We start from the raw sequence: 114288 nt of genomic DNA on the forward strand, positions 1-114288 counted from the left end.
TTCCCTTTCCGGCGGTTCCGACTCTATCAGATCCTTTCGGGCCCTGATTCCCCGTCAGAGGGGGTTGTCTTCCCGGCTGTTGGGCCGTTCCGACGTCTCAAACCTTAGCGGACTCGCTCCTCGACTCTCAAATCGAGGCCGGGAATTGAATTCCGGGCATGCCGAAATTGTTCCCGGGGGAAGGTCGCGCTGGTGGTGTGAGGTGCCGCTGCTGCGGCAAAAGTGCTGTCGCAGAACCGTTACGGCGCTGCGGCAACCCGAAGAACTCTACGGATCAGGGAGATGACTGTCAAGCACCCCCTGTCAAGATCTTTTCAATCCAGGTCGCTGAGCCGGCCGCCGGCGTCCGGCTGGGCGTGCTCCACCCTGCGCAGCAGGCGGGTGAGGACCTCGCCGAGGGTGGTGCGCTCGTCCGGGGAGAGGTCCTGGAGGAGGTCCTCCTCGAAGACGGAGGCGAGCCGCATGGCCGCCAGCCACTTCTCCCGGCCCTCGCCGGTCAGCTCGACGATGACGCGGACCCGGTTGTTCTCGTCGCGCTCCCGGGTGACGAGCCCTTCGGTGACCATGCGGTCGATGCGGTGGGTCATCGCGGCCGGGGTGAGGCCGAGGCGCTTGGCCAGCTCGCCGGGGCCCATCCGGTAGGGGGCGCCGGACAGCACGAGGGCCTTGAGGACCTCCCAGTCGGCGTTGCTGATGCCGAGGTCGGCGGTCTGGCGGCCGTACGCCACGTTCATGCGGCGGTTCAGGCGGGAGAGGGCCGACACGATCTTCTCGACCTGGGGGTCGAGGTCCTGGAACTCGCGCTGGTAGGCGGCGATCTGCTCTTCGAGTGAGGGCTCGCCGGCTTCGGAGGTGTCGGCCATGTGGCGAGTATGGCACGGCGTCGCTTTGCCTTGAAGTCCTTCGGAATATAATCTTTAGCTTCGAAGTTTAGCTTCTAAGTCTTCATGTCTAACTGATGAGAGAGGTGAACGTGACCAGGGCGAGGGGCGCCGCGATGCGCCGGATTCACGTGGGCAACGCACTCAGCGCGTTCGGGCTCGGCTTCACCGTCCCCTACCTGTACGTCTATGTGGCGCAGGTGCGGGGACTGGGTTCCGTGACGGCGGGTCTCGTGCTCGCCGTCTTCGCCGTGGCCGCGCTGGTGGTGCTGCCGTTCGCCGGACGGGCCATCGTCCGGCGCGGCCCGCTGCCGGTGCTGCTCGCCGCCCTGGTCATGGCCGCAGTCGGGGCGCTGAGCCTGGGGCTGTCGGGGCAGGCGGCCACCGTGCTGCTGTCCGCCGCGCTGCTCGGGGCCGGACAGGCCGTGATGCAGCCTGCGCTGGCGACGATGATCGTGGACTGCTCGGACACCGAGAACCGGTCGCGGGCGTTCGCCACGCAGTTCTTCCTGCAGAACCTCGGACTCGGGGTCGGCGGGCTCATCGGCGGTCATCTCGTCGACACCTCCAGCGCCGCCTCGTTCACCCTGCTGTTCGCGATCGAGGCGGCGATGTTCCTGGCGCTGGTCGCCGTGCTGGCGACGGTGCGGATGCCGCGGACGCCGCGGATGGCGGACGCGCCCGGCGGGTCGTCGGGCCGGGGAAGCTGGCGGGAGCTGCTCGGGAACCGGGCGATGGTGCAGTTGTGCGTCCTGGGCTTCGTGCTGTTCTTCGCCTGCTACGGGCAGTTCGAGTCGGGGCTGAGCGCGTACGGCGTCGAGGCCGCCGGGATCTCGACCTCCACCCTGGGGACCGCGCTGGCGGCGAACACGCTGGTGATCGTGGTCGCGCAGTTCGCGGTGCTGAAGTTCGTCGAGCGGCGCAAGCGGTCGCGCGTGATCGCCTCGGTGGGGCTGATCTGGGCCGTCGCGTGGGCCGTGGCGGGGTACGCCGGGCTCGGGCACGGCAGCCAGGCGATGGCCACGGCCGCGTTCGTCTCGACGTACGCGCTGTTCGGACTGGGTGAGGCGATGCTGTCGCCGACGCTGGCGCCGCTGGTGGCGGACCTGGCGCCGGACGGCATGGCGGGGCAGTACAACTCCGCCTTCGCGCTGGTGAAGCAGCTCGCGCTGGCGATCGGGCCGGCCGTCGGCGGGCCGCTGGCTGCCTCGCTGCACGGGCCGTACATCGTGACCTTCCTGCTGTTCTCGCTGGGGATCACGGTGCTGGCGGTGCGACTGGGGCGGCGGCTCACCGAGGTGCAGGACCGGCCGTGGGCCGGGAAGAGCCGGGTGGTCCGGCAGGGCGGTGCGCCGGCCGAGGCCGTGGCAGGCGCCGACGCCTGACGGGCCGGGTGCCGGTCAGGGTCTGGGGAGCGCGAACTCGCACCAGACCGCCTTGCCGCCGCCCGGGGTGCGCCGGCTCCCCCAGTTCGAGGCGATGGTGGCGACGATCGCGATGCCCCGGCCGGACTCGTCCGCCGGTTCCGCCCGGCGGCGTCTGGGCAGGTGGTCGTCGCCGTCCGTGACCTCGATGATCAGACGGCGGTCGGTACGGCGCAGGCGCAGCCGCATAGGAGGCGTGCCGTGCTGGAGGGAGTTGGCGACCAGCTCGCTGGCGGCGAGGACGCCCAGGTCGTGCAGGTCGGCGGGGAAGCGCCAGCTCGTCAGGACGCCGGAGGCGAAGGCACGCGCACGTGGGGCCGCCTCCACTCCGCCGATCAGGTCCAGCGCGGCGTTGCGGAACAGCTCCCGCTCGGGGCCGGTGCGGGCGGGGTGCTGGAGGACCAGGACGGCCACGTCGTCGTCGTGGTCGGCGGTGACGCCCGCCGAGCGGACCAGGCGGTCGCAGATCACCTGGGGAGTGCCGCGGGCGCCGGCCAGCGCGCGCTCCAGGGCGGCGATGCCCTCGTCGAGGTCCTCGTTGCGGCGTTCGACCAGGCCGTCGGTGTAGAGGACGGCGGTGGAGCCGGGGGTGAGGGGGACGGTGCCGGAGGCGTGCACCCAGTTGCCGGTGCCGAGCGGGGGGCCGGTGGGCTCGTCGGCGCGCTGGACGGTGCCCAGCTCGTCACGGACCAGGATCGGCAGGTGGCCGGCGGAGGCGTACACCAGCTTGCCCTCGTTGGGGTCGTGGATGGCGTACACGCAGGTGGCGATCTGGTTGGCGTCGATCTCCATGGCGAGGCCGTCCAGGAGCTGGAGGACCTCGTGCGGCGGGAGGTCGAGACGGGCGTACGCCCGGACCGCCGTACGGAGCTGGCCCATCACGGCGGCGGCGCGGACGCCGCGGCCCATGACGTCGCCGATGACCAGCGCGGTGCGTCCCCCGCCGAGGGTGATCACGTCGTACCAGTCGCCGCCGACGGCGGCCTCGGTACCGCCGGGGTGGTAGGTGGCGGCCACCCGGAGGTCGTCGGGTTCCTCCAGTTCCTGCGGGAGGAGGGAGCGCTGGAGGGTGACGGCGGTCTCGCGCTGGCGGCGCTCGCTGGCGCGCAGGCGCTCGGCGGCCTCGGCGTGGTCGGTGACGTCGGTGGCGAAGACGAGGACCCCGCGGTCGCCGTCCTCGGTGACCGGGGTGCAGGTGAAGGTGTAGGAGCGGCCGTCGGGGGCCTTGCGGGACTTCAGGGTGCGGGAGCGGGCGCTGCGCTGGACCTGGTCCAGGAGCGGGAAGAGGCCCAGTTCGGCCAGCTCGGGCAGGGCCTCGCGCGCCCGTTCGCCCAGGGGGCGGACGCCGAAGGCCGCCGTATAGGCGTCGTTGACGTAGGCGATGCGGTGGTCGGGGCCGTGCACGAGGGCGACCAGGGCGGGGACACGGTCCAGGACGTCGCGGACCGGGAGGTCGTCGACGGCCGGCACGGGCGGGGCGTCGTCGGTGAGCTGCTCGGCGCGGGCGGTGGGCACGGAGGTGTCGCCCCGGCTCTCGCCCCGCCGGTCCGGGGAGACCGTGGTGGCGGTCCGCGCCGCGGCGCGGCGCTGTGTTCCGGGGAGTCGGGCGCTCCAGCGCGTGAAGTTCACGAATCCTTGCCTCGTGTTAGTCGTCGGCGGCCGGGCCGGGACCGGCCGGGGCCCCGGAGGGCCGCGCGGAGCGAGCGGCGGCCCGCCCGCGGTGGTGGACCAGTCTGGCAGGGTGCCCGACCGGGCCGACATCCGTCAGACGCCGGGCCGGGCGGTTGAGTTCCTGAGTCCGGTCAGGACGACCCCTTCGGGTTGTGCGGGGGCTCGGGAGAAGGCTTTCCACCGGCAGCGAGTTCGAACTCCGCTCGCGGGTGTTCGAGTGAACCCAGGGAGACGATCTCGCGTTTGAACAGCCCCGACAGGGTCCATTCGGCCAGGACGCGCGCCTTGCGGTTGACCGTGGGGACCCGGCTGAGGTGGTAGGCGCGGTGCATGAACCACGCGGGGTAGCCCTTGAGCCGGCGGCCGTAGACCTGGGCGACGCCCTGGTGGAAGCCGAGGGAGGCGACCGAACCGGCGTACCGGTGCGCGTACGTCTCCAGGGGCTCGCCGCGCAGGGTGTGCGCGATGTTGTCGCCGAGGACGCGGGCCTGGCGCAGGGCGTGCTGGGCGTTGGGGGCGCACGCGCGGCCGGGTTCGTCGGCGGTGACGTCGGGGACCTCGGCGGCGTCCCCGGCCGCCCACGCGTGCGTGGTGCCCTCGATCGACAACCGGGCGGTGCATCGGAGCCGGCCGCGGTCGGTGCGGGGCAGGTCGGTGGCGTCGAGGAGGGGGTGCGGGCGGACGCCGGCCGTCCAGACGACCGTACGCGTGGGGAAGCGGGAGCCGTCGCTGAGCACGGCGACGCGGTCGGCGCAGGACTCCAGGCGGGTGCCCAGGCGTACGTCGATGTTGCGGCGGCGCAGTTCGGAGACGGTGTAGCGGCCCAGTTCCTCGCCGACCCCGGGCAGCACGCGGTCGGTGGCCTCGACGAGGACCCATTTCATGTCCTCGGGGGTGACGTTGTGGTAGTACCGCGTGGCGTAGCGGGCCATGTCCTCCAGTTCGCCGAGGGCCTCCACGCCCGCGTAGCCGCCGCCGACGAAGACGAAGGTGAGGGCGGCGTCGCGGAGCGCGGGGTCGCGGGTGGAGGAGGCGATGTCCATCTGCTCGATGACGTGGTTGCGCAGGCCGATGGCCTCCTCGACGGTCTTGAAGCCGATGCCGTGGTCGGCGAGTCCGGGGACGGGGAGGGCGCGGGAGACGGAGCCGGGGGCGAGGACCAGTTCGTCGTAGCGGAAGGGGCGGGCGCCGCGGCCCTCCTCCCCGGTGGCGAGGGTGGTGACGGCGACGGTGCGGCGGGCGTGGTCGACGGACTCGGCCTCGCCGACGACGACCTGGCAGCGGTCCAGGACGCGGCGCAGGGGGACGACGACGTGCCGCGGGGAGATCGAGCCGGCCGCCGCCTCGGGGAGGAACGGCTGGTACGTCATGTACGGGTCGGGCGTCACCACCGTGATCTCGGCCTCGCCACGGCGCAGTTCGGCCTTCAGCTTCCGCTGGAGGCGCAGGGCCGTGTACATCCCGACGTAGCCGCCACCGACAACGAGAATGCGCGCACGTTCCTTCACCATCCCATGACGCACCCGTCGCTTGTGTTTGTCCACAGGCCCGACAATTTGTATGACCGGGAGCCGGGGCCGGGCCGGGTCGGTCGCGCGGGCGGGGAACAGGGAAGGTCCGCAGGTCAGTGGGGGCGGCGCGGAGTGTACCCGGGGCGGGACGCGGGGCGTGGATGATCCGTACTCCGATCGGGGCGGGGACCATGCGGAGCCTGCCCCTTCTGAATTGACCCCCACTCAACTATGTTCGTGTCGACGGGGTGTAGGGGGATGCGCTCCCGGGTTCGCGACGGGCGGACCGGGAATCGGGCCCGTTCCGCACACGCTCCGGCTTTCGATGGCGGGGAGAGTCTCCGGGGGGAGACGTCATTACCGGGGGATTGTCTATGCATGTTCAGGACTCTCATTGGTCGTCCGCGTCCGCAGTCGCCACCGGCGGCACGATGAACGCGACGACGGGCGGCTCACGCGGTGACGGCGCGCGGACGACGCCGCTGCGGGTGGACGCCCAGCGCAATCTGGAGCACGTGCTGCGCGCGGCGCGCGAAGTGTTCGGCGAACTCGGGTACGGGGCGCCGATGGAAGACGTGGCGCGGCGCGCCCGGGTCGGGGTCGGCACGGTGTACCGCCGCTTCCCGAGCAAGGACGTGCTGGTGCGCCGGATAGCCGAGGAGGAGACGGCCCGGCTGACCGATCAGGCGCGGGCGGCGCTCGGGCAGGAGGACGAGCCGTGGTCGGCGCTGTCCCGGTTCCTGCGCACCTCGGTCGCGTCCGGTGCCGGGCGGCTGCTGCCGCCGCAGGTGCTGCGGGTCGGGGTGGCGGAGGAGCACGAGGAGACCGGCGGGGCCGGCTCGGGCAGCCCGGTCGGCTCCGGCGGTTCGGCCGGCTCCGGCGGTTCGGTCGGGGAGCCGCGGGTGCCGCAGCAGCGGACGCAGCACGGCTCCGGCGAGCTGCGGCTGGTGCCTGAGCAGCCGGTGCCGGCGTCGGTTCCGGTCGGTCCCGAAGACACCGGCGCCACGGCGCTGCTGGAGGTCGTGGGCCGGCTCGTGGACCGGGCGCGCGAGGCGGGCGAACTGCGGGCGGACGTGTCGGTCTCGGACGTCCTGCTGGTGATAGCCACGGCGGCGCCCTCGCTGCCGGACGCGGCCCAGCAGGCGGCGGCCTCGGCGCGACTGCTCGACATCCTGCTGGAGGGGCTGCGGTCCCGGCCGTCCTGAGGACGGCGGCCGGGGTGGCGGGACATCCGGGAGGGGATGCATTCCTTCCCCGGACGGGCGGCCTTCAGTACCGCGTGCCGGGTGAACCCCCCGGACGAGTGATGGTCGTACCGGAGGTGTCCCCGCCAAAAGGCGCTGTGACACGCTGACCCGGTGTTCGGGAGTGGTCGGCAGGCGGCGGGGGCATTCCGCGATGGATCTTGACGGGCGGAACGATTCGGTCGGTGACGATGGCTCGGCAACCGGTGGTCCGTCACGGGTTCCGCCCCAGGACGGGCCGGTGAGGGGTGCGCGGGGCGTCGGGAGTCCGGTCGGGGGCGCCGGTGACGGTGGCTTTCCGGGCGACGGCAGCGCCGGGGTTCCGGCGCAGTGGCGGCGGCGTGCGGGGGACGCCGAGCCGCCCGGCCCCGGGCGCCGGTCCGACGCGGACGGTGCGCTGCCGCGCCCGGGGCGCGAGTCCGACGCGGACGGTGCGCTGCCGCGCCCGGGGCGCGAGTCCGACGCGGACGGTGCGCTGCCGCGCCCGGGGCGCGAGTCCGATGAGGACGGTGTGCTGCTGCCGCCGGGTGAGGTGCCGCCGGCCGACGTCGAGCTGATCGGGTGGATGCGCTCGGGGGACGACAGCGCGTACGAGGAGCTGTACCGGCGCCATGCCGGCGCCGTGCGCCGGTACGCCCGTACCTGCTGCCGGGACGCGCACACCGCGGACGACCTGACCGCCGAGGTGTTCGCCCGGATGCTCCAGGCGGTGCGCGGCGGCTCCGGACCCGAGTACGCCGTCCGCGCCTACCTGCTCACCAGCGTCCGGCGGGTCGCCGCGTCCTGGACGCAGTCGGCGCGGCGCGAGCAGTTGGTCGACGACTTCGCGGTGTTCGCCGCGCAGTCCGCGCGGGCCGCGTCGGTCGCGGACGACGACGGCCCGGAGTTGGGCGCCGACGTCCGGGCCATGCGGGAGGCCGAGCGGTCCATGGCCGTGCGGGCCTTCCGGTCGCTGCCGGAGCGCTGGCAGGCCGTGCTGTGGCACACCGAGGTCGAGGAGGAGTCGCCGAGCCAGGTGGCCACGCTGTTCGGCCTGGACGCCAACGGCACGCGGGTGCTGGCCAGCCGGGCCCGCGAGGGGCTGAAGCAGGCGTACCTCCAGGCGCACGTCAGCGCCGCGCTCGCCGACGACGAGGAGTGCGCCCGCTACGCCGACCGGCTCGGCACGTACGCCCGGGGCAGGCTGCGCACCCGGGCCGAGCGCGGGCTGCGCAGGCATCTGGAGGAGTGCGCCAAGTGCCGGCTGGCCGTCAGCCAGATCGAGGAGGTCGCCGGCGGCATCCCCGGCGTCGTGCCGGTCGCCGTCATCGGCTGGTTCGGCGCGGCCGGGTACGCCAAGGCGGCCGCGCTCATCGCCGGCGGGACGGGTGCGGGGGCGGCCGGTGCCGCCGGGGCCGCCGCGTCGGGCGGGTCGTCCGGGTCCGCGGGCGCCGGGGGCGGTGCGGCGGCCTCGGAGGGGCTGGGCGCGCCGGTGAAGGCGGGGATCGCGGCCGGGGTGATCGCGGCCGGTCTCGCGGCGGTGGTCTTAGCGCTGACCGGCCAGGACGCCGCCGACGGGCCGAAGCCGCAGGCGGCGCCGTCCCTCTCGGCGTCGGCGGGCCAGCCCGCGCAGGAGACGCCCGCGGCTCCGGGGCCGGACCCGAAACCGGACCCGTCCCGTCCCGACTCGCCGGCGACCGCGCGGGCACCGGCGACCGCGCGGGCACCGGCGCCGGACGCCACCGCTTCGCCAGCGCCCACGTCCAGGCGGACACCGACGCCGACACCGACGCCGACGCCGTCGTCCAGCCCGACTCCCGCGCCGAAGCCCACCCCGACGCCGGAACCGACCCGTACCCCGACCTCCACGCCCCGGCCGACCCCGAGCCCGACCCCGCCGCCCGCGCCGGTCGTCTACCGGTGGAGCGGGCTGTCGTACGACGTCGGCGGGGACGGCACCGAGCCCGAGATGCGGCTCGGCGAGAGCAGTTGGGCGTGGCAGCGCTCGGGACTGGCGATCGCCGGCCGGCGGTACGCGCACGGCGTCACCGTGCATGGCCGGTCCTCCGTCACCATCGACCTCAACCGCTCCTGCACCTCCTACGACGCCCTGATCGGCGTGGACGACCTGAACATGAAGCTCGGCAAGGTCCGCTTCTCCGTGCTGGCCGACGGCGTCCGGCTGTGGCGGTCCGGCACGGTGAAGGGCGGGGACCCGGCGGTGCCCGTCCATGTCGACATCTCGGGGCGCAGGACCGTACGGCTGGTGGTCGAACCGCACAACCACCTCGACGCCCTGGCGCTCGCCGACTGGGCGGAGTCCACGTTCACCTGCACCTGAGGCGGTCCGCGCCGCTCACCGGGCGCGGGCGTCGAGGTCGCGCAGGACCTCGCCCGGGGTGAGGTCCGCGCCCCGGGCGTGCTCGGCGGCGAAACCGGCGGCGCCGAGCACGGCACGGGCCACCGCCTCGGACCGCTCGGCCCGCGCCCGCTCCGGCATGGGGCGCGGATGACGGCCCCGCCAGCGGTCGCCGGCGCCGAGCAGCCGTGCCGTGCGCCGGGCGTCGCCGAGGTCGGACAGCAGGCCCGCCGCCGCGTCCGCCAGCGTCGCCATGACCGTCTCGGCGCAGTGCTTCTCCACGGCCAGGCGGAAGGCGTCGGCCAGTCTCGCCAGCGCGGGTTCCGCACCCGACTCGCCCTCGGTCACCAGGGCGTCGACCAGATGCGCCAGCACCAGGAACTGCGGTGGCGGCGTGCCCCGCACGGCCAGCCCCCCGGCCTCCGCCCACAGCTCGCGGGCCCGGACGAGGTCCTTCTCGTCGAGGGCGAGCTGGGCCCGCAGCAGTGAGACCAGCGCCCGTGCGTCCGTCACGCCGTACCGGTCGGCGGCGTCCCCCGCCTCGTCCAGGGCGGCCAGCGCGCCGGAACGGTCCCCCGCGCGGTAGGCGATCTCGGCGAGCCGGGAGAGCTGGAACGGTGACTCGGCGTGCGCGCCCACCTCGCGGGCCAGCCGCAGCGCCTCCTCGTACTCGGCCCGCGCCTCGTCCAGGCGGACCCGGGCGAGGGCGGCCTCGCCGGCCGCGCCGCACACCTGGGCGCGCACCCAGCGGTCGCCGACGCGGCGGCTGAGCGACCGCAGCTCCGCGAGGTCGCCGTCGACGTCCGCCATCCCGCCCGGGGAGTCGACCGCCTGGTGCGTACGGAACATCAGGGCGACGGCGACCTCCCAGTCCCCGCCGTACCGGCGGCAGATGTCGACGGCCCGGTCCAGCGCGGCCCGGATGCCGGCCGCGTCGCCGAGGAAGTAGGCGGTGGTCAGCCAGAGGATGCCGGGCATCCGGGCCGCCCGCCGGGGATCGCGCTCGTAGAAGGAGCGGATCAGGTCGGCGTACCGGCGCATCCGCTCGTTGCCGGGGCCGTCGGGCGGCAGTTCGGTCTCCAGGGTGAGGAAGAGGTGCAGCATCCTCAGGTCCATCCGCAGCGGGTGACTCGCTCCGGTCCCGGTGTCGCGCCCGGGGTCGGCGAGGAAGGCGTCGACCGGGTCGGCGGCGGTGCTCAGGCGCAGGACGCGGTCGATCCAGTCGATGCCCTCGTGCCGGTAGTTGCGCAGCCACCAGAACCAGCCCATGGCCACGGCGACGGAGGCGGCGTCCTCCTCGTCACGGGCGGCCAGGGCGCGGTGCAGGGCCGCCCGGATGTTGTCCAGCTCGGTCTCCAGGCGGGTGATCCAGGGCAGTTGGCCGGCGGAGCGGAGCCGGGGCTCGGCCCGCTCGACGAGGGCGCGCACCCACCCGCGGTGGCGCCGCTCGGCCGTGGCGCGCAGCCCGGGGGTCTCGGCGGCGCGCTCGGTGGCGTACTCGTGGATGGTCTCCAGCATGCGGTAGCGCATGGCGGGGACGCCCTGCCGCTCGTCGGGGGCGGCGACGACGAGGGACTTGTCGACCAGCGCGCCGACGAGATCGGCGACCGGGCCGCCGCAGACGGATTCCGCGGCGGTCAGGTCCCAGCCGCCCGCGAAGACGGAGACCTGGCGCAGCACCGTGCGCTCCGGCTCGGTCAGCAGGTCCCAGGACCAGTCGACGACCGCGCGGAGGGTCTGCTGGCGGGGCAGGACCGTGCGGCTGCCCGCGGTGAGCAGCCGGAACCGGTCGTCGAGCCGGCCGGCGATCTGGCGGGGCGTCAGCATCCGCAGCCGGGCCGCCGCCAGCTCGATGGCGAGCGGCAGACCGTCCAGGCGGCGGCAGATCTCGGTGACCGCCCGCTCGTCGCGCAGCACGGCGTCCGCGTCGGGGCGGACGGCTCGGGCGCGCTCCGCGAAGAGGCGGCGGGCCTGGTCGGGGCGGAGCGGCTCGACGGGGTGGACCGTCTCGCCGGGGACGCCCAGGGGTTCGCGGCTGGTGGCGAGGACCGTGAGCCCCGGGCAGCGGGTCAGCAGGGTCTCGGCGAGGCGGGCCGCGGCCTCGATGACATGTTCGCAGTTGTCAAGGATCAGGAGCGGGCTGCGGCGGGCGCAGTGCTCGACGAGCAGGGCGACGGGATCGTCCTGCACCGCCGGGCGGTCGGCGCCGGACAGGACGGTCTCGCGCAGCCCGAGCGCGTTGACCACCGCGTCGGGCACCGCCTCCGGGTGGTCGAGCGGGGCCAGCTCGACCAGCCATGCCTGCGGAAGCCCGGCGGCGGCCTCCTCGGCGAGACGGGTCTTGCCGGAGCCGCCCGGTCCGGTGAGCGTGACCAGTCTGGCCCTGTGCAATGTGGAACGGATCGCGTCGAGTTCGAGTTCCCGGCCCACGAACGAGGTGAGCCGGGGACGCAGGTTGCCGGTCCGCTCGGGGGCGGGGGCCGGTGGCCGCGTACCGCCGAGCAGGTCGGCGTGCAGGGCGCGCAGGCGTGGCCCGGGATCGGTGCCGAGGCCCTCGGCGAGGGCGCGGCGGGCGGTGTCGTAGGCGGCGAGGGCGTCGGCGTCCCGGCCGGTGGCGCGCAGGGCGCTCATCAGCAGGGCGTACGAGGGCTCGTCGTACGGGTGGGCGGCGGTGAGTTCCCGCAGGCGGGGTACGGCGTCGTCGGCGCGGCCCAGTGCCAGGTCGGCCTCGGCGCGGGCGCGGGTCGCCTCCAGGCGCAGGGCGTCCGGGCGGGCGGCGCGGGTGTCGCGGCCGGGGAGGTCGGTCAAGGCCGGGCCGCGCCACAGGGCGAGGGCGCGGTCGAGGTGGTGGGCGGCGGTCGCGGGGTCCCGGGGGATGGCGGCGGTGCCCCGGCGTACCAGGTCCTCGAAGACGTACAGGTCCACGTCGTCGGCCGTCGCCGTCAGGCGGTAGCCGCCGGTGTCGTGGGTGACCGCGTCCCTGCCGAGGGTGCGGCGGAGGCGGGCGATCAGGGCCTGGAGGGCGGCGGGGGCGTCCTCGGGCGGGTCGCCGGCCCAGACCTCGTCGACGAGGACGGCGGGGCTGACGGGGCGGCCGGGGTGGAGCGCGAGGGCGGTGAGGAGGGCGCGGAGGCGGGGGCCGCCCAGGGGGACGGGGGCGCCGTGGATGTCCTCGGCCTGGGTGACGCCCAGGATTCTGTACCGCACGGGGTCATTGTCGCCGGGACGGACGAACGGGCACGCCCGCACGCGTGCGCGGACGCGGCCCTCGACGCCGGTCTCCGCCGCACCGCACCCCCGCGCGGACGCGGCCCCCGACACCGATCCCGCGACTCATCCCCGCGCGGACGCGGCCCCCGACACCCACCCCACACCCCACCCCCGCACGGACGCAGCCCCCGACACCCACCCCGCACCCCACCCCCGCGCGGACGCAGCCCCCGGCACCGATCCCGCGACTCATCCCCGCACGGACGCGGCCCTCGGAACCCACCCCACCCCTCACCCCCCGGAAGCCGCCGCCCCCAACGCCCCCCGTCGCGGGGCGATGCCCCCGGGGACCGCGCGGGCGCGGGCCGGGGTGCCTGTCCAGCAGGTGCCCCGGCGGGCCAGGAGGCGGGTCAGCCAGAGTTCGAGGGAGACGAGGTCGGCGAGGCCGGCCAGGGGGAGGGGTTCGCCCGCGGCGGCGGCGCGTACCGCCTTGCGCACGACGCGCGCCTCGACCAGTCCCGCCTGGGCGAGCAGCGGCCGGTCGAAGAGGGCCAGCAGGGTGTCCGCCGCGACCCGCAGTCCCGCGCGTGCGGTCGCGGGGGCGAGGGCCTGGGTGGGGGCGCCCCAGCCGGTGGGGAGGTCGCTGACGCCGGCGCCCTCCAGGACGGTGCGCAGGATCGCGGCCCGCGAGCCGGGCTGGACGCGCAGCGCCTCGGGCAGGGCCTGGCAGGCGCGGACGACCTGGTTGTCGAGGAACGGGGCGTGCAGCCGCTGGGAGCGGATCTCGGCGACCTGCTCCAGCACCCGGACGTCGGCCGCCCGCCGGGTGAGCGCGGCACGTGCGCGGAAGTCGCCCGGCCGTCCGGGCCCGACCCCCGACCGCTGCGCCGACGCCTGGAGCCGGACCGATACCTCGGCGAGCGCCTCCCCGGTCAGCCAGCGCGCCGCGGGTCCGGGTCCGCCCCAGGTCAGCGCGGCGAGCGAGGCGCCCACCGCGCCGTCGGCGGCCTCCTCGAAGCGCCGGCCGCGCAACTGGTCGGCGAGCCCGTCGAGGCCGGCCCGGTACGGCCTGCGCGACAGCCGCCGGGCCGCCGCGTACACGCGTGCGGGGACCAGCACCGAACCGTCCGCCTTGGCGAGCGCGGCGACGGGCCGGACGAGATGGCGGCGCTTGCGGTCCATCAGGAGGTCGGCGAGGCGGGCCGGGTGGGCGTCGAGGACCTCCCGGGCCCCGTAGCCGGTGAAGTGGTCCGCGCTGCCGGCGGCCAGCCGGGTCCGGTGCCGGGCGGCGGACACCAGGCAGGCCGCCGGTTCGTCGGTGAGGGGCCCGTCGAGGTCGGCGTAGGGCAGGACCTCCTCGCCGCCGGCGACCACCACGTGGTGCAGCCGGGGGTTGGCGGCCAGCGCGCCCGCCCGCTGGAGTTCGGCCTCGCGACCGCCCACGGCGAGGTCGTTGAAGGTGACGGCCAGCAGCCGCTCCCCCGCGCCGGTGCCGTGTCCGAGCACGGTGCCCGGCATCCCGGGCAGCCCGGCGGCGAGCAGCGCCAGGGTCGCCGAGGCCGGGCCGCCGGACAGGTCGGCGCCGATGCCGGGCACCGGCATCCCGCGGGCGGCACGCCGTTCCGCCGGGCCCATGCCGGGGACGGGGCCGGGGTCTATGCCGTCGCCGGGGACGTGCCGGGGGGCGGCGAGCCGGGTGCGTACCGCTTCGATCAGGGCGTCCCGTACGCCGTCCACGGCGCGGTCGGGGTCGGCCGTGGGCGCCGCCACGGCGAGGGAGGCCACCGGCTCGTACCCGGCGATCTCGCGCGCCCCGGCGCGCAGGATGAGTGCGTGCCCCGGCGGAACGCGCTTCACGCCGTCGTACGGGGTGGCGTCGTCCAGCGCGGCCGGTACGTCGGGGGCGGCGAGCAGCGCGGCGAGGTAGGGGAAGTCGAGGTTGGCCTCGACGAGGTCGGCGAGCGGCAGCGCGGCCGTGGCGTAGGCGGTCCCGCCGGCCCAGGGGGTGTGGAAGACGGGACGGGCGCCCGCGAGGTCGCCGCAGACGGTGATCCGGCGTCCGACCTGGACGACGGCCGTGTAGCTGCCCGGCCAGGCGGTGAGGTGCCGCAGGGCGCCGCCGCGAGCGGCGAACAGGGCGACGCGGAGCTGTTCGTCGCTGGCCCCGCAGATGCCGAGGACGGCGATCCGGGTCTGCGGGTCGGCGCTCACCACGCGGACCTCGTCGGGGCGCCAGTCGCCGACCGCCCACAGGGGGTCGGGGTCGCCCCACAGCAACTGGGAGCCCACCGGGTGCACGGTCTCGCCGTCGTAGCCGGTGGCCCCCGCGGTGGCGCCGGGTCCGGCGTATCCCGCAGTTGCCGCGGCGGCGCTGCTCCATCCCACCAACCACCGCATCGACGCCTCCACAGCCTGTGGACAACCAGTGCACCGCACGAACTGGTTCCCCATGCTGCCATGAAGGGCCCCCGGCGGCGGGCCGGCGGAGCCGCTCGTGCCGCCGGGCCCGAGCCCTCGTCAGAACGCCGGCGCGGAGCCCACCGCCCTTCCCCGGGCGGCGACTTCGACGCGAATGCGCCCCCTTCGCGCGCCCCCTGGACGCCCAACGCGCCCTCAACTGCCATGGTAGGAGGGATGGTGGGGAAAAATAGGCAGGAGAGATTTTCAGCCAAATCGTGATCGTGGAGCGGAGTTCGAACACGCTCCGTACAGGCCGGCGGGCGACCGGACCGCGTACGGTCCGGGAGACGGGACTCGCCTCCCGGACCGGTCCGCCGCCCGCGGGGATGAAGGCGACGGTGTCCCCCAGCCCACTGGATTCAGTACAGCGGGCCGACCCACGCACGGCCATGGAACCGCTCCCGGGGTGGCCTGACCAGAGCGCACGGACAGGCGCACGGCCACACATCGGGAGCACACGGCAACGGTGCGTACTGACCCCGTACCTCAGTACGGACCACAATCCCGCCATCCGGAAGAATGCCCCTTAACGCTTGGGATGCGGCGAACTACGCTGGGTTTACGAATGCCGCGTGGTTATGCCAGCGCGGCAGCCGTCTGTGTCGAGGGGTGGCGCATGTCCAGGGAGCAACGCGGGCCGAACGAGAAACTCGGCGCCGTTCTCGCCCTCGCGGGAATCTCCAACGCGGGCCTCGCGCGACGCGTCAACGATCTTGGCGCCCAGCGCGGGCTGACGCTTCGCTACGACAAGACATCGGTGGCGCGCTGGGTGTCGAAGGGCATGGTGCCGCAAGGCGCGGCCCCGCACCTGATCGCCGCCGCCATCGGCCAGAAGCTCGGCCGCCCGGTGCCGCTCCACGAGATCGGCCTGGCGGACGCGGACCCCGCCCCCGAAGTGGGCCTCGCCTTCCCCCGGGACGTCGGCCAGGCGGTGCGCACGGCGACGGAGCTGTACCGGCTCGACCTGGCCGGCCGCCGCGCGGGCTCCGGCGGCATCTGGCAGTCGCTCGCGGGGTCCTTCGCGGTGAGCGCCTACGCGACGCCCGCCTCCCGGTGGCTGATAACCCCGGCCGACAGCTCGGTGGCGCGCGACACGAGCCCCGTCGAGGGCTCCGGCACACCGCTCAAAGTCGGCCACAGTGACGTGCAGAAGCTGCGGGAGGCCGCCGAGGACGCGCGGCGCTGGGACTCCAAGTACGGCGGCGGCGACTGGCGTTCCTCCATGGTCCCCGAGTGCTTACGGGTGGAGGCGGCGCCCCTGCTGCTCGGCGCCTACTCCGACGAGGTCGGCCGCGCCCTGTTCGGCGCGGCGGCCGAGCTGACCCGGCTGGCGGGCTGGATGGCCTTCGACACCGGCCAGCAGGAGGCCGCCCAGCGCTACTACATCCAGGCGCTGCGCCTGGCCCGCGCGGCGGCCGACGTCCCCCTCGGCGGGTACGTCCTGGCATCGATGTCGCTCCAGGCGACCTACCGCGGCTTCGGTGACGAGGGCGTCGACCTCGCGCAGGCCGCCGTGGAGCGCAACCGTGGCCTGGCCACCGCCCGCACCATGAGCTTCTACCGCCTGGTGGAGGCACGGGCGCACGCACGCGCGGGCGACGCCCAGGCGGCCGGCGCCGCGCTGAAGGCGGCCGAGAGCTGGCTGGAGCGGGCCCGCCCCGGCGACAGCGACCCGAGCTGGCTCGGCTTCTACGGCTACGACCGCTTCGCCGCCGACGCCGCCGAGTGCTACCGCGATCTGAAGGCCCCCCGCCAGGTCCGCCGCTTCACCGAGCAGGCGCTGTCCCAGCCCACCGAGGAGTTCGTCCGCTCGCACGGCCTGCGCCTGGTGGTGTCGGCCGTCGCCGAGCTGGAGTCGGGCAACCTGGACGCCGCCTGCGAGCAGGGCGTACGCGCGGTGGAGGTGGCCGGGCGGATCTCCTCCGCGCGCACCACCGAGTACGTCAAGGACCTCCTGCACCGCCTGGAGCCGTACGGCGACGAGCCCCGCGTGGTGGAGCTGCGCGAGCGGGCCCGCCCGCTGCTGGTCGCACCCGCCTGACCCGGCCGGGCGCTCTTCGGGTTTGCGGGCGTTGTCAGTGGCGCAGTGCACTATCGGACCCGGGAGGTGGAGCAGGTGCGGCCGACAAGCGGATACGACTGCGACGTGCTGGTGATCGGCGGCGGGATCGTCGGCCTGTCGACGGCGTACGCGATCACCCGTGCCGCGCCCGGCACCCGGGTCACGGTGCTGGAGAAGGAGCCGGGCCCGGCCCGCCACCAGACCGGGCGCAACAGCGGTGTGATCCACAGCGGCATCTACTACCGTCCGGGCTCCCTCAAGGCCCGCTTCGCGGTGCGGGGCGCCGCCGAGATGGTCAAGTTCTGCGCGGAGTACGGCATCCCGCACGCCGTCACCGGCAAGCTGATCGTCGCCACCGAGCGCGCCGAGCTGCCCCGCCTGCACGCCCTGGTGCAGCGCGGCAGGGAGAACGGCATCCCGGTGCGCGAGCTGGGCACCGCCCAGATCGCGGAGTACGAGCCGGCGGTGCGGGGCCTGGCCGCGATACACGTCGCGACCACCGGCACCTGCGACTACGTGGCGGTCGCCCGGCAGTTGGCCGACGCCTCGGGCGCGGAGATCCGCTACGGCAGCCAGGTCCTGCGCGTCGACCGCCGGCCCGGCCTCGGCGTCGCCGTCCGCACCCGGTCCGCGGAGGTGATCCGCGGCCGGGTCATGGTCAACTGCGCGGGGCTGCACTGCGACGAGATCGCCCGCGCCACCGGCGACGACCCGGGGATGCGGATCGTCCCGTTCCGCGGCGAGTACTACGAGCTGGCCCGCCCCGAGCTGGTGCGGGGACTGGTGTATCCGGTGCCGGACCCGGCGTTCCCGTTCCTCGGCGTGCACCTCACCCGCGGCATCGACGGCAGCGTCCACCTCGGGCCCAACGCGGTCCCGGCCCTGGCCCGCGAGGGATACGGCTGGGGCGTGATCAGACCCCGCGAGCTGGGCGCCACGCTGGCCTGGCCGGGTTCCTGGCACATCGCCCGCCGGCACTGGCGGTACGGCGGCGGGGAGCTGCGCCGCTCGCTGTCCAAGGCGGCGTTCACGGCGGCGGTGCGCAGGATGCTGCCCGAGGTGACGGAGGACGACCTGGTGCCGGCGCCCGCTGGGGTGCGCGCCCAGGCGGTGCTGCCCGACGGCACCCTGGTCGACGACTTCCTGATCCGGGAGACCCCCCGCGCGGTGCACGTGCTCAACGCCCCGTCGCCGGCGGCCACCGCCGCGCTGCCCATCGGCCGGGAGGTGGCCCGCCGGGCACTGACCGCGCTCGCCGACGACCGCGTGCCGTCCGGCGCCCCCTCCGGCGGCCCGCCCCGCGTCCCGTCGCACGGCCCCGCCGCCCCGCCCCACGGCCCCACCGGCGGGCCGTCCGGCGGCCCGCCGGACGGCCCGTAAAATCGGACGCATCGTGTCTGAGCACCCGCACCCCACTCCCCAGTCCGCCGCGTCCGCCGCGTCCGCCGGGTCCCCCGGGCCCGCCCGGTCCCCCCGTCCCAAGGGCGAGCCGCGCTTCCCCGACGGGCCCGCGCCCGATCCCGCCGGTTCCCACTTCGAGCGGCGCATCCGCAGCTTCCAGCCCCGGCGCAGCCGGGTGACCGCCGGCCAGGCGGACGCCCTGCGCAGGCTGTGGCCGGCCTGGGGACTGGACATCGACGGACAGCGGGTCCTGGACCTCGCCGAGCTGTTCGGCAACGACCGCCCGGTGGTGCTGGAGATCGGCTTCGGCATGGGCGAGGCCACCGCCGAGATGGCCGCCGCCGACCCCGGCACCAACATCCTCGCCGTGGACGTGCACACCCCCGGCCAGGGCAATCTGCTGGCGCTCGCCGACCGCGCGGGCCTGGACAACGTCCGGGTGGGCAACGGCGACGCGATCATCCTGCTGCGCGAGATGCTCGCCCCCGACTCCCTGGCCGGGCTGCGGGTCTACTTCCCCGACCCCTGGCCGAAGAAGCGGCACCACAAGCGCCGCCTGATCCAGCCCGAGTTCCTGACACTGGCCGCCACCCGGCTCGCGCCGGGCGCGCTGGTGCACTGCGCGACCGACTGGGAGCCGTACGCCGAGCAGATGCTGGACGTCCTCACCGCGCACCCCGCGTTCGAGAACACCCGGCCGGAAGGAGGTTTCGCACCGCGTCCCGCGTACCGTCCGCGGACCCGTTTCGAGGGCCAGGGACTGGAGAAGGGACATGTGGTGAACGACCTGCTCTTCCGCCGCGTACCCCACCCGGTGGATCATCGACACCAGGACCAGCCCCCCACCGGCGCCTGAAGCCCCGGGCGGCGCCCCCGTCTCGTCAGGATCGATGCCGTGGTCACTCCCCCCTGTCCCGCACCCCCCGGCGGACCCCCCGGCGACCCGCCCCGCGGCGCGCGTCCGCACTGGTGGCAGCGCCCCTGGGTGCGGTACGGCGCCCTGACCACCCTGCTCGCCCTGTCCGGGCTGGTGATCCTCGCCCTGGTGCGCGAGCAGACCGGCACCCAGGGCTTCCTGGTCGGCCTGGGGCTGGCCGTGCTGCCGGTGCCGCTGCTGCTGGCCGCCTTCCGCTGGCTGGACCGGGTGGCGCCCGGCCCCTGGCGGAACCTGGTGTTCTCCTTCGCCTGGGGCGCCTGCGCGGCGGCCCTGATAGCGATCGTCGCCAACAGCTTCGCCACCCGCTGGATCGCCACGGCCACCGCCGACCCGGCCTCCGCCGACACCCTGGGCGCCACCGTGATAGCGCCGGTCGTGGAGGAGTCCGCCAAGGCCGCGGCCGTGCTGCTGGTCTTCCTCTTCCGGGGACGGGACTTCACGGGAATCCTCGACGGAGTGGTGATAGCGGGCGTGACCGCGACCGGCTTCGCGTTCACCGAGAACATCCTCTACCTGGGCAACGCCTTCGGCACCGACCAGCTCACCGGCGACACCGGCATCGCCTCCGTCACCGCGGCGACCTTCTTCGTCCGCGTCGTCATGTCGCCGTTCGCGCACCCGCTGTTCACGGTGCTCACCGGCATCGGCTTCGGCCTCGTGGCGCTGCGCCCCGGCGGCCGGGGGCCGCTGCGGGTGCTGCTGCCGCTCACCGGCCTGCTGCTCGCGATGGGCACGCACGCCCTGTGGAACAGCTCCTCGTCCCTCGGCCAGTACGGCTTCCTCGCGGTGTACGCGACGTTCATGGTGCCCGCGTTCGCGCTGCTGACCTGGCTCGCCGTCTGGACCCGGCAGCGCGAGCTGGTCACCGTGCGCGAGGAGTTGCCCGTCTACGCGGCGGCCGACTGGCTGGGCCCCACCGAGCCGTACGCGCTGGGGTCGATGCGGGCGCGGCGCATCGCCCGCGGGTACGCCCGCCGGTACGCCGGGCGGGCGGCGGCGCGGACGGTCGCCCAGTACGAGGCGTACGCGACCTCGCTGGCGTTCCTGCGGCACCGGGCCCGGCGCGGCCGGGCGGGCGCCGACTTCGCCGTACGGGAGCGGGAGCTGCTGCTGGAGCTGTGGCACCGGCGCGGGATCGCCCGTCCGGCGCTGGACCACGCGGCCCGCGCCACGGCCCCGCCGGTGCCGGTGACCGCGCCGCCCTGGCCGGTGCACGGGGCCTACGGGCAGCCGGTGCGGTACCACCCGTACCAGCCGTACGCCCCGTACCAGCCGTACGCCTCGTACCGTCCGTGACCTCGGGTCAGGGGGTGAGGCCCTTGCTCCGGAACCAGGCCATCGGGTCGATGCCGGAGTCGGCACCGCCGGGGTGGACCTCCATGTGGAGGTGGGCGCCGGTGACGTTGCCGGTGGCGCCGACGCGGCCGATGACGTCGCCGGTGCTGACCTTCTGGCCGACGCCGACGCTGATCGAGGACTGGTGGCAGAACCAGATCTCGGTGCCGTCGTCGAGGGTGAGGATCGTGCGGTAGCCGTAGGACCCGGCCCAGCCGGCCTCGGTGATGGTCCCGGTGTGCACGGCCTTGATCAGCGTGCCGGTGGGCGCGGCGAAGTCGAGGCCGGTGTGGTGGCCGGAGGACCAGTAGGGGCCGGCCTGCCCGAAGGTGGAGGTGATGGTGTACGAGGAGGTCGGCAGCGCGTACTGCTCGGCCAGCGCGGCGAGCCGTTCGGCCTCGGCCTTCTTCGCGGCCTCTTCCGCCGCCTTCTTCTTGGCGGCGGCGGCCTCGGCCGCGGCCTTCTTCTCCGCCTCGGCGACCGCTGCCGCGGCCTTCTTCTCGGCTTCGGCGGCGGCTTCGGCGGCGGCCTTGCTCTCGACCTGGTCCTGCTGCTGCTCGGCCTGGGCCATGATCCGGGCGCGCAGCGCCTCGCCGGCGGTGGTGCCCTGCCCGTTGTCGGCGGTGGCGACGCCGACGCTGCTGAGCGGCGCGGCCGTCGCCGCGGCGGCCTGCTTCCCCTCGTCGTCGGAGATGAGGGAGGCGACGTTCGGCAGGTCCGGCATGGAGATCGACACCGGCGCCTTGCCGGTCTGCGCGCTGGCCATGCCGCCGGCGCCGACGGCGGCTATGACACCGACGCCGAGGACGGTGGAGCTGCGGGCGAGCCCGCCGCGCTGCTTGGCGACGCGGTGCCGGCCGCGCACGGGGCGCAGGGAGTCCGCGGTGGGGTTCCACTCCTCGGCCGAGCGGAGAGGACCGTCGAGGGGGCCGTCGAACGGACCGTCGAACGGGCCGTCATCGGTGCGGAAGTCGCCGTAGCCGAAGGTCTCGGTACTCCGCTGGGTCGGCACGAACGGGGCCTCGGGGGCAGGCCGGTTGGACGCCACGTGGGCGTGCTCCTTTCCTTCCGTCTCCGCCTACCGGGTTAGCTGACGGGTTCGGAGCGGGAAGGTCTCCTACGCGCGTATACGTGCCGTGTGGGCCACAGCCGTATACGCCCGATTCACCCCAAGGTGGTGGTTCCCCGGTTCCCTCGCGGGATTCGGCGCGTGCGCGCGGAGCCGCCTTCTGTGACGGCTGGGACGACCGCGCTGCGTTATCGAACGTTAATAGACCCGGGGCTCGTATTCCAAGCTGTTCCTCTTGATCATTAACGATTCCGACACGGACCAAGGCCGTACCGACGGCGAAACCAGGGCGACCTGACCCCCGATCACCACTCCCGCCCGGCCTGACGGTTCATCAGTTGTTATGCGGACGGCGGTCGCGCCGTCACCGACCGTGACCGGGGTCACGGCCGTCGCACGGCGAGCAGCGCCATGTCGTCGGCCATGCCGCCCCCGGAGTGCCGCCGTACGTCCTCGGCGAGCGCGTCGAGGAGGTCGGCGGGGTGCCGGAAGGCGCGGCCGGCCAGCCGTGCCTCGGGGTCGTAGAACACGCCCCGCGCGTCCCGGGCCTCGGTCACGCCGTCGGTGTAGAGCAGCAGCGTGGCCCCGCCGGGGAACGCGGCCTCCTCGGCCCGGTCGGGCCAGACGCCGAGTTCACCCATGCCGAGCGGCAGCGCGGCCTCCCGGGCGGCCAGCGCGTCCAGGGTGCCGTCGGCGTACAGCAGCAGGGGCGGCGGGTGGCCTCGGTTGACGATCCGGACGGTGCCGTCGCCGTGCGGGAGTTCGGCGAGGACGGCGGTGGTGAAGCCCTCGAAGGCGTCCAGCCCCTCGCGCCGGGTGCCCTCGCGGGCCAGCGCCCGTTCCAGCTTCTGGGCGACCGCCTCCAGCGTCGACTCCTGCTCGGCGGCCTCCCGGAACGCCCCGATCACCACGGCGACGGCGGCGACCGCGCCCATGCCCTTGCCGCGCACGTCGCCGACGACGAGCCGGATGCCGTACGGGCTGTCCTGCACGGCGTACAGGTCGCCGCCGATGAAGGCGTCGGCCTGCGCCGCCTCGTAGCAGGCGGCGATCTCGAAGCCGCCGATCCGTTCGGCGGGCTCGGGCAGCACCGCGCGCTGGGCGGCCTCGGCGATCTCGCGGGCGGAGGCGAGCCGTTCGCCGGTGCGGCGGACGAAGGAGTTGACGAAGACGGCGAGCCCGGCGACCGTCGCGATGGTCACCAGCTCGGTGATGGAGTCGGCGTAGTGGGCGACGCCGTAGCTGAACTGGAGCGCGAGCACGGCGACGACGACGGCGATCCCGGTGAGCAGGGTGCCGCGCCGGGAGTACAGCGGCGCGGCGACCAGGGGCGCGGCGGTGTAGAGGGGGCCCGCGGTGAAGTAGCGCGGGGTGAGGCAGTCGTACACGACGGCGACGGCGATCAGCAGCACGGGCAGCAGGCGTACGAGGACGCGGCCGCAGGAGGACCGCCGGCTCCTGGACGGCAGGGCCATGGAGTCGCCGAGCCCCGGGTCGGGCACCGGGTCGCCGGGCAGCCGGCCGCCGGCCCGCGCGTACGGCCCCTCGTCCACGTCACCAGGCCGCACCACTCGTCTCCCGCCACCCATGCCGTCGCGCCGCTTCCCGTCCCGTCCGTCCAGGGTTTCCGCAGCGGGGGCGGAGGGCGAGCGGTGCGGGGCCGGACGGGTGACGGGCGCGGGCACGGTGCCGGGACGCACCGAAGGCCGGGACCCTTTCGGGTCCCGGCCTTCGGTCTTCAGTAGCGGGGACAGGATTTGAACCTGCGACCTCTGGGTTATGAGCCCAGCGAGCTACCGAGCTGCTCCACCCCGCGTCGTTGTGTCACCAGTGTACGTCATGTCCGGGGTGGTCGGCACATCGGTTCTCAGTGGCCCGGGTTCTCGGCGTGGGTCAGGGTCTCCCAGGACACGAACAGGTCGTCGGTGCCGGCCGGGCGGGTGGCGGCGGCGAGCCGGTGCGCGGCGGGGACGGACACCCCGCGCCGGTTCTCCAGATGGTTGAGGGCGACCTCCAGATCGGGCCCCAGGTTCCGCTCGACCTTCCCGCCGCACAGCCACGCGGGCGCGGCCTTCGCGGACGCCTGCTGGGCGGCGTGCAGCTCCAGCGCGGCCCGCAGCCGCTCCTGGACCCCGCCGCCGTACAGGTCGACGCCCTGGTGCCAGGCGGTCTCGGCGATGTGCGCGGTGGCGGCGATCGAGTAGCCGACGTGCGCGAAGTTCCGGCAGGTCTCCTGGGTGACGCCGTCCTTGTAGGTGGCCTGCTTGAACCAGTACGCGGTGAGCCGCTTCGGCGTGTCGATGCTGCTGCCGGCCGGGGTGAGCGGCAGCTTGCCGTCCTTCTCCAGGTAGAAGTAGGCGGGCACCCGCTCCCGGAACCGCTTCAGGGCGAGGTTGAACGTCTTGTGGTCGTCGAGGAACACGGCGGCGGAGATCGCCCCGTCGGCGGTGATCAGGTCCCAGTTCCCGTTGAAGTCGGGGGCCTTCCTGGTCACCCTCGGCAGATGGGCGGTGCGCAGCATCTTCTCGAACCGCCGCACCCGCTCCTTCGGCCATCCCCCGCCCGGCGTGTGCCGGATCAGCTCCGCGGCCCGCGCCCAGGAGGAGGCCGTCCACCCGGCCTGGAGCCCGGCGTTCTCCCCGGTGTGCCCGGTGAGCCGCGCCGACCAGGCGTCCATGATCTCCCGGGCCTTCTCGGCATGATGCCGCTTGCCGGTGACCCCGAACAGCAGCGCCTGCGTATAGGCGGCGATGGCGTCCGCCCGCTCCTGCGCGCACCCCCGCCCGGCCGCGTCCCCCGCGGGACAGAAGACGGTCCGGAAGGGCCGGGCGCGGTACCGGTACGACCCGTACGCGCTGTCCCGCATGGCCAGGTACGCCGAGAGCCAGGGCTGGCGCCCGGCGGTGGTGTTCTTCCGCACGGTGTCCAGTTGGGCCGCGCTGACGAGCACGCCGGGGTGGGTGAACTCGGCGTCGTCGGGCAGCGCCCGTACCGAGGCCCGGTCCCCCGCCTCCTGCCCGCACGAGGCGACCGTCCCCGCCACCAGGGCCGCCGCCACCAGCGCCGCCACCCGTCCGCCCACTGCCCTCATGGCCACCTCCGCGTGTCCTCCGGCCGGCTCACTGGCAGCGTGACCCGGCCGGGGCCGCCGCGCAGGCGGGGTTGGGCCGATCGGCCCCGTCAGCCGAGCAGGTGGCGGTTGGGCGCCTTGGCCCGCTCCTCGTACCCGGGCAGGACGAGGACCTCGGCACCGGCGGCGCGCAGCAGCCCGCTGCCGTCGGCGCCGGCCACGAAGGTGTCCGGCTCCCGCCACGCCGTGACGACCCTGCGGACCCCCGCGTCGAGGACGAGCCGGGCGCAGGGCGCGGGCCGGGAGGCGCGGCGGGCACAGGGTTCGAGGCTGGAGTACACGGTCGCGGCCGCGAGCCGGGGGTCGGCCGGGTCGACCTTGGCGAGGGCGGCCTCCTCGGCGTGCACGACCGCGTCCCCGCCCTCCCGGGAGTGCCCGCGCGCCAGCTCGCTCCCGTCGGCGGCGACCACGACCGCCCCGACGCTGAACGCGGTCCCGGACGGCGGGCACAGTTGCGCCAGCTCGCAGGCGAGGGCGAGCCAGTGCCGGTCGGCGGCGGACACGTCCGCGCCGGTGCCGGGCGCGGTGGGCAGGTACCGCGTCAGCACCACGTCCTCGATCCGCCGCGCCTCCACCAGCCGCAGCCGCCCCCGCTGATACGTCCCCGGCCCGAACAGCCGGGGCGCCTCCGGCCGGCCGACCAGCAGCGGCGCGAGCACGAGCTGAAGCTCATCGGCGAGCCCTTCCCGCAGCAGTTGCGTATGCACGCTCCCGCCCCCCTCCACCATCAGCCGCCGCACACCCCACCGGCCGTGCAGATGCTCCAGCGCCGCCCGCCACTCGACCGTGTCCCCGAGCGCCACGACCTCGGCGCCGACCCCGAGCGCACGGGCCCGCGCGGCGCCCGCGTGGGTGGTGAGCAGCACCTTCTCGCCCCCGGTGTGCCAGAAGGCGGCCCCCGGGTCCAGCTCCCCCGACCCGCTGACGGCCACCTTCAGCGGATACTCCGACCGCCCCCGGGCCACCCGCGCGGCCCGCCGCCCGGCCGACTTCACCAGCAGCCGCGGATCGTCGGCCCGGATCGTCCCCGCCCCCACGAGAATCGCGTCCGCCCCCGCCCGCACCTCGTCGACCCGCTCGAAGTCGGCCGGGCTGGACAGCAGCAGCCGCTCGGGGCCGGTGTCGTCCAGATACCCGTCGAGGGACACGGCGGCGGACAGCAGGACGTACGGCAGGGGCATCGAAGTCTCCGGTCGCTCGAACGGACGGGCAGACCCACGCTACGAGACCGACGGCACGCCACCTCAGGACGGCAGCAACGGCACGACGACCCGTTTCAGCTCCGCCTCCCCGACCGCCCCGATCCGCGCCGCCGCGATCCGCCCCCGCGGGTCGACCACGATCGTGAACGGGTACGCGGCGAGATTGACCAGGCCCTTCGGCAGCTTGAGAAGCTGCCGGCCCCGCGGGTCGTGCAGGCTCGGGTACGCCAGTTGCGTTTCCTTTTCGAAGGCGCGCGCCGCGCCGACGGAGGTGTCCGCGTTCACCCCCATCACCCGCAGGCCCTTGTCGTACAGCTCCTCGTGCACCCGCGACAGCCCCGGCGCCTCGGCGCGGCACGGACCGCACCAGGACGCCCACGCGTTGACCACCACGACCTTCCCCCGCAGCCCCCGCAGACTGACCCGCTCCCCGTCCACGCTCTCCCCGGCCAGCTCCGGCATCGCGACCCGCTCGTCCGGCGCGTACGACTTCAGCGGCACGGCCGCACGGCCCTCGCCCCCGCCCTCGTCCTCGTCCTCGGGCAGCGGTGCCGCCGAGCAGCCCACCAGCACAGCGAGCAGAAGGACGGCGGCACTTGAGACCCGTAACGTCTTCATGACCGGTGAGCATGTCACCCGCACACCCCGGTCCCCCACGCGGGGAGGGCCACACCGGTTCGAGTGCGCCCCTTCGCTTCGACGCGGGAGACCTGGGAGGTCAGGACAGGCCCCACTCCTGACGGACGCGCGCCTTGTCCGAGCTGCCGCTCTTCTCCAGGTACGGGTGCGAACCCGCCTTCGTCGAATTCGAGGCGACGGCCTTGCCCTTCGCCCGGCTGTGGATCTTCGATCCGCCCAGCCCCCACTGGTGACTCTTCGACTTGGTGTTGCAGGTCTGCTGCACCAGTCGGTTTTTGGCACCCACAGCCAGGCACTTACCCGACTTGTCGTTCTTGATGGCGAACCAGGATTTGTCGCTGAAGAGCCGCTTCAGCGTCCAGCGCTGCGTCTTGTCGCTCTTGGCGCACTTCGCCAGGACAAGGCGCGCGTTGTTCTTCTTGCTGCCGCCCATCGACAGGCACCGCCCCGGCGCCCATACCCGCTCGAGCCGGGTGTGGGCGTACGGGTCCTTCGCCTGGGGCGCCGCCTGGGCCGGCGCGGAGAAAGCGGTCATCGACGCCGTGGCGACCGCGGCCACCACGAGCGAGCCGGCTGCATTGCGCATCGGGTTCCCCCTCCATGACAGATCGAAGAGATCGGGCGGCCCCGAACCTAGTCAGGAAACCCCGTGTCCATCAGGTCTGTTGGGGAGGTGACCAAAGGGGCATTGCCTCAAAGGACACCGCACAGTCCCCTCGCATGACCCGCCTCACTCCATGCCATAACGTGTCGGTCGGTCCCCATTGCCGTACCGCCGGGAAGACGAACCGTTGAACCTGCCGAGCAAGCGCGTCTCCCTTTCCCTCGTAGCCATTGCCCTCGTCGCCGCCGCGACGGTCGCCTTCTTCGTCACCAAGGGCCCCGGGTACGAGATCCGGCCCGGTGCCGAGGCCGGCGATGCCCAGTGCCGTCGCATCACCGGGAGCGCCCCCGGCGAACTGGCGGGACAGCCCCGTCACAGCACCGGCTCGCCCGGTGTCGTCGTCTGGGGAGACCGCGACATCGTCCTGCGCTGCGGCATACCCGGACTCGGGCCCACCACCGACCCGTGCTTCGCCGTGGACGGCATCGACTGGGTCATCGACAGCGCTCGGTCCGACCGGACCAAAAAGGTGATCATCAGCTACGGTCGCGCGCCGGCCACGGAAGTCACCTTCGCCCGCCCCATGGACACGCTCGACGCCGCCCTCATCGACCTGTCGGCCCTCATCGCCCCCATCCAGCAGACGGAGCGGTGCGTCGAATCCAACTGATCCGGCCGGGCCTGCACCCGAACCTGGTGCGGCACGGGTGCAGGACACCGCGTTGCTATGCGGCGGAGGGCTGATGCCGGTCGAGCATCGTCACCGGGTGCCGGATACAGGACGGACCCCTGGGGGTTGGCCTTCCCGGCCGCAGCCACCGTGGCCTTGGCCCTCGCCCGCCGCTTCCTCCAGCCGCTTCCGCGCTGGCGCGTGATCGTGACCGACGGTGTCCTCTACACCGTCGTGCTGCTGGTGTGCGCGGCCCTCGCCGCGTGGGCGGCAGGAGACGAGGCGCCGATCGACAGCGCGTTCGTGACAGGCATCTTCGCCCTGTTCAGCCTCCAGCTTCCCGCCGGGTGGGGGCTGTGCGCCTGGCGCTCGGGACACTTGGAGGTCGTCCTCACATCCTCGCCCGCGACCGAGCACGCCTGACGGCCCGGCTGAGCGGGACCCGATCACCTCCGCCGAGACACGAGGAGACAGGCACCGGTACGGACGAGAGCGACACCGACGTCGGCGCCGCTGACACGTCGGGCACCGGAACACTGCCCGACCTCGTCGGCCAGGACCCTGCAAGCTGCAAAACCCGTTTCAGGCCCTTCGGCAGCCGGAGAAGCCAGGCGTCATGGTGCTACCGAGAGTGACACTCCGAATGGTGGCTCCCGGGCCGGTGGGCGATCCTGCTCGCAGGAGCGGGGCGGACCACCAGCGAAAGGTTGATCATGCCTGTCTGCACGACCCGTGACGGCGTCGACATCTTCTACAAGGACTGGGGCGAGGGCCGCCCGGTGGTGTTCATCCACGGCTGGCCGCTCAACGGCGACGCCTGGCAGGACCAGCTCAAGGCCGTGGCCGACGCGGGTTTCCGCGGCATCGCCCACGACCGCCGGGGACACGGCCGCTCCACGCCCGTCTGGGACGGCTACGACTTCGACACCTTCGCCGACGACCTGAACGACCTGCTCGCCTACCTCGACCTGCGGGACGTCACCCTGGTCGCGCACTCCATGGGCGGCGGCGAGCTGGCCCGCTACATCGGCCGGCACGGCACCGTGCGGCTGCGCTCGGCGGTACTGCTGTCCGCCATCCCACCAGTGATGATCAAGTCGGACAGCAACCCCGAGGGCGTCCCGGACGAGGTCTTCGACTCGATCAAGGCCGGCATCGTCCACGAGCGCTCGCAGTTCTGGAAGGACACGGCGGTGGGGTTCTTCTCCGCCGACCGGGCGGGCGACAAGGTCACGCAGGGCAACAAGGACGCCTTCTGGTACATGGCGATGGCACAGACCATCGAGGGCGGCGTGCGCTGTGTGGACGCGTTCGGCTACACGGACTTCACGGACGACCTGCGCAAGTTCGACATCCCCACCCTCGTCGTGCACGGCGACGACGACCAGGTGGTCCCGATCGACGCCACGGGCCGCAAGTCCGCGGAGATCATCCGCGACGCCGAACTGAAGGTGTACGAGGGCGGCTCCCACGGCATCGCGATGGTGCCGGGCGACAAGGAGCGGTTCAACGCGGACCTGTTGGAGTTCCTCCGCCGGTGACCACCCCACCCGGCCGGCGAACGGCAGAGCGCCCCGCCCGGACGGAACCGGCCGGGGCGCCCGCGTACCGTTGACGGGCCGGCTCCCCCACCGCTTCGGCGGCGTACCGTGACAGCGTGGCAAAAGACGACCTCGGGCGCACTCTGCGACGCCTGCGCCGGCTGGCCTGCCTGACCCAGGAAGAACTGGCCGCCCGTTCCGGCGTATCCGTCGACGTGATCCGCCAGCTTGAGCAACGCCGCAAGCATTCAGCGCGGCTTCCTACGCTGCACGCCCTGGCCAACGGACTGGGCGTGGAGCTGACCACGCTCCTGGGTGACCCGCCGGCGGTCTCCTCGACCGGCGAGAACGACGGGCCACGCTTCGTGGCCGTGCGCCGGGCCATCATGCCCGTGCTCTGGGAGGCGGCCCCGGAGCCGCCTGGGCCGGACTTCACCCTGCACAAGCTTCGCGAGCAGATCGCCGACGGCTGGACGCAGTACCACGCCGCCGAGTTCGACGCCGTGATGAAGGCTCTGCCCGACTTGATCTCCGACGCGCGCACTGCCACAGCATGGGGTGCGGAGCCCGATCGTCGTGCCGGTTTCGGGGCCCTGGGCAAAGCCCTCCAACTGGCCGGGCACGTCGCGGTACGGATGGGCAAGACGGACCTCGCGCTGACGAGCCTGGAGCGGGCGATAGACGCCGCGAAGCAGTCCTCTGACCCCCTGCTGCTACCGATGATCGTCAACTCCATGGCATGGACCTACCAGCGGCAGGGACGTCTGGCGGACGCCTTGCACGTCGCTCTCCGTGCCGCCGCCGACATGGTCACAGCGGGCCACGTCGGCACGGCCGACGGGCTGAAGGTCTGGGGTGCCCTCACCATGAGTGCTGCCACGTCGGCCGCACGCAGCGGCGACTACGACCGGGCGGCGGCGATGATGGAAACCGCGGAGAAGGAGGCCGCGTGCGTCTCGACGCTTCCGGACGGGGGCGACAACCGCATGGTGAGCGTGTTCAGTCCTTCGTCGGTCCGTATCGAGCGCGTTCGGCTCGCTGTCCAGTACGGCCACCCGCACGCCGCCTTGGCGCTCGCCAAGGGTATGCGGCTCAGCAAGGACACCCCTCCGTCCTGGCGGACGTGGCTGCTGCTCGACGTCGCCCGTGCTCATACGGACATCGGGGACGCGGCCGGGGCGGTCAAGACCCTGGAATCCCTGCGCCGTGTGGCGCCGACCTGGATGCGGCACCACACCTTGGCCGTAGCGATCGTGCGTGACCTGTGGGCACTCCCCCATCACCCGCCCGGCCTCGGACCGTTGGCGCAGTTCCTGGGAGTCAGCGAATAGCGTCGTAAAACTGGGACGCCTCATCCCTGTCACTCTGTGTAGCACGGCGATTCCATAACCGGACAGCGTCCCGGACGACCGCGTGAACGGCCCCGGGGCATGGCCGACTGAATGGATTCGACGTGCGCGAGCCTAAAACACCCGCACCCACCCCGGCAGCCCCCCAATGCGCCACCTGCGCGCGCCACGAAGCGTCCGCCGCGCAGGCCGTGAGAGAGCGCGACCACTCCCGCGCGACCGACGAACGCGTTCTCCTCGCCCGGCACCGGCGCAGCGCCCACGGGGACGGCCGGTGACCGCGGAGCCGGTGCGGCTGATGACGATGCGCGTCACCCGCATCCGCGACGGCCGCGTGATCGAGCAGCGACCCGAGGTGCGCGTCACCGCGCAAACGCCTCTCGACCCGTTCCATTTCGCGTCGGCGTGGCCGCCGTGCCAGTGCCCACGCCACCGGGAGAACGCCCACTAGCCCCCGCAGGCGCGGCACGCCGATGACGTCTCCAGAGCGACGGCTCAGAAGCTCTCCCCATTACCTGATCACCTGCGTCCCGTCTGGGCAATGACCGAGCCGCCGGCCATGGGGGGTCGAGAACGAGCACGCCCCCAGCTCGAAGTACCTCTGAGCTGGGGGCGCTTCCGTAGGCCCTGTGGGACTCGAACCCACAACCAATGGATTAAAAGTCCACTGCTCTGCCAATTGAGCTAAGGGCCCAGGCGATGTTGCCAACCCGAGCATAGCCCCACGTGGCCGCATCTCCGATCGGGTATCCGGGGGCACGGCCATGTCGAGGGTACGAGGTGTCAGGGGTCGACCGGCTCGGGGGCGTTCGCGTGGGCCGCCGTGCGGGCGCGGGTGCGTTCGTGGTCGGGGTTGAGGAACCAGTGGCGGGCCGAGGCCAGCCACCAGGTCGCCGCGAAGCCGAGAACGACCAGGACGGCGACCGGGGCGTAGTTGAAGGTTTCCCAGGTCACCGGGGAGACCTGGGGCAGCATGAAGAGGACGGTGATCACCAGGACCCAGGCGACCGCCAGGACGCCGATCGGCTGGGACCAGCGGCCCAGGTGCCACGGGCCGCGTTCGAAGGCGGCGCCCTTGCGGACCCGCAGCAGGGTCGGGACGACGTACGCGATGTAGAGGCCGATGACGGCGATCGAGGTCACCGCGGCGTACGCCGTGACGTTGATGAGGTACGGCAGGCCGAGGGCGAGGGCGGCGAGTGCGGCCAGCCAGACCGCGGCGACCGGGGTGCGGGTGCGCGGGTCGACCGTGTGCCACACGTGGGAGAAGGGCAGCGCGCCGTCGCGGGAGAAGGCGTAGATCATGCGGCTGTTGGCGGTGACGGAGGCCAGGCCGCAGAAGAGCTGCGCTCCGATGATCACCAAGAGGAGCAGTTTGCCCGCCGTCGCTCCCAGGGCGTCCAGGAGGATCTGCGCGGGCGGGGCGCCGGTCGGGGAGTCCAGGGCGCCCCGGTAGGACTGGATGGCGAAGGTGAAGCCCAGCAGGAGGACGAAGCCGGCGATCCAGGAGGTCCAGATGGAGCGGACGATGCCCTTCGGACCGGCCGTCGCGGCGTCCCGGGTCTCCTCCGTCATATGGGCGGAGGCGTCGTAGCCGGTGAAGGTGTACTGGGCCATGAGCAGGCCGAGCAGGACGACGTACGGGCCGCTGGACCAGCCCGTGTTGTTGACGAACTCGCCGAAGACGAACGACGCCGGCCGGTGGCGGTCGGGCGCGAAGGTCAGCGCGCCGACGATGACCAGGACGCCGGCCACGTGCCACCACACGCTGACGCTGTTCAGCAGGCCCACGATGCGCACGCCGAAGGTGTTGAGCAGACCGTGCAGCAGCAGGATGGCGGCGAAGAGCAGGATCGTGCGGCCGGGCGTGATCCCGAAGCCGAACTGGAGGTTCAGGTAGGCGCCGAGGAAGGACGCCGCGCCGAAGTCGATGCCGGCGGTCACGGCGACCTGCCCGAGCACGTTGAACCACCCCGTGAACCACGCCCAGGCCGCCGCCGTACGCGGGGGCGCGAGGCGGTGGGCCCAGAAGTACAGGCCCGCCGAGGTCGGGTACGCCGAGCAGATCTCAGCCATCGCGAGGCCGACGACCAGCGTCATCAGGCCGACGGCGACCCAGCCCCAGGTGATCACGGCGGGGCCGCCGGTGTTCATCCCGAACAGATAGAGGGTCATGCAGCCGGACAGGACCGAGATGATCGTGAAGGAGACCGCGTAGTTGGAGAACGCCGACATACGGCGGGCCAGGACCTGGGTGTAGCCGAGCTGGGCCAGGCGTTCCTCGTCCGTCGTCGGCGCGCTCGCTCGGGCGTCTTCTGTCATGTCCCCAGCGATGCCCACCACTGGGACATGACACACGTCACACGGAAACGCCGTGGCCCCCACCCGGTTCGGTGGGGGCCACGGCGCTCGCTACTGGCTGCCGGCTAGAGGTCAGCCGTTGCGCTTCCAGCGCGGCTTGTCCTCGCGGCGGCCGAAGGACGACGTACCGCGGTGGTCGTCACGGCGGCCGTACGGACGGTCGCCGCCGCCCGAGCGGAAGCCGGGACGGTCGCCCTGGCGGTCGCGGTTGAACGGACGGTCGCTGCCCCGGTGACCGGTGCGGTCGTCGCGGCGGAAGCCACCGCGGTCGTCCCGGCGCTCGAACGGACGGCCACCGCGGTCGCCGCCGCGCTCACCGCCACGGTCGGTGCGGTCGGTCCGGTCGTCGCGGCGGAAGCCGCCCCGGTCGTCCCGGCGCTCGAACGGACGGCCGCCACGGTCACCGCGGTCACCCCGGTCGTCGCGGCGGAAACCACCGCGGTCGTCACGGTCGTTGCGGCGGAAGCCGCCCCGGTCGTCGCGCCGCTGCTCGGGGCGCCCGCCCCGGTCGTCACGGTCGTTGCGGCGGAAGCCGCCCCGGTCGCCGCCACGGTCGTCCCGGCGCTCGAAGCCACGGTCCCGGTCGCGGTTGAAGCCGCCCCGGTCGTCCCGGCGCTCGAACGAACGCCCGCCACGGTCACCCCGGTCACCCCGGTCGTCGCGGCGGAAGCCGCCCCGGTCGTCCCGGCGCTCACGCCGCTCGTACGGCGCGGAGCCACCCTCCGGACGCTCGGTCCGCTCGGGGCGCTCGGGGCGCTCCACCCGCTCGACGTCCCGCGCCACCGGCTGCTCCGGCACCGACACCTCGACGGCCTCGGACGCGGCGACGGTGGCCTCGGCGAGCGCCACGATCGGGTCCTCGCCCCGCTCGCGGGCGGCCCTGGCGACCAGCCGGTCCGCCTCTTCGCGCAGCTCGCCCGCACGCCGCTGGGCGCGCTCCAGCTCCTTGGTGAGCTGGGCGACCTCGCGCTCGGCCTGCTGGGCGGCGTTGCCCGCCGACTCGGCCTGCACCTCGGTCATGGACCGGGCGCCGGTGATCTCGGCGACCTCCGGGTCGAAGGCCGCGCCGCCCTGGATGATGTGCCGGCCGGCGTCGACGCCCGCGTCCTCCATCAGCCGGAAGATCTGGCGCCGCTGGTGCGGCAGGGAGAGGGAGACGACGGTGCCGGTGCGGCCCGCGCGGGCGGTACGGCCGGCCCGGTGCAGGTAGTCCTTGTGGTCGCCGGCCGGGTCCACGTTGAGGACCAGGTCGATGCCGTCGACGTGGATGCCGCGGGCGGCGACGTCGGTGGCGACCAGGCAGTTGACGTAGCCGTCCTTGAAGTCGGCCAGCGTCCGGGTGCGGGCGCCCTGGGTCATGCCGCCGTGCAGCGCCTCGGCCTTGACCCCGGCCTCGCGGAGCTGGTCGGCGACGCGGTCGGCGCCGAGCTGGGTGCGGACGAAGATGATGGTGCGGCCCTTGCGGGAGGCGATGGCCGCGGTGACCGGCGCCTTGTCCTTGGGCTTCACGATCAGGATGTGGTGCGACATGGTCGTCACCGCGCCCTGCGCCGCGTCGACCTCGTGGGTGGCCGGGTTCTTCAGGTACCGGTCGACGAGGGTCTTGATCTCGTTCTCCATGGTGGCGGAGAAGAGCATCCGCTGACCGCCCGCCGGGACCTGGTCGAGCAGCTCGGTGACCTCGGGCAGGAAGCCCAGGTCGGACATCTGGTCGGCCTCGTCGAGGACGGTGATCTCGACGTTCTCCAGGGAGCAGGCGCCGCGGTTGATGATGTCGCGCAGCCGGCCCGGGGTGGCGACCAGCACGTCGACGCCCTTCTCCAGGGCGTAGATCTGGTTGCCCATGGAGGTGCCGCCGCAGACGACCTTCATCTTCAGGCCGAGGACGTCGCCGTACGGCTGGAGCGCGTCGGCGACCTGCATGGCCAGCTCACGGGTGGGGGTCAGGATGACGGCCCGCGGCTTGTGCTTCTCGGTGCGGCCGCCGGCCAGCGTGGCCAGGGTCGGCAGACCGAAGGAGAGGGTCTTGCCGGAGCCGGTGCGGCCGCGGCCGAGGATGTCCTTGCCGGCCAGGGCGTCCGGGATGGTCGCGGCCTGGATCGGGAAGGGGCTGGTCACGCCGTTCTGCGCGAGCTTGCGCACGACGCCCTCGGGCAGACCGAGGTCCGTGAAGGACGTCTCGGGGGCCTCGGGAGCCTCGACGGCGTCAGCGGTGCCCTCGGCGTTCTCGGGCACGACGACGTGATCAGTACTGATGATGGACATACGAATGCGAAACCTTCCGGAGTCTCTCGTCGGCACGCGCCCGTCAACTCCGTGATTCGCGATTCGCAATACGACCGCCTCTATGCGGTCCACCACGGCAAGGGAGAGAGTACGCGCCACACGGCGCGCTCTGCGTTGGCGCCGGGCAAATGGGGTCAAACGATCTGCCAGCATACGCACCTCTGCCCCCGGAACGCAAACCGGGTCCCGGAGACCGCCGGAACACGGTCCCGGAGACCGCCGGATCAGGCCCCCGGGAGGCCGCCGGACCAACGCCCCGAAGACCCCCGGACCAGGCACCCGGAACACCGCCGGACCAACGCCACGGAGACCCCCGGACCTAGCCCGGGAGACCCCCGGACCAGGCCCGGGAGGCCCCCGGACGCCCCCGACTCACCGGATCACCGGACCGACTCACCGGATCACCGGATCAGACCGGTGCGCCCGCCCTCGGCGCCGGTTCCCGCTGCTCCAGTTGCGGCCCCGGCGGCTCGTGCGCCGAGGAGGACGGCTCGGCCACGGTCGGTTCCGGCGTCGGCGAGGGGGGCGGCTCCCTGGTCGGCGTCGGCTCGGGCACGACCGTACGGCTCGGCTCGGGGGCGGCGGTCCGCGGCGGCGTCGGCCCGGCCGGGTCCCCGCCCTTGCCGCTGGTCGCCTGCCCGGTCCTGGACGGGGAGTCCGAGGGGCCCGTGCCGTCCCCGTCCGCCTTCTCGCGCCGCTCGTCCCGGCCCTTGCCGCCGCCCTTCTTCCCCTTGCCACGACCGGGCCGGCCGTCGGAGGCCGCCGCCCCGACCCCGGTGCCGCCGCCCACCGTCGCCGTGCCGCCGTCGGGTGCCCCGGCGCCGGACTCCGCCGCGGAGTGCGAGGGTCGTCCGCCCCCGCCCGGACCGTCGTCGCCGACGCTCATGCAACCGGAGGCGGCGGCCACCGCCATGGCCGCGGCGGCCAGACGGACGGGTACGTACAAGGGGCGCACGGGCAGCCACCTCCGGGGCGTCAGGGAGTCGTCGTACCCAACTCCCGCCGCCGCCGGGAGGACACGCGCCCGGTCATCCGTACCCGAGGGCGTGCAGCCGCGCGTCGTCGATGCCGAAGTGGTGGGCGATCTCGTGGACCACGGTCACCTCGGTCTCCGCGACGGCGTCCTCGCGCGTGGCGCACATGCGCAGGGTCGGCCCCCGGTAGACGGTGATCCGGTCCGGCAGCACCCCCGCGTACCACTCCCCGCGCTCGGTCAGCGGCGTCCCCTCGTAGAGCCCGAGCAGCTCGGGATCGTCGGCCGGCGGCTCGTCCTCCACGAACACCGCGACGTTGTCCATCAGCCGCGTCAGCTCCGGCGGGATGCGGTCCAGCGCCTCGGCGACCAGTTCCTCGAACTCCTCGCGCGTCATCTCCAGCACAGGCCCATTGTCGGGTACGGCACACCCCCGCGAGAGCCGTGGGACCCCCGCATATCCACCGGCGGGCTTGGGCATACGGGCCCAATGGCCCGCGTCACCACCGCTGTCCTGCACGTCCTCGACCGCACCCGGAAGACCACGCACTGCCTCGTCCGGCGCCGCCGGGCCCGCCGGACCGCCGCGGCGGTCGAACCGGCCGCCCGGCCGAGCCCCTGGGCCCGCGCCCTGGGTCTGACCGCCGTCGTGCTGTCCGGGGCCTGGCTGGGCCTGCTGGTGGTGGGCGACGTCCGGGTGCCGGTCGGCCCGATGGACACCACGATGACCCTGCGGCCCTCCGTCACCGGCGGCACGAAGATCAACATCTCGCCGCTGGGCGCCCTGCGCCTCGACAGCCATGTCGCGCCGGTCCGGCTGGACGTCAACGTCGACCAGCTCGACCCCGAGCGCGCCCAGGCCCTGGTCGACCACCCCGAGCGCCTCTCCGGCCTCCAGGACGAGGTGGCCGGCGACGTCGCCCGCGGCGCCCTGGACCTGGCGGTGCGCTCCGGCGTCGCCGTCGTCGTCGGCGCCACCGCGCTCGGCCTCGCGGTCTACCGCCGGCCGCGCCGCGCCCTCGGCGCCGGCGGCCTCGCCCTGGCCCTGCTGCTCGCCTCGGGCGGCACCGCGTACGCGACCTGGAAGCCCGACTCCGTGCTGGAGCCCAAGTTCTCCGGGCTGCTCTCCTCCGCGCCCTCCCTGGTCGGCGACGCCCGCAGCATCGTCACCGAGTTCGACGTCTACCAGAAGGAACTTGCCCGCCTGGTGACGAACGTGACCAAGCTGTACGACGTCACCTCCACGCTCCCCGCCTACCGGCCGGACCCGTCCACGATCCGGGTGCTGCACGTGTCGGACATCCACCTCAACCCGGCGAGCTGGAAGATCATCGCCTCGCTGGTGGAGCAGTACGAGGTGAGCGTGATCGTCGACTCCGGCGACACGATGGACCACGGCTCGGCCGCCGAGAACGCCTTCCTGGACCCGATCGAGGACCTCGGCGCCCCGTACGTCTGGGTCCGCGGCAACCACGACTCGATGGAGACCCAGCGCTATCTGAAGCGCCTGAAGAACGTGCACGTCCTCGACGACGGCGCCGCCCGGACGGTGGCCGGCCTGCGCTTCGCGGGCATCGGCGACCCCCAGTTCACCCCCGACCGCGATCAGCGGCCCGGAGCCGAGGCGTCCCAGGAACTGGCCGGCGCCCGGCTGGCCTCCGCCCTGAGCGACCAGCGCGCGGCCGGCACCCCGGTGGACGTCGCCGTCGCCCATGAGCCCTCGGCCGCCCGGGAGGTGGACGGCGAGGTGCCGCTGGTGCTGGCCGGCCATGTCCACCACGAGGACACGGAGGTCATGAAGTACGGCACCCGGCTGCGCGTCGAGGGCTCCACCGGCGGCAGCGGGCTGCGCGCGGTCGAGGGCGAGTACCCCGACCCGATCCAGGCGTCGATCCTCTACTTCGACCGCGGCACCCGGCACCTCCAGGCCTGGGACGAGATCGAGCTGGGCGGGCTCGGCCTGACGACGGCGGAGGTCAGCCGGCATCTGCCGGAGGAGAACCAGCCCGGCGCCGATCCGTCCCCGGGCGGCACCTCGCCGAGCCCCTCCACCCGGCCCGCGACAAGGACTCCGTAAACCGTTTTGGCGATCCCTCCCGCCATCCCATATGCTTCTCACGTCCCCGACGCGCTGAGAAGCGCCCAGGCGGGCCGATAGCCCTCATCGTCTAGCGGCCTAGGACGCCGCCCTTTCAAGGCGGTAGCACGGGTTCGAATCCCGTTGGGGGCACGCAGTACGGTGTGCGACACTGTCGTACACACGCTTGGTCCTGTGGAGCAGTTTGGAGTGCTCGCCACCCTGTCAAGGTGGAGGCCGCGGGTTCAAATCCCGTCAGGACCGCTGAGGTTTCACGTGAAACCTCGCGGCTGGGTAGCTCAGTTGGTACGAGCGTTCGACTGAAAATCGAAAGGTCGCCGGTTCGACCCCGGCCCCAGCCACAACAACCCCCGTCGAGGATCTCGGCGGGGGTTCTTGCATGTCAGGGCGTACGCCGGCGGGTGTGAGCAAAAGCGTTAGCCACGTTTTTCACCGGGATGAGATCCTGGAACCCGTATGTCTACGCATCCCGCCCCCACCCTCGGCGCCCTCGCCCCCCGTCTGACCGAGTTGTCGCTGCGTGACGCGCACCGGCTCGGGCGCAGGCTGGAGGGCGCCCGGAAGATCCGCAAGCCGGAGGCCCGCGCCGCCGTCCTCGCCGAGATCGAGGCGGAGGTCGACCGGGCCGCCCAGCGCACCGCCGAACGCCGCGCCCGGGTCCCCGCCGTCACCTACCCCGAGCAACTCCCCGTCAGCCAGAAGCGGGACGAGATCGCGGACGCCATCCGCGACCACCAGGTCGTCATCGTGGCCGGCGAGACCGGGTCCGGGAAGACCACGCAGATCCCCAAGATCTGCCTCGACCTGGGCCGCGGGGTCCGGGGCATGATCGGGCACACCCAGCCCCGGCGGATCGCCGCCCGCACCGTCGCCGAGCGGGTCGCGGACGAGTTGGACAGCCCGCTCGGCGAGGCCGTCGGCTGGAAGGTGCGGTTCACCGACCAGGTGAACCCGGACGCCACCTTCGTGAAGCTGATGACGGACGGCATTCTGCTCGCCGAGATCCAGACCGACCGCGAGCTGCGCGCCTACGACACGATCATCATCGACGAGGCCCACGAGCGGTCCCTCAACATCGACTTCCTGCTGGGCTACCTCGCCCAGTTGCTGCCCAAGCGGCCCGACCTCAAGGTCGTCATCACCTCGGCGACCATCGACCCCGAGCGCTTCTCCCGGCACTTCGGCGACGCCCCGATCGTCGAGGTCAGCGGCCGGACGTACCCCGTCGAGGTGCGCTACCGGCCACTCCTGGAGGAGGACGGCGAGGACGCCGACCGGGACCAGATCACGGCGATCACCGACGCCGTCGAGGAGCTGATGGCCGAGGGCAAGGGCGACATCCTCGTCTTCCTCTCCGGGGAACGCGAGATCCGGGACACCGCCGACGCGCTGGAGAAGAAGAGGTACCCCCGCGCCGGAGGCGCTGACTGGCACAGCACGGAGGTACTGCCGCTGTACGCGCGGCTCTCGCACGCCGAGCAGCACCGCGTCTTCCAGCCGCACACCGGCCGCAGGATCGTTCTGGCGACCAACGTGGCCGAGACCTCGCTGACCGTCCCCGGCATCAAGTACGTCATCGACCCCGGCTTCGCCCGGATCTCCCGCTACAGCCACCGCACCAAGGTCCAGCGGCTGCCCATCGAGCCGATCTCGCAGGCCAGCGCCAACCAGCGCAAGGGCCGCTGCGGCCGTACCTCCGACGGCATCTGCATCCGGCTGTACTCCGAGGACGACTTCGCGTCCCGCCCGGAGTTCACCGACGCCGAGATCCTGCGGACCAACCTGGCCTCCGTCATCCTGCAGATGACCGCGGCCGGCCTCGGCGACATCGAGAAGTTCCCCTTCATCGACCCGCCGGACCACCGCAACATCCGCGACGGCGTGCAGCTCCTCCAGGAACTGGGCGCGCTCGACCCGGCCCAGAAGGACCCCCGCAAGCGGCTGACCGAGACCGGGCGCAAGCTCGCCCAGTTGCCCGTCGACCCGCGGCTGGCCCGCATGGTGCTGGAGGCCGCCAAGAACGGCTGCGCCCGCGAGGTCATGGTCATAGCCGCCGCCCTGTCCATCCAGGACCCGCGCGAACGCCCGGCCGACAAGCAGACCCAGGCCGACCAGCAGCACGCCCGTTTCAGGGACGAGACCAGCGACTTCCTGGCCTTCCTCAACCTCTGGCGCTATCTGCGCGAGCAGCAGAAGGAGCGCGGCTCGTCCGCCTTCCGCCGGATGTGCAAGCAGGAGTACCTCAACTTCCTGCGCATCCGCGAATGGCAGGACATCTACACGCAGTTGCGCACGGTCGCCAAGCAGATGGGCATCCACCTCAACGAGGACGACGCCCCCGGCGACCGGGTCCACCAGTCGCTGCTGGCCGGACTGCTGTCCCACGTCGGCATGAAGGACGTCAAGGACGGCGCGAAGAACGAGTACCTGGGCGCCCGCAACGCCAAGTTCGCGATCTTCCCCGGCTCGGCCCTGTTCAAGAAGCCGCCGCGGTTCGTGATGTCCGCCGAGCTGGTGGAGACCTCGCGGCTGTGGGCCCGGGTCAACGCCAGGATCGAACCGGAGTGGGTCGAGCCGCTCGCCGGCCACCTCCTCAAGCGCACCTACAGCGAACCGCACTGGGAGAAGGACCAGGCGGCCGTGATGGCGTACGAGAAGGTCACGCTGTACGGCGTGCCGATCGTCGCCCAGCGCAAGGTGAACTACGGCCGGATCGACCCCGAGGTCAGCCGCGAGCTGTTCATCCGCAACGCGCTGGTGGAGGGCGACTGGCGCACCCACCACAAGTTCTTCGCCGACAACCGCAGGCTGCTCACCGAGGTCGAGGAGCTGGAGCACCGCGCCCGGCGCCGGGACATCCTCGTCGACGACGAGACCCTCTTCGACTTCTACGACCAGCGGCTCCCCGAACACGTCGTCTCCGGCGCGCACTTCGACTCCTGGTGGAAGCACAAGCGCCACGAGCAGCCCGACTTCCTCGACTTCGAGCGCGAGATGCTCATCAACGAGAAGGCGGGCGCGGTCACCAAGGACGACTACCCGGACTCCTGGCGGCAGGGACCGCTCAAGTTCCGGGTCACCTACCAGTTCGAACCGGGCGCGGACGCGGACGGCGTCACCGTGCACATCCCGCTCCAGGTCCTCAACCAGGTCACCGACGAGGGCTTCGACTGGCAGATCCCGGGCCTGCGCGAGGAGGTCGTCACCGAGCTGATCCGGTCCCTGCCCAAGCCGATCCGCCGCCACTACGTGCCGGCGCCGAACTACGCCAAGGCGTTCCTGGAGCGGGCCGTGCCCCTCCAGGAGCCGCTGACGGTGACGATGGCGCGCGAGCTGAAGCGGATGGTCGGCGTGCCGTTCGAGGCGGAGGACTTCGACTGGTCGAAGGTCCCCGACCACCTCAAGATCACCTTCCGGATCACCGACGAGCGGCGCCGCAAGCTGGCCGAGGACAAGGACCTGGAGGCGCTGAAGCTCCGGCTCAAGCCCAAGGCCCGCAAGGCGCTGTCGCAGGCCGCCGCGGCCACGGCGGAGCGGCAGGGCGGGGAGTCCCTGGAGCGCTCCGGGCTCACCGACTGGACGATCGGCGCCCTCACCCGCGTCTTCGAGACCCGCCGGGCCGGCCAGCCGGTCAAGGCGTACCCGGCGCTGGTGGACGACGGCGACACCGTCTCGGTACGCCTCTTCGACACCGAGGCCGAGCAGGCGCAGGCGATGTGGACGGGCACCCGGCGGCTGATCCTGCGCAACATCCCGGTCGGTCCGGCGAAGTTCGCGTCCGAGAAGCTGACCAACCAGCAGAAGCTCGCCCTGTCCGCGAATCCGCACGGCTCCATCCAGGCGCTGTTCGACGACTGCGCCACGGCCGCCGCCGACCGGCTGATCGCCGACTTCGGCGGGCCGGCCTGGGACGAGGAGTCCTACCGCAAGCTGTACGACAAGGTCCGCGCGGAGATCGTCGACACGACGGTCCGCACGGTGGGCCAGGTGCAGCAGGTGCTGGCCGCCTGGCAGGCCGCCGAACGCCGCCTGAAGGCCGTGCGCAGCCCGGCGCTGCTGCCCAACCTCCAGGACGTACGCCAGCAGCTCGACGGCCTCGTGAGGCCCGGCTTCGTGACCGAGGCGGGACTGAAGCGGCTGCCGGACCTGATGCGGTATCTGATCGCGGTCGACCGGCGGCTCCAGCAGATGCCGGCCAACGTCCAGCGGGACAGCACGCGGATGGAGAAGGTCCACGAGATGCGGGACGAGTACGCGTGGCTGCTGGAGCAGATGCCGCGCGGGCGGCCGGTGCCCCGGGCGGTCCTGGACATCCGGTGGATGATCGAGGAGCTGCGGGTCAGCTACTTCGCGCACGCGCTGGGCACGGCGTACCCCGTCTCCGACAAGCGGATCGTGAAGGCCATCGACGCGCTGGCGCCGTGAGGAGCCGCGCACGGAGGGTGAGTTCGACCAGTGGCTCACCCTCCTGTAGAGTCCTTCTCGCAGCGCAACGCAGTACGGAAGCGCCGCAGCACCTGGTCCTGTGGAGCAGTTTGGAGTGCTCGCCACCCTGTCAAGGTGGAGGCCGCGGGTTCAAATCCCGTCAGGACCGCAGAACGAGAAGGCCCGAGTCATTCGACTCGGGCCTTCTCGCGTGCCCCTCCGTGCGCCCCCTGGCGCCCTTGACGCCGTCACACCCGCTGGGTACTCCGGAGGGGAGGGCCCGTATCCCCGTGTGGCTCCCCGGAGGTGGCGTATGGCGGCATCGGAGCGGCACGAGACGCGGGCGCCGCTCCGCGCCCACCCGACAACCGCCCCGCCCTGCCGCCGTGGCACGCGCCACCGTCCCGTCTGCCACCGTCCGGCGCGGCCGGCGAGGGATTCCGCCCCGCGGCCCCCGGAAGGCCGCCAGGCGGCCGTGCGCGGCGAGAGCCCGGTCGGCGCGTGACGACCCGCGCCGGCTCAACACCCCTGCGGCCATGGGCCGATGGAAACGAATGCCCCAATAGCGCACCGAGGCCGGAACCAACAACCCATACGGTATGTGACGGGTGTCACCGCACGAGTTTTTGAAAGAGGGGCACTTACGCCCCACATACAACTGGTCAATTTAATATGTGCAATTGTACTGTCGGCAGAGGTCCCCCACAGCGGTTCCGACAGCGGCCCCCAGACTCCGACAAGGCCGCGCACAGAGCACCGCGCAGGCCCCGTCACCAGGCACAAAAAAGATCGCGCCGGACCCGGCGGAGTCCAGCGCGATCGACGACGCACCCTGTCAACTGCCTATGAAGTTCTGATACGGCGTGGGCGTGGGGCCTGTTGGGGCAGATCCCCGCGTCGCTTGGAGCTGTGGTGCGGGACGTCCCGGCGGGTTGGGGGCCAGCCGATCTGTCCGTTATGCGGTTGTTCAGGCCTCGCTGCGCTGCTGCGGGATGCCCGCGAGCAGAGCGCGGACCTCGGCTTCGCGGTAGCGGCGGTGCCCGCCGAGCGTGCGGATCGACGTGAGCTTGCCGGCCTTCGCCCAGCGCGTGACCGTCTTCGGGTCGACGCGGAACATGGTGGCGACCTCAGCCGGGGTCAGCAGCGGCTCGGCATCAGGGGTGCGAGCGGTCATGAGCGGCCTCCTCGGGAGAACCGAACCTTCTCGGTTCTTTCCTCTAAATTCTGCACCTTGACCCGCGTTGCCCGAAATGGTGGACGCGGGTCGAGTCGGTTATAGGACGAACGGCTTGTCCTCGGCACTACAACTACACCATCTGTCCAGCCGCGTCGGCCAAACCGATGGAATTGCCCTCCCAGGTGTTCATCACCGACGGAAGCCGATGGACCATGCCATAGCGGACAGTCACGCCACTGTGACGATCAGTCACAGTGGCGTTCAGGAGTTACCAGACCCCCCAAAGCAGGACGGATGGAGTACTCCCCGGACTCCTTGTCCTATTTTGGCATGAGGAGGGGCAAGGGACGCAAGAGTGGGGTACGTGCGGTCCATCACGCTTGAGTCATACGCCCGGATCGGGACCTACGTCCCGCCGGTCCGCCGTGACGGGCCGTCAGGTGTCCCGAGGTTCTCCCGGAGCGAGTGACGAAACCCCAAAACGGGCGTCACGTCAAACGTCAGTTCGCCGACCGCCGGTCCCGGACCGACCGCCACCGCTCCACGAGCCGCCCGTACGCCGCCCCGGCCGCCACCCCGTCGCCGTGCCGCAGCGCCTCGATCCCCTCCGCCACGTCCGCCGCGGAGTGGTCGTCCTCCAGCGCCCCGGCCGGCAGGGCGTGCACCAGCCCGCCGTAGTCCAGCTCCACCACGGAACGGGGATGGAACTCCTCCAGCCAGCGCCCCACGTCCACCAGGCCGTCGATCAGCGGCCCTTCGTCCATCGCCTCGCGCAGGGCCCGCAGCCCCCGGGCCACCCGCCGCCGGGCCTGCACCATCGGGGTGCGGTAGCGCAGCACCGGCGCCGGCGCCCCCGGATCGCCGCCGCCCTTGTCGTACTCGCGCTCCTCGTCGGAGACGAGCACGAACCAGTTGATCGGCACCTGCCAGGTGGCGGTGCGAATCCACGGGCGGGCGTCCGGGTTGCGCTCCACCCAGCGCTCGTAGTCCTGGGCCGCCTGCCGGCGCACCACCGGGGGCAGCAGGGCGTCGAGGACCGGCTCGGCGAAGTCGCCGGCCAGTTCCTCCAGCGCCTGCCAGCTCCGCAGCCTGGTCCGCCACGGGCAGACGCAGACCACGCCGCCGGTCTCCAGCACGAAGGCGTCGGCGCTCTCGTGCACCGGCACCGGGACCGGCGGGGTGGGCAGCAGATCGGCCAGCGAGCGGCGCAGCTCGTCCTGGCAGGAGGGCAGATCGGTGCGGCGCGCGTACCGCGCCCAGTGATCGCGCTCGGGCTGCGGGAAGGCGGCCAGCGGCTCGTACACACGCAAGTACGCCGCGTACGGGACCACCACCGAGGACACCTTGGGCACGCCTGCTCCCTCCCCCGCGGACCGCGGTGAAAACCTGCCGCACCCGGTCACGAACGTGCGGGAACCTCAGCAAATCGTCGCACGGCCCTACTCCGTGGGGAGGTGATCCTGAGCACTGTGCGGCGGGCGGACGGCACCAGGCTCTAATCTCGTGCCACAGCCCCCGCCACCCGCACGGGGACCAGTCTCCGACCGCCGCAACTTACTCAGGAGTCACCACCGTGACCGACGTAACCGGCGCACCTGCTGATGTACTGCACACCCTGTTCCACTCGGACCAGGGCGGTCATGAGCAAGTCGTGCTCTGCCAGGACCGGGCCAGCGGCCTGAAGGCCGTCATCGCCGTCCACTCCACCGCCCTGGGCCCCGCCCTCGGCGGCACGCGGTTCTACCCCTACGCGACCGAGGCGGACGCCGTCGCCGACGCGCTGAACCTCGCCCGCGGGATGTCGTACAAGAACGCCATGGCCGGGCTCGACCACGGCGGCGGCAAGGCCGTGATCATCGGCGACCCCGAGCGGGACAAGACCGAGGACCTGCTGCTCGCCTACGGCCGGTGCGTGGCCTCGCTCGGCGGCCGGTACGTCACCGCCTGCGACGTCGGTACGTACGTCGCCGACATGGACGTCGTGGCCCGCGAGTGCCGCTGGACGACCGGACGCTCCCCCGAGCACGGCGGCGCCGGCGACTCCTCCGTCCTCACCGCCTTCGGCGTCTACCAGGGGATGCGCGCCAGCGCCCAGCACCTGTGGGGCGACCCCTCACTGCGCGACCGCACCGTCGGCATCGCGGGCGTCGGCAAGGTCGGCCGGCACCTGGTGGAGCACCTCCTCGCGGAGGGCGCCCGGGTCGTCGTCACCGACGTGCGCCCGGACGCGGTGCGCGCGGTGACCGAGCGCCACCCGTCGGTCCTGGCGGTCGCGGACACCGACGCGCTGGTGCGCACCGAGGGGCTGGACATCTACGCGCCGTGCGCGCTGGGCGGGGCGCTGAACGACCTGTCCGTGCCGGTGCTGACCGCCAAGGTGGTGTGCGGCGCGGCCAACAACCAGCTCGCCCACCCCGGCGTGGAGAAGGACCTCGCCGACCGCGGCATCCTCTACGCGCCGGACTACGTGGTGAACGCGGGCGGCGTGATCCAGGTCGCCGACGAGCTGCGCGGCTTCGACTTCGACCGGTGCAAGGCGCAGGCCGCGAAGATCTACGACACCACGCTGGCCATATTCGCACGTGCGAAGGAGGACGGTATTCCGCCGGCCGCCGCGGCCGACCGGATCGCCGAGCAGCGGATGGCGCGGGCGCGCGGACGGGGCTGATCGGCGGGGCCCCGTCCCGCTCCGGCGGTACCTGCCGAGGGGGAGTTGGAGAGAACTCTCACTTCTTCGGGCGGGTCGGCCGCCGATAAGTGGTTAAAATCGCGGTTGACCAGCGAGGACGGGGCGCCTCGAAGGTCCTGGGCGCGGCCACGTCCTGCGGGCGACGTACCGTATGGGCGTGGGCTCAGGTACCGTGGAAGCCCTACGGACCGGTCTCTCCACGGAGAGCTCGTTCCGGATCATGAACGCGTGTCAAGACTCTGGGGCCGTCGAGCCCCGTCGTTGAGGGGGTCGAGCCATGGGGCGCGGCCGGGCCAAGGCCAAGCAGACGAAGGTCGCCCGCCAGCTGAAGTACAACAGCGGTGGGACTGATCTCTCCCGCCTGGCCGAGGAGCTGGGCGCATCGACGTCGAATCCGCCACCGCCTAGCGGCGGGCGGTTCGAGGACGATGAGCATGACGACGACGACCTGTACTCCCGGTACGCCGACCTCTATGAGGACGACGACGAGGAGGATGAGGACGGCCAATCCTCGCAGCATCGTCGCGGCGCTTGACCTTGTACTGAACACGAGACCGGTCGGTGACTGATGTCACCGACCGGCTTCTGTGCTACCCACACCGGTGGTGCCTCGCTCAGGCGGCGTAGTCGCCGGTCAGGGCGGCCCCCGTCGGCCGGTCGCCGCGCTCGGTGATCTCGCCGGCCACCCAGGCGTCCACGCCGCGGTCGGCCAGCGTCGCCAGCGCCACGTCGGTGGAGTCCTGCGGGACGACGGCGATCATGCCGACGCCCATGTTCAGGGTCTTCTCCAGCTCCAGGCGCTCGACCCTGCCCGTCCGGCCGACCAGGTCGAAGATCGGGTCCGGGGTCCAGGTGGAGCGGTCCACGACCGCGTGCAGGGTGTCGGGGATCACCCGGGCCAGGTTGGCGGCGAGGCCGCCGCCGGTGACGTGGCTGAAGGCGTGCACATCGGTGGTGCGGGTGAGGGCCAGGCAGTCCAGCGAGTAGATCTTGGTCGGCTCCAGGAGTTCCTCGCCGAGGGTGCGGCCGAGGTCGTCCAGGTGCGCGTCCAGGGCCAGGCCCGCCTGGTCCAGCAGGACGTGCCGGACGAGTGAGTACCCGTTCGAGTGAAGGCCGGAGGCCGCCATGGCGATGACCGTGTCACCCGTACGGATACGATCGGCGCCCAGCAGGCGGTCGGCCTCCACGACGCCCGTGCCGGCGCCGGCGACGTCGAAGTCGTCCGGGCCCAGCAGGCCGGGGTGCTCGGCGGTCTCGCCGCCGACCAGGGCGCAGCCGGCCAGCACGCAGCCCTCGGCGATGCCCTTGACGATCGCGGCGACCCGCTCGGGGTGCACCTTGCCGACGCAGATGTAGTCGGTCATGAACAGCGGCTCGGCGCCGCTGACCACGATGTCGTCCATGACCATGGCGACCAGGTCGTGGCCGATGGTGTCGTAGACGCCCATCCGCCGGGCCACGTCGACCTTGGTGCCGACGCCGTCGGTGGCGGAGGCGAGCAGGGGCCGCTCGTACTTCTTCAGGGCGGAGGCGTCGAAGAGGCCGGCGAAGCCGCCGAGGCCGCCGAGGACCTCGGGGCGCTGGGTCTTGCGCACCCACTCCTTCATGAGTTCGACGGCGCGGTCGCCCGCTTCGATGTCGACGCCCGAAGCTGCGTAGCTGGCACCGGTTGTGTCAGGCATGACGATGAGAACCTTCGTGTCGTACGGCAGGTGTGGCGGACGGTCGGCTACGGGCGACGGATGGCGTCGGCGGCGGCCGTGGCGGCGGGCCCGGCGGCCAGCTCGGTCTCCAGGAGCTGCTTGCCGAGCAGCTCGGGGTCGGGCAGCTCCATCGGGTACTCGCCGTCGAAGCAGGCCCGGCACAGGTTGGGCTTGGCGATCGTGGTCGCCTCGATCATGCCGTCGATGGAGATGTACGCCAGGGAGTCGGCGCCCAGCGAGGTGCCGATCTCGTCGATGCTCATGCCGTTGGCGATCAGCTCGGCGCGGGTGGCGAAGTCGATGCCGAAGAAGCAGGGCCACTTCACGGGCGGCGAGGAGATCCGGATGTGGACCTCGGCGGCGCCGGCCTCGCGGAGCATGCGGACCAGGGCCCGCTGGGTGTTGCCGCGGACGATGGAGTCGTCGACGACGACCAGCCGCTTGCCCTTGATGACTTCCTTCAGCGGGTTCAGCTTCAGCCGGATGCCCAACTGGCGGATGGTCTGCGAGGGCTGGATGAAGGTCCGGCCGACGTACGCGTTCTTGACCAGGCCGGCGCCGAACGGGATGCCGGACGCCTCGGCGTACCCGATGGCGGCGGGGGTGCCGGACTCCGGGGTCGCTATGACCAGGTCGGCCTCGACCGGCGCTTCCGCGGCCAGTTTCCGGCCCATCTCCACCCGGGAGAGGTAGACGTTCCGGCCGGCGATGTCGGTGTCGGGGCGGGCCAGGTAGACGTACTCGAAGACACAGCCCTTGGGCTTCGCTTCCGCGAATCGGGAGGTGCGCAGGCCGTTCTCGTCGATGGCGACGAACTCGCCCGGCTCGATCTCCCGGACGTAGGCGGCGCCGCAGATGTCCAGGGCGGCGGACTCGGAGGCGACGACCCAGCCGCGCTCCAGCCGGCCGAGGACCAGGGGGCGGATGCCCTGCGGGTCGCGGGCGGCGTAGAGGGTGTGCTCGTCCATGAAGACCAGGGAGAAGGCACCCCGGACCTGCGGGAGGACGCGGTGGGCGGCCTCCTCGATGGTCAGCGGCTTGCCGTCGTCGTCCGTCTGGGCCGCGAGCAGCGCGGTGAGCAGGTCGGTGTCGTTGGTCGCCGCGACGCGCGGGGTCCGGCCGCCCTCCTGCTTGGGCAGGTCGGCGACCATCTCGGCGAGCTGGGCGGTGTTGACCAGGTTGCCGTTGTGGCCGAGCGCGATGGAACCGTGCGCGGTGGCGCGGAACGTCGGCTGGGCGTTCTCCCACACGGAGGCACCGGTGGTCGAGTAGCGGGCGTGTCCGACCGCGATATGACCCTGGAGCGAGCCCAGGGAGGTTTCGTCGAAGACCTGGGAGACCAGGCCCATGTCCTTGAAGACGAGGATCTGGGAGCCGTTGCTGACCGCGATTCCCGCGGATTCCTGGCCTCGATGCTGGAGGGCGTAGAGCCCGAAGTAAGTGAGCTTGGCGACCTCTTCGCCGGGAGCCCAGACTCCGAAGACGCCGCATGCGTCCTGGGGGCCTTTCTCACCGGGGAGCAGATCATGACTGAGTCGTCCGTCACCACGTGGCACGTCTCCGAGTGTAGGCGAGGTCGACCACTGGTCCGAATTGGGGATGCGGCCGCCGCGGTGGACCACCGGTCGGCGCCCGGACCGGCGCGAGTGGCGTTCGTACTGGTCAGGGCGGGATTGCGCGGGCCGGCCCGGGAGCCGGTCCGCGCGATCCCGGGCGTCCGCCCCGGGCCGTCCGGCGTCCCTGAGTGAGTCTTCGCACACCCGTCGGGTGGTGGTGGGAGCGCTCAGGGTGATAGGGCCGTCGCGGACCGTCCCTACCCGGCGTCCGGGCCTCCGGTGAGGCGGACGGTGTCGCCGCCGGCGGCCGTGAGGGTGAGGCGGTCGCCGTCTACGTCGCTGGTCAGGGGGCCGGCGGTGAGGGTGCGGGCGAGGGCGCGCTCCACGGCCATGGAGCGGTCCTCGCAGGCCCGCTCGGTCGCGGTGGCGTCGGTCAGCCGGACGCGGTCGCCGTCGACGGTGGCCTTGGCGCTGAAGCCGTTGCAGCCGTAGCTGCCCTCCGCCCTGCCGTCGGCGCCGATGGTCAGGTAGGCGCCGTCGGCGACCTGGTGTTCGCCGCCGTCGGCGGTGACGCTGTCCACTTTCCAGCGGACGCCGGTCAGGGGCCGGGCGGTGCCGTCGGCCGCGCCGCTGCCGCCGTCGGCCTGTTCGCTTCCGCAGGCCGCGGCGAGCGGGACGAGCGCGGCGACGGCCGCCGTCAGGGTCATGCGCTGCTTCTGCCTGTCCATGCCCCTTCGACGGGCGGGCGGGGGCACCGGTTCCGTCGGGGGGCTGTTTCAGGCCATGACCGGCAGCAGCGCCGCCAGGTCGGCCCGCTCCCCGCTCGCGCTCACCGCGGCGGCGGCGAGGGCGTCGGTCCAGGCCAGCCGTCCGGTGGCGAGCCTGATCCAGGTCAGCGGGTCGGTCTCGACCACGTTGGGCGGGGTGCCGCGGGTGTGCCGGGGGCCCTCGACGCACTGCACGACGGCGTACGGCGGGACCCGCACCTCGGTGGAGCCGCCGGGCGCCTTCACGGCGAGGGCGTCGGCCAGCAGCCTGGTCGCGGCGGCCAGCGCCTGCCGGTCGAGGGGGACGGCCAGGCCGGGCACGGCGTCGTTGAGGTCGTCGGTGTGCACGACGAGTTCGACGGTACGGGTGACGAGGTAGTCGGCGAACGGCAGGGCGCCGGAGCCGGTGTCCAGCAGCCGGCTGCCGGGGTAGGTGTCGAGGTCGGCGACGAACTGCCGCTCCATCTCGGCGAGGTGGGCGTCGGGGTCGGGCTGCCGAGCGGCCCGCTGGTGGGCGGCGTCGGCGATGGCCGGGGCCTCGGCGGCGATGGCCAGCGGCCAGGCGGCCAGTTGCCCGTCCGGGCGGGACGGCTCGGGCATGCCGAGCATCCGGTGCGGTGCCGCGAACACCATGCCGAAGTGCGCCACCAGTTCCCGCACGGTCCAGTCGCCCAGGCGGGTCGGCAGGGCGAGCTGCTCCGGGGTGAGGGTGGCGGCGGCGGCGCGGACATGACCGTACTGGGCGAGGACGGCGGCACGGGTCCGGGCGGGGTCGTAGCTGCGGGGACGTTTCCTGACCGGGGGCATGGGGGCGAGCCTATGCGGCGGGGTGGCCGGGGGGCACGGGAGTCACGGCGAGGACGGTCCGGGCGTACACCGGGGACCCGCCGAGGGCGGCCTGCGCCGGACCACGACGAGGGCACCGGACCCTGCCGGACCAGGACTACGATGGGCGCGCACGGGCCGGACGGGCCCGGCGCACGCCGGGACACGGCGACGGCGGCGGGCCAAGACCACGACGCGGGCACCGGACCACGCCGGACCAGGACCACGACGGGCGCACACGGACCGGGCGGGCCGGGCGCACGCCGGGACACGGCGACGGCGGCGGGGCCCTCGGGGGCCGCGCCGCCGCCGTCGTCGTCGTACGGTCCGGGCCGGTCAGGCCAGCAGGGACGGGATCGTGGACTCGTGGGCCTCGCGGAGTTCGGTCAGGGTGAGCGCGAACTCGCCCTGGACCTCGACCGTGTCCCCGTCGACGACACCGACGCGGGTGGCCGGCAGCCCCCGCGCGCCGCACATGTCGGTGAACCGCAGCTCCTCCGAGCGCGGCACGGCGACGATCGCGCGGCCGGCCGACTCGGAGAACAGGAACGTGAAGGCGTCCAGCCCCTCGGGGACGACCAGGCGAGCGCCCTTGCCGCCGAGCAGCGCCGACTCCACGACCGCCTGGACCAGACCGCCGTCGGACAGGTCGTGCGCCGAGTCGATCATGCCGTCGCGGGAGGCGGAGATCAGGATCTCGGCGAGCAGCCTCTCGCGCTCCAGGTCGACCTCGGGCGGCAGTCCGCCGAGGTGGTCGTGGATCACCTGGGACCAGGCCGAACCGCCGAACTCCTCCCGGGTGTCGCCGAGAAGGTAGAGCAACTGGCCCTCCTCCTGGAAGGCGACCGGCGTGCGCCGGGCCACGTCGTCGATGACGCCGAGGACCGCGACGACCGGGGTCGGGTGGATGGCGGCCTCGCCGGTCTGGTTGTAGAGCGAGACGTTGCCGCCGGTCACCGGGGTGCCGAGCTGCCGGCAGCCGTCGGCGAGACCCCGGACGGCCTCCGCGAACTGCCACATGACCGCCGGGTCCTCGGGGGAGCCGAAGTTCAGGCAGTCGGAGACGGCCAGCGGCTTGGCACCAGTGGTGGCGACATTGCGGTACGCCTCCGCCAGGGCGAGCTGGGCGCCCTGGTACGGGTCGAGCTTGGCGTACCGGCCGTTGCCGTCGGTGGCGATGGCGACGCCGAGGCCGGTCTCCTCGTCGATCCGGATCATGCCGGAGTCCTCGGGCTGGGCGAGCACGGTGTTGCCCTGCACGAAGTGGTCGTACTGCTGGGTGATCCACTGCTTGGACGCCTGGTTCGGGGAGGACACCAGCTTCAGGACCTGGTCCTTCAGCTCCTCGCCGGTGGCCGGCCGGGGCAGCTTGCCCGCGTCGTCGGCCTGGAGGGCGTCCTGCCAGTCGGGGCGCGCGTAGGGGCGCTCGTAGACCGGGCCGTCGTGGGCGACCGTGCGTGGGTCGACGTCGACGATCTTCTCGCCGTGCCAGAAGATCTCCAGGCGGTCGCCGTCGGTGACCTCACCGATGACGGTGGCGATGACGTCCCACTTGTCGCAGATCTCCAGGAAGCGGTCGACCTTCTCGGGCTCGACCACCGCGCACATGCGCTCCTGCGACTCGCTCATGAGGATCTCCTCGGGCGAGAGCGTGGAGTCGCGCAGCGGGACGTCGTCCAGGGTGACGCGCATGCCGCCGGAGCCGTTGGAGGCCAGTTCGCTGGTCGCGCAGGACAGGCCCGCGGCCCCCAGGTCCTGGATGCCGACGACGAGCTTCTCGGCGAACGCCTCCAGGGTGCACTCGATGAGGAGCTTCTCCTGGAAGGGGTCGCCGACCTGGACGGCGGGGCGCTTGGACGGCTTGGCGTCGTCGAAGGTCTCGCTCGCCAGGATCGAGGCGCCGCCGATGCCGTCGCCGCCGGTCCGGGCCCCGTACAGGATGACCTTGTTGCCCGCGCCGGACGCCTTGGCGAGGTGGATGTCCTCGTGCCGCATGACGCCGATGGCACCGGCGTTGACCAGCGGGTTGCCCTGGTAGCAGGCGTCGAAGACGACCTCGCCGCCGATGTTGGGCAGGCCCAGGCAGTTGCCGTAGCCGCCGATGCCGGCGACCACGCCGGGCAGGACGCGCTTGGTGTCGGGGTGGTCGGCGGCGCCGAAGCGCAGCGGGTCGACCACGGCGACCGGGCGGGCGCCCATCGCGATGATGTCGCGGACGATGCCGCCGACCCCGGTGGCCGCGCCCTGGTAGGGCTCGACGTAGGAGGGGTGGTTGTGCGACTCGACCTTGAAGGTGACCGCGTAGCCCTGGCCGACGTCGACCACACCGGCGTTCTCGCCGATGCCGACCAGCATCGCGTCGTTCTCGGGGGCCTTCTCGCCGAACTGGCGCAGGTGGACCTTGGAGGACTTGTACGAGCAGTGCTCGGACCACATCACCGAGTACATGGCGAGTTCGGCGCCGGTGGGGCGGCGGCCGAGGATCTCCACGACCCGCTCGTACTCGTCCTTCTTCAGGCCCAGTTCGGCCCAGGGCAGCTCGACGTCGGGGGTCGCGGTCGCGTGCTCGACCGTGTCCAGAGGCGTCCGGCTCATGCGTTGACCAGCTTCTTCAGGATCGAGGTGAAGAACGGCAGGCCGTCGGTGCGGCCGGTGCCGATCAGCGGCTCCACGGCGTGCTCGGGGTGCGGCATCAGGCCGACGACGTTGCCCGCGGCGTTGGTGACGCCGGCGATGTCGTTGAGCGAGCCGTTGGGGTTTCCGTATCCGTCGGCGGCTTGGCCGCGGACCAGGTAGCGGAAGGCGACGCGGCCCTCGGCCTCCAGCTCGTCCAGCGTGCGCCGGTCGGCGACGTAGCGGCCGTCCATGTTCTTCAGCGGGATGCTGATCTCCTGGCCGGCGGTGTAGTCGCTGGTCCAGGAGGTCTCGGCGTTCTCCACCCGCAGCTTCTGGTCACGGCAGATGAAGTGCAGGTGGTCGTTGCCGAGCATGCCGCCGGGGAGCAGGTGGGCCTCGGTGAGGATCTGGAAGCCGTTGCAGATGCCGAGCACCGGCAGGCCGGCCTTGGCCTGGTCGATGAGGGTGTCCATCACCGGCGAGAAGCGGGCGATGGCCCCGGCGCGCAGATAGTCGCCGTAGGAGAAACCTCCGCACAGCACCACGGCGTCGACCTGCTTGAGGTCCTTGTCCTTGTGCCAGAGCGCCACGGGTTCGGCGCCCGCGACCCGGATCGCGCGCTGCGTGTCCCGGTCGTCGAGACTGCCCGGGAAAGTGACGACGCCAATACGAGCGGTCACTTCACGGCCTCCGCGACTTCCGCCGCTTCCTCGACCCGGACGGTGAAGTCCTCGATCACGGTGTTGGCGAGGAAGGATTCCGCAAGATCGTGGATGCGGGCGAGGGCGGCCTCGTCGAGGGGCCCGTCAACTTCCAGTTCGAAACGCTTTCCCTGGCGGACGTCCGAGATCCCGTCGAAACCCAGTCGCGGCAGTGCGCGCTGCACCGCCTGGCCCTGGGGGTCGAGGATCTCCGGCTTGAGCATGACGTCGACTACGACGCGTGCCACTGGCACTCCCGGTGTGTGGTGCTGAGCAGGTTCCTTCAGACTACCCGTACAAAATTTCTACGCGGGTAGAGTTGTAGGAAAGTACGTGATCCCCATCACGATTCGGCATCGACGCCGACCCCGTACGAAAAGCTTGGGGAAAGATCCTCCCGGGCCCGCCGGCGCCTATTGCGCAGGAGACACGCCAAGAGATTTAGTCGGGCTTCACAATGCAATGCCGGGCACTGTACAAATGAAATGTCATTAGCCGATACTTTGCCCAATTAGTGGCGAACAGTCGGCATCTCGACGGCGTCCTGGCGGGTTGTGCCATGTCATCGATCGGATGCCGCACGAAGGGACCGATATTCGTGGCGCAGCGTGTCGTGGTCACTCTCTTTGACGACATCGACGGCTCGGAAGCGGCGGAGACGATCGCCTTCGGACTCGACGGCCGGATGTACGAGATCGACCTGAACGAAGCCAATGCCCGGAAACTCCGCGAGTCTCTCGAACCGTACGTGGAGGCCGGCCGCAAGCGGTCGCGGTCCGGCAAGGCGTACCGGCAGACGGAGGTCGCGCCCGACCCGGCGGCCGTCCGCGCCTGGGCCCAGGCCAACAAGATGGAGGTCCCCGCGCGGGGCCGCATCCCCAAGAAGATCTACGAGGCGTTCGCCGCGGCCCAGTGACCGACGGGCGCTCAGCCGCCCCTCGGGGCAACCGACTTGCGCGGCACCCCCGGTGATCAGCTAAAGTCTGGAGCACGCCGAGGGGCGGGGCCGAAAAGCCCAGCTCACGGAGGCACGCGGGTGTAGTTCAGTAGTAGAACATCCCCCTTCCAGGGGGAAGGCGCAGTGTGCGATTCCTGTCACCCGCTCCGCACCGCCGTACCGAGGTCGCTGGTCGATCAGGTAGGCTGGTGCCCGCACCGATCGGTGAAAGCCGGTCGGGAGCATCTGCGGACGTAGCTCAGTTGGTAGAGCGCAACCTTGCCAAGGTTGAGGTCGCGAGTTCGAGCCTCGTCGTCCGCTCGGGAATCAGACCCCGGTCCACCGGACCGGGGTCTTTTCGTGTCCCTCCCCGCCTGACCCGGTCTGACATTTGTCATACGGAGTCATGACAGCGCGCACTGCCGCCCGGCCCGCCGCGCCGGAAGACTCGGGGCATGGATGCGAACGGACACGAACACGTGATTGAGGTCACCGACCTGCGGCGTGTGTACGGGGGCGGGTTCGAGGCGGTGCGCGGCGTCAGCTTCACCGTGCGCCGGGGCGAGGTCTTCGCGCTGCTGGGCACCAACGGCGCCGGCAAGACCTCCACGGTGGAACTGCTGGAGGGCCTCGCCGCACCGGCCGGCGGCCGGGTCCGGGTCCTCGGCCACGACCCGTACACCGAGCGGGCCGCCGTACGCCCCCGCACCGGTGTGATGCTCCAGGAGGGCGGCTTCCCGTCCGAGCTGACCGTCGCGGAGACCGCCCGGATGTGGGCCGGCTGCGTCAGCGGCGCGCGGCCCGTCGGCGAGGCGCTCGCCCTGGTCGGACTCGACAGCAAGGCCGGCGTACGGGTCAAGCAGCTCTCCGGCGGACAGCGGCGCCGCCTCGACCTGGCGCTCGCCCTGCTCGGCGAGCCCGAGGTGCTGTTCCTGGACGAGCCGACCACCGGACTGGACGTCGAAGGGCGCCGGGACACCTGGGAGTTGGTGCGCGCGCTGCGCGACGCCGGGACGACGGTGCTGCTGACCACGCACTACCTGGAGGAGGCCGAACACCTCGCCGACCGGCTGGCCATCCTGCACGAGGGGCGCATCGCGGCCACCGGGACACCGGCCGAGGTGACCGCCGCGCAGCCGTCCCGGATCAGCTTCGAGCTGCCCGACGGCTGGTTCGTGGGCGACCTGCCCGCCCTCGCCGAACTGGGCGTCAGCGACCACGAGACCGACGGGCGCACCGTGCGGCTGCGCACCCGCGAGCTGCAGCGGGCGGCGACCGGGCTGCTGGCCTGGGCCGAGCGGGCCGGGGTGGAACTGCGCCGGCTGGACGTGCGGTCGGCCTCCCTGGAGGAGGCGTTCCTCGGGATCGCGCGGGAGGCGGCCGGGGGCGGTGCCCGGCCGGGCACCGGGACCACGCCGGCCGACGGGACGAAGGAGTACGTCAAGTGAGCGCCACCACCACGCCGGCCCGCCGGATGACCGCCCTCGCGCGAGCCGAACTCACCCTCCTCGGGCGGAGCAAGGGCACCCTCTTCGCCTCGCTGTTCGTGCCGCTGGTGCTGCCGCTCAGCGTGCGCTCGGCGGCCGAGGAGATGGACCTCGCCGAGGCCGGGCTGACCCCCGGCACCGTCGTCCTGCCCGCCGCGATCGGCTTCTCCCTGCTGTTCGCCGTCTACGCCGCCCTGGTCGGCGTCTTCGTCGTCCGGCGCGAGGAACTCGTCCTCAAGCGGCTGCGCACCGGCGAGCTGCGGGACACCGAGATCCTCGGCGGGTCCGCGCTGCCGGCCGTGCTCACCGGACTCGCCCAGTGCCTGCTGCTGGCCGTCGGCTGCGCGGTGCTGCTCGACCTGTCCGCGCCGTCCGCGCCGCACCTCGCCGTCCTCGGCGTGGCTCTCGGCCTCGTGCTGTGCGCGGCCCTCGCCGCGGTCACCGCGAGCTTCACCCGGACCGGCGAGAGCGCGCAGGTCACGCCGATGCCGCTGATGATCGTCTCGATGCTCGGCTCCGGCCTGTTCGTCCCGCTGGAACTGCTTCCGGACCGGGTGGCCGCCGTCTGCGAACTGCTGCCGCTCACCCCGGTCGTCGAACTGGTCCGCGGAGGCTGGACCGGCGATCTGTCCGCCGCCGAGGCGCTCGGCGCGATCGCCAAGGCGGTGGCCTGGACCGCGCTGTCGGTGTTTGCTGTACGGCGGTGGTTCCGGTGGGAACCCCGGCACTGACCGTGGAAGGGGACAGCGTGCGGAGCGGGGCGGGCGGGGAACCGCGCAGGCCGGGAAGCTGGTGGGGCCGGAAGAGCACCCCGGCGAAGGTGGAGGCGTACACCCGGTGGTCGTTCCACTTCTTCGGCGTGATCGAGTTCGTCACCTTCGGCCTGGCCGCCTTCGACCGGGTGGAGCCGCCGCTCGCGAGCGCGCTGGCCCTGATGGTCGCCGTACACGCCGTGGTCTGCATGGTGACCGCCTCGCGGGCGCTGGACTGGACCCGCGGCTCGCGCCCCCAGCCACTGAGGCTGCTCTGGACGCTCGCCGCCGTCACCCTGGTGATCGCCGTGGCCGCCGTCGGCCTCGCGGAGCGCGGACCGGACGCCGAACACGTGGACACCGCGGCCGGCTCGGTCTTCGGGGGCGTGCTCTGCTTCGGCGCCGGCGCCCTCGCGCTGGGCGTGCGCGACCGGCGGCGCGTGATCGGGTCCGTCGTCGGCTTCGGAGCGGGCGCCGGGCTGCTGTCCTTCCCGCTGGGGGTGCCCGGACCCGCCGTGCTGGTCACGGCGTGCGTGGTGCTGGTCGGCGCCGGGTTCCTCGCCTTCACCTCCGTCTTCTCCGTCTGGCTGCTCGACGCGGTCTACCAGCTCGACGAGGCCCGGGAGACCCGGGCCCGGCTCGCCGTCGCCGAGGAACGGCTGCGGTTCGGCCGGGACCTGCACGACGTGATCGGGCGGAACCTGGCCGTGATCGCCCTCAAGAGCGAGCTGGCCGTCCAGCTCACCCGGCGGGCGCGACCCGAGGCGGTGGAACAGATGATCGAGGTGCAGCGCATCGCGCGGGAGTCCCAGCGGGAGGTCCGCGATGTCGTACGCGGCTACCGCGAGGCCGACCTGGAGACCGAACTCACCGGCGCCCGGGGCGTGCTGACGGCGGCGGGCATCGACTGCGCGGTCACCGGCGAGACCGCCGGGCTGCCCGGCCCGGTGCAGTCGGCGCTCGGCTGGGTGGTGCGCGAGGCCACCACCAACGTGCTGCGGCACGGGAACCCGGACCGGTGCGCCGTCACCGTACGGACGACCGGGGAACGGGTGGTGCTGACCGTGGAGAACAACGGGGCCGGGGCCGAGCGGGGCCCCGGCGGCTCGGGACTGGCCGGGCTGCGGGAGCGGCTGAGCGCGGTGGGCGGGACGCTGACCGCGGGCCGCGCCGACGGCGGGGTGTTCCGGCTGGTGGCGGAGGTGCCGCTGATGCCGTCGAGCGCACTGGAGGCCGTGTCGTGAGCGATGTCGTACGGCTGCTGCTCGCCGACGACGAGCACCTGATCCGGGGGGCGCTGGCCGCCCTGCTCTCCCTGGAGGACGACCTCATGGTGGTCGCCGAGGCCGCCACCGGCCCCGAGGCACTGGCCATGGCCCGCGCGCACCTGCCCGACGTGGCGGTACTGGACCTCCAGATGCCCGGCGCCGACGGTGTGACAGTCGCCACATCGCTGCGGGCCGAGCTGCCCGGCTGCCAGGTGCTGATCGTCACCAGCCACGGACGCCCCGGCCACCTGAAACGGGCGCTCGCGGCGGGGGTGCGCGGGTTCGTGCCGAAGACGGTCAGCGCCCAGCGGCTCGCCGAGATCATCCGCACGGTGCACGCCGGGAACCGTTACGTGGACCCCGAGTTGGCCGCCGACGCGATCTCCACCGGGGACTCGCCGCTGACCGCCCGGGAGGCCGAGGTGCTGGAGCTGGCCGCCGACGGGGCGCCGGTCGCGGAGATCGCCGAACGGGCCGCGCTCGCCGAGGGCACCGTACGGAACTACCTGTCGTCGGCCGCCGGCAAGCTCGGCGCGGAGAACCGTCATGCGGCGGTGCGTCTCGCCCGCGAGCACGGTTGGGTATAGTGGTGCTCGCGCCACGGCGCAGATGCGAACGTAGCTCAGTTGGTAGAGCGCAACCTTGCCAAGGTTGAGGTCGCGAGTTCGAACCTCGTCGTTCGCTCCAGTAGGGAAAGCCCCCCGGCTCCGGCCGGGGGGCTTTCCCGTGTCCTGCCGCCGCTAGCTCCAGCTCACGCCGGTCAGACGCTCGTACGCCTCGACGTACTTGGCGCGGGTGGCGTCCACCACCCGCTGGGGCAGCGGCGGCGGGGGCTGCTCGCTCTCGCGGTCCCAGCCCGACTCCGCCGAGGTCAGCCAGTCACGGACGTACTGCTTGTCGTACGACGACTGGGCGCGGCCCGGCTCCCACCGGTCGGCGGGCCAGAAGCGGGAGGAGTCCGGGGTGAGCACCTCGTCGGCGAGGACCAGCTCCTCGTCCTCGAAGCCGAACTCGAACTTGGTGTCGGCCAGGATGATCCCCCGGTCGCGGGCGATGTCCCGGGCCCGGGAGTACACGGCGAGCGTGGCCTGCCGCAACCGCGCGGCGGTGTCCGCGCCGGTCTGGCGGGCGACCTCCTCGTAGGAGACGTTCTCGTCGTGCTCGCCGACCTCGGCCTTGGTGGCCGGGGTGAAGATCGGCGCGGGCAGCTCCGAGCCGTCGACGAGGCCCTCGGGGAGCGCCAGGCCGCAGACCGTGCGCGTCTGCTCGTACTCCTTCAGGCCCGAGCCGGTGAGGTAGCCGCGGGCCACGCACTCCACCGGGACCATCCGCAGCGACTTGCAGACCAGGGTGCGGCCCCGCCAGTCGGCGGGGGCGCCCGCGGGCAGCTCGGTGCTCAGCACGTGGTTCGGCACCAGGTCGGCGAGCTGGTCGAACCACCACAGGGAAAGCTGCGTGAGGACCCGGCCCTTGTCGGGGATCTCGGTCGGCAGCACCCAGTCGTAGGCGGACATGCGGTCGCTGGCGACCATCACGAGGTCGCCCGCCTCGTTCCGGTACAGGTCGCGCACCTTGCCGGTGTGCAGATGCACCAGGCCCGGAACCTCCAGCGGCTCGGGCTTTTCGACGAATCCGGACACGGTTCCTCCCCGTGGTTCTGTCCAATGACCCGATTCTCCCGTACCGCCGGAGGCCCGGGGACAGCGGGTCAGTCGCGTTTGCAGATGCGGTCCAGCAGGTTGGCCGTCGCGCGCTGGACCCGGAGGTCGACGTGGCCCGGCCGGTCCAGGGCCGGTGACCAGGCGAACGTCCCGGACGCGAAGACCCACGCCCCCGAGGGCGCGCGGTACAGGGACGTCTCCTGGTGGCGCGGGACGCCCTCGGCGTCCGGGTACGGCGAGTGCGCGAGCAGGGTCCGCTCGTCGTGCTCGGGCAGCGGGGTGCGCGGGAAGTACCGGTCGGCCTCGCCCGCGACCAGGTTCTCGAGGGCGTCGCCCTCGTGGGCGCCGGTCGCCTCCCACAGCCAGTGCCCGGCGTTGCGGACGATCAGCGGGTGCGGTTCGGGGACGCGGCCGGCGTACTGGATGCCGAGCAGCAGTTGCTCGGCGCGGTCGATCTCCCGCCACAGCACCGGCTTCCCCGGGCCCCGGCGTTTGCGGCAGGACAGCAGGCGGTCGGGGGCGCCGCTCGGGGACGGGGACAGCTCGACCTGCCAGTACATGGTGTTGGCGGAGAGGAACACCAGGGACGTGCCCTGCTCCCGGGCCAGTTCGGTGGTGCGGCGCATGGGGGCCGACCAGTACTCGTCGTGGCCGGGGAAGACCAGGCCCCGGTAGCGGGTCGGGTCCACGCGGCCGGCGTGCAGGTCGCGGGCGTCGGCGTAGGCGAGGTCGTAGCCGTAGCGCTCGGCGAAGCGGATGAAGTCGTAGGCGTGGCCGACGTGGATGGGCAGGCCCGCGCCCGCGTACGGGCGGTCGAAGCAGACGGTGGTGGCGGCGTCGGCCTCGCCGAGCAGCCGGCCGTCCTCGTCCCAGGCGTGGTAGAAGCTGGCACCGGTGCGGCCGTCCTCCGGGTAGAGGTTGTACGCCTGCCAGGTGATGTCCGGCAGGACCAGCAGCAGGTCGGCGGGGTGGTCGTCGCGGACCGTGAACGGGATGTGCGAGCGGTAGCCGTCGGCGGTGGTGAGGACGGCGACGTACGCCCCGATGTTCCAGTACGACGGGATCTGCAGCCGCCAGGACAGCCACCAGTGGTGGCAGGAGACCGTGCGGTCGGCGGTGAGCGGCGGGGGCTGGACGATGCCGGAGAGCCGGGGGCTGGTGGTGATCTTGGCGGCGCCGTCCCCGCCGTAGTGGCCGATGCGGTAGACGTCGACGCTGAACTCCTGGGGCGGGTCGACGCTGACGTGGAAGTCGACGGCCTCGCCGGGCGCGACCGCTCCGGTGGAGACGAAGCCCTTGATCTGCCGGCGGACGTCGTCGGCGGCGCGGGGGCCGCCGGTGGAGCGGTGGACGGGGGGCCGCCGCCCGTCGGCGGCCCGGCTGCCGGAACGGGTGCCGGAGCGGCTGCCGGGCCGGCTGCCGGGCCGGGCGTCCTCCGGGGTGTCCTCGACCTGCTCGGCGTCCACGTACCAGGGGACGACCTGGCCGCTGTCCCCGAAGTACGTCTCGTCACCGCGCAGCCAGGGGACGGGTCCCTGGCCGAAGGGGTCGGTCACGGCGTGCGCGAGTGCTCCGGACTCCCAGCGGCGGATCTGCTCGGACCCCATGCGTCATTCCCCTCCCTCGTGCCCCCGTGGTCGTGCGTATGACGTACGCGATTGCCATGTGCGCGATCGGTCCCAGCACATCACATATCGCACCCGTGCGGTCACTGGTCGTTGCGAAGCGGCTGAAACTGGAAGGGTTGCGTCCGGTACGGGACCGCGCCGGGAGTCCGGCGGGAGCCGGCCGGAAGCGGGGATCGGGGGAGTCCGCGGATCGGTGCGGTCAGACCAGCCGTACGGGCTTCTCCGGGCGTATGCCCAGCTCGGTCAGCCAGGCGCGGAGGGGGGCCGCGTCGCCGGTCTCGACCAGGGTGAGGACGCGGGGGGTGAGGTCGGCCGTGCGCTCGCCGTTGACCAGGAGGGAGGGGCCGTCGAGCCAGTCGAGGCCGGGGGCGGCGCCGGCGGTGTCCATCGCGGCGCAGCAGACCATCGCGGTGATGTGGTCGGTGAGGATCTCCCGGCCGCTGCGCGGCGGTTGCAGCGGGAAGAGGGGGAGCGGGCGGTCGTCCCACAGCACCGGGTCGGGGCCGGGGGGACCGGCGGGGGGTGCCTCGGCGGGGGCGGGGGGCGCGCCGTCCGCCTCCTCGCGGGCCAGCTCGGCGGCGAGCCGGGCGGCGAGGGCGGCACCGCGGGGGGTGGTGCCGGCTAGGTCGTCGTCCTCGTCGGGGTGGCTGGGGTGGAGGGCTTGGGAGGGCCGGGGGTCTTGGGGGGTCCCGCGGTCCTGGGAGGTCCATGGGTCCTGGGAGGGCCCGGGGTCCTGGGAGGTCCATGGGTCCTGGGAGGGCCCGGGGTCCTGGGAGGGCCCGGGGTCCTGGGAAGGCCCGGGGTTCTGGGAGGGCTCGGGGTCCCGGGAGGGCTCGGGGTCCCGGGAGGGCTCGGGGTCCTGGGAGGTTTCGGTGCCCTGGGAGGTTTCGGTGCCCTGGATTTCTTGGGTTTCCTGGGCCTCCTGAGTCTGCGGCGCCGGGGTCCCCCGGGGGGTGCCGTACGGCCAGGGGGCGGGGTCGGTGGGGGGCGGCGGGGTGGTGAGGTGGTCGAGGACTCGGGCGAGGGTGGGGCCGCCGGTCCCGGACCCGTTGCCCTCGGCGGTGCGGCGGACGCCGAGGGAGTCCAGGACGCGGTGGAGCCGGGCCGCCTCGACGCGCCAGGTGCGGTCGACGACCTCCTCGGGATACTCCTGCCAGTCGACCGGCGCCCAGTCGGCGCCGCGCTCCGCGGGTCCGCCGTGGAAGAGGCGGGCGGCCAGCAGCGAGGCCGCCTCGTCCATCGCGCCGGGCTCCTCCAGCAGGTCGCAGGCGGGGCGCTCGCCGAGCCGGGAGGCGAAGCCCTCGGCCAGCCGGTCGCGCCGGGACAGCTCGGTGAGCGCGGCGACCACGCCCGCGTCCAGCTTGGAGGGCCAGCGGCCCATCCGCCAGGCGGGCAGCGCGACCCGGGTCAGCAGCCGGTCCCAGCCCGCGTAGGCGAGTCCCACCTGCTCCTGGGCGACGATCCGCAGCCCGTAGTCCACGGCCTGGGCACGCTCGGCGGCGGCGGCCGCGACGCCGCGCTCCATCTCGGCGGCGTGCTCCCGGCAGTGGCGCAGCAGCAGCCGGGCCACCCAGCCGACGGCCGCGCAGACCACGCGGGACAGCGGGCCCCGGCGCCGCACGGACGCCACCGCGACCGCCGCGTCCAGTCCCCGGACGAACCGCCGGGCGGCCGCTATGTCGGGGTGCGCGGACGGTCCCGTGCCCGCGACGACCGGGGCCAGCACCGCGCGCAGCTCGCCGACGCGCATCCACCACAGGAAGGGCGAGCCGATGACCAGGACGGGCGCGGCGGTGGACCGGCGCGGCGGCTGCCCCCCGCCGGTCACAGCGCCCCGGTCCTCCGGCGGCGGGCCGCCGTGCGCCGGGTGGGTGCGGTCCTCCAGCCAACTGTCGCAGTCCGGGGTGAGCGCTATCGCGGAGGGCGCGGGCACGTCGAGCCGGTCGGCGAGGTCGCGCACCATCCGGTACAGATCCGGCGCCGATTCCTCGGCGATCGTCACCGTCGGGGTGACGGCGGGCCGTGCGCGGGCCACGACCAGGGCGACACCGGTGGCGGCGAGCAGGACGAGCAGGGCGACCGCCGACACCGCCCCGCGGGCGACGTCCCAGGGGGTGCCCACGAGGTGCCCGGTGGAGCCGCCCGCGAGCAGGATCACGGCCGCGGCGGCGGGCAGCAGCGCGACGGCCAGCGCCCGGCTGCGGACCCGCAGCACGGCCAGGGCCCGGGACCGCGCGCCCCGCGCTCCACGCTCCTCGACGCCGGTGGCGCTCACGCCCGTCACCCCCTTCCCTGCTCGGCCTGTCCTTGCCCGGTGGTGCTCACTCCCCCACTGTGGCACCCGCCACTGACATCGCAATGCCGGTGGGCCAAGTGCCGGAACGCTTGCGCCGCACCCTAGTTGGGGGCTCGGTGCCCGTCAGCCGTATGGGGCATTGGTCACTCGATGGAATGGCTCTGGGGAGAGGTGGATGACGGACGGCAAGGGTCAGGCCCCGGTTCCTGAGACGGAGCCGGGGCCTGTCGGGTTCGCCGCGCGACGGGGCGGGAGACGGGGCGTTACGCGCCCGCCGCCGCCTTCGCCGCGATGTCCGTACGGTGCTGGGAGCCGTCGAGGCCGATGCGGGCGACGGCCCGGTAGGCGCGCTCACGGGCCTCGGCGAGGTCCGCGCCGGTGGCCGTGACGGACAGCACCCGGCCGCCGGCGCTGACGACGGCGTCCCCCTCGCGCCGGGTGCCGGCGTGCAGCACGTACGCGTGCGGGGCGTCCTGCGCGGCCACCTCGTCGAGCCCGGTGATCGGGTCGCCGGTGCGGGGGGTCTCGGGGTAGTTGTGCGAGGCGACGACGACGGTGACGGCCGCGTCGTCGCTCCAGCGCAGCGGCTCCAGGTCGGCGAGGTTGCCGGTGGCGGCGGCCATCAGCAGCCCGGCGAGCGGGGTCTTGAGCCGGGCGAGGACGACCTGGGTCTCGGGGTCGCCGAAACGGGCGTTGAACTCGATCACGCGTACGCCCCGCGAGGTGATCGCGAGACCGGCGTACAGCAGCCCGGAGAACGGCGTGCCCCGGCGGCGCAGCTCGTCCACCGTCGGCTGCAGGACGCTCTGCACGACCTCGTCCACCAGCTTGGGATCGGCCCACGGCAGCGGGGAGTACGCGCCCATGCCGCCGGTGTTCGGGCCCGCGTCGCCGTCGAGGGCGCGCTTGAAGTCCTGGGCGGGCTGGAGCGGGCGGACGTTGTCGCCGTCGGTGATGGCGAAGAGGGAGACCTCGGGGCCGTCGAGGTACTCCTCGATGACCACGCGCTCGCACGCACGCGCGTGGGTCCGGGCGGCCTCGATGTCGTCGGTGACGACGACGCCCTTGCCTGCGGCGAGACCGTCGTCCTTGACGACGTACGGCGGGCCGAAGGCGTCGAGCGCGGTGTCGGCCTCGTCCGGTGTCGTGCAGACGTACGAACGGGCGGTGGGGACCCCGGCGTGGGCCATGACGTCCTTGGCGAACGCCTTGGAGCCCTCCAGTCGCGCCGCCTCCTTGGAGGGGCCGAAGACCGGGATGCCGGCCTCGCGCACGGCGTCGGCGACCCCGGCGACCAGGGGCGCCTCCGGGCCGACGACGACCAGACCGGCGCCGAGCCGCTGGGCCAGCGCGGTCACCGCCGCGCCGTCGAGGGCGTCGACCTGGTGCAGCTCGGCGACCTCGGCGATCCCGGCGTTGCCGGGCGCGCAGTACAGCGCGGTGACGTCGGGGTCGAGGGACAGGGAACGGCACAGGGCGTGTTCGCGGGCACCGCTGCCGATGACGAGGACCTTCACGGGGGTCAGCCTAACGGGAACCGGCGGGGCCGCTTTGTGCGGGCTTCCGAAGGCGGGCGGACCGGGGGCTCGTACGTTCCTCCGAGACGCGGCCGGCGCGGCCGGCGTCCGCGGGCGTTCAGTCGTGGGTGATCTCCTCGACCACCGTCGCGCCCAGTTCCTTGACGAGCAGCTCCTTGCCGGACAGGGCCGACTCGTCGAGGTCGGGGTCGTCGTCCTCCGGGATGTCGTCCTCGATGGAGACCGGGGGCGGTTCGGGCGCGGAGGGCCGCTGGACGGGGGCGGGCGCGGGTCCCGGACCGGACGCCGAGGCGGAGGCGGGCGGTCCGGACGGGGCGGAGGCGGGGGGCGCCGACGGACGCTGGGCGGAGGCGCCGCCGTATCCGGGGGCGGCGGGGGTGCCACCGCCGTAACCACCGCCACCGAACCCTCCGGAGCCGCCGGGGCCGCCGGACGGGCCGCCTGGCGGCGGAGGTGCCGAGCCGCCGGACGGGTCGACGACCGCCTCGATCTTCCACTGGACGTTGAACTGCTCGCCCAGCGCCTGCCGCAGCACCTCCTCGCTGCCGCTGCTCAGGAAGTTGTCCCGGGCCCCGGCGTTGACGAAACCGAGCCGCAGGGAGGTGCCGTCGAAACCGGTCACCTGGGCGTTCTGGCTGAGCAAGATCCAGGTGAACCGGCGGCGGTTCTTGACCGCCTCCAGGATGTTCGGCCAGAGCGTGCGGGGGTCGAGACCCCCGGCGGCCGGGGGCGCGGGGCTGGAGGCGGGTGCGGGCGGGGCCGCGGAGGCCGGTGCGGTGGGGGCCGGTGCGGTGGCCGCCGTGGGTGCCGGTGCCTGGGCGCCGCCGCCCGCGGGAGCCGCGGTGGGCCAGCCACCGGGTCGCCGGCCGCCGCTGCCCGCGGAGGCGGCGGTGGGCCAGGCACCGGGCGCGGGGCCACCGGACACGGGCGGGGCCGGGGGCGCGGTGGGGGCCTGCGGAGCGTGGGCCTGCGGGGCGTGGGCCTGCGGAGCGGGGCTCGCAGGGACGGGCGCGGAGGCGGCGGGCGAGGCGGGTACGGCACCGGCGCCGGGCCCGCTCGGGGTGGCGCTGCCACCGGCCGCCCCACCGCCCGGCACGGCGGCGGCGCCTGCGGGCGCCCCCGGTCCGGCCTGCTGCCCGGTCGGCTGCCCCCCGGGCTGTCCCGCCTGCTGTCCCGCGGGCGCGGGCTGTGCCCCTCGTACCGCCGCCCGAGCCGCCGCCACTCCGCCACCCGGCGAAACCGGCGGAACCGTGGCGCTCTCGGGGGCGTGGACGTCGGGCCCGGGGACATACCCCGCCGCGGGCAGACCGGCCCCGGAGGAGAAGCTCACGCCGCGCTCGATGCGGTCGAGGCGGGCCATCACGGACCGCTCGTCGCCGTACGCCGCCGGCAGCATCACCCGCGCGCAGATCAGCTCCAACTGGAGCCGCGGCGAGGTCGCACCGCGCATCTCGGTCAACCCCTCGTTGACGAGATCGGCGGCGCGGCTCAGCTCGGCGGCGCCGAAGGAATGCGCCTGGGCCTGCATACGGTCGACCACGTCGGCCGGAGCGTCGATGAGCCCCTTCTCGGCGGCGTCGGGCACGGCGGCGAGGATCAGCAGGTCACGCAGCCGCTCCAGCAGGTCGGCGACGAAGCGCCGGGGGTCGTTGCCCCCCTCGATGACGCGGTCGACGACCTCGAAGGCCGCCGCCCCGTCCCCGGAGGCGAACGATTCGACCACGGAGTCCAGCAGCGACCCGTCCGTGTACCCGAGCAGCGAGGTCGCCATGGCGTACGTCACACCGTCGGCACCGGCACCGGCCAGCAACTGGTCCATCACGGACATGGAGTCACGCACGGACCCGGCACCGGCCCGCACGACCAGCGGCAGCACACCCTCCTCGACCGGGATGCCCTCCTTCTGGCACACCTCGCCGAGGTACTCGCGCAGGGTGCCGGGCGGGACGAGCCGGAAGGGGTAGTGATGGGTCCGCGACCGGATGGTCCCGATGACCTTCTCGGGCTCGGTGGTCGCGAAGATGAACTTGAGGTGCTCCGGCGGCTCCTCGACGACCTTGAGCAGCGCGTTGAAACCGGCCGACGTGACCATGTGGGCCTCGTCGATGATGTAGATCTTGTACCGGCTGCCCGCGGGTCCGAAGAATGCCTTTTCGCGCAGGTCACGGGCGTCGTCGACGCCACCGTGCGAGGCGGCGTCGATCTCGATGACGTCGATCGAACCCGGCCCGTTCCGCGCCAGGTCCTGGCACGACTGGCACTCACCGCAGGGCGTCGGCGTGGGCCCCTGCTCGCAGTTCAGACACCGGGCCAGGATGCGGGCGCTGGTCGTCTTGCCGCAGCCGCGCGGACCACTGAACAGGTACGCGTGATTGACCCGGTTGTTCCGCAGCGCCTGCTGCAGCGGGTCGGTGACATGCTCCTGCCCGATGACCTCGGCGAAGGACTCGGGTCGGTAGCGGCGGTACAGCGCGAGAGACGACACGCATACGAGGTTATAGGCGCCCACTGACAACCGGCCCGGCCCGGGAAACGCAGACGCCCCCCACGCACCCGCCAGAGCCGACCTACCCTTGCTGCCTTCCGGCCCTGGGGGAGTTCAGTCAGATAGCGCCGCGTGAGGGGCTGAAGCACAGGTTACCCGATCCAGGGCCCTGCGAACGAGTTCGCAAGCACTCCCCGACGTCATGTAATGTTCTCGGCGGAGGATTCGCCTAGAGGCCTAGGGCGCACGCTTGGAAAGCGTGTTGGGGGCAACCCCTCACGAGTTCGAATCTCGTATCCTCCGCCAGTGCCTCACCGGGCACGATGTCGAAGGGCCCCACCGTTCGCGGCGGGGCCCTTCGGCGTTGGTGTTCTGGACTCCGCGGGCCGAATTTTTCGGCCGTGGTCTGTCGGGGCGGGCCGTAGGTGAATGCGACGCCTGCCGGAGGGCCGGTGGTCGGTCCGTGTGGCGTACTTTCCGGGCGTCGTGGGATGGGGGGCGCGGCGGGGGGAAACCGTGTGCGGACGCGGGTGTCCGTGGGCGGACGGAGGAGTGGTGATGGCCACGATGGCGAGTGGTGGAGGGGCGGACCTCGTCGCGCCCCGGTCGATCATGGCGCCGGGGATCGTGCTGGGGGTGGGGATCGGGGGGTTCGTCGACGGGATTCTGCTGCATCAGTTGCTGCGGTGGCATCACATGCTCACCAGCACCGACGACGACCGCATCGGAGTGAAGTACTACGACCCGGACACCGTGTCCGGGCTGGAGATGAACACCGTCTGGGACGGCGTCTTCCACGCCGTGTGCTGGGTGGCGGTCGTCGCGGGGCTGGGACTGCTGTACTCGCGGGTCACCGAGCACCGCAGGGCTGTGTGGGGCTCGCGGGTGCTGTGGGGGTGGGTCCTGGTGGGGTGGGGGGTGTTCAACCTGGTCGAAGGGCTGCTCGATCATCAGATCCTCGGTATTCATCACGTGCGCGGCGGGGCGCACCAGGCGTGGTGGGACGCCGGGTTCCTGGTGCTGGGGCTGGTGTTCGTGGGGGTGGGGTATCTCGTGCAGCGCGGCGGACGGGTGTCCGGGCGGCGGTCCTGATGGGTGGGACGGAGCGTCATCAGCACCACGGTGGTGGGGGTGGCGGGCTGCCCCTGGAGTGGGTGGTGCCGGTGGTGCTGCTGCTCGTCCTGGGCGGGGTGTACGGGGTCGCCGTCTGGCGGGTGCGACGGGCCCGGGGCGGTCAGGGGTGGAGCGGGGGGCGGGCGGTCTTCTTCGGTATCGGGGTGGGGCTGCTCGCCGTCGCGGTGCTGCCGCCGGTGGGGACCATGGCGCACGAGGACTTCCGCGCGCACATGGCCCAGCACATGCTGATCGGCATGTACGCGCCGCTGGCGCTGGTGCTGGGGGCGCCGGGGACGCTGCTGCTGCGGGTGCTGCCGGTGCGGCTGGGGCGGCAGGTGAGCGCCGTGCTGCGGAGCCGGCCGGTGAAGCTGGTGGCCCATCCGGCCGTTGCCCTGCTGCTTGGTACCGGGAGCCTCGGGGTGCTGTACTTCACGCCGCTGTACGACGCCCTGTCGGCGCGTCCGGCGGGGCACTGGCTGATGAGCGTCCACTTCCTGGCGTCCGGGTGCCTCTTCGCCCACGCCATCGCCGGGCCCGGTCCGGCGCCCGGCCGGCCCGGCGTACCGGCCCGGCTCGGGTACCTCGGCGTCGCCGTGGCCGCGCACGCGCTGATCGCGCAGGCGATGTACGGCGGGTTCCTCGTCCACCTCCACGTACCCGTCGCCGAGGTACGGGCGGGAGCGGAGATCATGTACTACGCCGGGGACATCGCCGAGTTGCTGCTGGCCGGTGCCCTGGTGGCCACCTGGCGGCCCGAGCGCCGACGACGCGGCACACCCGGCTCCGGACCTGGTCCCGCCCCCGTCACGGCGTGATCCGTACCCGAGCCGTCCCGCTCGCCCGGTCCGCCTCGGACGTGCGGACCGTCACCCTCGCCGTCCAGGTGCTGGGGAGGGGCGGAGTGACGAAGAGGCGCGGTTCGGGTACGGCGGTCGGGCCGCCGTCGGGGGCGAAGACCAGGGCCTGGACCGCGTTGCCGCCGGTGCGGCCCGGGTCGGGGGTGAGCCGGACCGTGCCCTTCCCGCCGGGGGTGCCGACGCCGAAGGGGACCGTCGTGACGGACGCGAAGCCTCAGAACCGTGGACCCTGCCGTACCCCCGGCAGCCTCACCAAGGCGGCCGAGCCGTCACACCGCCGTCCACCACCAGGTCATGGCCGGTGATCCAGGACGCCAGTCGGGAGGCGAGGAACACGCACGCGTCGCCGATGTCCTCGGGGTGGCCGAGGCGGCCGAGCGGTGCCGCCCGCTGCCAGCGGCGTACGCCCTCGGGCCAGGTGCCGGCCAGGCCGTTCCGGTCGATCAGGCCGGGCGAGACGGTGTTGACGCGGATGCCCCACGGGCCGTACTCCAGGGCGGCCGAGCGGGCGTGCATCACGACCGCCGCCTTGGCGGCGCTGTAGTGGGCGTGTCCGGCGGCGGGGGCGCGGGCCTCGATCGAGGCGATGTGGGTGATCGTGCCGCCGGTGCCCGCGCGGCGCATCGCCTCGGCGGCCGCCTGGGTGCAGGCGAAGACGCCCGCCAGGTTGGTGTCCAGCACCGACCGCCACTCGGCGGCCGTCATACCGGGCAGTTCCCGTACCGGCTGCACGCCCGCGTTGTTGACGAGCGCGTCCAGGCGGCCGCCACCCCAGTCGGCGGCGGCGTCGACGAGGCGGTGGCAGGCATCCTCGTCGGTGAGGTCGGCGGGCAGGACGACCGACCGGCCGCCCCGCGCCTCGATCCGCGCGGCCAGGTCGCGGGTCGCCTCCACCGACGTACGGCAGTGCAGGGCGAGGGCCGCGCCCTGCTCGGCGAAGCGCCGGGCGATGCCCCGGCCGATGCCGCCGCCCGCGCCGGTGACCAGGGCGACCTGGCCGTCCAGAAGGGTCATGGGCGGCAGAGTCCCACGATCCGCGCGGCCTCGGCCGGGTAGCGGGCCGTCAGGTCGGCCGCGTCGCCGTGGACGTAGTCCGCGTAGGTGAAGCCGGGGGCCATGGTGCAGCCGAAGAGGGTCCAGGCGCCGCCCGCGCGGACCCTGCCGCCCATCCAGGTGCCGGCCGGGACGGTCGTCTGCACATGCTGGCCGCCCAGGACGTCGGGGCCCAGCACGGCCGTGCGGGAGGTGCCGTCGGGGGCGAGGAGGAGCAGGTCGAGCGGGTCGCCGAGGTAGTGGTGCCAGATCTCGTCGTGGGACAGGCGGTGCAGGGCGGAGAAGTCGCCGGGCCGGCCGGTCAGCAGGGCGACGATGGCCGTGCCGGCCGGGCGGCCGTCGGGGCCCTGCGGACCGGCCCAGGTCCGGCGGAACAGGCCCCCCTCGCGGGGGATGGGCTCCAGCCCGTAGTGCGCGACGAGGTCCTCTGGGGTCACCGGAGTCACCCGTCCGAGGCTACCTGCCCAGGGAGTCCCGGTGGAGGAAGGCGAGTTGGGCCTCCTTCTCCGGCAGGTAGACGTCCGGCAGGTCGACCTCGGGCAGCACCACGACCGGGCCCGCGGTGAAGCCCTGCCGCACGAAGCGGGCGATGGCCGCCTCGTTGCGCACGTCGGGGTCGAGGACGATCCGGGTCCGGTCCAGGCCGACCAGCGCGTACGAGATGACGGCGGACGCCAGCGCCGCAGTCCAGCCCGGCCGGGCGCCGTGCGGTCCGGCGGGCGCGACGAGCAGGTGGACGCCGATGTCGCCGGGCTCGACGGGGTAGCACTCGCCGACCCGGTCCGCCGAGGGCTCGTAGGTCTGGAGCAGGGCGACCGGGGCGCCGTCCGTCACCAGCAGGTAGGCGTGGTGGGTGTCGAGGGTGTCCATGTGGGCGTAGATCTCGGCGACCTGGTCGCGGGTCAGGCCGTTCATGCCCCAGAAGGCGGCGCGTTCCTCGCTCACCCAGGCGTGGATCACCTCGGCGTCCCGGTCGGGGTCGAGGGGCAGGACGCGGATGGTGCCGAAGCCCTCGACCTCCTCCTGGTGGACGGTTTCACGTGAAACGTAGGGGTCAGACATCGGTCTCCTTCGTGAGCCGGCCCCAGTCGGTGACGACGGGGGCGAGATCGCCGGCGAGCCAGAGGGGCAACTGGTCGCGGTGGTGCGGTGAGCCGGGGACGCCCGAGGCGCCGAACGGGACCACCCAGCGGCTGTCCTCCCGGCGGGCCAGGTCCCAGACGTACCGGGCGGCGGGGCCGCGTGCGGCGAGGTCGGTGAGTCCGGGCACGGCCGAGGTGCACAGCACGCAGTCGTGGTCGCCGGCCAGGCCGGGGGCCGCGAAGGACGCGTCCGGCAACGCCCGCCAGGGGGCGAGGCGGTGGGTGTCGCCCCAGGCGGCGGGGGGTGCCCCGGCGGCCGTCTCCTCCAGGGCGGCGCGTACTTCGGCGGTGCGGTCGATGCCGTACGACTCCTCGGCGCTGAGCAGGTGTTCGAGGGCGTAGGCGATCCTCGGGACGAGGGCGAGCCAGGGCTGGAACACCTCGGGGTACGCGGGCGGGACGGCCGGACCCGCGAACGCCGGGTGGGCCGCCAGCCTGCGGACGAGGGCGCCGCGCAGGGCCGCGTAGGCGCCCGCGTCGGTGCTGTCAGCGTCCATGCGGCGGTTCCAGGCGAGCAGGCGGTCGCGGAGGGCGGCGGCGGCCGGGCTCAGGGCGTCGAGAGTCTTCAGGCGGTCCAGCAGGGGGGCGGCCGAGCCGAGGTGGGTGTCGGTGTGGATCGCGGGCATGTCGGCGGCCGACCAGCGGTCCTTGGCGGCCAGCAGGGCGGCGATGCGCTCGGCGCGGTGCGGCGGCGCGAACTCGGTGCCCAGGGGGGCGGCCGGGCCGCGCTGGTTGGCCATCACCGCGACGCCGTCGGTCAGGCCGGCGCGGGGCGGGGTGTGCCAGCCCCGCCACTCGTGGCCGGGTTCCCAGGCGGGCACCGGTCCCAGCCTGTTGGCCTCGGCGCGGACCGGCACCCGGCCCGCGACCCGGTGCAGGGTGCCGCCCTCGGTGTCGGCGGCCTGGACGACGTTGACCGGCTCGACCCAGGAGTCCAGCGCCCGGTCGACGTCGGCGACCCGGCGGGCCCGCAGCAGCGGCAGCAGCGCGCCGAAGCCGAGGTCGCCGGTGACGCGGGGCGGGTAGCGCAGGCTGAGCGCGAGGGGGGTGCCGTCGTCCAGGCCCTCGGGTCCGCCGACGATCACCGGGCCCCGGTCGGTCTCGATGACCTCGACCTCGGTGGTCCCCTCGCCCGCGACCCGGATCAGCTCGGTGTGCCGGGCGGCGCGGCGCCAGACGCCGTCCGGGCCGAGCGCCTCGACGCCGGCGCCGGTGCGGCGCAGTCTCTCGCGGTAGAGGTCCTGGTAGTCGGCCATGGCGTTGGTGATGGCCCAGGCGACGGTGCCGGCGTGGCCGAAGTGGGCGATGCCCGGGACGCCGGGCACGGCGAGGCCGACCACGTCGAACTCCGGGCAGGAGAGCCGGATCTGCTGGTAGACGCCGGGGTCCTCGATGAAGCGGTGCGGGTCGCCGGCGATGACCGCCTGCCCGGTGACGGTCCGCTCGCCGCCGACCAGCCAGCCGTTGCTGCCGGCCGTGCCGGGTCCGTCGGTGGCGAACAGGGCGACGGCGTCCGCGCCGAGGTGCCCGGCGATGTGCCCGCGCCAGAGCTTGGCCGGGAAACCGGCGAACAGGATGTGGGTGGCGAGCCAGACGGCGAGCGGCGTCCACGGCTCCCAGCGGCCGGGGGTGAGGCCCACCCGGCCGAACTCGGGGGCGGGCGGCCCGGCGAGGCCCTCGTTCACCCCGGTGACGTAGGCCCGCACCCAGTCGGCGGTCTCCGGGTCCCGTTCCTCCAGGGCGGTGAAGCAGCGCCGGGCGGTGTCGGCGATGCGGGCGCGGCGGACGAAGCGGTCCCAGGGCAGTTCCCCGGGGCCGAGGAAGGACGCCGAGGTGCCCTGCGCCCGGTGCCGTTCCACCTCCATCTGCCAGCCCCGGTCCCGGGCGGTGACCAGCCCCTGCGCGCGGGCGAGTTCCCGGGTGCCGTCCGCACGCAGGTGCGGGACGCCCCAGGCATCGCGGTATATCTCGGCGCTCACCCCTGTGCCTCAACTTCCCTTTAGGTTAGGCTCACCTAAGTCCGATGTTCGTGTGGCGGAATCGTACGTGAAGGGTGAAGGGGACATGGCTCAGGGGCGGGGTTGGGAGGGCGCGGTCCTCAAACTGATGCGCGCCAAGGACTTCACGTTCACGGTGACCGGCGCCGAGGACGTCACGCCCCTCTACCGCCGCGTGCACTTCACCGACGGCGGGATGCTGAAGACCACCGGCGTCCACCCCACGATGTGGGTGCGGCTCTGGTTCGACAACGCGGGCCGGCCGCACCAGCGGGCGTACACCCTGGTCGACCCCGACCCGGCGGCGGGCACCTTCAGCCTGGAGTTCGCCCTGCACGAGGGCTGCGCCAGCGACTGGGCGCGGGCCGCGAAGCCCGGCGACACCGTCGAGGCGACCGTCCAGGGCACCGGCTTCCAGGACCCCGACCCGGCGCCCTCGCACGTCTTCGCCGTCGCCGACCCGGCCTCCCTGCCGGCCCTCAACTCCCTGCTCGGCGCGCTGGACGGCGCCCCCGCGACGGTCTGGTTCGAGGGCGACCACACCGGGCTGCCGCTGCGCGCGGACGCCACCCGGCACGAGGTCCGCGCGGTCGAACGCCAGGACGACGGCGCCCATCTGGTGGCCCGGGTGAAGGAGGCGCTGCCGGAGCTGCTGCGGGCCACGCCCGACCCGTACGTCTGGATCGCCTGCGACACCGCGACCACCCGGGCACTGGCCGCGTACGTCCGCAAGGAGCTGGGGCTGCCCAAGCAGCGGGTGAACGCGCTGGGGTACTGGCGCGCGACCTGACCGGTCCCGGGCGATCATCGGGGCATGGACGTCACCCTGCACCTCGCCCAGGACCCCGAGGCCGACGCGCTGCTCGGCCGCAGTCCGCTCGCCGCGCTGGTCGGGATGCTGCTGGACCAGCAGATCCCGATGGAGTGGGCGTTCAAGGGCCCCGCCACCATCGCCCGGCGGATGGGCGCCGAGGACCTGGACGCGCACGACATCGCCTCCCGCGACCCCGAGGAGTTCGCGGCGCTGCTCGCCGGGAAACCGGCCGTGCACCGCTATCCGGGGTCGATGGCGGGCCGGGTGCAGAAGCTCTGCCAGTACCTCGTCGAGCACTACGACGGTGACGCCGAGGCCCTCTGGCGGGACGCCGGCAGCGGCCGGGAGCTGCTGGGGCGGCTGGAAGAACTGCCGGGCTTCGGCCGGCAGAAGGCGCGGATCTTCGTCGCCCTGCTCGGCAAGCGGCTCGGCGTCCGCCCGGAGGGCTGGCGCGAGGCGGCCGGCGACTACGGCGAACCGGACTCCTTCCGCTCGGTCGCCGACATCACCGGCCCCGAGTCGCTGGCCAAGGTCCGCGCGCACAAGCAGGAGATGAAGGCGGCGGCGAAGGCGGCGAAGAAGAAGTAGCGGCGGGCCCGTGCCCCGATCGGACCGCCCGGCTGGCCGCCCCCGGCGGGCCGGTCACAGCATGGAGCATGACCGAGGCACCGAGCGGCTCCCCCGAGACACCGGGCGGCTCCCCCGGAACGCGGTCGCGGGACGGCCGCCGCCGGGACGACCGCCGCCGGGCCCGCACCCGGCCGCCACGGCCCGGGGCGCACGCCCCCGGGGCGCATGCCCCCGGGCCGCCCCTCGCGAAGCCGTCGCGTCCGCTGTCCTCGGCCGTCCGGGGGGCCGGTCCGGCGTGAGACCCGCACACCGCGCATACCCCGTACACCTCGTACATCCCGCACACCCCGTACACCCCCTACGTGCCGTGCACCCCGTACGCCCCCTACGTCCCGTGCACCCTCTGCACCCCGTACGCCTCGCACGCCCCGTAGGCCCCGCGCGCCCTGTGCGCCCCACATCCCCCGTACGCCCCGCACGTCCCCCAGCCCGCGCCTCGCGTCGCCGCATCCGGCCGCACGCGCTGGTCCTGTTGCTCGCGCTGCTGCTGCCGGTCGTCCACGCCGCCCAGACGCAGCAGCCGGTGGTGACCGTCGCGGCGGCCGAGAGCGGAGGCGGGAGCGGGGCCGGGAGCGGGGCCGGGAGCGGCGGGGCGGTCGCGGAGTACGACGTCCTCGACGCCGCGGCGCGGACCTCCGTACGACGGGCCGCCCTGCCCCGGCGTCCCGCGCCCCGCACGGGCGTCGCGGTGCCGCCCGCGGCCGGGGGTCCTCCGGCGCCGCCGGAGCCACCGCCGTACGCCCCGCGCGTCCCGCGCTCCGTGGTGCTGCGCTGCTGAGCGGACCGGGCCCCGCCCGACCGCAAGCGACGCGACCCACGGAGGAAGAAACAGCCATGCTCAGGGACCCCTATGCCGTCCTGCGCGCCCTGCTGCGCGCGGAGGCCAGCCGCAACGCCCCCAAGTCCGAGTCCTCCCGCCCCGATCCGCGCGAGCGGCGGCACTCCGCACCGGCGCGGAAACGGGACTGACCGGCACCGCGCGGCGGCGGAGGCCCGCCACGGCCTCCGCCGCCGGGCCGATCGCACGACGCTGACCAGGGGCGGAACACGGCCGACGCAACCGTCCGAGCCGGGAGGCTGCGCCCGGGGATGCCGGACCGGTAGGCTTTCCGTGTGATCTTCAAGCGCATCGGAAACGGCCGGCCGTACCCCGACCACGGCCGGGAAAGCACCCGGCAGTGGGCGGATGTCGCGCCGCGCCCGGTCCGCCTCGATCAGCTCGTCACCACCAAGCAGCAACTCGATCTGGAGACCCTGCTCGCCGAGGACTCGACGTTCTACGGCGACCTCTTCGCGCACGTCGTGAAGTGGCAGGGCGATCTCTACCTGGAGGACGGTCTGCACCGCGCGGTCCGCGCCGCGCTCCAGCAGCGCCAGGTGCTGCACGCCCGGGTCCTCGAACTGGACTGACGTCCCCCGACGGCGGTTTGGCCCTTTCGGGTGGGATCGCTCGGCCCCGCGTCCAGTCGAATGATCATCTAGTAGGCATTGCCGTCCGGGCGCACTACGCTGCGCTCATGAGCATGCTGACTCCTCCCGGCATGGGCGGCCAGTACCGGATCACGGGTGACAAGTACCCGCGGATGCGGCCCTCTCGGCGGCGCGGCAGGCTCGCGTTCCTCGCCGTCGCCTGTGCCGCCGTCCTCGGGGTGCTCGGCTGGGGCACCCTCCAGCTCATCGACGTCTTCACCGGCGGCGACGAGGCATCGGCGGCCGGCGCGGTCGCGTGCCGTACGGACCGCACCACCGGCGCGAGCCCCTCGGCGGCCTCCGCCACCGCGCTCCCCGCGCCGGGGAAGATCACGGTCAACGTGCTCAACGCCACCACCCGCAGCGGCCTCGCCAAGCAGACCGCCGACGAGCTGCGGAAGCGCGGCTTCCGCATCGGCGAGGTGGGCAACGCGCCCGCGCGGTTCGACAAGAAGGTCAAGGGCACCGGCCTGCTGCTGGGCCCCGCCGCGGCCCTGAAGACCGCCCTGCCCGTGCTCGGCACCCAGCTTCCCGCCGCCGAGCACCGCACCGACGCCGCCCGCAAGGGTGCCGCCGTCGACCTCGTCATCGGCGACAAGTTCACGGGCCTGGCGAAGAAGGCACAGGCCGACACGGCGCTGGCCGCGCTGAAGAAGACGCCGAAGCCCGCCGCCAGCGCGGGCGGCGGGCGGAAGAACGGCTGCTGATCCGCTCCGGCCGCGCCGGACGGGGCAGCCGCCGGCCTACTCGGCCGCCCCGTACATCCGGTCGCCCGCGTCGCCGAGACCCGGCACGATGTAGCCCTGCTCGTTGAGGTGCCGGTCGACCGAGGCCGTCACGACCGTCACCGGCGTGCCCGCCAGCTCGCGCTCCATCACCGCGACGCCCTCGGGGGCGGCCAGCAGCACCACGGCGGTCACGTCGTCGGCGCCGCGCCCGATCAGTTCCTTGATGGCCGCCACCAGGGTCCCGCCCGTCGCCAGCATCGGGTCCAGGACGTACACCTGACGGCCCGAGAGGTCGTCCGGCATCCGCGTGGCGTAGGTGGACGCCTGGAGCGTCTCCTCGTTGCGCACCATGCCCAGGAAGCCGACCTCGGCGGTCGGCAGCAGCCGGACCATGCCGTCCAGCATGCCGAGCCCGGCCCGCAGGATCGGCACGACCAGGGGGCGCGGGTGGGACAGCTTCACGCCGGTGGTCCGCTCGACCGGCGTCTGGATGTCGACCTGCTCGGTGCGCACGTCGCGGGTCGCCTCGTAGGCGAGGAGGGTGACCAGTTCGTCGGCGAGCCGACGGAAGGTCGCGGAGTCGGTGCGCTGGTCGCGCAGCGTGGTGAGCTTGTGGGCGACCAGGGGGTGGTCGACGACGTGGAGACGCATGTCCCCCACAGTAACCGGGCCCCGGCGGCCGGACGTCCCCGCGCCCGCACGGACCCGATCGGCGGTCCGCAGGCGTCAACCACCCGGCCGGGGGAAGACAGACAGGACGCACGTGGATTGGTGACACTGTGGCTGATCAGGAATTCCACGACACGCCGCCCCCCGGCGGACCAGTGGGGGCGGAGACCGACCGGGCCGCGCGGCGGTCCGCGGAGCCCGACGCCGAACGCCGTCGACGACGGGCCCGCTTCCTGCGCGAACTGGCCGAGGCCCGCGAACTGCGGGACCGGGTCCAGCCGCGCCGCGCCAAGGTGGCCAGACTGCGCCAGGCCCTGCGGATGAGTACCTTCCGCTGGTGACCCCGCCCACTCGGGAAGATCGCGCGCCGCGCCGGTGTTGCCCCGACGCGGGCATGCGCGGACGCTGGTGAAAGCCGCGTACGATCCGCACGTGGCGGCAACGGGCACGATCGAAACTGCCGGCGGACACAGGGAGCCGAAGACGTCCCCTGAACGCCTGGTTTCTGCCACGATTCCGAGTGGGTGGGGCTCGGAGCCCGCTCTCCCCGCCCACACCTCCGCCGGGGGGACCCCCAACCGGCACGCCTATGACCAGTGGGAGAGTCACGGTGTACTTCGCCGCACTGCTCGCGCGCACCGAAGACGGGTGGGAAGCGAGCGACACAGAGCTCGACGATGTGGAGACCCTGTCGGATCTGGCCGACCTGGCCCGGGAAGCCTCTCCCGACGAGGACACGGTGCTGGTCCTGATCGAGCAGGAGGACGGGTGGTTCGGCGTCGTCCGCGTGGACGGCGAGGACGACCCTCGTATCTACGTCTCCGACGCCTCCGCCGCCGTCCGCAGTTCGTACGGGGAGATCCTGCTCGACGAACTGCTCGGCCGGGAAACCGGGAACGACGGCACCGACCTGGACGCCCTCGACCTCGACGGCACGGAGGACGGTGAGCCCGACGACGACGCCGACGACGACGCCGGCGGTGCCGAACCGGCCACCGGCGCCGCCGAGTCGACCGTGCCGCACGGCCCGGTGGGCGACCCCGAGATCCTGGACGACCTCGGCGTGAGCGAGAAGGAACTGCGCGCCATGTCCGAGGACGCGCTCACCGAGATCGCCGAGGCCCTGGGCGCCTCCGAGGTACTGGAGACCGTCCGCTGACCGCACCGACCGACGCACCGGGCCCGCCGGACCCGGTGCGCGACCCCTGGCGGCCCGCGATGCGGCTCGCCCTGGCCGAGGCGCGCGACGCCGCCCGGGACGGCGACGTCCCCGTCGGCGCCGTCGTCCTGGCACCGGACGGCGGCACCGTGCTGGCGGCCGGGCACAACGAGCGCGAGGCCACCGGCGACCCGACCGCGCACGCCGAGGTCCTCGCCATCCGGCGGGCCGCGGCGAAACTCGGCGCGTGGCGGCTGACCGACTGCACCCTGGTGGTCACGCTGGAGCCCTGCACGATGTGCGCGGGCGCCCTCGTGCAGTCCCGGGTGGACCGGGTGGTCTACGGCGCCCGGGACGAGAAGGCGGGCGCGGCCGGCTCCCTGTGGGACGTCGTCCGCGACCGGCGGCTCAACCACCGGCCCGAGGTGATCGAGGGCGTGCTCGCCGCGGAGTGCGCGGGGCTGCTCACCGGCTTCTTCCGGGACCGCTGAGCACCGATTTCTGAGCACCCGCCGGCGTGCGGTAAGGTCTGTCTCGGTAGCGTGTCCGAGCGGCCGAAGGAGCTCGCCTCGAAAGCGAGTGTGGCGCAAGTCACCGAGGGTTCAAATCCCTCCGCTACCGCTTGAGAAGGGCCCCGTCGTCAGACGGGGCCCTTCGTGCGATCATGACCAGCGCTCGGGGCAGCAGTGACAGCCAGGCCATGACAGCCGTGACAGCAGCGACAGCCATGACAGCAGCGACAGGGGAGGCCGCGATGGCGGTGAACGCGAAGAGGATCGCCGTCTATGTACTCGTGGTCTTCGTGCTGTATCTGATCATCACCGACCCGGCCAAGGCCGCGGACTATGTCCAGATAGGGTTCGAGGGCATTTCCGACGCCGCCAAGGCCATCGGCGACTTCATGACCTGGGTCGCCCACGGAGGTAAGTGATGATTCGCCACCTGGTCCTGTTCAAGCTCGACGAGGGCGTCGAGCGCGACGATCCGCGCGTGACGGAGGGCGTCGCCGCCTTCCGCGCCCTGGGCGGGCAGATCCCGGAGCTGCGCTTCTGGGAGTGCGCCTGGAACATCACCGACCGGCCCATCGCCTACGACTTCGCGATCAACTCGGCGGTGGACGACACCGACGCCCTCCAGCGGTACCTGGAGCACCCGGCGCACCAGGCGGGCGTGGCCCTCTGGCGCGAGTTCGCCACCTGGGTGATCGCCGACTACGAGGTCTAGGGCCTGTCGTTTGGATCAGCCCGCAGACGCGGGGTGATCCAAACGACAGGCCCTAGCCCGGTCCCACGCAGCGGCCCCGCACCTCCTCGGTGCGGGGCCGTTCTGCGTGCCGGACGTACCTGTTCGCGGATGTTCATCCGTCAACACGAGGTTATCGGGTGCTTGCACACAATGCACATGTCTTGTGATGCTATGACCGCTTCTGACGGATGAGTTGACGGATCACGAGGTGGAGTTGACCGTGCCGGCCAGTACTGCGCCTCAAGCACCGTCCCCGGAGGCCCCCGCGCCCCAGCGCAGCAGCCGGGGCGCCGACACCCGGGCCCTGACCCAGGTGCTCTTCGCCGAACTCAAGGAGCTGCGGGCCGGCACGCCGGAGCACACCCGGGTGCGGGCTGCGCTCATCGAGGCCAACCTCCCGCTGGTGCGCTACGCCGCCGCCCGCTTCCGCTCCCGCAACGAGCCGATGGAGGACGTCGTCCAGGTCGGCACCATCGGGCTCATCAACGCCATCGACCGCTTCGACCCCGAGCGGGGCGTGCAGTTCCCGACCTTCGCGATGCCGACCGTGGTCGGCGAGATCAAGCGGTACTTCCGGGACAACGTCCGCACGGTCCACGTGCCGCGCCGGCTGCACGAGCTGTGGGTCCAGGTGAACAGCGCGACCGAGGACCTGACGACCGCCTTCGGACGCTCCCCGTCCACCTCCGAGATCGCCGAGCGGCTGCGCATCACCGAGGAGGAGGTGCTGTCCTGCATCGAGGCGGGCCGGTCGTACCACGCCACCTCGCTGGAGGCCGCGCAGGAGGGCGACGGGCTGCCCGGACTGCTGGACCGGCTCGGCTACGAGGACCCCGCGCTCGACGGCGTGGAGCACCGCGATCTCGTCCGCCATCTGCTCGTCCAGTTGCCGGAGCGGGAACAGCGCATTCTGCTGCTGCGCTACTACAGCAACCTCACCCAGTCGCAGATCAGTGCGGAACTCGGCGTCTCCCAGATGCACGTCTCGCGGCTGCTCGCACGGAGCTTCCAGCGTTTGCGGTCCGCGAATCGGATCGACGCCTAATCGAAAGCCCGCTCGGGCGATAACCGGGGAGAGCGAATCGCTCACCAGGGACGTTGCCGGTGGTTCACCCCCGAAAGTCCGTCAGACCCCCTTTCTCCAGGGCGTATTCGCATCTCGCATGTCGACAAGTCACTACAGCGTGTTGCCGACATGTGACATTCTGCGGGAAGAGCGTTTGCCGGAGCCCCGGCTCCGGTATTCAGGTGAAGGCTGCGTTCCCGGCGTGGGAGCGTCAGCCGTGACCGTCCCGCGACCCAAAGGGGGTGGCATGTCCGCAGACCAGGGCAGCTCGAAGGTGCTCGCGCTCGCGGAGAGCGAGACCGCGCCCGACGCGCTCGACGCGCTCGGCTCCATCGATGACGTCCCGGCGCTCGACGCCGTACCGGCCCAGGCCGGACCGGCGGCGGAGTTCCCGGCCCTGCCGGCCCCGACGAACATCGACACCCGCACCCTGTCCCGCTCCCTGTTCCTGCGGCTCGCCGCACTCGACGAGAACAGCCCCGAGCGCGCCTACGTCCGGGACACCCTGATCGAGCTGAACCTGCCGCTGGTGCGCTACGCCGCCGCGCGGTTCCGCTCGCGCAACGAGCCGATGGAGGACATCGTCCAGGTCGGCACCATCGGCCTGATCAAGGCGATCGACCGGTTCGACTGCGAGCGGGGCGTGGAGTTCCCGACCTTCGCGATGCCGACGGTCGTGGGCGAGATCAAACGGTTCTTCCGGGACACGTCCTGGTCGGTGCGGGTGCCGCGCCGGCTCCAGGAGCTGCGGCTGGCGCTGACCAAGGCGTCCGACGAGCTGTCCCAGAAGCTCGACCGCTCGCCGACCGTCGCCGAGCTGGCCGCCGTGCTGGGGGTGTCGGAGGAGGACGTCGTCGACGGCCTCGCGGTGGGCAACGCCTACACCGCCTCCTCGCTGGACTCCCCCGCCCCCGAGGACGACGGCGGCGAGGGCTCGCTGGCGGACCGCCTGGGCTACGAGGACACGGCGCTGGAGGGCGTGGAGTACCGCGAGTCCCTCAAGCCGCTGCTGGCCAAGCTGCCGCCCCGGGAGCGGCGGATCATCATGCTGCGCTTCTTCGCCAACATGACCCAGTCGCAGATCGGCGAGGAGGTCGGCATCTCCCAGATGCACGTCTCGCGGCTGCTGACCCGCACCCTGTCCCAGTTGCGCGAGGGCCTCATCTCCGACTGAGCCCCCGAACAGACGTACGACATCGCCGCGGGAGCGTTCCAGGACGCTCCCGCGGCGATGTCGTACGCGCGGAACAGAGGAGGGGACGGGCCGGCTGCTACTTCAGTGCGAGCCAGGCCACGGCCGCGACGACCACGACGGCGACCACGACGCCGATGATCAGGCCGACGCGGGGGCCGGAGGAGGCGGGAGCCGCCGCCCGCGGGGTCTGCGGACCGCCCTCGTCGACGAACGCGCGGAACATCTGGGTGCTGCCAGCGGGGTCGTAATTGCCCTGGGGGCCCTGGGTGTTAGCCATGGGCCGAGACACTAGCGAATCCGCCGGTGCGACCCAAGCGCGGGTCCGCGCAGTCACCCGGACCGGGCACGCCCCCGGTCACCTGCACGTTTACTTTCGCAATACTTGCCTTTGCCAAGTTTTGGCCTCCTCCTGACCTTCTTTATTTGCCTTCAGCAACCATCCGCTTCTATGGTTGCTCAAAGCAACGAATACGGGAGGTGCAGATGGCCGAGAAGGCGCAGTACGAGGAGCTGATCCGTCAGTTCAGCGCCTTCGGCGCCGTGAAGCGCGAGCTGGGACGCATCCTGCCGCCCGAGTGCCCCGGCGGCTCAGCGGCCGTCCTGACACTGCTCGGCCGGCACGGCGACATGCGCATGAGCAAGCTCGCCGAGTTGCTCGCCGTGGACATGTCGGTCACCAGCCGGCACGTCGCCCACATCGCCGAGCGGGGCTGGATCGAACGCCACCCCGACCCGGCGGACAAGCGCTCACGCATCCTGCGCCTGACGCCCGAGGGCCAGGCACAGCTCGACGAGCTGTCCGAGCGGACCACGCAGTTGCTCGCCCACCGCCTGAACGACTGGACCGACGAGGAAGTCGGGCAGCTCAGCCGGCTCATGGCCCGGCTCCGGGCGAGCTTCGACGACTGCCGGTCCGCCCCGGTCCGGGCCGCCGCACCACCCGCGGTCGAAGAGACCACCCGTACACCCGCGATCACCACGTAAGTAAAGGAAGTCCATGGCAACGACCACACCAGCCGGTGTGCGGGCTCATGCCAAGCACGGGGGAGGCTCCTCCGGAGACGCTCCGATGTCGCACCGGCAGATCATGGAGGCGCTGTCCGGGCTGCTGCTCGGCATGTTCGCCGCCATCCTGTCCTCGACCATCGTCTCGAACGCCCTGCCCGAGATCATCGGCGACCTCGGCGGCGGCCAGAGCGCCTACACCTGGGTCGTCACCGCCTCGCTGCTGGCGATGACCGCCTCCACTCCCCTGTGGGGCAAGCTCGCGGACCTGGTCAGCAAGAAGGCCCTGGTCCAGATAGCCCTCTGCGTCTACGTCGTCGGCTCCGTCGTCGCCGGTCTGTCGCAGAACCCGGCGATGCTGATCAGCGCGCGGGTCATCCAGGGCCTGGGCGCCGGCGGTCTGTCCGCCCTGGCCCAGATCATCATGGCCGCGATGATCTCGCCGCGCGAGCGCGGCCGGTACTCCGGCTACCTGGGCGCGACCTTCGCCGTCGCGACCGTCGGCGGCCCGCTGCTCGGCGGCGTGATCACCGACACGAGCTGGCTCGGCTGGCGCTGGTGCCTGTACGTCGGTGTGCCCTTCGCGCTCATCGCGCTCGTCGTGCTGCAGAAGACGCTCCACCTGCCGGTGGTCAAGCGCCAGGTCAAGGTCGACTGGGCCGGTGCCTTCTTCGTCACCGCCGCGGTCTGCCTGCTGCTCGTCTGGGTCACCTTCGCCGACGACAAGTACGACTGGATGTCCTGGCAGACGGGCGTCATGGTCGGCGGCGCGATCGTCCTGACGGCGATCTTCTGCTTCGTCGAGACCAAGGCCAGCGAGCCGATCATCCCGCTGCGCCTGTTCAAGAACCGCACCATCACCCTGGCGTCGCTCGCCTCGCTGTTCGTCGGTATCGCGATGTTCGCGGGCACCGTCTACTTCAGCCAGTACTTCCAGTTGGCCCGGGACAAGTCCCCGACCATGTCGGGTGTCATGACGATCCCGATGATCGGCGGCCTGTTCATCTCCTCCACCGTCTCCGGCCAGGTCATCACCAAGACCGGCAAGTGGAAGGGCTGGCTGCTGGCCGGCGGCGTCCTGCTGACCGCGGGCCTCGGCCTGCTGGGCAGCATGCGCTACGACACCCCGTACTGGCGCATCGGCGTCTTCATGGCGCTGATGGGTCTCGGCGTCGGCATGATGATGCAGAACCTGGTGCTCTGCACCCAGAACCAGGTGGCCCCGCGCGACCTGGGCGCCGCGTCCTCCACGGTGACCTTCTTCCGGTCCCTCGGCGGCGCGGTGGGCGTCTCGGTGCTCGGCTCCGTGATGTCCACCCGGATCAGCCACTACGCCACCGACACCATCGGGCAGCTCAGCCCGCAGGAGCAGGCGGCCGCGGGCAAGGCGGCCGGCGGCGGCTCGATCCCCGACATGGACCTGCTGCCGCACGGCATCCGCGAGTGGCTGGAGAGCGCCTACGGGCACGGCATCGCCGACATCTTCCTGATCGTCGCGCCGATCGCCTTCCTGGCCTTCATCGTGACGCTGTTCATCAAGGAGGTGCCGCTGCGCACCACCGGCGCCCTGGCCCAGGCCGCCGAGGCCACCTCCGGCTCCGCCGCCCCGGCCGCTCCGGCTTCGGCCGAGGCCGCCCAGGCCCCCGCCCCCGTGCCGGCCGGCCCGGTCGCGACGGCCTCGGAGACCTCGGGTGCCGAGACCCGGACCCAGCCGCTCGCCGCGGTCGCCACGGCGGCCGCCGGCTCCGGTGAGGTGCGCACGCCCGTCTCCGGCGGCATCCCGGTGCGCGGCTTCGTCCGCGGCGCCGAGAGCGCGCCCGTGGCGCAGGCCGCGGTCACGCTGATCTCGCTCGGCGGACGGCAGCTCGGCCGGTCGGTCGCCCAGGCCGACGGCTCCTACGCGGTGGACGCGCCGGGCGCCGGCTCGTACGTCCTGATCGCCTCCGCCGACGGCTACCAGCCGCAGGCGTCCACGATCGTGGTCAACGACGAGCCGGTCGCCTACGACGTGCTGCTCAGCGGCACCAGCGGGCTGACCGGCCTGGTCCGGGCCGCCGAGTCCGGGCAGCCGGTCAAGGACGCGATGGTCATCGTGACCGACGTCCGCGGCGACCTGCTGGCCACCTCGACCTCCGGCGAGCAGGGCGAGTTCTCCCTCGCCGAGCTGGTGCCGGGCACGGTCACCGTGGCGGTCAACGCCGCCGGGTTCCGGCCGCGGGCGCTGCCCGTCGAGGTCGGCGGCACCGGCGTCACCCGGGTCGAGATCGACCTGGCGGCCGGCGCCCGGGTGCAGGGCGTCGTCAAGGCGCCGCACGGCCCGCTGGCCGACGCCCGCGTCACGCTGGTCGACGCGGCCGGCAACGTGGCCGGCACCGCCACCACCGGTTCGGACGGGGCGTACGCCTTCACCGACCTGGACAGCGGCGAGTACACCGTCATCGCGACGGGCTACCCGCCGGTGGCGACCGCCCTGACGGTCACCGGCCAGGGTGCCGACGGCCACGACATCGAACTCGCCCACCCCGGCGAGTAGCGAGAACCCCGGCCCGTGGTGGCGTGCGCGCTCTGAGCGGAGGTGCGCCCGCCACCGCGGGCCGGTTTCTTTACGACTTTCTTCACGACACGACTTGCACGGCACGACTTTCTTTACGACCGATTTTTGGGCCTTTTCAGGGCCTCACAGGGTTTTTCAGGGAGAAAACGGGATGGGACTGACCGCGAGAATCCGTACCAGGGACGGATGGGCCGTGTCGCACGCGGTCGTCACGGTGACCGACATGACCGGCACGCAGGTGCTGCGCGCCGAGGCGGACGCCGAGGGGGCCGTACGGGACACCACCGGGCTGGCACCGGGGGCGTACACCGTCATCGTCACGGCCGTCGGGTACGCGCCGGCCGCGGCCAGCGCGATCGTGACCGCCAGCGGCCGGGCCGAGGTCGGCACGGTGACGCTGGCCCGCCAGGGCGGCACCGAGCTGCCGCCGCCCGGACCGTGGACCATCGACCCGGCGCACTCCAGCGTGGCCGCGGTCGCCCAGCACCTGGGCATCTCCAGCGTGCACGGCCGGTTCACGCGGTTCGGCGGCACGGTCGAGATCGCCCCGGACGACGTCACCAAGTCCCGGGTGGAGGCGGTGATCCAGGCCGCGTCCATCGACACCGGCAACGGGACGCGCGACACCCACCTGAAGTCCCCGGACTTCCTGGACGTCGAGCGGTTCCCCGAGATCACCTACCGCTCCACCGGCGTCATGGTGGCCGGCCCCGACCGCTGGACCGTCCACGGCGAGCTGGGCCTGCACGGCGTGGTCCGGCCGGTCGACCTGGACCTGTCCTACCTGGGCACCGGCGCCGACCCGTGGGGCGGCACCCGCGCGGCCTTCAGGGCCACCACGGAGCTGCGGCGCGAGGACTTCGCCATGAACTACAACCAGGTCCTCCAGGCCGGCATCGCCGCCATCGGGACCACGCTCAGGGTCGAGCTGGACATCCAGACGGTCCAGGGGGAGTCACTGCCGGCCGCCTGAGGCCCGGCCCCGTGTGCCCGGTCCGGGTACGCCCGGTCCGGGCACGCCGGGTCTCGGTACGCCCGGTCTCGGTACGCCGGGTCCGGGTACGGCCTTCCGCTGCCCGGGGGCGCCGGTTCCGCCGCCGCCCACCCGGGCCACCAGGTCCTGGCAGAGGTCCCGGAGCTTGACGTTCCGGTCCTGCGAGAGGCGGCGCAGCCGGTCCAGGGCGGCCTCGGCGTCGATCCGCTCCCGGGCCATGAGGATGCCGACCGCCTGGTCTATGACGCTGCGCGAGAGCAGGGCGGTGCGCACATCGGCCACCGAGGCCCGCTGGCGCTCGATCCGCAGCGCCGTGTTCACCGCCCCGGCGGCCCGCTCCGCGAACAGCCGGGCCGTCGGCCGCCCCTCGGCCAGCGCCCGGGGCTCGGTGCCGTACAGGTTCAGCGCGGCGCCCGTCTCGCCCTCCACGTCCAGCGGCAGCGCCAGCACACAGCGCACGCCGGCGGCGCGTGCGTAGTCCGTGTACGCCGGCCAGCGGGTCTCGGTCGCCACATCGGGGACGTACTGGGTCCGGCCCGTCTCGGCGGCGTCCACGCAGGGTCCCGAGCCGTTCTCGTACTGCCGCAGGTCCAGGCCCATCGGCAGGCCCGTGCTGCCCGCGAGGGTGAGCAGGCGGTCGGACCGGCGGACGGTGATGCTGCACGCCGCCGCGCCGGACACCTCCTGCACCGCGCGGTCGGTCAGATCACGCAGCAGGGTGTCGAGTCCCTGGCTGCGCACCATGGCGTGGTCGAGGGTGTCCGGGGTCTCGGGACTCATGACCGTACGGATATCCCGTCACCGGTCGTTAACGCCTCGCTGCCCGGGTGCGCCCTGCGCGTCGACGATGCGGCGGGCCAGGTCGCGCAGTTTCACGTTCTCCCGCTGGGACGCCTTCACCAGGCTCTCGAAGGCGCCGCCCGCGTCCATGTCCATGCGCTCCATGAGGATGCCGGTGGCCTGTCCGATCAGGTCCCGGGTGCGCATGGCCTCGGTGAGCTGCTCGCGCACGGTCGAGGAGTCCAGGGCCAGGCCGACGTGCGCGGTGAAGAGGCGGCCGACCCGGGCCGCGTACTCGTCGAACGCGTGGGGTCTGCCCGCGTAGGCGGTCAGCACGGTCAGCCGGCGCCGGTCGGCGCGCAGCCGCAGCGACAGGGCGGAGCGCAGCCCGAGGCCGGCCAGGGCGGCACCGGCCTCGTCGACCCGGCTGTCCTCCAGCGTCGCCACGGGCGCCGTCCACAGGCGCTCCCACAGCGGATGCGGCGCCCGCGCGGCGGGAGCTGACGCCCCGTCGGACCCGCTCAGGGGCTCCGTCTCGGTCTCGGCGGACCGTACGACCTCGTCGGTCCAGGCCAGCGAGCGGCGGCGGTGGCCGCGCTCGATCACCGAGATGCCCGCGTGCTCGGCGCCGGGCAGCAGGGCGACCGCCAGCTTGACGGCGGTGCGCAGGGTGCCGTTGGGGGTGGCCGTGGCGTGCAGTTCCCGAGCCGCCGCGGTCAGGTTCTCGGCCAGCTCGAACCCCGTCGCAAAACGCGGCAAATCAGAAAATTCGGACGCAGTCACCACGAACCTCTTCGGCATGCACGGCCGTTCGACCGTGCGCAGGAGAGCTCCGCAGCACATTCCCGACTGCGAGCACAGGACGCAGAGCACTTTAGCTGCTCGGTTGCGCGCGGGTGACGCCCGGCCGACGGTCCGCCCGGCCGCCTTCCGTGCCCGGCCGTCCACGTGATGGAATGGCCGTCAGGTCAGGAAGCGGCCTTGCCGGAATCCGGATGAAACGTCTGCCAGGTGGCTAAACATGACCTTCCTCCCGAATCCGCCCGAGCGGTGCGATCTGTCGGGTTGCACCGTCCTCGCCCTCCCCGCGGAGATCGACTTCTGCAACGCACGTGAACTGCTCCCCCTCGTCCTGTCCACCGCTGACGCCCGCGACGAAGAACTGCGGCTCCTGGTCCTGGACCTGACCGCGACCCATTTCATGGACTCCCAGGGCGTCGGCCTGATCAGCCAGGTCCACCACCACCTGGGCGGCAGCGCCCGGCTGCGGGTGGTGGCCGCGCCGCAGTCCGTCCCCAGCCGCGTCCTGGAGCTGTCCGGGCTGCGCCGGGACGTGCCGGTCTACGACAACCTGACGGAGGCGCTGTGGTCGTGATCCCGGGCCCGGCCGCCCCGGCGCGCGCCGGGGCCTGACCTACGCTGACGGCATGGCACCGAACATCGCGACCAACACCCGCGTCCCCCTCGACGGGTTGCTGGACTTCGTCCGCCCCCGGCACCGCGCGATCCTGCTGACCCGCCGGGCCGACGGGAGCCCCCAGGGCTCGCCGCTGACCTGCGGGGTCGACGACACGGGCCGGATCGTGGTCTCCACGTACCCGGAGCGCGCCAAGACCCGCAACGCCAAGCGGGACCCGCGGGTCAGCCTGATCGTCCTCAGCGACGACTGGAACGGACCCTGGGTGCAGATCGACGGCACCGCGGAGGTCATCGACGCCCCGGACTCCGTGGAGCCGCTGGTGGAGTACTACCGCAACATCGCCGGCGAACACCCGGACTGGGACGAGTACCGCCGGGCCATGGTCCAGCAGGGCAAGTCGATCATCCGGGTGACGCCGGAGAAGTGGGGGCCGGTGGCGACGGGCGGATTCCCGGCGCGACTGGCCGCGGAGTGAGGCGGGGCCGGCCGCCGGCGGGCCGCGGGAGGTCGCCGGCGGGCCGCGGGAGGTCGCCGGGTCAGTCGCCGGCGGGCCGGGTCAGGTCGTAGAAGGTGGCCGAACCGGCCGTGACCTCGGTGAAGTTGGCCTCGACCCAGGACGCGATCCGCGCGGACGTACCGCTGCCGGAGCCGCCCATGCCGCCGCCGTTGCCGCCGGAGACGAAGTAATGGATCTTCCCTTCGGCCACGTACTCCTTGAACCGGGCGAGCGTCGGTGACGGGTCCGTGCCGTTGAAGCCGCCGATCGCCATCACGGGCTCGCCGGTGGCGAGCTGGTAGCTGCCCGCGTTCTGGGCGCCGATCGCCGCCGCGGCCCAGGTGTAGTCGTCGGCGTCGGTCTCCAGGAGCTCGCGGGCCGCGGAGTCGACCTCGGCGCCGCCGAGGAGACCGCCCATGCCGCCACCGCCGCCCTCACCGGGGGCCGCGCCCCCTCCGGGGAAGCCGTTGCCCTGCGGAGGCTGGTTCTGGCCCTGGCCGGGGGCGGCGCCGCCCGTGCCGTTCTGCTGGTTCCGGCCGGGCATGCCGCCGCCGGGCATCCCGCCGCCCGGGAAGCCGTCGCCCCGGCCGCCGCCGCCACCCGGGCCGCCCCCCATGCTCGCGCCGGCCGGGCCGGCCGTGACGATCGAGCCGGTGTGGCCCTCCTGGAGCGTGCTGAGCGTGTACGCCGTCGGACCGGCCAGCGAGGCCGCCAGGCCGAGGCCCGCCGCCGCGCACGCGACCCGGCGCGGGAGCCGGCCCGCGAAGACCAGGCCGAACGCCGCGAGGAGACCGCCGACCAGGACCAGCCATTTCAGCCAGGGCAGATAGCCGGAGGTCCGGTCGAGCAGGACGTACCCCCAGGCCGCGGTCGCCGTGCCGGCGGCGGCCAGCGCGAGGGACACCCACGTCTCGCGGCGCCGCCGCCACAGCGCGACCGCGCCCATGCCGACGACGGCGGCGAGATAGGGAGCGAGGGCGACCGTGTAGTACTGGTGGAAGATGCCGGCCATGTAGCTGAACACGGCCGCGGTCGTCACCAGCGAACCGCCCCAGACCAGCAGCGCGCCGCGCGCCGCGTCGGTCCGCCCGGCCCGCCGGGTCAGCACCAGCGCCGCCACCAGCAGGACCAGCGCGGCCGGGAGCAGCCAGGAGATCTGGCCGCCGATCTCGGAATTGAACATCCGGTCCCAGCCGGTCTCCCCCCACTGCCCCGTGCCGCCCGCGCCGGCACCGCCGCCGACGCTGCCGGTCTCCTCCCCGTTGAGCCGGCCCAGGCCGTTGTAACCGAAGGTCAGCTCCAGGAAGCTGTTGTGCTGCGAGCCGCCGATGTACGGCCGCGAGGACGCCGGCCACAGCTCGACGACCGCGACCCACCAGCCGCCGGAGACGACGAGCGCGGCCGTCGCCAGCGCGAGCTGGCCCAGCCGTTTGCGCGGGGCGACCGGCGCGCGGAACGCGTAGACCAGCGCGAGGGGCGGCAGGATCAGGAACGCCTGGAGGGTCTTGGCGAGGAACGCGAAGCCGACCGCCACGCCCGCCCACACCAGCCACTTCGTCCGGCCGTCCGCCAGCGCGCGGACCACGAGATGGCAGGCCAGCGCCATCAGCAGCGCGAGCATCGCGTCCGGGTTGTTGAACCGGAACATCAGCGCCGCGACCGGGGTCAGCGCCAGCACCGCACCGGCGATCAGACCGGCCGCGGGACCGAACCAGCGGCGCGCGGAGGCGGCGACCACACCGACGGTCGCGACCCCCATGAGGACCTCGGGGGCCAGGATCGCCCAGGAGTTGAGCCCGAAGATCCGGACGGACAGTTCCATCGGCCACAGGGCGGCCGGGGGCTTGTCGACGGTGATGGCGTTCGCCGCGTCCAGCGAGCCGAAGAAGAACGCCTTCCAGGACTGGCTGCCCGCCTGCACGGCCGCCGAGTAGAAGGAGTTGGCGTAGCCGGAGGCGCTCAGGTTCCACAGGTAGAGCAGCGCGGTGGCCAGCAGCAGGGCGAGGAGCGCCGGGCGCGCCCAGCGGGGGTCCTCGGGCCGGCCGCGCCACAGTCTGCGTACGGCCGAGGGCCTGCTCCGGGCGGGCGCCGGCGACGGGGTGTCCGTACCGTCGTAGCGCTCGTAGTGCGTGGTCATCGGATGTCCCTCGGGTCGGAATCGGTCGGGCGCACCGGGTGCGTGCGCGGGGTGCGCTCCACGGGCCGCTTCGGCAGCGGGCCGCGGTGGTGCTCGGGTGCCGGGGCGGGGGTGTACGGCGGGGCGGGGGGCGGCGCGGGCCGGTGGGGGTCGTGGTCGTCGTCGCGGCGGTCCGGGAAGACCCACGCCCGGAAGAGCAGGAAGCGCAGCACCGTGGCGGCGAGGTTGGCGGCGATGAGCACCGCCAGTTCGGTGGAGTGCGCGGGGTCGGTGGTGGCCGCGTTCAGGGCGGCGAGCGAACCGCTGGTGAGGACCAGGCCGATGCCGAAGACGACCAGGCCCTGCGCCTGGTGCCGGATCGCGCCGCCGCGCCCGCGCACCCCGAAGGTCAGCCGCCGGTTGGCGGCGGTGTTGGCGACCGCGGAGACGAGCAGCGCCAGCGCGTTGGCCGCCTGGGAGCCGCCGAACTGCCGGAAGAGGCTGTAGAGCAGCAGATAGAACAGCGTCGACAGGACGCCGACCACGACGAACCCGACGAGCTGCCGGGCCAGGCCCCTGGGCACGTCCGCGAGGTCCCGGTCCCGCGGATCGTCGCCGAACGGCCGGGCGAGCCGGTCCAGCGGCAGCGACCCGGTGGCCAGCGCCCGCCCCACCCGCCACACGCCCTTGAGGTCCTCGGTGGCCGTCCTGACGATGTGCACGGTGGAGTCCGGGTCGTCGACCCAGTCGACCGGCACCTCGTGTATCCGCAGCCCGGCCCGCTCGGCGAGCACCAGCAACTCGGTGTCGAAGAACCAGCCGGTGTCCTCCACCAGCGGCAGCAGCACCCGCGCCACGTCCCGCCGGATCGCCTTGAACCCGCACTGGGCGTCGGAGAACCGCGCCTGGAGCGAACCGCGCAGAATGAGGTTGTACGAGCGCGAGATGAACTCCCGCTTCGCCCCCCGCACCACCCTGCTGCTCCGGCTGAGCCGGGACCCGATCGCCAGGTCCGAGTGGCCGGATATCAGCGGGGCGACCAGCGGCAGCAGCGCGTTGAGGTCGGTGGACAGGTCGACGTCCATATAGGCGAGGACCGGGGCGTCCGACGCCGACCAGACGGTTCTCAGGGCCCGGCCCCGGCCCTTCTGCTCCAGCCGGACGGATCTGACCTCGGCCAGCTCCGCCGCCAGTCGCGCGGCCAGGAGCGGGGTGGCGTCCGTGGAGGCGTTGTCCGCGACCGTGATGCGGAAGCCGTACGGGAAGGTGCGCGCGAGATGCTCGTGGAGCCTGCGCACGCAGGGCTGGAGGTCCTTCTCCTCGTTGTAGACGGGGATCACTACGTCCAGGACAGCCGTACCGGCTCCGGCGGCCGGGAGGTGCTCCCGCGCCGGCAGGTCGCCGGGAGAAGAGTCGGTTCGCATGACACCGACTGTTCTCAACTCCCCTGTTCCACCCGTGTGGTGAGGCTGTGCTGCACCTGTGAGCGGTCCTGCGGCGAGGTCTGCGGCTGGGTTCGCGGCCGGATCTGCGGCGGGCTCTGCGGCCGGGTCTGCCGGGCGGGGCGGGGGTCCGGTCGGTCCGGGGGCTCGGCGAGCGCGGGCAGGCGCACGGTGAACACCGTCCGTCCGGGCACGCTCTCGACGGTGACCGCGCCGCCGTGCGCGCTCGCCACCGCCTGCACGATGGCCAGGCCCAGACCGGTCGAGCCGGTGGCGCGGGAACGGGCGGAGTCGCCGCGTGCGAACCGTTCGAACACGTGCGGGAGCAGGCCGGGTGGGATGCCCTGTCCGTCGTCCTCGACGTCCACGCACACCCAGGGGCCGCTCCTGCGCACCCGGGCGGTGACCGTGGTGCCGGGCGGGGTGTGGTTACGGGCGTTGCCGAGCAGGTTGACCAGGACCTGCTGGAGCCGGGCGGCGTCCGCCGAGACCAGCGCCGGTTCGTCGGGCAGGTCAAGACGCCACAGGTGGTCCGGGCCGGCCGCGCGGGCGTCGCTGACGGTGTCCACCACGAGCGGTACGAGGTCGGTCCGCTCGAACTGCAACGGCCGTCCGGCGTCCAGCCGGGCCAGCAGCAGCAGGTCCTCGACGAGCAGCGTCATCCGCCCGGCCTCGGACTCGATGCGGCCCAGCGCGTGCCGGGTGTCGGGGCCGACCTGTTCCCTTCCCCGGCGGGTGAGTTCGGCGTAGCCGCGGATCGACGCCAGCGGGGTACGCAGCTCATGGCTGGCGTCCGCGACGAACTGCCGGACGCGTGTCTCGCTCGCCTGCCTCGCGTGCAGCGCCCCGTGCACATGGTCCAGCATCCGGTTCAGCGCGGCGCCGACCCGACCGACCTCGCTGTGCGGGTCGCACTCCGACTCGGGCACCCGCTCGTCGAGGTTCACCTCGCCGGAGTGCAGGGGCAGTTCGGACACCCGGGTGGCGGTGGCGGCGACCTTGCGCAGGGGGCGGGTGGCCACGCCGACGAGCACCCAGCCGGCGATGCCGGCCGCGACCAGGCCGGCGGCGGTGACGCTGACCTCGACGAGGATGAGGGTGCTGACGGTGTTGGTGACGTCGTCGGTCGGCAGGGCGACGTAGTACGCGTCGTACCGGCTGGTGATGTACTCGACGCGGTACTCGCCCAGACCGGGGAGGTCAACCGAGTGCGCGTCGCCGTCCTTCGGTACGGAGGCGAGCGCCGAGCGCTGTGCGGTCGTGAGGTCGGCGGCGTCCATGCTCTGGAAGACACCGTCGCTGTCGTTGCGCTGTTCGGCGACGGCCGCGCTGGTGATCGCGCCGTCGGCCACGTAGGCGGCCACGGTCCCGACCTGTGTCGGACCCTGTGTGACGAGGTCCTCGACCTTGTCGTCGGCCGTCCTGGTGTCGTTGGCCCCGGACGTGTCCGGCTTCCCGGGATCGGGAAGGGGGAGCCCCCCGCCACCGTCCCGCTTGTCCAGCACCCGCCCGCCGACCGCGCGCATCGCGGTCTCGTGCAGCTTGCCGTCGAGCTGCTCGTACAGGTGCGACCGCAGCGCCACCGCGGTCACCGTGCCGATCACCGCGCACACCACGGCGATCAGCATCACCGACGCGACGACGAGCCGTGTCCGCAGCGTGCGCGGCTTGCCTGCTCGCCGTCGCGTACGCGGTCGCCGCCGAGGGGTCATGACACCGCGGGCTTGATCAGATACCCCGCGCCGCGCCGCGTGTGGATCATCGGCTCCCGCCCGGCGTCGATCTTCCGCCGCAGATAGGAGATGTACAGCTCCACGACGTTGGCCTGGCCGCCGAAGTCGTAGGACCACACCCGGTCGAGGATCTGCGCCTTGCTGAGCACCCGCCGCGGGTTGCGCATGAGGAAGCGCAGCAACTCGAACTCGGTGGCGGTGAGGTGGATGCTGTCCCCGCCCCGCGTCACCTCGTGGCTGTCCTCGTCGAGGGTGAGGTCACCGACGACCAGCACGGATTCGGACCGCCGGTCGGCCGCCCCGGCCCGGCGGATCAGCCCGCGCAGCCGCGCGACGACCTCCTCCAGGCTGAACGGCTTGGTGACGTAGTCGTCCCCGCCGGCCGTCAGCCCGGCGATACGGTCCTCGACCGCGTCCTTGGCGGTGAGGAACAGCACCGGCACCTCCGGCAGCTCCCGCCGCAGCCGGCCCAGCACGCTCAGTCCGTCCATGTCGGGCAGCATCATGTCCAGCACCACGGCGTCCGGCCGGAACTCCCGCGCGGTCTGGATCGCGCCGGTCCCGTCACCGGCGCTGCGGATCTGCCAGCCCTCGTAACGCAGGGCCATGGACAGCAGCTCGGTGATCGACATCTCGTCGTCCACCACCAGCACTCGGACGGGGCTCCCGTCCGGCCTCAGCAGTTCGGTACGCCCCTGGGGCGAGGTCGTGGTCATGCTCCACACCCTGTCGGGACGCTCTGAGAGCATGCTTTTCCCAACCTGTGATTTATCTGAGAAACCCACAGGCTCTACGGCATGGGCCTGCCGGGGCCGCGCAGATGCCCTGGCACCTCAACGGCGGCCCATCAACGACGGCCCACCGCTCGCGGCCTCACCCCGCGTCAGGGGAGGCGGCGGACCACCGATCGTCCCCCCGCCCACATCAGGGGAGACGGCAGACCACCGATCGTCACTCGATCCGCGTCAAGGGAGACGGCAGGCCACCGATCGTCCCCCCGCCCGCATCAAGCAAAGACCGGCCCACCGATCGTCCCCCCGCCCGCATCAGAACAGCCCCTCTTGCCGCACCTCACCCCCCGACGCCCGTGGCGTCCGCAGCGCCCGCACCGGCACCTCGACCCGGCCGCCGTCGCTCCCGCCGCTGCTCGCGCCGCCTCCGACCGGTACAAGGCCCCACCCGGCCATCAACCGTGTGTCCAGCACGACCACCCCCAGCTCCGTACCCAGATGAAGATCCGGCCCGGCCGCCGCCACCAGCTCACCGCTCACCACGCCCGCCGGAACGAGTTCGGCCACTTCCCCGACGACGGCCGTCCGCTCTCCCCCGAGCCCGAACGCCCGGACGTGGTCCACCGGCCGGAACGGCTCCCGGGTGAGCGACTCCGGCCATCCCCCGAGCGCCACCGCCCGCGCGTGCAATTCCGCGATCTCCTCCGCCCGTTCGCCCTCCGTCCCCGGCAGCGCGAACCGCACCGCCCGCTTCTCGGCGTACGGGGTCCGGTCGGGCACCCGGAGGGCGGCGCGGAGCAACTCCTCGGTGCGCCGCGCGGCCATCAGCGGGCCGCTGCCCAGCCAACTGAAGCAGACCGCGCCCTGCTCCAGCAGCCGCGCCGTCCCCCGCTCGACGGCGGTGATGCCGACCTTGGCCAATCCCGGCCCGAACCACGCCAGATACACGCGGTACGGCCGGGGATCGTCGGCGATCGTGTCGGCGGCGACGGAGTGCGCCCGGTCCAGCCGCGCGCACTCCTCGCACCGCGCCCCCGTACTCCGCCCCGGCACGACCGCCCGCAGCGGACACGGGTGCCCCCGCGCTCCCACACACGTCCGCACACCCCCCTCGGCGACCTCGAAGGCCACCCTCTTCCCCCAGGTCAGCGCGCTGCGCCGCCCCCCGTCCCAGACCAGCACGGGCCCGTCCGCCGACCATCGCAGCCCCGAGCACGTCCACGCCTGTTCCATCCCTCACGACACTAGACGCACCCACTGACAACGCCCGGCCCGACGGCACCGCCCCCCTTCCGGCGCCCTCACTCCGACGGCACCGCCCGCTTCCGGCGCCCCCGCCCCCACGGCGCCGCTCAGCTCCCCGCGTCCCCCGCCCCCGTCCGCTCCCGTTCCCGCTCCCGCGCCGCGGCCTTCCCCTCACCCACGACGACGATGACGGCCGGCCCCTGCCGCTCCCCGCGTTCCCGCCCCCGCTCCCGACGCCCCCGCCCGGCCAGCCGGCACCCGAGGCACCCCTCGTGCCCGCCCCGCGCGCTCACGTCCCGCGCCCGCAACGGCCACTGCTCCCGGGGCCGGCGCCCCGGCGGCTTCCCCCACCCGGTGAGATGCAGCGCCCAGGTCACGAGCAGACTGACGACCACCACCCCGAGCCCACCCGCCACCACACCCGCCGAGCCCGTACAGACCCCCAGTCCGACCACCCCGGCCCCGACCGTCGCGATCCCGAACCCGGTCCAACCGGCGACCGTGTGCCCCTCGTCATACAGATGTACGCTCACGTCTTCCCCCTCGCAGCGACCCACCCAAGTCTCTTACGACGTAAGCAATTTAGCGCAGAAAACACTCACGCACTAAGGAAACCGACAATGCAAGGTACGCCGCGTCCGGCCGCCACCCCGGAACTGGCACTGTCGGCGATGAACCACCTGATCGCGACCCACCTGGTCGGCCAGCAGGAGATCGCCCAGCAGGCGGGACTGAACGTCACCGACCTCACCTGCTTCGGCTTCGTCATCGAGGCCGGCGAGGACCTCCTCACCGCCGGCGACCTGGCGGCCCGCGCCCACGTCACCACGGGGGCGGTCACCGGCATCCTCAACCGCCTCGAACGCGCCGGCTACATCACGCGCCGTCCCGACCCCGCCGACCGCCGCCGCGTCCGGGTCGCGGCCGAGCCGACGGCACTGGCCCGGGTCCAGGAGGTCTACGCCCCCTACTACACCCGGATGAACGACCTCTTCGCCGACTACTCCGCCGACGAGATCGCCGTACTCCACGACTGGCTGTCCCGCGCCAGCACCCTGGCCGCCCAGTACCTGGAGGATCACTGCCGCCCCGACGCATGAGGGACGCGGCCGGACCCCTCTTCGGCGACGGCACGGCAAAGCCCCCTCGGGATGATCCCGAGGGGGCTTTGGCCTGCTGTGCACTCGGCAGGATTCGAACCTGCAACCTTCTGATCCGTAGTCAGATGCTCTATCCGTTAAGCTACGAGTGCTTGTTCTGTTGTTGTCTGCCGCTTTCGGTCCTTTCGGCCCGCTCGCGGCGACAGGAAGAACATTACATGACTGCCGCCGTCATGTGAAATCCGTTCGGCACACCCCTTGTGAGCTGCGAAAACGTCGGGAGAACGACGAAGCCCCGGCCGGGGCCGGGGCTTCGGTGATCCTGTGCGGAGGCGGAGGGATTTGAACCCTCGATGGGCTTTAAGGCCCAAACCGCATTAGCAGTGCGGCGCCATAGACCGGACTAGGCGACGCCTCCATACAACACAGCCTCTCGCGGGCGAGCGCGAGCGGTGCTTGCCGATGATGACACAGTCGAGCGCGGTGTCACCAATCGCCCCCCACGGTACTAGGGAGGCAGCCCGCAGGGCAAAGCCCTTCCGCCGGTCGCGCAACGTCCGGGGCGCCCGCGCGTTAGTCAGGTCATGTCGCAGCTCACTCGTCTCCTCGGCGCCGCCGCCGTCTGTGCCGCCGCGCTTTCCTCCCTGTCCGTCATGCCCCCGGCCACGGCCGCCGCCGCCCCCGTCGCCGGCCCGGTCGCCGGGACCGCCGCTCCTCCGCCCGTACGGGACGAGGACCGCGTGGACCGGCTCACCGTCACCGTCCGCGACGCGGGGAAGGCCGCGGACGGGACGTACGAGCTGTACTGCCGTCCGGAGCGGGGAGGCACCCATCCCGATCCGGACGGGGCCTGTGCCGCCATGGAGCGGAGCACGCGCGCCGGGCGCGACGTCTTCGCGCCGGTGCCGGAGGGCAGCGTCTGCACCATGCAGTACGGCGGTCCGGCCACCGCGCGGATCACCGGGACCTGGGCCGGGCGGCCCGTCGACGCCACGTACGACCGGCGCGACGGCTGCCAGATCCGGCGCTGGGACCGGCTCGTACCGCTGCTGCCCGACCTGCGCTCGCCCGGAGCCTCCTGAGGACGTGCGGCCGCGGTAAAGGTTCCCCGCAGGTCCGGCGACGGTCTCGCGAGGGTCGCGCGACGTCAGGGCGCTCGGGCACCCGTTCCGGGTCACCTCGTCGTGCGACCTCCCTCCCATCCGGCGCCGCGGGCACCACCCCAGCCCTTAGACTCCCTCGCGTGACACGTCGCGGGCAGGTTGGCAATATGGCCCGAGCGGTCGGCAAGGTGCGGTAACAGGGAGGAAGGCGTCTCGTGAGCAGCAGGCCATCCCGAGGCGCTGCTCGCCTCGCAGCCATACTGGACGCGCTGCCCGACGCGTTGGTGCTGGTGAACGCCAACGGGACCGTCGTCAACGCGAACACCATCGCGCTCGAAGCCTTCGAGACGCCCGGCACCGCCCTGGTCGGGCGCGGGCTGCTCGATCTGCTGCCGGAGTTCGACTCCAAGCTGATCCCCGGCTCCATGCGCCGCCCCGAGCACATCGACCCCCGGGCGCGGACCAAGCCCACCCGGATGGTCGCCCGGCGCACCGACGGCAGCGAGTTCCCCGTCGAGGTCACCAGCGCCAACCTCCAGACCGGCCAGCAGAGCTACGACACCTACGGCTACACCGGCGACGAACTGCTGATGCTCGTCGTCCGCGACCTCTCCGGCACCGTCGACACCGAGGCCGAGCTGGCCCGCTCGCAGCGGCAGACCGAGATGATCCTGCGGGCCGCTTCCGAGGGCGTCGTCGGCACCGACACCGACGGACGGATCGTCCTCGTCAACCCGGCCGCCGCCCAGATACTGGGCTACCGCGCCAGCGACCTCGGCGGACGCGAGCTGCACACCCTCGTCCTGCACTCGCGCGCCGACGGCTCCCCGTTCCCGTACGACGAGTCGCCGCTCGCCGACACCCTGCGCTCCGGGCGCAAGCACCGGGTGCGCGGGCAGGTGCTGTACGCCAAGAGCGGCGAGCAGCTCCCGGTGGACCTGACCACCGCGCCCGTCCGCGACGGCGACCAACTCGTCGGCGCCGTGATGACCTTCACCGACCGGCGGCCGTACGACGCCGTCGTCAAGGAGAAGGAGGACGCGGCCGAGCGGCACGCCGAGGAGGTGGAGCGGCTCGCCGCGGAGCACGCCGCCGAACTGACCGCGCTGCGGCAGCGGCACGCCGGCGAACTGGCCGAACTGCGCGAGCAGCACGCGGAGGAACTGGCCGCGGGCGAGGAGCGGTACGCCGCGCTCGGCGAGCGCGAGAAGGACCGGTACGAGGCGCTCGCCGCCCGGCACGAGCAGTTGCTGACCCTGCTCGGCGCCTCCCTGCGCGGACCGCTGGAGGAACTGCGCCGCGAACTGGCCGCGCTGGCCGCCGACGACGCCGGGCAGTTGTGGCCCGAGGCCAACCAGGTGCTGCACCACCTCTCGGCCGGCTACTCCCGGATCACCACCCTGATCGACAACGTCCTCGGCTACCAGCGGCTCGACGCCGAGGGCGGGGGCGTCACGCGGACCAAAGTGATGCTCGACGCCGTCGTCACCGCCGGCGTCGACGGGGCCGTGGAGCTGATCGGGCCGGGACGGGTGCAGTTCGCCGTGCACGCGCCGCCCATCGAGGCCGAGGTCGACCCCCGGCTGCTCGCCACCGCCCTCGCGCATCTCGTCGCCGACGTGGCCGGGGTCGACGCGACCGGCAACACGCCCGTGTCGGCGGGCGGATACCTCGACAACACCGTCGTGGTCGCCGCCGCCCAGCGCGGCGAGGTGGTACGGATCGAGGTGCGCGGGCCGTACGCCGGTGGCGACCCGGTGCACGAACCGATCGTGCGCGGCATCGTCCGGGCGCACGGCGGCGTACTCCAGACGCACGACGTGCCGGGGATGAGCGGCAGCGCGTACGTCCTCGAAGTCCCGATCGGGGGAGGGGCGGGGGCCGTGGCGGCCCAGCCCGGCCACGGCCCGGTGGGGCAGGCCGCACTGCCGGCTGGTGCGGGGGCCGGGGACGAGGCCGAGTTCGAGGTCGGGGCCGGGGTCGGGGGTCCCGTCTCGGGTGACGGTCCGGTTGTAGGTGACGGTCCGGTTCCGGGTGAGAGCGGTGCGGGCGAGCAGGGCTCCGGCGGGGGCGGACGGCGGCGGGCCCGGCGGGCCTCGGTCGACGCCTTCCTGGAGGGCGAGGTCGGCGGTGGTCCGGCGGACGGTCCCGGTACGGACCCGGCGGCCGTGCCGACCGGCCGGCGCAGGCGTCGGGCGGCAGCCGCTCAGGACCCGGCGCCGGTCGCCGAGCAGGCGGTGCCCGCCCCCGAGGCGACGGCGGGCGAGGCGTCCGGCGGAACCGGACGCCGGCGCGGGCGGCCCGCGGAGGGCGCGGCCCCCGAGGTGCTCGGCGGGGCGGTCACCGGAGTGGTCGGCGACGCGATCACCGGCGTACCCGGGGCACCGGCTTCGGGGATGTACGAGGCACCGGGCGCCGGCGTGTCCGAGGGCGCCGTCCTCACCGCCGCCGAGCACGCGGCGGGAACGGCCGCGTCCGGCACGGGTCTGGGCGGGACCGTACCGCCGCAGGGCGTGCCCGTCGCTCCGCAGGGGGCGCCGGAGCCCGCCGGGCGGCGTGCGCGGCACGCGCCCGGGGAACAGCACGCGCTGCCGCCGGCGCTGCCCGCGCAGGCCGGTGAGTCCGGTCCCGACGACGCGTCCCAGCCGACCGGGCGCCGCCGCCGTGCCCTCGCCTCCGCGGCCGAGCGGGCCGCCACGCAGGAGGCGGCTCCGCGTCAGGTGTTCGCCCTTCCCCCGGCCGACGCGGACCGGCCTGCCGAGGAGGCGGGAGCCGGTGGTGCGGCCGGTGCCGCTGGAACGGCGGGTGCCGGTGGAGTGGCCGGTGCCGGTGGAGTGGCCGGTGCCGGTGGCGCGGGGGTGGCGCGGATTCCCGTGCCCGCTGCCGCCGCGGACTCGCTGATCGACGACGGTTCGCATGGCTCGCACGGTTCGCACGGCGACGGTCGGCACGACGCCGTCCCGCACGACCAGGCCGACGACCACACCCCTCCGCAGCCGCACCCGACCAGCGCGCCCACGGGCCGCCGTCGCCGGGCGGGCGAGGCGGGGGCGCCGATGCCGTCGGTGCCGCCGGTTCCGGGGGCGTCCGTGCAGGCGGTGGCGCCCGGCGTGCCCGTGCGGCCGCCTGTGCCGGCCGGGCAGCGGCCGGGGGCGCCCGGCGGGGTCGTACCGCCGCAGGGGGCGGCCGGTGTTCCGGTGGGCGTTCCGGCGCAGGGTGCCGCCGTGGCGGGGCCGGGTGCCCAGGCCCCGGCTGCTGCCGCGCAGGGCGGCGTACCCGGGCACGGTGGCGCATCGCCGCGGGTCAGCGCGTCGCCGCAGGGCGGTGCCCCCGGTGCCGCGTCCCAGGCCGGTGCCTCGCCGCAGGCCGGTGCCGCCTCCCAGGCCGGGGCACCGCCCCACGCCGGTGCCTCGCCTCGCACCGCCGTACCCGCTCAGGCCGCCGTACCCCCTCAGGCAGCCCCCGCCGGACAACCCCTGCCGCAACCGCAGGCCCAGCCCCACCCCCAGCAACTCCCCCAGTCGGCCCCCGCGGCCCCCGGCCCCTCCCCCCAGCCCTGGCCCGCCGCGGGTGCCGCCAGGGGCGGTGGGACCCCCGTACCCCCGCACACCCCCGCACCCGTGCCCCAAGCCACTCCCGGTCACGGCACCCCCCTCCCGCCCGAGAACGCCCCGCGCGTCGCCCAGCCGCTGCCGGCCGAGGCGGCGGGGCCGGTCGATCCGAACTCCACGCAGGGGCGGGCGATCAGTGTGCGGACGTTGGGACAGGGAGTGCCGTTCAATCGGCAGGCCGCCCAGGCGCAGCAGTCGGCGACGCCCGCCCCGCATCAGCCGGGCGGCTCGGGCCGCCGCCGCAAGCTGGGTACGCCGCCCGACCCGGCCGCTGGCGCGGCCCGTCCGCACCCGTCGGCCGAGCAGCCGCCCGCACCGGCGCGCCGGGCGCCGGGAACCGAGGGCGTCGGCCGTTCGTACGCCATAGGGGCGCCGGACAAGGACGCCGCCGAGGGGCCGGAGCCGCTGGACGGTCCCGGTGGGGCCGTCGAGGTCGCGGACCCGCCGCGCCCGCAGCCGATGGACGACGAGCTGCCCCCGGAGCCGCTGGACAACCCGCGCCGGCTGCTGGTGTGGCCCGCGCCGGACGTCAGTACGCAGCAGGCGCTGAGCGACCGCGGCTACCGGCCGGTGATCGTGCACTCGCGCGAGGAGGTCGACGCGCAGATCGCCGCGTTCCCGGCGGCGCTGTTCGTGGACCCGCTGACCGGGCCGATCACGCGTACGGCACTCCAGTCGCTGCGCCAGGCCGCGGTCGCCGCCGAGGTGCCGGTGCTGGTCACGGCCGGGCTCGGGCAGGCCTCGCGGGACGCGGCGTACGGCGCCGACCCCGCCGTCCTGCTGAAGGCGCTCGCGCCCCGGGACAGTGAGCAGCATCCGCCGCGGGTGCTGCTGATCGAGGAGCACGCCGAGATCGCGCTGGCGCTGACGGCGACGCTGGAGCGGCGCGGGATGCAGGTGGCGCGGGCGGCGAGCGACGCGGACGCGGTGGCGCTGGCCGGGCGGTTCCGGCCCAACCTGGTCGTGATGGACCTGCTGCGGGTGCACCGGCGGCAGGCCGGGATCGTGGACTGGCTGCGGGCGAACGGGCTGCTCAACCGCACCCCGCTGGTCGTCTACACCGCCGCCGTCGACGCGGCCGACCTGCCGCGGCTGGCGTCCGGGGAAACCGTGCTGTTCCTGGCGGAGCGGTCCACCAGCGGCGAGGTGCAGTCCCGGATCGTGGAGCTGCTCGCCCGCATCGGCACGAACTAGCGGAGCGGTTCGGTACGCGCGGCGACGGTACGGGCGGTACGGGCAGTACTGCCAGAGGGCTGTCCGCGGTGCGGGCAGAATGCCAGAGGGCTGTCCGCGGTGCGGGCAGTACTCGGGGAAAGCTGCCGACGGTAGGTGAGGAGCGCTAGGGCCGCGCGATCAGTCTGCGGGCCGCCTCCTTGATGGAGGCGCGCAGGCGGTCGGCGTCCGGGGTGTCGCCGCCGATCAGTATGCGTTTCATCTGGGGGACCACCATCGCCCAGTTGGTCATCGCGACCAGCAGGAAGAGCAGGTCGGGCGCCGGGATGGCGTCGGTGATCACGCCGCGTTCCTGGCCGTCGCGGACGGCGGCCACCTTGCGGGCGTAGTGCGCGTGGCGTTCGGCCTCGTGCGGCAGCTCGGCGACGCCGTACTCCATGCCCTCCCAGAAGAGCAGGCGCAGGAGTTCGGGGTGGGCGGCGTGGTAGTCCATGAGGCGGTCGACCCAGCCCTCGACGTCGTCCGGGTCGACCGGGACCGAGATGGCCAGGTCGAGCATCTTCTTCTCCAGGACGGTCGCGAACAGCTCCGTCTTGTTGCCGTAATAGGCGTAGATGAGCTGTTTGTTGGCCTTGGCCTCGGCCGCGATGCGGTCGATGCGGGCACCGGCGACACCGTGCGCGGCGAACTCCGCGACGGCCGCCTCGAAGATGCGTGCCTTGGTGGCCTCGGGGTCCCTTGCTGCCATGGGCCCAGGGTAGTCGGACCAGGCAACCAACTATTTGGTTGGCGATACGGGAATGCGCCGAGGATACTGGCCGTTCTTCCAACCAACCAGTTAGTTGCTCGCGTGCGCGAAGGAGTCCGCCCGCCCATGTCGTCACCAGCCGCAACCACCCGGACCACGCCCGACGGGAAGAGCCGTGGCCCCCACCAGGAGAACCGTTCCGGCCGCTCCCTCCGCTCGCGGCTCTTCCTCCCCCTGATAACCGTCTGCACCGCGGTCACCGCGGCCAACATCTACCTCGCGGCCCCGCTGCTCTCCCTCATCGCCCACGACTTCGGTTCCACCCCGTCGGCGGTGGCCTGGCTCGCCTCGGTCGCGCAGTTGGGCTACGCGGCCGGCCTGCTCTTCTTCGCCCCGCTCGGCGACAGCGTCAACCGGCGCCGCCTGGTCGCCGTCCTCGCCCTGGTCGCCGCCGCGGCCCTGATCGCCGGCGCGCTGGCGGGCGGTACGGCCGCGCTCGCGGGCGCCGTGCTGATCGCGTCCGCCGCGACCGTCGTCCCGCAGCTCCTCGTCCCGCTGGTCGCCGAACGCGCCCCCGCCGACCGCCGCGCCAGCCATGTCGCGGCCGTCATCGGCGGCCTGTTCACCGGCGTCGTCGCGGCCCGGGTGGTCGGCGGCCTGGTCGGACAGGCGTACGGCTGGCGGGTGGTGTTCGTGGGCGCGGCCGTGCTGACCGCGCTGCTGGGCCTGGCCACCGCCTACGTCCTCCCGGCGGAGCGGCGGCGGCGCAGCGGACCGCTGTTCGCCGGGCTCGCCGCGCTGCCGGGTGTGGTGCGGCACTCGCCCGACCTGTGGCGCGCGTGCGTGCGCCAGGCCGGGATGTACGGCGCCTGGAGCGCCGTATGGACCTCGCTGGCGCTGCTGCTGACCGGTGACGGGTACGGCCTGTCGACCGCGGCGGCCGGGCTGTTCGGCCTGTTCGGGCTGACCGCGAGCGTGGTCGCGCCGCTGGCCGGCGGGCTGGTGGACCGGTTCGGTGCCGCCAAGGTCGTACGGTCGGCGTATCTGCTCGCGGTGGTCTCCGTGCCGCTGTTCTGGCTGGGCGGGCACGTCATGGCGGCGCTGTGCGCGGCGGCGGTGCTGGTGCACGCGGCGCTGGTCGCCTCGCACGTCGCCAACCAGACCCTCGCCCTCACCACGACCTCCACGCCGGCCACCGCCAACACCGCCTACGTCGTCGCCGGCTTCGCGGGCGGCGCGCTCGCCTCGGCCCTGGCGGGCCCCGCCTTTGGCCACTGGGGCTGGGGCGGCGTCTGCGCGGTGGCGGGGGCGTGGCTGGTGCTGGGGTGGTCGGCGACGGTCGTACGGAAGCGGTGACGGCGTAACGGGGACGGTCGCACGGGGAAGCGGTGACGGGCGTACGGGGGCGGTCACTGATCCACACGAGGGGCGGTCCCGGTCTCCGTACATGAGGAACGGCCCGGCCGTACGAGACCGTGGCCGTTCCTCCTCCTCCCCCCGGGGGCGTCGCGGCGGTGGTCAGAGGCGGGTGACGTCCAGTTCGCCGGCCGCGTACCGCCGTCGCAGTACCTTCTTGTCGAACTTGCCGACGCTCGTCTTCGGCACCGCCTCGATGGCCGTCCAGCGTTCCGGGAGCTGCCACTTGGCGATCCCGCCCTCCCCGGCGAGGAAGGCCCGCAGCGCGGTGAAGTCGGCGGTGGCGTCCTCGCGCAGGACCACCGTGGCCAGCGGGCGCTCGCCCCACTTCTCGTCGGGGACGGCGACGACGGCGGCCTCGGCGACGTCCGGGTGGGCCATCAGCGCGTTCTCCAGTTCGACGGACGAGATCCACTCGCCGCCGGACTTGATGACGTCCTTGGCGCGGTCGGTGAGCGTGAGGTAGCCGTCGGGGGAGATGGTGCCCACGTCGCCCGTCTTCAGCCAGTTGTCCTCGCTGAACTTGTCGGCGGGACGGATCGGCTCGGCCGCGGGGCCGTTGTAGTACGCGCCGGCGATCCACGGGCCGCGGACCTCCAGCTCTCCGGCCGACTCGCCGTCCCAGGGCAGGCGCTCGCCGTCCGGGCCGGTGAGGCGGGCCTCGACGCCCGCCGGGAACCGGCCCTGGGTGAGGCGGTAGGCGAACTCCGCCTCGGTGCCGACCGCGTGCGCCGGCGGCCGGGCCACCGTGCCCAGCGGGGACGTCTCCGTCATGCCCCAGGCGTGGCAGACCCGCATGCCGAGCTTGTCGAACGCCTCCATCAGCGACGGCGGACAGGCCGAGCCGCCGATGGTCACCTGGGTGAGGGAGGCGACGTCGCGGGGGCGGGCGGTCAGCTCGGCGAGCAGCCCCTGCCAGATGGTGGGGACGGCGGCGGCGTGGGTCGGCCGCTCCGACTCGATCATCTCGGCGAGCGGGACGGGCTGGAGGAAGCGGTCCGGCATCAGCATGTTGACGCCGGTCATGAACGTGGCGTGCGGCAGGCCCCACGCGTTCACATGGAACTGGGGGACGACCACCAGGGAGGTGTCCTGGTCGGTCAGGCCCATCGACTGCGCCATGTTGACCTGCATGGAGTGCAGGTAGATGGAACGGTGGCTGTAGACCACGCCCTTGGGCTCGCCGGTCGTGCCGGAGGTGTAGCACATGGCGGCGGCCGAGCGCTCGTCCAGCTCGGGCCAGTCGTACGTCGTCGGCTTCCCGGCGATCAGGTCCTCGTACTCGTGCACCTGTGCGGTGGCGCCGTCGAGGAGGGAGCGGTCGCCCGGCCCGGTGACGACGACGTGCTCGACCGTCTTCAGGTGCGGGAGCAGCGGGGCGAGCAGCGGCAGCAGGGAACCGTTGGCGATCACGACCCGGTCGGCCGCGTGGTTCACGATCCAGGCGATCTGCTCGGGCGGGAGCCGCAGATTGAGGGTGTGCAGGATCGCGCCCATGGAGGGGATCGCGAAGTACGCCTCCACGTGCTCGGCGTTGTTCCAGGCGAGCGTTCCCACCCGCTCGTCGTCGCCGACCCCGAGGTCCTCACGCAGGGCGTGCGCCAACTGGGCCGCGCGGGCGCCGATCTCGGCGAAGGTACGGCGGTGCGGTTCGCCCTCACCTGTCCAAGTGGTCACCCGGGAGGTGCCGTGGACCGTCGACCCGTGGGTCAGGATCTTCGAAATCAGCAGCGGTACGTCCTGCATCGTGCTCAGCACGGTGTCCTCCCGGGGCGACATTGCCTACGCGGCGGCAAGGGGTGCGCTGATTCTGCGCACATACCGCGTGGTATGTCACTAGGAAGGATGATCGATCACCCGGCGGAGCCCGGGGGGGCGGGGAGGCCGGGGCCCGGGGAAGGGCTGGGGCCGGGGAGGCCGGGGGCCGGGGAAGGGCTGGGGCCGGGGAGGCCGGGGCCCGAGAAGAGGCTGGGGGCCGAGGGAGCTAGGACCCGAGGCGGGGTTGGGGACCGAGGGGGATTGGGGGCCGAGGGGGGAGCCGGATGAGTCCGAGGAGCACGCCCCGCGGAACCGTCCTCCTCGCCCCTCCTACCGGACGAACCCCAGCTCAGGGTCGTCGCGGAGCTTGCCCAGGGCCCGGGAGACCGCCGACTTCACGGTGCCGACGGAGACGTCGAGCACTTCGGCCGTCTGGACCTCGCTGAGGTCCTCGTAGTACCGCAGCACGACCATCGCCCGCTGCCGCGCGGGCAGCCGCATGATCGCCCGCCACATCGCGTCGTGCAGTGCCTGCCGCTCCGCCGGGTCGCCCCCGGTGGGCACGGGCTCCGGCTCGGGCAGCTCCTCGCAGGCGAACTCGTCGACCTTGCGCTTGCGCCACTGCGAGGTCCGCGTGTTCACCAGGGCCCGGCGCACATAGCCGTCCAGCGCCCGGTGGTCCTCGATCCGCTCCCAGGCGACGTACGTCTTGGCGAGCGCGGTCTGCAGCAGGTCTTCCGCGTCGCTCGGGTTGGCGGTCAGCGACCGGGCGGTACGCAGCAGCACCGGCTGGCGGGCCTTGACGTACGACGCGAACGACGGGTACGGCAGGGTCCGCGTCGCTGCGGTAGCGGCGTTCGAAGCGCTGGTGCAGACGGGTGTGGTCATGGCTCAACGCTAGGAGCGGCGGCGCGTCACCGGATCGGCCGCAGGTCCCGAAGCCGACTCCCCCTCAGGTTGTAGGGCCGGTGCCGACTGCACCTCCTGAAGGTGGACGAGGGGAGGAGGCGGAGTGCGGGTTCACCCCTGGGGGTGACCTCGGAACGGCGGCTTCCGGCCACCGTGTGGGGGATTGCGGTCGGCGTGCCGGGCAGGACCCCGGCCGCCGCCGCGCCCAGGGACACGGAAGCGTCCGCGCGACGGCACCGGAGTACCGCCGCGCGGACGTGAAGCAACACCTAGGAGGCTGGGAAACTGATGGAACTCATGGGACTCATGGAACTCATGGAACTGCGGGCACTTGGAACTTCGGGCACTTCCGGAGCCCTTGAGGCACTTCCCTCCGCGGGAGGCCGGTGACGGTGTCCCCACGTCGGCATCGGCACGGCACCGGCACCGACCGGCACCGGCACCGATATCGACACCGGGACCGGCACGGACACCGGCACCGTCACCGCCCCCTCAGCTCACCACAGCGGCGAGAAGCTGACGGCCACGTTCTCGTTGCCCTGGTTGATGGCCGTGAACGCGGACCCGTCGACCTGCGCGGTGTTGCTCTGGTTCGAGGCTCCGGAGCCGACCGCCTGCTGCTGCGTGGTCGACGAGTTGCCGTGGTTGTTCCCGCCGACGCCGCTGCCGACGATCCCGGCGAAGGCTTCCGAGGCGGTCGCGCTCGATCCGTTGTCCGCGAGGGCGCCGGAGTCCGCGCTGGCCACGCCGACGAAAAGGGCGGCGGCGAGGGGCAGGGCGGAGACGGCGGCGATGACACGGACGGTACGGATGCTTGCCATGTTTCCTCCTGAAAGCTGCGCTCCGGCTCACCGCCGGCCGCGCGTGAATTCCTGAACCAGGCCATTTCCCAAGGCAGTTGGCCACCCGCCTCGGTGTGTTCCGACGTCGCGTGATCAGAGTTGCCCACCCGGCCCCGGCGAACCACCCCGGACGAACCGATTCCCCCTCAAGCGTGAGGACAAGTCGATAAACCTTTTTGCATCTCTTGCCTCCCACTCAGGACATGCCGGACCACCACACCCCAAGCCCCACAAGAGGTGAACCGTTACGCCACCTCCACCCCCGATCCGACCGCCCCGGCGTACCGCACACCACCCCCTTCCTTTTCTCGAACATATGTACGACTATGGAGTCATGGCCACCCACGACCGGCAGGCCACGACGCTGGCCCTCGCGCACGCCCTGTCAGCCGCCGAACGCGGCCTGGCCGTCATCCCCCTCTCCCCGACCAAGCTGCCGGCCCTGCGCTCCCCGCACCGCGACGACCCCGTCCCCCGGCCCTGCCACGGCGAGTGCGGACGCCTCGGCCACGGGGTCCACGACGCGGCCACCGACCCCGCCCGCATCCGGGAACTGTTCGCGGCCGCGCCCTGGGCCACCGGCTACGGCATCGCCTGCGGACTGCCCCCGCACCACCTCATCGGCATCGACCTGGACACCAAACCGGACCGGAACTCCTCGACCGCCCTGCGGGAACTCGCCCTGCGCCACCTGTTCACCATCCCGCCCACGGTGGTCGTCCTGACCCCCAGCGGCGGACGGCACCTGTGGCTCACCGGCCCGCCCGACGTCGTCGTCCCCAACTCCGCGGGCCGCCTCGCACCCGGCATCGACGTCCGCGGCGCCGGCGGCTACCTCGTCGGCCCCGGCTCGGTCACCCGGCACGGCGCCTACACCACCGCGCCGGGCACCGCCCATCTCCCGCCCGCCGCCTGTCCGCCCGCTCTGCTGCGCCTGCTCCTGCCCGCGCCGCGACCGCAGGGCCCGGCACCGGCGGGTACCGGCGGACACGGCCGCGGTCTCGACCAGTTCGTCCTCGCCGCCCACGAGGGCCAGCGCAACACCCGCCTCTTCTGGGCCGCCTGCCGCGCCTACGAGGACGGCATCGGCCCCGCCCTCAAGAACGCCCTGATCGACGCGGCCGTCCACACCGGCCTGACCGAAGACGAGGCCCGCACGACCATCGCCTCGGCGGCCCGCATGACGGGCCACCGCCCGTGACGGACGGGGGCCCAGCGAGAGGCCCCCTCCCTCCGCCCCTCAGCTCCTCAGATCCCTCAGTCCCTCAGGCGGAACCAGGGGTACGGGACAGGGCGGTCCGCAGCGCGAAGGCACCCAGCAGGCCCCCCGCCGCGTACCGCTGGACGGTCATCGCACGCGGCCGGGCGACCAGGAACCCCGACACCCGTGCCGCGCTCAGCACGACGAGGGCGTTCACGGCGACCCCCACGACGATCTGGACCGCACCGAGCTGGAGCAGTTGCGCCCACGCCGGGCCCGCCTGCGGGTCGAGGAACTGCGGCAGCAGGGCGGCGTACACCAGAGCGATCTTGGGGTTCAGCAGATTGGTCAGCAGCCCCATCGAGAACAGCCGGGCGTCGGAGACCGGAGCCACGTCCGAGGCCGGCGCGAACGGCGAACGGCCGCCGGGCCTGAGCATCCCCCAGGCGAGACAGGCCAGATAGACGGCCCCGGCGAGCTTGACCACCAGGAAGGCCACCGGCACGGCGGCGAACAACGCGTGCAGCCCCGCCGCCGCGGCCACCAGATAACACACGAACCCCACGGCGGTCCCACCGAGACCGACCAGACCGGCCCTGCGCCCCTGGGCGATCGCGCGGGAGGCGAGATGGATCATGTTCGGCCCGGGAGTCAGCGCCATCCCCAACTCGACCAGCGCCACTCCCCCGACGGCGGCCGGACCGATCACCGCTACCTCCTGGTCACGTCGAACGCTTCACGAGGCATCACCAGCACCTCCCCCACCCGCCGCACCCTACGACCCCACCACTCGACGGCTCCACGCACCCAAGGGACGAGGTGACCTGCGAGCCGGCCCTCCCCCGCGCGACGAACGCGGAAAAACGCTGGTCAGCCACCACCCGCCCCCGGTTATCCTGCCCCGTCCTGAACATGCCAGGGAGGTCCACCGTGAGCAGCCCCATGTCGTCACCCTTCCCCGAGCGGATCAGGCTCTCAGGAGAGGGCCTCGTCCTGCGTGACTGGACGGAGGACGACCTGCCCGCGATGCCGGACCTGTTCGACCACCCCGACATCGCGTACTGGACCCCGATCGTCTCCCCCTTCGACGAGGCGGCCGCCCACGCACGGCTGGACCGGGACCGGCGGCTGAGGGCCGACGGCACGGCCATCCTGCTCGCCATCACCGTCGACGGCGGCGCACCGCTCGGCGAGGCGATGCTGCGGCGAGCCCCCGACGCCATGGAGATCGGCTACGCGGTCGGCCCGGCGCACCGCGGCCAGGGACTCGCGGTCCGGGCGGTACGGGTGATGACCGCGTACGCCTTCGACCGACTCGGCGCGGAGCGGCTGATCCTGGAACTGGAGGCCGAGAACACCGCCAGCGTCGCCGTCGCCACCAAGGCGGGCTTCCGCCTGCTCGACGTCCCCCTGATCACCGGCGAGGAGAAGGGCCGCCCCTACGCCCTCCAGACCTGGGGCCTGCCCCGCCCCTGACTCCACGGCGACGGCCCCCGACCGTTCTACCCGGTCAGGGGCCGTAACTCCGCGGTGGGTGTGGGATTTGAACCCACGGTGACGTCGCCGCCACGACGGTTTTCAAGATCTTTCACCACTCTGGCGGCAGCTCGTTCCGTCGCAGGTCAGACGAGTATAGGAGCCTTGGCCATACCACCACCGTCCTTCCCGTGCCCCCTGCGTGCCCTTCGCTCGCTGCCGTGCCTTCCGCGAAGGGAGCCTCAGCCCATCGCCACGGTCGCAACGACGGCGGCGATAGCCGACAGGAGCCCACCGAGCCCCAAGGCAGCGTTCCACTTCTCCTTAGCCGTTGGGAACACAGCGCGGCTGAAGTCGCCGGCCTTGCTCCGGGTGACGATCAACTTG

The 114288-nt window shown here is 73.2% G+C and carries 96 protein-coding genes, 13 tRNA genes, 1 other RNA gene, 1 pseudogene and 1 riboswitch (1 of these 112 only partly in view); of the genes and pseudogenes, 57 read left to right on the plus strand and 54 right to left on the minus strand.

All coding sequences use genetic code 11. The annotated features are described in order from the left end of the window. Positions 1-314: 314 nt before the first annotated feature. On the minus strand, positions 315-863 hold the full coding sequence (locus ACFY32_RS27190; protein ID WP_359190870.1) for a MarR family transcriptional regulator: 549 nt from the start codon (positions 861-863) through the stop codon (positions 315-317). A gap of 134 nt (positions 864-997) precedes the next feature. Here ACFY32_RS27190 and ACFY32_RS27195 point away from each other — a divergent pair, with 134 nt between their 5' ends. Beyond that, positions 998-2266 (plus strand): MFS transporter, encoded by a 1269-nt coding sequence (locus tag ACFY32_RS27195; RefSeq protein WP_359190935.1) that lies wholly within the window; start codon positions 998-1000, stop codon positions 2264-2266. A gap of 15 nt (positions 2267-2281) precedes the next feature. Here the strand turns inward: ACFY32_RS27195 and ACFY32_RS27200 are convergent, their stop codons facing one another. Next, positions 2282-3934, minus strand: coding sequence for a SpoIIE family protein phosphatase (locus ACFY32_RS27200; protein ID WP_390675537.1), 1653 nt, complete (start codon positions 3932-3934; stop codon positions 2282-2284). A gap of 173 nt (positions 3935-4107) precedes the next feature. Further along, entirely contained in the window at positions 4108-5487 is a 1380-nt protein-coding gene (locus ACFY32_RS27205) for an NAD(P)/FAD-dependent oxidoreductase (protein WP_390675538.1), read from the minus strand. A gap of 374 nt (positions 5488-5861) precedes the next feature. Here ACFY32_RS27205 and ACFY32_RS27210 point away from each other — a divergent pair, with 374 nt between their 5' ends. Together ACFY32_RS27210 and ACFY32_RS27215 are read left to right on the plus strand one after the other, a co-directional pair. Continuing rightward, a complete protein-coding gene (locus ACFY32_RS27210; protein WP_359190862.1) occupies positions 5862-6692 on the plus strand; it encodes a helix-turn-helix domain-containing protein in 831 nt (276 codons plus the stop codon). Positions 6693-6885: 193 nt separating this feature from the next. After that, positions 6886-9051 (plus strand): sigma-70 family RNA polymerase sigma factor, encoded by a 2166-nt coding sequence (locus tag ACFY32_RS27215; RefSeq protein ID WP_390675539.1) that lies wholly within the window; start codon positions 6886-6888, stop codon positions 9049-9051. Between the two features lie 15 nt (positions 9052-9066). Here the strand turns inward: ACFY32_RS27215 and ACFY32_RS27220 are convergent, their stop codons facing one another. Together ACFY32_RS27220 and ACFY32_RS27225 are read right to left on the minus strand one after the other, a co-directional pair. Continuing rightward, on the minus strand, positions 9067-12276 hold the full coding sequence (locus ACFY32_RS27220; protein ID WP_390675540.1) for a BTAD domain-containing putative transcriptional regulator: 3210 nt from the start codon (positions 12274-12276) through the stop codon (positions 9067-9069). 294 nt (positions 12277-12570) lie between these two features. After that, positions 12571-14676, minus strand: a complete 2106-nt coding sequence (locus ACFY32_RS27225; protein ID WP_359190854.1) for an asparagine synthase-related protein — start codon at positions 14674-14676, stop codon at positions 12571-12573. Between the two features lie 679 nt (positions 14677-15355). On the opposite strand from ACFY32_RS27225, the gene ACFY32_RS27230 reads away from it, so the two are divergent. The 4 genes from ACFY32_RS27230 to ACFY32_RS27245 are packed head-to-tail and all read left to right on the plus strand — an operon-like array spanning position 15356 to position 20435. Further along, complete coding sequence (locus tag ACFY32_RS27230; RefSeq protein ID WP_359190851.1) at positions 15356-16780, plus strand: MFS transporter; 1425 nt, start codon at positions 15356-15358, stop codon at positions 16778-16780. A gap of 45 nt (positions 16781-16825) precedes the next feature. Next, the gene (gene lhgO, locus ACFY32_RS27235; RefSeq protein ID WP_390675541.1) at positions 16826-18181 is read left to right on the plus strand and encodes an L-2-hydroxyglutarate oxidase; all 1356 of its coding nucleotides are present in this window, start codon (positions 16826-16828) and stop codon (positions 18179-18181) included. A gap of 13 nt (positions 18182-18194) precedes the next feature. Next, positions 18195-19058, plus strand: a complete 864-nt coding sequence (gene trmB, locus ACFY32_RS27240; protein ID WP_390675542.1) for a tRNA (guanosine(46)-N7)-methyltransferase TrmB — start codon at positions 18195-18197, stop codon at positions 19056-19058. 39 nt (positions 19059-19097) lie between these two features. After that, on the plus strand, positions 19098-20435 hold the full coding sequence (locus tag ACFY32_RS27245; protein WP_390675543.1) for a PrsW family intramembrane metalloprotease: 1338 nt from the start codon (positions 19098-19100) through the stop codon (positions 20433-20435). A 7-nt stretch (positions 20436-20442) separates the two neighbouring features. Here ACFY32_RS27245 and ACFY32_RS27250 read toward each other — a convergent pair whose 3' ends face one another. The 7 genes from ACFY32_RS27250 to ACFY32_RS27280 form a co-directional block, all read right to left on the minus strand. Further along, a complete protein-coding gene (locus ACFY32_RS27250) occupies positions 20443-21522 on the minus strand; it encodes a M23 family metallopeptidase (RefSeq protein ID WP_390675544.1) in 1080 nt (359 codons plus the stop codon). A gap of 12 nt (positions 21523-21534) precedes the next feature. Next, a riboswitch (cyclic di-AMP (ydaO/yuaA leader) is annotated at positions 21535-21693 on the minus strand. Positions 21694-21926: 233 nt separating this feature from the next. Then, the gene (locus ACFY32_RS27255) at positions 21927-23111 is read right to left on the minus strand and encodes a PP2C family protein-serine/threonine phosphatase (protein WP_359190839.1); all 1185 of its coding nucleotides are present in this window, start codon (positions 23109-23111) and stop codon (positions 21927-21929) included. Between the two features lie 174 nt (positions 23112-23285). Further along, positions 23286-23359: transfer RNA gene (locus ACFY32_RS27260), tRNA-Met, on the minus strand. A gap of 51 nt (positions 23360-23410) precedes the next feature. Continuing rightward, positions 23411-24634, minus strand: a complete 1224-nt coding sequence (locus tag ACFY32_RS27265) for an alginate lyase family protein (RefSeq protein WP_359190836.1) — start codon at positions 24632-24634, stop codon at positions 23411-23413. A gap of 89 nt (positions 24635-24723) precedes the next feature. Then, entirely contained in the window at positions 24724-25854 is a 1131-nt protein-coding gene (locus ACFY32_RS27270; protein ID WP_390675545.1) for a dihydrofolate reductase family protein, read from the minus strand. 63 nt (positions 25855-25917) lie between these two features. Continuing rightward, on the minus strand, positions 25918-26493 hold the full coding sequence (locus ACFY32_RS27275) for a TlpA family protein disulfide reductase (protein ID WP_390675546.1): 576 nt from the start codon (positions 26491-26493) through the stop codon (positions 25918-25920). A 100-nt stretch (positions 26494-26593) separates the two neighbouring features. Then, positions 26594-27100 (minus strand): RICIN domain-containing protein, encoded by a 507-nt coding sequence (locus ACFY32_RS27280; protein WP_390675547.1) that lies wholly within the window; start codon positions 27098-27100, stop codon positions 26594-26596. Between the two features lie 205 nt (positions 27101-27305). On the opposite strand from ACFY32_RS27280, the gene ACFY32_RS27285 reads away from it, so the two are divergent. From ACFY32_RS27285 to ACFY32_RS27305, 5 genes are all read left to right on the plus strand, one after another. Then, positions 27306-27788, plus strand: a complete 483-nt coding sequence (locus tag ACFY32_RS27285; RefSeq protein ID WP_359190824.1) for a DUF3515 family protein — start codon at positions 27306-27308, stop codon at positions 27786-27788. A gap of 150 nt (positions 27789-27938) precedes the next feature. Further along, a complete protein-coding gene (locus ACFY32_RS27290; protein WP_390675548.1) occupies positions 27939-28211 on the plus strand; it encodes a hypothetical protein in 273 nt (90 codons plus the stop codon). 290 nt (positions 28212-28501) lie between these two features. Then, positions 28502-29329, plus strand: a complete 828-nt coding sequence (locus ACFY32_RS27295; protein WP_359190813.1) for an alpha/beta hydrolase — start codon at positions 28502-28504, stop codon at positions 29327-29329. Positions 29330-29445: 116 nt separating this feature from the next. Further along, entirely contained in the window at positions 29446-30660 is a 1215-nt protein-coding gene (locus ACFY32_RS27300; RefSeq protein ID WP_390675549.1) for a helix-turn-helix domain-containing protein, read from the plus strand. A 292-nt stretch (positions 30661-30952) separates the two neighbouring features. Further along, complete coding sequence (locus ACFY32_RS27305) at positions 30953-31129, plus strand: hypothetical protein (RefSeq protein ID WP_359190808.1); 177 nt, start codon at positions 30953-30955, stop codon at positions 31127-31129. Positions 31130-31299: 170 nt separating this feature from the next. On the opposite strand, the gene ACFY32_RS27310 is transcribed toward ACFY32_RS27305, so the two are convergent. From ACFY32_RS27310 to ACFY32_RS27330, 5 genes are all read right to left on the minus strand, one after another. Next, a tRNA-Lys gene (locus ACFY32_RS27310) sits at positions 31300-31372 on the minus strand. An 89-nt stretch (positions 31373-31461) separates the two neighbouring features. After that, positions 31462-33000: an amino acid permease gene (locus ACFY32_RS27315; protein WP_390675550.1), complete on the minus strand. Its 1539-nt coding sequence runs from the start codon at positions 32998-33000 to the stop codon at positions 31462-31464. Positions 33001-33111: 111 nt separating this feature from the next. Beyond that, positions 33112-35304 (minus strand): DEAD/DEAH box helicase, encoded by a 2193-nt coding sequence (locus ACFY32_RS27320; RefSeq protein ID WP_390675551.1) that lies wholly within the window; start codon positions 35302-35304, stop codon positions 33112-33114. A 430-nt stretch (positions 35305-35734) separates the two neighbouring features. Continuing rightward, positions 35735-36280 carry a hypothetical protein gene (locus ACFY32_RS27325; RefSeq protein WP_359190800.1) on the minus strand — a complete coding sequence of 182 codons (546 nt, stop codon included), beginning with the start codon at positions 36278-36280 and terminating at the stop codon, positions 35735-35737. Between the two features lie 73 nt (positions 36281-36353). Further along, positions 36354-36704 carry a metallopeptidase family protein gene (locus ACFY32_RS27330; RefSeq protein ID WP_390675552.1) on the minus strand — a complete coding sequence of 117 codons (351 nt, stop codon included), beginning with the start codon at positions 36702-36704 and terminating at the stop codon, positions 36354-36356. An 84-nt stretch (positions 36705-36788) separates the two neighbouring features. On the opposite strand from ACFY32_RS27330, the gene ACFY32_RS27335 reads away from it, so the two are divergent. The 7 genes from ACFY32_RS27335 (at position 36789) to ACFY32_RS27365 (ending at position 43326) form a co-directional block, all read left to right on the plus strand. Further along, positions 36789-38375 carry a metallophosphoesterase gene (locus tag ACFY32_RS27335; protein ID WP_390675553.1) on the plus strand — a complete coding sequence of 529 codons (1587 nt, stop codon included), beginning with the start codon at positions 36789-36791 and terminating at the stop codon, positions 38373-38375. Positions 38376-38455: 80 nt separating this feature from the next. Beyond that, positions 38456-38528: transfer RNA gene (locus tag ACFY32_RS27340), tRNA-Glu, on the plus strand. 36 nt (positions 38529-38564) lie between these two features. Next, a tRNA-Asp gene (locus ACFY32_RS27345) sits at positions 38565-38639 on the plus strand. A gap of 24 nt (positions 38640-38663) precedes the next feature. Continuing rightward, positions 38664-38737, plus strand: a tRNA-Phe gene (locus ACFY32_RS27350). A 115-nt stretch (positions 38738-38852) separates the two neighbouring features. Then, positions 38853-42821, plus strand: coding sequence for an ATP-dependent RNA helicase HrpA (gene hrpA / locus ACFY32_RS27355; protein WP_390675554.1), 3969 nt, complete (start codon positions 38853-38855; stop codon positions 42819-42821). Positions 42822-42915: 94 nt separating this feature from the next. Next, a tRNA-Asp gene (locus ACFY32_RS27360) sits at positions 42916-42990 on the plus strand. Between the two features lie 144 nt (positions 42991-43134). After that, on the plus strand, positions 43135-43326 hold the full coding sequence (locus tag ACFY32_RS27365) for a DUF6274 family protein (protein WP_390675555.1): 192 nt from the start codon (positions 43135-43137) through the stop codon (positions 43324-43326). A 462-nt stretch (positions 43327-43788) separates the two neighbouring features. On the opposite strand, the gene bldC is transcribed toward ACFY32_RS27365, so the two are convergent. Then, the gene (gene bldC / locus ACFY32_RS27370; protein ID WP_003949541.1) at positions 43789-43995 is read right to left on the minus strand and encodes a developmental transcriptional regulator BldC; all 207 of its coding nucleotides are present in this window, start codon (positions 43993-43995) and stop codon (positions 43789-43791) included. Between the two features lie 503 nt (positions 43996-44498). Continuing rightward, positions 44499-45350: a hypothetical protein gene (locus ACFY32_RS27375; RefSeq protein WP_390675556.1), complete on the minus strand. Its 852-nt coding sequence runs from the start codon at positions 45348-45350 to the stop codon at positions 44499-44501. A 221-nt stretch (positions 45351-45571) separates the two neighbouring features. Between ACFY32_RS27375 and ACFY32_RS27380 the strand changes: the two genes are divergently transcribed. Next, the gene (locus tag ACFY32_RS27380) at positions 45572-46666 is read left to right on the plus strand and encodes a Leu/Phe/Val dehydrogenase (RefSeq protein ID WP_390675557.1); all 1095 of its coding nucleotides are present in this window, start codon (positions 45572-45574) and stop codon (positions 46664-46666) included. A gap of 298 nt (positions 46667-46964) precedes the next feature. Next, a complete protein-coding gene (locus ACFY32_RS27385; RefSeq protein ID WP_359190781.1) occupies positions 46965-47222 on the plus strand; it encodes a DUF3073 domain-containing protein in 258 nt (85 codons plus the stop codon). A 79-nt stretch (positions 47223-47301) separates the two neighbouring features. Here the strand turns inward: ACFY32_RS27385 and purM are convergent, their stop codons facing one another. From purM to purS, 7 genes are all read right to left on the minus strand, one after another. After that, a complete protein-coding gene (purM, locus tag ACFY32_RS27390; protein ID WP_359190778.1) occupies positions 47302-48369 on the minus strand; it encodes a phosphoribosylformylglycinamidine cyclo-ligase in 1068 nt (355 codons plus the stop codon). Positions 48370-48416: 47 nt separating this feature from the next. After that, a complete protein-coding gene (gene purF / locus ACFY32_RS27395) occupies positions 48417-49946 on the minus strand; it encodes an amidophosphoribosyltransferase (RefSeq protein ID WP_359190775.1) in 1530 nt (509 codons plus the stop codon). Positions 49947-50203: 257 nt separating this feature from the next. After that, positions 50204-50674, minus strand: a complete 471-nt coding sequence (locus tag ACFY32_RS27400; protein WP_390675558.1) for an META domain-containing protein — start codon at positions 50672-50674, stop codon at positions 50204-50206. 48 nt (positions 50675-50722) lie between these two features. Then, positions 50723-51520, minus strand: coding sequence for a sterol carrier family protein (locus ACFY32_RS27405; protein ID WP_390675559.1), 798 nt, complete (start codon positions 51518-51520; stop codon positions 50723-50725). Positions 51521-51874: 354 nt separating this feature from the next. Next, positions 51875-54133 (minus strand): phosphoribosylformylglycinamidine synthase subunit PurL, encoded by a 2259-nt coding sequence (gene purL, locus ACFY32_RS27410; protein ID WP_390675560.1) that lies wholly within the window; start codon positions 54131-54133, stop codon positions 51875-51877. Then, positions 54130-54834, minus strand: coding sequence for a phosphoribosylformylglycinamidine synthase subunit PurQ (gene purQ, locus ACFY32_RS27415; protein WP_359190763.1), 705 nt, complete (start codon positions 54832-54834; stop codon positions 54130-54132). The genes purL and purQ overlap by 4 nt, the downstream gene beginning before the upstream one ends. Next, complete coding sequence (purS, locus tag ACFY32_RS27420) at positions 54831-55103, minus strand: phosphoribosylformylglycinamidine synthase subunit PurS (protein WP_359190760.1); 273 nt, start codon at positions 55101-55103, stop codon at positions 54831-54833. Before purS ends, purQ begins: the two co-directional genes overlap by 4 nt. Positions 55104-55453: 350 nt before the next feature. On the opposite strand from purS, the gene ACFY32_RS27425 reads away from it, so the two are divergent. The 8 genes from ACFY32_RS27425 (at position 55454) to ACFY32_RS27460 (ending at position 59986) form a co-directional block, all read left to right on the plus strand. Continuing rightward, a complete protein-coding gene (locus ACFY32_RS27425) occupies positions 55454-55771 on the plus strand; it encodes an Lsr2 family protein (RefSeq protein WP_359190757.1) in 318 nt (105 codons plus the stop codon). Between the two features lie 116 nt (positions 55772-55887). Further along, positions 55888-55959 (plus strand) — tRNA-Gly (locus ACFY32_RS27430). A gap of 81 nt (positions 55960-56040) precedes the next feature. After that, positions 56041-56113, plus strand: a tRNA-Gly gene (locus tag ACFY32_RS27435). Positions 56114-56247: 134 nt separating this feature from the next. Further along, positions 56248-57240, plus strand: coding sequence for an ABC transporter ATP-binding protein (locus ACFY32_RS27440; protein WP_359190754.1), 993 nt, complete (start codon positions 56248-56250; stop codon positions 57238-57240). Between the two features lie 26 nt (positions 57241-57266). Next, positions 57267-58010 (plus strand): ABC transporter permease, encoded by a 744-nt coding sequence (locus ACFY32_RS27445; RefSeq protein WP_390675594.1) that lies wholly within the window; start codon positions 57267-57269, stop codon positions 58008-58010. A 17-nt stretch (positions 58011-58027) separates the two neighbouring features. Next, positions 58028-59275 carry a sensor histidine kinase gene (locus ACFY32_RS27450; RefSeq protein ID WP_390675595.1) on the plus strand — a complete coding sequence of 416 codons (1248 nt, stop codon included), beginning with the start codon at positions 58028-58030 and terminating at the stop codon, positions 59273-59275. Beyond that, entirely contained in the window at positions 59272-59886 is a 615-nt protein-coding gene (locus ACFY32_RS27455) for a response regulator (protein WP_390675561.1), read from the plus strand. Before ACFY32_RS27450 ends, ACFY32_RS27455 begins: the two co-directional genes overlap by 4 nt. A 24-nt stretch (positions 59887-59910) precedes the next feature. Then, positions 59911-59986, plus strand: a tRNA-Gly gene (locus ACFY32_RS27460). 53 nt (positions 59987-60039) lie between these two features. Here the strand turns inward: ACFY32_RS27460 and ACFY32_RS27465 are convergent. The 6 genes from ACFY32_RS27465 to ffs form a co-directional block, all read right to left on the minus strand. Next, the gene (locus ACFY32_RS27465; RefSeq protein ID WP_359190748.1) at positions 60040-60939 is read right to left on the minus strand and encodes a phosphoribosylaminoimidazolesuccinocarboxamide synthase; all 900 of its coding nucleotides are present in this window, start codon (positions 60937-60939) and stop codon (positions 60040-60042) included. Between the two features lie 68 nt (positions 60940-61007). Then, positions 61008-62567: a N,N-dimethylformamidase beta subunit family domain-containing protein gene (locus ACFY32_RS27470; protein WP_390675562.1), complete on the minus strand. Its 1560-nt coding sequence runs from the start codon at positions 62565-62567 to the stop codon at positions 61008-61010. Positions 62568-62787: 220 nt separating this feature from the next. Next, positions 62788-64863 carry a hypothetical protein gene (locus ACFY32_RS27475; protein ID WP_390675563.1) on the minus strand — a complete coding sequence of 692 codons (2076 nt, stop codon included), beginning with the start codon at positions 64861-64863 and terminating at the stop codon, positions 62788-62790. A gap of 284 nt (positions 64864-65147) precedes the next feature. Further along, a complete protein-coding gene (gene purD, locus ACFY32_RS27480) occupies positions 65148-66401 on the minus strand; it encodes a phosphoribosylamine--glycine ligase (protein WP_390675564.1) in 1254 nt (417 codons plus the stop codon). Between the two features lie 118 nt (positions 66402-66519). Beyond that, entirely contained in the window at positions 66520-68907 is a 2388-nt protein-coding gene (locus ACFY32_RS27485; protein ID WP_390675565.1) for a DNA polymerase III subunit gamma and tau, read from the minus strand. 48 nt (positions 68908-68955) lie between these two features. Continuing rightward, an RNA gene (ffs, locus tag ACFY32_RS27490) (signal recognition particle sRNA small type) lies at positions 68956-69052 on the minus strand. Positions 69053-69125: 73 nt separating this feature from the next. Between ffs and ACFY32_RS27495 the strand changes: the two genes are divergently transcribed. The 3 genes from ACFY32_RS27495 (at position 69126) to ACFY32_RS27505 (ending at position 70838) form a co-directional block, all read left to right on the plus strand. Then, positions 69126-69213, plus strand: a tRNA-Ser gene (locus ACFY32_RS27495). A 252-nt stretch (positions 69214-69465) separates the two neighbouring features. After that, positions 69466-69999: a DUF2243 domain-containing protein gene (locus tag ACFY32_RS27500; protein WP_390675566.1), complete on the plus strand. Its 534-nt coding sequence runs from the start codon at positions 69466-69468 to the stop codon at positions 69997-69999. Next, entirely contained in the window at positions 69999-70838 is an 840-nt protein-coding gene (locus ACFY32_RS27505; protein ID WP_390675567.1) for a cytochrome c oxidase assembly protein, read from the plus strand. Before ACFY32_RS27500 ends, ACFY32_RS27505 begins: the two co-directional genes overlap by 1 nt. A gap of 291 nt (positions 70839-71129) precedes the next feature. Here ACFY32_RS27505 and ACFY32_RS27510 read toward each other — a convergent pair whose 3' ends face one another. Genes ACFY32_RS27510 through ACFY32_RS27525 form a run of 4 tightly spaced genes read right to left on the minus strand, consistent with a single transcriptional unit; the run spans position 71130 to position 75054 of the window. After that, positions 71130-71894 (minus strand): SDR family NAD(P)-dependent oxidoreductase, encoded by a 765-nt coding sequence (locus tag ACFY32_RS27510; RefSeq protein WP_359190726.1) that lies wholly within the window; start codon positions 71892-71894, stop codon positions 71130-71132. Next, positions 71891-72370 (minus strand): cupin domain-containing protein, encoded by a 480-nt coding sequence (locus tag ACFY32_RS27515; RefSeq protein ID WP_359190723.1) that lies wholly within the window; start codon positions 72368-72370, stop codon positions 71891-71893. Before ACFY32_RS27515 ends, ACFY32_RS27510 begins: the two co-directional genes overlap by 4 nt. 19 nt (positions 72371-72389) lie before the next feature. Continuing rightward, positions 72390-72995 carry a GNAT family N-acetyltransferase gene (locus tag ACFY32_RS27520; RefSeq protein ID WP_390675568.1) on the minus strand — a complete coding sequence of 202 codons (606 nt, stop codon included), beginning with the start codon at positions 72993-72995 and terminating at the stop codon, positions 72390-72392. Beyond that, entirely contained in the window at positions 72988-75054 is a 2067-nt protein-coding gene (locus ACFY32_RS27525; RefSeq protein ID WP_390675569.1) for a penicillin acylase family protein, read from the minus strand. The genes ACFY32_RS27520 and ACFY32_RS27525 overlap by 8 nt, the downstream gene beginning before the upstream one ends. An 85-nt stretch (positions 75055-75139) precedes the next feature. On the opposite strand from ACFY32_RS27525, the gene ACFY32_RS27530 reads away from it, so the two are divergent. The 6 genes from ACFY32_RS27530 (at position 75140) to ACFY32_RS27555 (ending at position 78693) form a co-directional block, all read left to right on the plus strand. Further along, a complete protein-coding gene (locus ACFY32_RS27530) occupies positions 75140-75862 on the plus strand; it encodes a siderophore-interacting protein (protein WP_390675570.1) in 723 nt (240 codons plus the stop codon). 24 nt (positions 75863-75886) lie between these two features. Further along, positions 75887-76474: an HhH-GPD-type base excision DNA repair protein gene (locus ACFY32_RS27535; protein WP_359190710.1), complete on the plus strand. Its 588-nt coding sequence runs from the start codon at positions 75887-75889 to the stop codon at positions 76472-76474. A 514-nt stretch (positions 76475-76988) separates the two neighbouring features. Further along, entirely contained in the window at positions 76989-77294 is a 306-nt protein-coding gene (locus tag ACFY32_RS27540; protein WP_390675571.1) for a hypothetical protein, read from the plus strand. Positions 77295-77350: 56 nt separating this feature from the next. Further along, entirely contained in the window at positions 77351-77485 is a 135-nt protein-coding gene (locus tag ACFY32_RS27545; protein WP_359190704.1) for a hypothetical protein, read from the plus strand. Positions 77486-77629: 144 nt separating this feature from the next. After that, complete coding sequence (locus ACFY32_RS27550; protein ID WP_004943146.1) at positions 77630-77926, plus strand: type II toxin-antitoxin system VapB family antitoxin; 297 nt, start codon at positions 77630-77632, stop codon at positions 77924-77926. Positions 77927-78057: 131 nt separating this feature from the next. Continuing rightward, positions 78058-78693: a LytR C-terminal domain-containing protein gene (locus ACFY32_RS27555; protein WP_390675596.1), complete on the plus strand. Its 636-nt coding sequence runs from the start codon at positions 78058-78060 to the stop codon at positions 78691-78693. Between the two features lie 36 nt (positions 78694-78729). Here ACFY32_RS27555 and upp read toward each other — a convergent pair whose 3' ends face one another. Continuing rightward, on the minus strand, positions 78730-79365 hold the full coding sequence (gene upp, locus ACFY32_RS27560; protein ID WP_359190701.1) for a uracil phosphoribosyltransferase: 636 nt from the start codon (positions 79363-79365) through the stop codon (positions 78730-78732). Positions 79366-79538: 173 nt separating this feature from the next. Between upp and ACFY32_RS27565 the strand changes: the two genes are divergently transcribed. The 8 genes from ACFY32_RS27565 (at position 79539) to ACFY32_RS27600 (ending at position 84027) form a co-directional block, all read left to right on the plus strand. Further along, complete coding sequence (locus ACFY32_RS27565; protein ID WP_359190919.1) at positions 79539-79724, plus strand: hypothetical protein; 186 nt, start codon at positions 79539-79541, stop codon at positions 79722-79724. Positions 79725-79993: 269 nt separating this feature from the next. Beyond that, positions 79994-80542, plus strand: a complete 549-nt coding sequence (locus ACFY32_RS27570) for a tRNA adenosine deaminase-associated protein (RefSeq protein ID WP_390675597.1) — start codon at positions 79994-79996, stop codon at positions 80540-80542. A gap of 59 nt (positions 80543-80601) precedes the next feature. Beyond that, on the plus strand, positions 80602-81033 hold the full coding sequence (tadA, locus tag ACFY32_RS27575) for a tRNA adenosine(34) deaminase TadA (protein ID WP_359190913.1): 432 nt from the start codon (positions 80602-80604) through the stop codon (positions 81031-81033). A gap of 45 nt (positions 81034-81078) precedes the next feature. After that, positions 81079-81163: transfer RNA gene (locus tag ACFY32_RS27580), tRNA-Ser, on the plus strand. 106 nt (positions 81164-81269) lie between these two features. Then, positions 81270-81473: a hypothetical protein gene (locus tag ACFY32_RS27585; RefSeq protein WP_359190939.1), complete on the plus strand. Its 204-nt coding sequence runs from the start codon at positions 81270-81272 to the stop codon at positions 81471-81473. Beyond that, a complete protein-coding gene (locus tag ACFY32_RS27590) occupies positions 81473-81766 on the plus strand; it encodes a Dabb family protein (RefSeq protein WP_359190698.1) in 294 nt (97 codons plus the stop codon). Before ACFY32_RS27585 ends, ACFY32_RS27590 begins: the two co-directional genes overlap by 1 nt. A 202-nt stretch (positions 81767-81968) precedes the next feature. Further along, positions 81969-82832: an RNA polymerase sigma factor SigF gene (locus tag ACFY32_RS27595; RefSeq protein ID WP_390675598.1), complete on the plus strand. Its 864-nt coding sequence runs from the start codon at positions 81969-81971 to the stop codon at positions 82830-82832. 268 nt (positions 82833-83100) lie between these two features. Continuing rightward, positions 83101-84027 carry an RNA polymerase sigma factor SigF gene (locus ACFY32_RS27600; RefSeq protein WP_359190692.1) on the plus strand — a complete coding sequence of 309 codons (927 nt, stop codon included), beginning with the start codon at positions 83101-83103 and terminating at the stop codon, positions 84025-84027. A gap of 97 nt (positions 84028-84124) precedes the next feature. Here the strand turns inward: ACFY32_RS27600 and ACFY32_RS27605 are convergent, their stop codons facing one another. Continuing rightward, on the minus strand, positions 84125-84325 hold the full coding sequence (locus ACFY32_RS27605) for a hypothetical protein (RefSeq protein ID WP_359190689.1): 201 nt from the start codon (positions 84323-84325) through the stop codon (positions 84125-84127). A 206-nt stretch (positions 84326-84531) separates the two neighbouring features. On the opposite strand from ACFY32_RS27605, the gene ACFY32_RS27610 reads away from it, so the two are divergent. The 3 genes from ACFY32_RS27610 (at position 84532) to ACFY32_RS27620 (ending at position 88580) form a co-directional block, all read left to right on the plus strand. Further along, positions 84532-85032: a MarR family transcriptional regulator gene (locus tag ACFY32_RS27610; protein ID WP_359190686.1), complete on the plus strand. Its 501-nt coding sequence runs from the start codon at positions 84532-84534 to the stop codon at positions 85030-85032. Positions 85033-85045: 13 nt separating this feature from the next. Next, positions 85046-87586 (plus strand): MFS transporter, encoded by a 2541-nt coding sequence (locus tag ACFY32_RS27615; RefSeq protein WP_359190683.1) that lies wholly within the window; start codon positions 85046-85048, stop codon positions 87584-87586. A 172-nt stretch (positions 87587-87758) separates the two neighbouring features. Then, positions 87759-88580 carry a YceI family protein gene (locus ACFY32_RS27620; RefSeq protein ID WP_390675572.1) on the plus strand — a complete coding sequence of 274 codons (822 nt, stop codon included), beginning with the start codon at positions 87759-87761 and terminating at the stop codon, positions 88578-88580. Between the two features lie 114 nt (positions 88581-88694). Here ACFY32_RS27620 and ACFY32_RS27625 read toward each other — a convergent pair. Continuing rightward, positions 88695-89381: pseudogene (locus tag ACFY32_RS27625) on the minus strand (ANTAR domain-containing protein); the annotation flags it as partial. 18 nt (positions 89382-89399) lie between these two features. Further along, the gene (locus ACFY32_RS27630; protein ID WP_359190677.1) at positions 89400-90182 is read right to left on the minus strand and encodes an ANTAR domain-containing protein; all 783 of its coding nucleotides are present in this window, start codon (positions 90180-90182) and stop codon (positions 89400-89402) included. A gap of 220 nt (positions 90183-90402) precedes the next feature. Between ACFY32_RS27630 and ACFY32_RS27635 the strand changes: the two genes are divergently transcribed. Further along, positions 90403-90756 (plus strand): STAS domain-containing protein, encoded by a 354-nt coding sequence (locus tag ACFY32_RS27635; protein WP_359190674.1) that lies wholly within the window; start codon positions 90403-90405, stop codon positions 90754-90756. Between the two features lie 52 nt (positions 90757-90808). Further along, positions 90809-91276, plus strand: a complete 468-nt coding sequence (locus ACFY32_RS27640; RefSeq protein ID WP_359190671.1) for a PPOX class F420-dependent oxidoreductase — start codon at positions 90809-90811, stop codon at positions 91274-91276. A gap of 61 nt (positions 91277-91337) precedes the next feature. Here ACFY32_RS27640 and ACFY32_RS27645 read toward each other — a convergent pair whose 3' ends face one another. From ACFY32_RS27645 to ACFY32_RS27670, 6 genes are all read right to left on the minus strand, one after another. Then, positions 91338-93434: an ArnT family glycosyltransferase gene (locus ACFY32_RS27645; protein WP_390675573.1), complete on the minus strand. Its 2097-nt coding sequence runs from the start codon at positions 93432-93434 to the stop codon at positions 91338-91340. Beyond that, positions 93431-94837 carry a glycosyltransferase gene (locus tag ACFY32_RS27650; protein ID WP_390675574.1) on the minus strand — a complete coding sequence of 469 codons (1407 nt, stop codon included), beginning with the start codon at positions 94835-94837 and terminating at the stop codon, positions 93431-93433. The genes ACFY32_RS27645 and ACFY32_RS27650 overlap by 4 nt, the downstream gene beginning before the upstream one ends. Before the next feature lie 14 nt (positions 94838-94851). After that, complete coding sequence (locus tag ACFY32_RS27655; protein ID WP_390675575.1) at positions 94852-96567, minus strand: sensor histidine kinase; 1716 nt, start codon at positions 96565-96567, stop codon at positions 94852-94854. Continuing rightward, entirely contained in the window at positions 96564-97304 is a 741-nt protein-coding gene (locus ACFY32_RS27660) for a response regulator transcription factor (protein WP_359190659.1), read from the minus strand. Before ACFY32_RS27660 ends, ACFY32_RS27655 begins: the two co-directional genes overlap by 4 nt. A 330-nt stretch (positions 97305-97634) precedes the next feature. Then, entirely contained in the window at positions 97635-98552 is a 918-nt protein-coding gene (locus ACFY32_RS27665; protein ID WP_390675576.1) for a DUF2797 domain-containing protein, read from the minus strand. Positions 98553-98671: 119 nt separating this feature from the next. Then, positions 98672-99097 carry an HGxxPAAW family protein gene (locus ACFY32_RS27670; RefSeq protein WP_390675577.1) on the minus strand — a complete coding sequence of 142 codons (426 nt, stop codon included), beginning with the start codon at positions 99095-99097 and terminating at the stop codon, positions 98672-98674. A gap of 87 nt (positions 99098-99184) precedes the next feature. On the opposite strand from ACFY32_RS27670, the gene ACFY32_RS27675 reads away from it, so the two are divergent. Beyond that, positions 99185-99664, plus strand: a complete 480-nt coding sequence (locus tag ACFY32_RS27675; protein ID WP_390675578.1) for a MarR family winged helix-turn-helix transcriptional regulator — start codon at positions 99185-99187, stop codon at positions 99662-99664. Positions 99665-99743: 79 nt separating this feature from the next. Here the strand turns inward: ACFY32_RS27675 and ACFY32_RS27680 are convergent. Next, positions 99744-99816, minus strand: a tRNA-Arg gene (locus ACFY32_RS27680). A gap of 175 nt (positions 99817-99991) precedes the next feature. After that, positions 99992-100082, minus strand: a tRNA-Ser gene (locus ACFY32_RS27685). Between the two features lie 166 nt (positions 100083-100248). Here ACFY32_RS27685 and ACFY32_RS27690 point away from each other — a divergent pair. Next, positions 100249-100746: an SSI family serine proteinase inhibitor gene (locus tag ACFY32_RS27690; RefSeq protein ID WP_390675579.1), complete on the plus strand. Its 498-nt coding sequence runs from the start codon at positions 100249-100251 to the stop codon at positions 100744-100746. A gap of 236 nt (positions 100747-100982) precedes the next feature. Next, positions 100983-105572, plus strand: coding sequence for a PAS domain-containing protein (locus ACFY32_RS27695; RefSeq protein WP_390675580.1), 4590 nt, complete (start codon positions 100983-100985; stop codon positions 105570-105572). Between the two features lie 145 nt (positions 105573-105717). Here the strand turns inward: ACFY32_RS27695 and ACFY32_RS27700 are convergent, their stop codons facing one another. Continuing rightward, positions 105718-106299 carry a TetR family transcriptional regulator gene (locus ACFY32_RS27700; RefSeq protein WP_359190641.1) on the minus strand — a complete coding sequence of 194 codons (582 nt, stop codon included), beginning with the start codon at positions 106297-106299 and terminating at the stop codon, positions 105718-105720. Positions 106300-106425: 126 nt separating this feature from the next. On the opposite strand from ACFY32_RS27700, the gene ACFY32_RS27705 reads away from it, so the two are divergent. Then, the gene (locus tag ACFY32_RS27705) at positions 106426-107655 is read left to right on the plus strand and encodes an MFS transporter (protein WP_390675581.1); all 1230 of its coding nucleotides are present in this window, start codon (positions 106426-106428) and stop codon (positions 107653-107655) included. A gap of 162 nt (positions 107656-107817) precedes the next feature. Here the strand turns inward: ACFY32_RS27705 and ACFY32_RS27710 are convergent, their stop codons facing one another. From ACFY32_RS27710 to ACFY32_RS27720, 3 genes are all read right to left on the minus strand, one after another. Then, positions 107818-109494, minus strand: coding sequence for a long-chain fatty acid--CoA ligase (locus tag ACFY32_RS27710; protein WP_390675582.1), 1677 nt, complete (start codon positions 109492-109494; stop codon positions 107818-107820). 309 nt (positions 109495-109803) lie between these two features. Further along, on the minus strand, positions 109804-110361 hold the full coding sequence (locus tag ACFY32_RS27715) for a SigE family RNA polymerase sigma factor (protein ID WP_390675583.1): 558 nt from the start codon (positions 110359-110361) through the stop codon (positions 109804-109806). A 518-nt stretch (positions 110362-110879) separates the two neighbouring features. Beyond that, entirely contained in the window at positions 110880-111203 is a 324-nt protein-coding gene (locus ACFY32_RS27720) for a hypothetical protein (RefSeq protein WP_359190632.1), read from the minus strand. A gap of 355 nt (positions 111204-111558) precedes the next feature. Here ACFY32_RS27720 and ACFY32_RS27725 point away from each other — a divergent pair, with 355 nt between their 5' ends. Further along, positions 111559-112425: a bifunctional DNA primase/polymerase gene (locus ACFY32_RS27725; RefSeq protein ID WP_390675584.1), complete on the plus strand. Its 867-nt coding sequence runs from the start codon at positions 111559-111561 to the stop codon at positions 112423-112425. A gap of 64 nt (positions 112426-112489) precedes the next feature. Here ACFY32_RS27725 and ACFY32_RS27730 read toward each other — a convergent pair whose 3' ends face one another. Beyond that, positions 112490-113134 carry a LysE family translocator gene (locus ACFY32_RS27730; protein WP_390675585.1) on the minus strand — a complete coding sequence of 215 codons (645 nt, stop codon included), beginning with the start codon at positions 113132-113134 and terminating at the stop codon, positions 112490-112492. Between the two features lie 233 nt (positions 113135-113367). Here ACFY32_RS27730 and ACFY32_RS27735 point away from each other — a divergent pair, with 233 nt between their 5' ends. Continuing rightward, positions 113368-113901, plus strand: coding sequence for a GNAT family N-acetyltransferase (locus ACFY32_RS27735; RefSeq protein ID WP_390675599.1), 534 nt, complete (start codon positions 113368-113370; stop codon positions 113899-113901). A 242-nt stretch (positions 113902-114143) separates the two neighbouring features. Here ACFY32_RS27735 and ACFY32_RS27740 read toward each other — a convergent pair whose 3' ends face one another. After that, a protein-coding gene (locus ACFY32_RS27740) for a hypothetical protein (protein WP_390675586.1) crosses the window boundary here: on the minus strand, positions 114144-114288 show its 3' portion. Its footprint extends 242 nt past the window's final position; only the last 145 of its 387 coding nucleotides appear in the window; its start codon lies off the right edge, out of view; the stop codon is at positions 114144-114146.

Origin of the sequence: Streptomyces sp. NPDC000134 (assembly GCF_042899225.1) — a bacterium.
Taxonomy (GTDB): domain Bacteria; phylum Actinomycetota; class Actinomycetes; order Streptomycetales; family Streptomycetaceae; genus Streptomyces.

What these genes read in the sequence shown, in the direction of transcription:
- ACFY32_RS27705 (WP_390675581.1), top strand. Translation starts at nt 106,426, where the DNA reads ATGTCGTCACCAGCCGCAACCACCCGGACCACGCCCGACGGGAAGAGC.
- ACFY32_RS27275 (WP_390675546.1), bottom strand. Translation starts at nt 26,493, where the DNA reads ATGAAGACGTTACGGGTCTCAAGTGCCGCCGTCCTTCTGCTCGCTGTG.
- ACFY32_RS27225 (WP_359190854.1), bottom strand. Translation starts at nt 14,676, where the DNA reads ATGCGGTGGTTGGTGGGATGGAGCAGCGCCGCCGCGGCAACTGCGGGA.
- ACFY32_RS27210 (WP_359190862.1), top strand. Translation starts at nt 5,862, where the DNA reads ATGCATGTTCAGGACTCTCATTGGTCGTCCGCGTCCGCAGTCGCCACC.
- bldC (WP_003949541.1), bottom strand. Translation starts at nt 43,995, where the DNA reads ATGACCGCTCGCACCCCTGATGCCGAGCCGCTGCTGACCCCGGCTGAG.
- ACFY32_RS27725 (WP_390675584.1), top strand. Translation starts at nt 111,559, where the DNA reads ATGGCCACCCACGACCGGCAGGCCACGACGCTGGCCCTCGCGCACGCC.
- ACFY32_RS27440 (WP_359190754.1), top strand. Translation starts at nt 56,248, where the DNA reads ATGGATGCGAACGGACACGAACACGTGATTGAGGTCACCGACCTGCGG.
- ACFY32_RS27645 (WP_390675573.1), bottom strand. Translation starts at nt 93,434, where the DNA reads ATGACCACGCACTACGAGCGCTACGACGGTACGGACACCCCGTCGCCG.
- ACFY32_RS27205 (WP_390675538.1), bottom strand. Translation starts at nt 5,487, where the DNA reads ATGGTGAAGGAACGTGCGCGCATTCTCGTTGTCGGTGGCGGCTACGTC.
- ACFY32_RS27270 (WP_390675545.1), bottom strand. Translation starts at nt 25,854, where the DNA reads ATGCCCCTGCCGTACGTCCTGCTGTCCGCCGCCGTGTCCCTCGACGGG.
- ACFY32_RS27315 (WP_390675550.1), bottom strand. Translation starts at nt 33,000, where the DNA reads ATGACAGAAGACGCCCGAGCGAGCGCGCCGACGACGGACGAGGAACGC.
- ACFY32_RS27690 (WP_390675579.1), top strand. Translation starts at nt 100,249, where the DNA reads ATGTCGCAGCTCACTCGTCTCCTCGGCGCCGCCGCCGTCTGTGCCGCC.
- ACFY32_RS27445 (WP_390675594.1), top strand. Translation starts at nt 57,267, where the DNA reads ATGACCGCCCTCGCGCGAGCCGAACTCACCCTCCTCGGGCGGAGCAAG.
- ACFY32_RS27665 (WP_390675576.1), bottom strand. Translation starts at nt 98,552, where the DNA reads ATGGAACAGGCGTGGACGTGCTCGGGGCTGCGATGGTCGGCGGACGGG.
- hrpA (WP_390675554.1), top strand. Translation starts at nt 38,853, where the DNA reads ATGTCTACGCATCCCGCCCCCACCCTCGGCGCCCTCGCCCCCCGTCTG.
- ACFY32_RS27700 (WP_359190641.1), bottom strand. Translation starts at nt 106,299, where the DNA reads ATGGCAGCAAGGGACCCCGAGGCCACCAAGGCACGCATCTTCGAGGCG.
- ACFY32_RS27530 (WP_390675570.1), top strand. Translation starts at nt 75,140, where the DNA reads ATGGCTCAGGGGCGGGGTTGGGAGGGCGCGGTCCTCAAACTGATGCGC.
- purL (WP_390675560.1), bottom strand. Translation starts at nt 54,133, where the DNA reads ATGAGCCGGACGCCTCTGGACACGGTCGAGCACGCGACCGCGACCCCC.
- ACFY32_RS27365 (WP_390675555.1), top strand. Translation starts at nt 43,135, where the DNA reads ATGGCGGCATCGGAGCGGCACGAGACGCGGGCGCCGCTCCGCGCCCAC.
- tadA (WP_359190913.1), top strand. Translation starts at nt 80,602, where the DNA reads ATGCGGCTCGCCCTGGCCGAGGCGCGCGACGCCGCCCGGGACGGCGAC.
- ACFY32_RS27675 (WP_390675578.1), top strand. Translation starts at nt 99,185, where the DNA reads ATGCAAGGTACGCCGCGTCCGGCCGCCACCCCGGAACTGGCACTGTCG.
- ACFY32_RS27650 (WP_390675574.1), bottom strand. Translation starts at nt 94,837, where the DNA reads ATGCGAACCGACTCTTCTCCCGGCGACCTGCCGGCGCGGGAGCACCTC.
- ACFY32_RS27660 (WP_359190659.1), bottom strand. Translation starts at nt 97,304, where the DNA reads ATGACCACGACCTCGCCCCAGGGGCGTACCGAACTGCTGAGGCCGGAC.
- ACFY32_RS27280 (WP_390675547.1), bottom strand. Translation starts at nt 27,100, where the DNA reads ATGCGCAATGCAGCCGGCTCGCTCGTGGTGGCCGCGGTCGCCACGGCG.
- ACFY32_RS27510 (WP_359190726.1), bottom strand. Translation starts at nt 71,894, where the DNA reads ATGACCCTTCTGGACGGCCAGGTCGCCCTGGTCACCGGCGCGGGCGGC.
- ACFY32_RS27735 (WP_390675599.1), top strand. Translation starts at nt 113,368, where the DNA reads ATGTCGTCACCCTTCCCCGAGCGGATCAGGCTCTCAGGAGAGGGCCTC.
- ACFY32_RS27195 (WP_359190935.1), top strand. Translation starts at nt 998, where the DNA reads ATGCGCCGGATTCACGTGGGCAACGCACTCAGCGCGTTCGGGCTCGGC.
- ACFY32_RS27555 (WP_390675596.1), top strand. Translation starts at nt 78,058, where the DNA reads ATGGGCGGCCAGTACCGGATCACGGGTGACAAGTACCCGCGGATGCGG.
- ACFY32_RS27335 (WP_390675553.1), top strand. Translation starts at nt 36,789, where the DNA reads ATGGCCCGCGTCACCACCGCTGTCCTGCACGTCCTCGACCGCACCCGG.
- ACFY32_RS27505 (WP_390675567.1), top strand. Translation starts at nt 69,999, where the DNA reads ATGGGTGGGACGGAGCGTCATCAGCACCACGGTGGTGGGGGTGGCGGG.
- ACFY32_RS27320 (WP_390675551.1), bottom strand. Translation starts at nt 35,304, where the DNA reads ATGTCCATCATCAGTACTGATCACGTCGTCGTGCCCGAGAACGCCGAG.
- ACFY32_RS27605 (WP_359190689.1), bottom strand. Translation starts at nt 84,325, where the DNA reads ATGGCTAACACCCAGGGCCCCCAGGGCAATTACGACCCCGCTGGCAGC.
- ACFY32_RS27520 (WP_390675568.1), bottom strand. Translation starts at nt 72,995, where the DNA reads ATGTCTGACCCCTACGTTTCACGTGAAACCGTCCACCAGGAGGAGGTC.
- ACFY32_RS27640 (WP_359190671.1), top strand. Translation starts at nt 90,809, where the DNA reads ATGGCACCGAACATCGCGACCAACACCCGCGTCCCCCTCGACGGGTTG.
- ACFY32_RS27630 (WP_359190677.1), bottom strand. Translation starts at nt 90,182, where the DNA reads ATGCCGAAGAGGTTCGTGGTGACTGCGTCCGAATTTTCTGATTTGCCG.
- ACFY32_RS27295 (WP_359190813.1), top strand. Translation starts at nt 28,502, where the DNA reads ATGCCTGTCTGCACGACCCGTGACGGCGTCGACATCTTCTACAAGGAC.
- ACFY32_RS27535 (WP_359190710.1), top strand. Translation starts at nt 75,887, where the DNA reads ATGGACGTCACCCTGCACCTCGCCCAGGACCCCGAGGCCGACGCGCTG.
- ACFY32_RS27500 (WP_390675566.1), top strand. Translation starts at nt 69,466, where the DNA reads ATGGCCACGATGGCGAGTGGTGGAGGGGCGGACCTCGTCGCGCCCCGG.
- ACFY32_RS27655 (WP_390675575.1), bottom strand. Translation starts at nt 96,567, where the DNA reads ATGACCCCTCGGCGGCGACCGCGTACGCGACGGCGAGCAGGCAAGCCG.
- ACFY32_RS27610 (WP_359190686.1), top strand. Translation starts at nt 84,532, where the DNA reads ATGGCCGAGAAGGCGCAGTACGAGGAGCTGATCCGTCAGTTCAGCGCC.
- ACFY32_RS27405 (WP_390675559.1), bottom strand. Translation starts at nt 51,520, where the DNA reads ATGCCCCCGGTCAGGAAACGTCCCCGCAGCTACGACCCCGCCCGGACC.
- ACFY32_RS27470 (WP_390675562.1), bottom strand. Translation starts at nt 62,567, where the DNA reads ATGGGGTCCGAGCAGATCCGCCGCTGGGAGTCCGGAGCACTCGCGCAC.
- ACFY32_RS27265 (WP_359190836.1), bottom strand. Translation starts at nt 24,634, where the DNA reads ATGAGGGCAGTGGGCGGACGGGTGGCGGCGCTGGTGGCGGCGGCCCTG.
- ACFY32_RS27545 (WP_359190704.1), top strand. Translation starts at nt 77,351, where the DNA reads ATGCTCAGGGACCCCTATGCCGTCCTGCGCGCCCTGCTGCGCGCGGAG.
- ACFY32_RS27385 (WP_359190781.1), top strand. Translation starts at nt 46,965, where the DNA reads ATGGGGCGCGGCCGGGCCAAGGCCAAGCAGACGAAGGTCGCCCGCCAG.
- ACFY32_RS27715 (WP_390675583.1), bottom strand. Translation starts at nt 110,361, where the DNA reads ATGACCACACCCGTCTGCACCAGCGCTTCGAACGCCGCTACCGCAGCG.
- ACFY32_RS27600 (WP_359190692.1), top strand. Translation starts at nt 83,101, where the DNA reads ATGTCCGCAGACCAGGGCAGCTCGAAGGTGCTCGCGCTCGCGGAGAGC.
- purM (WP_359190778.1), bottom strand. Translation starts at nt 48,369, where the DNA reads ATGCCTGACACAACCGGTGCCAGCTACGCAGCTTCGGGCGTCGACATC.
- ACFY32_RS27635 (WP_359190674.1), top strand. Translation starts at nt 90,403, where the DNA reads ATGACCTTCCTCCCGAATCCGCCCGAGCGGTGCGATCTGTCGGGTTGC.
- ACFY32_RS27720 (WP_359190632.1), bottom strand. Translation starts at nt 111,203, where the DNA reads ATGGCAAGCATCCGTACCGTCCGTGTCATCGCCGCCGTCTCCGCCCTG.
- ACFY32_RS27215 (WP_390675539.1), top strand. Translation starts at nt 6,886, where the DNA reads ATGGATCTTGACGGGCGGAACGATTCGGTCGGTGACGATGGCTCGGCA.
- ACFY32_RS27585 (WP_359190939.1), top strand. Translation starts at nt 81,270, where the DNA reads ATGACAGCAGCGACAGGGGAGGCCGCGATGGCGGTGAACGCGAAGAGG.
- ACFY32_RS27615 (WP_359190683.1), top strand. Translation starts at nt 85,046, where the DNA reads ATGGCAACGACCACACCAGCCGGTGTGCGGGCTCATGCCAAGCACGGG.
- ACFY32_RS27400 (WP_390675558.1), bottom strand. Translation starts at nt 50,674, where the DNA reads ATGGACAGGCAGAAGCAGCGCATGACCCTGACGGCGGCCGTCGCCGCG.
- ACFY32_RS27190 (WP_359190870.1), bottom strand. Translation starts at nt 863, where the DNA reads ATGGCCGACACCTCCGAAGCCGGCGAGCCCTCACTCGAAGAGCAGATC.
- ACFY32_RS27590 (WP_359190698.1), top strand. Translation starts at nt 81,473, where the DNA reads ATGATTCGCCACCTGGTCCTGTTCAAGCTCGACGAGGGCGTCGAGCGC.
- upp (WP_359190701.1), bottom strand. Translation starts at nt 79,365, where the DNA reads ATGCGTCTCCACGTCGTCGACCACCCCCTGGTCGCCCACAAGCTCACC.
- ACFY32_RS27620 (WP_390675572.1), top strand. Translation starts at nt 87,759, where the DNA reads ATGGGACTGACCGCGAGAATCCGTACCAGGGACGGATGGGCCGTGTCG.
- ACFY32_RS27710 (WP_390675582.1), bottom strand. Translation starts at nt 109,494, where the DNA reads ATGTCGCCCCGGGAGGACACCGTGCTGAGCACGATGCAGGACGTACCG.
- ACFY32_RS27230 (WP_359190851.1), top strand. Translation starts at nt 15,356, where the DNA reads ATGTCCAGGGAGCAACGCGGGCCGAACGAGAAACTCGGCGCCGTTCTC.